General features: G+C 35.1%; 110 protein-coding genes and 2 tRNA genes (2 of these 112 cut by a window edge). 52 read left to right on the top strand and 60 right to left on the bottom strand.

The features are described 5' to 3' along the window. On the bottom strand, positions 1-245 hold the beginning of the coding sequence (locus tag AC000W_RS06845) for a MarC family protein (RefSeq protein WP_474747091.1). It extends 328 nt beyond the left edge of the window; the window shows 245 of its 573 coding nt (coding positions 1-245); it begins with the start codon at positions 243-245; its stop codon lies off the left edge, out of view. A 125-nt stretch (positions 246-370) separates the two neighbouring features. Between AC000W_RS06845 and AC000W_RS06840 the strand changes: the two genes are divergently transcribed. Continuing rightward, the gene (locus AC000W_RS06840) at positions 371-940 is read left to right on the top strand and encodes a DUF3109 family protein (RefSeq protein ID WP_474747130.1); all 570 of its coding nucleotides are present in this window, start codon (positions 371-373) and stop codon (positions 938-940) included. On the opposite strand, the gene AC000W_RS06835 is transcribed toward AC000W_RS06840, so the two are convergent. Beyond that, on the bottom strand, positions 933-2,918 hold the full coding sequence (locus AC000W_RS06835) for a tetratricopeptide repeat-containing sensor histidine kinase (RefSeq protein WP_474747089.1): 1,986 nt from the start codon (positions 2,916-2,918) through the stop codon (positions 933-935). The two genes, AC000W_RS06840 and AC000W_RS06835, sit on opposite strands and share 8 nt — an antisense overlap. 3 nt (positions 2,919-2,921) lie before the next feature. Next, on the bottom strand, positions 2,922-3,656 hold the full coding sequence (locus AC000W_RS06830) for a LytR/AlgR family response regulator transcription factor (RefSeq protein ID WP_474747087.1): 735 nt from the start codon (positions 3,654-3,656) through the stop codon (positions 2,922-2,924). Between the two features lie 336 nt (positions 3,657-3,992). On the opposite strand from AC000W_RS06830, the gene AC000W_RS06825 reads away from it, so the two are divergent. The 4 genes from AC000W_RS06825 (at position 3,993) to AC000W_RS06810 (ending at position 8,834) form a co-directional block, all read left to right on the top strand. Continuing rightward, entirely contained in the window at positions 3,993-4,139 is a 147-nt protein-coding gene (locus AC000W_RS06825) for a hypothetical protein (RefSeq protein WP_474747086.1), read from the top strand. 54 nt (positions 4,140-4,193) lie between these two features. Further along, a complete protein-coding gene (locus AC000W_RS06820) occupies positions 4,194-4,745 on the top strand; it encodes a hypothetical protein (protein ID WP_474747084.1) in 552 nt (183 codons plus the stop codon). Between the two features lie 488 nt (positions 4,746-5,233). Further along, the gene (locus tag AC000W_RS06815) at positions 5,234-6,220 is read left to right on the top strand and encodes a ribonucleotide-diphosphate reductase subunit beta (RefSeq protein WP_474747083.1); all 987 of its coding nucleotides are present in this window, start codon (positions 5,234-5,236) and stop codon (positions 6,218-6,220) included. Between the two features lie 136 nt (positions 6,221-6,356). Further along, a complete protein-coding gene (locus tag AC000W_RS06810) occupies positions 6,357-8,834 on the top strand; it encodes a ribonucleoside-diphosphate reductase subunit alpha (RefSeq protein WP_474747081.1) in 2,478 nt (825 codons plus the stop codon). Positions 8,835-9,258: 424 nt separating this feature from the next. On the opposite strand, the gene AC000W_RS06805 is transcribed toward AC000W_RS06810, so the two are convergent. After that, on the bottom strand, positions 9,259-9,909 hold the full coding sequence (locus AC000W_RS06805; protein ID WP_474747079.1) for a gluconate 2-dehydrogenase subunit 3 family protein: 651 nt from the start codon (positions 9,907-9,909) through the stop codon (positions 9,259-9,261). Further along, positions 9,909-11,621: a GMC oxidoreductase gene (locus AC000W_RS06800; RefSeq protein ID WP_474747077.1), complete on the bottom strand. Its 1,713-nt coding sequence runs from the start codon at positions 11,619-11,621 to the stop codon at positions 9,909-9,911. Before AC000W_RS06800 ends, AC000W_RS06805 begins: the two co-directional genes overlap by 1 nt. 123 nt (positions 11,622-11,744) lie before the next feature. Between AC000W_RS06800 and AC000W_RS06795 the strand changes: the two genes are divergently transcribed. From AC000W_RS06795 to AC000W_RS06780, 4 genes are read left to right on the top strand one after another with little or no spacing between them, the layout of a single operon-like run. Continuing rightward, complete coding sequence (locus tag AC000W_RS06795) at positions 11,745-12,731, top strand: sugar phosphate isomerase/epimerase family protein (protein ID WP_474747076.1); 987 nt, start codon at positions 11,745-11,747, stop codon at positions 12,729-12,731. A 20-nt stretch (positions 12,732-12,751) separates the two neighbouring features. Further along, positions 12,752-13,195: a DinB family protein gene (locus AC000W_RS06790; RefSeq protein ID WP_474747074.1), complete on the top strand. Its 444-nt coding sequence runs from the start codon at positions 12,752-12,754 to the stop codon at positions 13,193-13,195. Positions 13,196-13,231: 36 nt separating this feature from the next. Further along, the gene (locus AC000W_RS06785; RefSeq protein WP_474747073.1) at positions 13,232-14,464 is read left to right on the top strand and encodes an MFS transporter; all 1,233 of its coding nucleotides are present in this window, start codon (positions 13,232-13,234) and stop codon (positions 14,462-14,464) included. A 28-nt stretch (positions 14,465-14,492) separates the two neighbouring features. Continuing rightward, positions 14,493-15,629 (top strand): Gfo/Idh/MocA family protein, encoded by a 1,137-nt coding sequence (locus AC000W_RS06780; protein ID WP_474747071.1) that lies wholly within the window; start codon positions 14,493-14,495, stop codon positions 15,627-15,629. Between the two features lie 61 nt (positions 15,630-15,690). Here AC000W_RS06780 and AC000W_RS06775 read toward each other — a convergent pair whose 3' ends face one another. Continuing rightward, positions 15,691-16,155 carry an ASCH domain-containing protein gene (locus AC000W_RS06775; RefSeq protein WP_474747069.1) on the bottom strand — a complete coding sequence of 155 codons (465 nt, stop codon included), beginning with the start codon at positions 16,153-16,155 and terminating at the stop codon, positions 15,691-15,693. Between the two features lie 147 nt (positions 16,156-16,302). Between AC000W_RS06775 and AC000W_RS06770 the strand changes: the two genes are divergently transcribed. From AC000W_RS06770 to nadD, 7 genes are read left to right on the top strand one after another with little or no spacing between them, the layout of a single operon-like run. Further along, on the top strand, positions 16,303-17,355 hold the full coding sequence (locus tag AC000W_RS06770) for a sugar phosphate isomerase/epimerase family protein (protein WP_474747067.1): 1,053 nt from the start codon (positions 16,303-16,305) through the stop codon (positions 17,353-17,355). 14 nt (positions 17,356-17,369) lie between these two features. Continuing rightward, positions 17,370-18,107: a 3-keto-disaccharide hydrolase gene (locus tag AC000W_RS06765; RefSeq protein WP_474747066.1), complete on the top strand. Its 738-nt coding sequence runs from the start codon at positions 17,370-17,372 to the stop codon at positions 18,105-18,107. A 1-nt stretch (position 18,108) separates the two neighbouring features. Continuing rightward, positions 18,109-18,921, top strand: coding sequence for a 3-keto-disaccharide hydrolase (locus AC000W_RS06760; RefSeq protein ID WP_474747064.1), 813 nt, complete (start codon positions 18,109-18,111; stop codon positions 18,919-18,921). Then, positions 18,922-19,272 carry an SdpI family protein gene (locus tag AC000W_RS06755; protein WP_474747063.1) on the top strand — a complete coding sequence of 117 codons (351 nt, stop codon included), beginning with the start codon at positions 18,922-18,924 and terminating at the stop codon, positions 19,270-19,272. A 39-nt stretch (positions 19,273-19,311) separates the two neighbouring features. Continuing rightward, positions 19,312-20,169 carry a YicC/YloC family endoribonuclease gene (locus AC000W_RS06750; RefSeq protein WP_474747061.1) on the top strand — a complete coding sequence of 286 codons (858 nt, stop codon included), beginning with the start codon at positions 19,312-19,314 and terminating at the stop codon, positions 20,167-20,169. After that, positions 20,169-20,750 (top strand): guanylate kinase, encoded by a 582-nt coding sequence (gene gmk / locus AC000W_RS06745; protein ID WP_474747060.1) that lies wholly within the window; start codon positions 20,169-20,171, stop codon positions 20,748-20,750. Before AC000W_RS06750 ends, gmk begins: the two co-directional genes overlap by 1 nt. A 3-nt stretch (positions 20,751-20,753) precedes the next feature. Further along, positions 20,754-21,338 (top strand): nicotinate (nicotinamide) nucleotide adenylyltransferase, encoded by a 585-nt coding sequence (nadD, locus tag AC000W_RS06740; protein WP_474747059.1) that lies wholly within the window; start codon positions 20,754-20,756, stop codon positions 21,336-21,338. Between the two features lie 3 nt (positions 21,339-21,341). On the opposite strand, the gene AC000W_RS06735 is transcribed toward nadD, so the two are convergent. Further along, positions 21,342-21,803 carry an Lrp/AsnC family transcriptional regulator gene (locus AC000W_RS06735; protein ID WP_474747057.1) on the bottom strand — a complete coding sequence of 154 codons (462 nt, stop codon included), beginning with the start codon at positions 21,801-21,803 and terminating at the stop codon, positions 21,342-21,344. Between the two features lie 539 nt (positions 21,804-22,342). Here AC000W_RS06735 and AC000W_RS06730 point away from each other — a divergent pair. From AC000W_RS06730 to AC000W_RS06715, 4 genes are all read left to right on the top strand, one after another. Beyond that, positions 22,343-25,291, top strand: coding sequence for a TonB-dependent receptor (locus tag AC000W_RS06730; RefSeq protein ID WP_474747055.1), 2,949 nt, complete (start codon positions 22,343-22,345; stop codon positions 25,289-25,291). A gap of 22 nt (positions 25,292-25,313) precedes the next feature. Next, the gene (locus tag AC000W_RS06725; RefSeq protein ID WP_474747053.1) at positions 25,314-25,799 is read left to right on the top strand and encodes a hypothetical protein; all 486 of its coding nucleotides are present in this window, start codon (positions 25,314-25,316) and stop codon (positions 25,797-25,799) included. 19 nt (positions 25,800-25,818) lie between these two features. Further along, a complete protein-coding gene (locus AC000W_RS06720; protein WP_474747052.1) occupies positions 25,819-27,012 on the top strand; it encodes a pyridoxal phosphate-dependent aminotransferase in 1,194 nt (397 codons plus the stop codon). 156 nt (positions 27,013-27,168) lie between these two features. Then, the gene (locus AC000W_RS06715; RefSeq protein ID WP_474747051.1) at positions 27,169-28,299 is read left to right on the top strand and encodes an AEC family transporter; all 1,131 of its coding nucleotides are present in this window, start codon (positions 27,169-27,171) and stop codon (positions 28,297-28,299) included. Between the two features lie 7 nt (positions 28,300-28,306). Here the strand turns inward: AC000W_RS06715 and AC000W_RS06710 are convergent, their stop codons facing one another. Continuing rightward, positions 28,307-29,029: a DUF6503 family protein gene (locus AC000W_RS06710; protein ID WP_474747049.1), complete on the bottom strand. Its 723-nt coding sequence runs from the start codon at positions 29,027-29,029 to the stop codon at positions 28,307-28,309. Between the two features lie 123 nt (positions 29,030-29,152). Next, on the bottom strand, positions 29,153-31,435 hold the full coding sequence (locus AC000W_RS06705; protein ID WP_476658668.1) for an inorganic phosphate transporter: 2,283 nt from the start codon (positions 31,433-31,435) through the stop codon (positions 29,153-29,155). Positions 31,436-31,731: 296 nt separating this feature from the next. Here AC000W_RS06705 and AC000W_RS06700 point away from each other — a divergent pair, with 296 nt between their 5' ends. Next, positions 31,732-32,088, top strand: coding sequence for a toxin-antitoxin system YwqK family antitoxin (locus AC000W_RS06700; RefSeq protein WP_474747046.1), 357 nt, complete (start codon positions 31,732-31,734; stop codon positions 32,086-32,088). Between the two features lie 62 nt (positions 32,089-32,150). Here AC000W_RS06700 and AC000W_RS06695 read toward each other — a convergent pair whose 3' ends face one another. After that, the gene (locus AC000W_RS06695) at positions 32,151-32,549 is read right to left on the bottom strand and encodes a carboxypeptidase-like regulatory domain-containing protein (protein ID WP_474747045.1); all 399 of its coding nucleotides are present in this window, start codon (positions 32,547-32,549) and stop codon (positions 32,151-32,153) included. A 229-nt stretch (positions 32,550-32,778) separates the two neighbouring features. Between AC000W_RS06695 and dgt the strand changes: the two genes are divergently transcribed. Continuing rightward, a complete protein-coding gene (gene dgt, locus AC000W_RS06690) occupies positions 32,779-34,122 on the top strand; it encodes a dGTP triphosphohydrolase (RefSeq protein WP_474747044.1) in 1,344 nt (447 codons plus the stop codon). Here the strand turns inward: dgt and AC000W_RS06685 are convergent. Genes AC000W_RS06685 through AC000W_RS06675 form a run of 3 tightly spaced genes read right to left on the bottom strand, consistent with a single transcriptional unit; the run spans position 34,119 to position 37,757 of the window. Then, complete coding sequence (locus AC000W_RS06685) at positions 34,119-34,880, bottom strand: arylamine N-acetyltransferase family protein (RefSeq protein WP_474747042.1); 762 nt, start codon at positions 34,878-34,880, stop codon at positions 34,119-34,121. The two genes, dgt and AC000W_RS06685, sit on opposite strands and share 4 nt — an antisense overlap. An 8-nt stretch (positions 34,881-34,888) precedes the next feature. After that, on the bottom strand, positions 34,889-36,007 hold the full coding sequence (locus AC000W_RS06680; RefSeq protein ID WP_474747041.1) for a DUF3078 domain-containing protein: 1,119 nt from the start codon (positions 36,005-36,007) through the stop codon (positions 34,889-34,891). Next, positions 35,985-37,757, bottom strand: coding sequence for a 1-deoxy-D-xylulose-5-phosphate synthase (locus AC000W_RS06675; protein WP_474747040.1), 1,773 nt, complete (start codon positions 37,755-37,757; stop codon positions 35,985-35,987). Before AC000W_RS06675 ends, AC000W_RS06680 begins: the two co-directional genes overlap by 23 nt. A gap of 77 nt (positions 37,758-37,834) precedes the next feature. On the opposite strand from AC000W_RS06675, the gene AC000W_RS06670 reads away from it, so the two are divergent. Both AC000W_RS06670 and AC000W_RS06665 read left to right on the top strand, forming a co-directional pair. Further along, the gene (locus AC000W_RS06670; RefSeq protein WP_474747038.1) at positions 37,835-38,284 is read left to right on the top strand and encodes a nucleoside deaminase; all 450 of its coding nucleotides are present in this window, start codon (positions 37,835-37,837) and stop codon (positions 38,282-38,284) included. Between the two features lie 4 nt (positions 38,285-38,288). Next, positions 38,289-38,654 carry a hypothetical protein gene (locus AC000W_RS06665; protein WP_474747037.1) on the top strand — a complete coding sequence of 122 codons (366 nt, stop codon included), beginning with the start codon at positions 38,289-38,291 and terminating at the stop codon, positions 38,652-38,654. A gap of 48 nt (positions 38,655-38,702) precedes the next feature. Here the strand turns inward: AC000W_RS06665 and AC000W_RS06660 are convergent, their stop codons facing one another. From AC000W_RS06660 to AC000W_RS06615, 10 genes are all read right to left on the bottom strand, one after another. Then, positions 38,703-38,897 (bottom strand): cold-shock protein, encoded by a 195-nt coding sequence (locus AC000W_RS06660; RefSeq protein WP_474747035.1) that lies wholly within the window; start codon positions 38,895-38,897, stop codon positions 38,703-38,705. Positions 38,898-38,987: 90 nt separating this feature from the next. Then, complete coding sequence (locus tag AC000W_RS06655) at positions 38,988-39,245, bottom strand: hypothetical protein (RefSeq protein ID WP_474747034.1); 258 nt, start codon at positions 39,243-39,245, stop codon at positions 38,988-38,990. 15 nt (positions 39,246-39,260) lie between these two features. Beyond that, positions 39,261-41,045 carry a chloride channel protein gene (locus AC000W_RS06650; RefSeq protein WP_474747033.1) on the bottom strand — a complete coding sequence of 595 codons (1,785 nt, stop codon included), beginning with the start codon at positions 41,043-41,045 and terminating at the stop codon, positions 39,261-39,263. 51 nt (positions 41,046-41,096) lie between these two features. After that, the gene (aspS, locus tag AC000W_RS06645) at positions 41,097-42,848 is read right to left on the bottom strand and encodes an aspartate--tRNA ligase (RefSeq protein WP_474747032.1); all 1,752 of its coding nucleotides are present in this window, start codon (positions 42,846-42,848) and stop codon (positions 41,097-41,099) included. Positions 42,849-42,964: 116 nt separating this feature from the next. Further along, the gene (locus AC000W_RS06640) at positions 42,965-46,456 is read right to left on the bottom strand and encodes an efflux RND transporter permease subunit (RefSeq protein ID WP_474747031.1); all 3,492 of its coding nucleotides are present in this window, start codon (positions 46,454-46,456) and stop codon (positions 42,965-42,967) included. Between the two features lie 35 nt (positions 46,457-46,491). Further along, positions 46,492-47,655 (bottom strand): efflux RND transporter periplasmic adaptor subunit, encoded by a 1,164-nt coding sequence (locus AC000W_RS06635; protein ID WP_474747029.1) that lies wholly within the window; start codon positions 47,653-47,655, stop codon positions 46,492-46,494. 29 nt (positions 47,656-47,684) lie between these two features. After that, on the bottom strand, positions 47,685-49,019 hold the full coding sequence (locus AC000W_RS06630) for a TolC family protein (protein WP_474747027.1): 1,335 nt from the start codon (positions 49,017-49,019) through the stop codon (positions 47,685-47,687). Continuing rightward, positions 49,020-49,625, bottom strand: coding sequence for a TetR/AcrR family transcriptional regulator (locus AC000W_RS06625; protein WP_474747026.1), 606 nt, complete (start codon positions 49,623-49,625; stop codon positions 49,020-49,022). A 108-nt stretch (positions 49,626-49,733) separates the two neighbouring features. Then, positions 49,734-50,135, bottom strand: a complete 402-nt coding sequence (locus AC000W_RS06620) for a hypothetical protein (RefSeq protein ID WP_474747024.1) — start codon at positions 50,133-50,135, stop codon at positions 49,734-49,736. A 12-nt stretch (positions 50,136-50,147) separates the two neighbouring features. Then, complete coding sequence (locus tag AC000W_RS06615; protein ID WP_474747022.1) at positions 50,148-50,684, bottom strand: RNA polymerase sigma factor; 537 nt, start codon at positions 50,682-50,684, stop codon at positions 50,148-50,150. A 161-nt stretch (positions 50,685-50,845) separates the two neighbouring features. On the opposite strand from AC000W_RS06615, the gene AC000W_RS06610 reads away from it, so the two are divergent. Then, on the top strand, positions 50,846-51,820 hold the full coding sequence (locus AC000W_RS06610) for a polyprenyl synthetase family protein (RefSeq protein WP_474747128.1): 975 nt from the start codon (positions 50,846-50,848) through the stop codon (positions 51,818-51,820). Here AC000W_RS06610 and AC000W_RS06605 read toward each other — a convergent pair. Both AC000W_RS06605 and AC000W_RS06600 read right to left on the bottom strand, forming a co-directional pair. Beyond that, positions 51,817-52,014, bottom strand: coding sequence for a hypothetical protein (locus AC000W_RS06605; protein WP_474747020.1), 198 nt, complete (start codon positions 52,012-52,014; stop codon positions 51,817-51,819). The two genes, AC000W_RS06610 and AC000W_RS06605, sit on opposite strands and share 4 nt — an antisense overlap. Positions 52,015-52,018: 4 nt before the next feature. Further along, positions 52,019-54,289, bottom strand: coding sequence for a TonB-dependent receptor (locus AC000W_RS06600; protein WP_474747019.1), 2,271 nt, complete (start codon positions 54,287-54,289; stop codon positions 52,019-52,021). A gap of 89 nt (positions 54,290-54,378) precedes the next feature. Between AC000W_RS06600 and AC000W_RS06595 the strand changes: the two genes are divergently transcribed. Together AC000W_RS06595 and AC000W_RS06590 are read left to right on the top strand one after the other, a co-directional pair. Next, positions 54,379-55,038: a metal-dependent transcriptional regulator gene (locus AC000W_RS06595; protein ID WP_474747017.1), complete on the top strand. Its 660-nt coding sequence runs from the start codon at positions 54,379-54,381 to the stop codon at positions 55,036-55,038. Then, the gene (locus AC000W_RS06590; protein WP_474747015.1) at positions 55,035-55,859 is read left to right on the top strand and encodes a ZIP family metal transporter; all 825 of its coding nucleotides are present in this window, start codon (positions 55,035-55,037) and stop codon (positions 55,857-55,859) included. Before AC000W_RS06595 ends, AC000W_RS06590 begins: the two co-directional genes overlap by 4 nt. Before the next feature lie 27 nt (positions 55,860-55,886). Here the strand turns inward: AC000W_RS06590 and AC000W_RS06585 are convergent, their stop codons facing one another. The 4 genes from AC000W_RS06585 to AC000W_RS06570 all read right to left on the bottom strand — a co-directional run bounded on the left by AC000W_RS06585 (position 55,887) and on the right by AC000W_RS06570 (position 63,591). Continuing rightward, the gene (locus AC000W_RS06585) at positions 55,887-57,032 is read right to left on the bottom strand and encodes an efflux RND transporter periplasmic adaptor subunit (RefSeq protein ID WP_474747013.1); all 1,146 of its coding nucleotides are present in this window, start codon (positions 57,030-57,032) and stop codon (positions 55,887-55,889) included. A 10-nt stretch (positions 57,033-57,042) separates the two neighbouring features. Continuing rightward, positions 57,043-61,386, bottom strand: coding sequence for a CusA/CzcA family heavy metal efflux RND transporter (locus tag AC000W_RS06580; protein WP_474747012.1), 4,344 nt, complete (start codon positions 61,384-61,386; stop codon positions 57,043-57,045). A 70-nt stretch (positions 61,387-61,456) separates the two neighbouring features. Continuing rightward, positions 61,457-61,855, bottom strand: a complete 399-nt coding sequence (locus AC000W_RS06575) for a hypothetical protein (RefSeq protein ID WP_474747010.1) — start codon at positions 61,853-61,855, stop codon at positions 61,457-61,459. A 218-nt stretch (positions 61,856-62,073) separates the two neighbouring features. Next, positions 62,074-63,591 (bottom strand): mandelate racemase/muconate lactonizing enzyme family protein, encoded by a 1,518-nt coding sequence (locus AC000W_RS06570; protein ID WP_474747009.1) that lies wholly within the window; start codon positions 63,589-63,591, stop codon positions 62,074-62,076. A 177-nt stretch (positions 63,592-63,768) separates the two neighbouring features. Between AC000W_RS06570 and AC000W_RS06565 the strand changes: the two genes are divergently transcribed. Continuing rightward, entirely contained in the window at positions 63,769-64,191 is a 423-nt protein-coding gene (locus AC000W_RS06565) for a hypothetical protein (protein WP_474747008.1), read from the top strand. Positions 64,192-64,249: 58 nt separating this feature from the next. Next, positions 64,250-64,636, top strand: coding sequence for a DUF423 domain-containing protein (locus AC000W_RS06560; RefSeq protein ID WP_474747007.1), 387 nt, complete (start codon positions 64,250-64,252; stop codon positions 64,634-64,636). Between the two features lies 1 nt (position 64,637). Here the strand turns inward: AC000W_RS06560 and AC000W_RS06555 are convergent, their stop codons facing one another. From AC000W_RS06555 to AC000W_RS06520, 8 genes are all read right to left on the bottom strand, one after another. Further along, positions 64,638-65,351, bottom strand: coding sequence for a DUF4097 family beta strand repeat-containing protein (locus AC000W_RS06555; protein WP_474747005.1), 714 nt, complete (start codon positions 65,349-65,351; stop codon positions 64,638-64,640). Between the two features lie 45 nt (positions 65,352-65,396). Next, positions 65,397-66,149 (bottom strand): DUF4097 family beta strand repeat-containing protein, encoded by a 753-nt coding sequence (locus AC000W_RS06550; RefSeq protein WP_474747004.1) that lies wholly within the window; start codon positions 66,147-66,149, stop codon positions 65,397-65,399. A 43-nt stretch (positions 66,150-66,192) separates the two neighbouring features. Continuing rightward, the gene (locus AC000W_RS06545) at positions 66,193-66,990 is read right to left on the bottom strand and encodes a zf-HC2 domain-containing protein (RefSeq protein ID WP_474747003.1); all 798 of its coding nucleotides are present in this window, start codon (positions 66,988-66,990) and stop codon (positions 66,193-66,195) included. Beyond that, positions 66,987-67,514 (bottom strand): RNA polymerase sigma factor, encoded by a 528-nt coding sequence (locus tag AC000W_RS06540; protein WP_474747001.1) that lies wholly within the window; start codon positions 67,512-67,514, stop codon positions 66,987-66,989. Before AC000W_RS06540 ends, AC000W_RS06545 begins: the two co-directional genes overlap by 4 nt. Positions 67,515-67,655: 141 nt before the next feature. Continuing rightward, positions 67,656-69,176, bottom strand: a complete 1,521-nt coding sequence (locus AC000W_RS06535; protein ID WP_474747000.1) for a carboxypeptidase-like regulatory domain-containing protein — start codon at positions 69,174-69,176, stop codon at positions 67,656-67,658. A gap of 322 nt (positions 69,177-69,498) precedes the next feature. Further along, positions 69,499-71,724: a ferrous iron transport protein B gene (feoB, locus tag AC000W_RS06530; RefSeq protein ID WP_474746998.1), complete on the bottom strand. Its 2,226-nt coding sequence runs from the start codon at positions 71,722-71,724 to the stop codon at positions 69,499-69,501. Continuing rightward, on the bottom strand, positions 71,721-71,966 hold the full coding sequence (locus tag AC000W_RS06525; protein WP_474746996.1) for a FeoA family protein: 246 nt from the start codon (positions 71,964-71,966) through the stop codon (positions 71,721-71,723). The genes feoB and AC000W_RS06525 overlap by 4 nt, the downstream gene beginning before the upstream one ends. Positions 71,967-72,056: 90 nt before the next feature. Then, positions 72,057-72,731 (bottom strand): SCO family protein, encoded by a 675-nt coding sequence (locus AC000W_RS06520; RefSeq protein WP_474746994.1) that lies wholly within the window; start codon positions 72,729-72,731, stop codon positions 72,057-72,059. 157 nt (positions 72,732-72,888) lie between these two features. On the opposite strand from AC000W_RS06520, the gene rseP reads away from it, so the two are divergent. The 6 genes from rseP (at position 72,889) to AC000W_RS06490 (ending at position 76,148) form a co-directional block, all read left to right on the top strand. After that, positions 72,889-74,244 (top strand): RIP metalloprotease RseP, encoded by a 1,356-nt coding sequence (gene rseP, locus AC000W_RS06515; RefSeq protein WP_474746992.1) that lies wholly within the window; start codon positions 72,889-72,891, stop codon positions 74,242-74,244. A gap of 72 nt (positions 74,245-74,316) precedes the next feature. Further along, positions 74,317-74,390 (top strand) — tRNA-Asn (locus AC000W_RS06510). 48 nt (positions 74,391-74,438) lie between these two features. After that, positions 74,439-74,510 (top strand) — tRNA-Arg (locus AC000W_RS06505). 73 nt (positions 74,511-74,583) lie between these two features. Then, a complete protein-coding gene (locus AC000W_RS06500; RefSeq protein ID WP_474746991.1) occupies positions 74,584-75,018 on the top strand; it encodes a molybdenum cofactor biosynthesis protein MoaE in 435 nt (144 codons plus the stop codon). A 222-nt stretch (positions 75,019-75,240) separates the two neighbouring features. Next, positions 75,241-75,549 (top strand): hypothetical protein, encoded by a 309-nt coding sequence (locus AC000W_RS06495; RefSeq protein WP_474746990.1) that lies wholly within the window; start codon positions 75,241-75,243, stop codon positions 75,547-75,549. Positions 75,550-75,650: 101 nt separating this feature from the next. Beyond that, complete coding sequence (locus AC000W_RS06490; protein ID WP_474746988.1) at positions 75,651-76,148, top strand: hypothetical protein; 498 nt, start codon at positions 75,651-75,653, stop codon at positions 76,146-76,148. A 12-nt stretch (positions 76,149-76,160) separates the two neighbouring features. Here AC000W_RS06490 and AC000W_RS06485 read toward each other — a convergent pair whose 3' ends face one another. The 3 genes from AC000W_RS06485 to AC000W_RS06475 all read right to left on the bottom strand — a co-directional run bounded on the left by AC000W_RS06485 (position 76,161) and on the right by AC000W_RS06475 (position 79,686). Continuing rightward, positions 76,161-76,856: a hypothetical protein gene (locus tag AC000W_RS06485; protein WP_474746987.1), complete on the bottom strand. Its 696-nt coding sequence runs from the start codon at positions 76,854-76,856 to the stop codon at positions 76,161-76,163. A 112-nt stretch (positions 76,857-76,968) separates the two neighbouring features. Continuing rightward, the gene (locus AC000W_RS06480; RefSeq protein ID WP_474746985.1) at positions 76,969-77,322 is read right to left on the bottom strand and encodes a hypothetical protein; all 354 of its coding nucleotides are present in this window, start codon (positions 77,320-77,322) and stop codon (positions 76,969-76,971) included. 81 nt (positions 77,323-77,403) lie between these two features. Continuing rightward, positions 77,404-79,686 (bottom strand): M28 family peptidase, encoded by a 2,283-nt coding sequence (locus tag AC000W_RS06475; RefSeq protein ID WP_474746984.1) that lies wholly within the window; start codon positions 79,684-79,686, stop codon positions 77,404-77,406. A gap of 119 nt (positions 79,687-79,805) precedes the next feature. Here AC000W_RS06475 and AC000W_RS06470 point away from each other — a divergent pair, with 119 nt between their 5' ends. Continuing rightward, a complete protein-coding gene (locus AC000W_RS06470) occupies positions 79,806-80,276 on the top strand; it encodes a CBS domain-containing protein (RefSeq protein WP_474746982.1) in 471 nt (156 codons plus the stop codon). A gap of 1 nt (position 80,277) precedes the next feature. Here AC000W_RS06470 and AC000W_RS06465 read toward each other — a convergent pair whose 3' ends face one another. From AC000W_RS06465 to AC000W_RS06435, 7 genes are all read right to left on the bottom strand, one after another. Further along, positions 80,278-80,628 (bottom strand): hypothetical protein, encoded by a 351-nt coding sequence (locus tag AC000W_RS06465; protein ID WP_474746981.1) that lies wholly within the window; start codon positions 80,626-80,628, stop codon positions 80,278-80,280. 1 nt (position 80,629) lies between these two features. Beyond that, entirely contained in the window at positions 80,630-81,124 is a 495-nt protein-coding gene (locus tag AC000W_RS06460; protein WP_474746979.1) for a DUF6265 family protein, read from the bottom strand. Between the two features lie 72 nt (positions 81,125-81,196). Then, positions 81,197-81,559, bottom strand: coding sequence for a nuclear transport factor 2 family protein (locus AC000W_RS06455; RefSeq protein WP_474746978.1), 363 nt, complete (start codon positions 81,557-81,559; stop codon positions 81,197-81,199). 34 nt (positions 81,560-81,593) lie between these two features. Continuing rightward, positions 81,594-82,166: a pentapeptide repeat-containing protein gene (locus tag AC000W_RS06450; RefSeq protein ID WP_474746976.1), complete on the bottom strand. Its 573-nt coding sequence runs from the start codon at positions 82,164-82,166 to the stop codon at positions 81,594-81,596. Positions 82,167-82,256: 90 nt separating this feature from the next. Continuing rightward, on the bottom strand, positions 82,257-83,546 hold the full coding sequence (locus AC000W_RS06445) for a serine hydrolase domain-containing protein (RefSeq protein ID WP_474746974.1): 1,290 nt from the start codon (positions 83,544-83,546) through the stop codon (positions 82,257-82,259). 15 nt (positions 83,547-83,561) lie between these two features. Further along, positions 83,562-83,813 (bottom strand): hypothetical protein, encoded by a 252-nt coding sequence (locus AC000W_RS06440; protein WP_474746973.1) that lies wholly within the window; start codon positions 83,811-83,813, stop codon positions 83,562-83,564. 8 nt (positions 83,814-83,821) lie between these two features. Further along, complete coding sequence (locus AC000W_RS06435; protein ID WP_474746971.1) at positions 83,822-84,517, bottom strand: SIMPL domain-containing protein; 696 nt, start codon at positions 84,515-84,517, stop codon at positions 83,822-83,824. A 128-nt stretch (positions 84,518-84,645) separates the two neighbouring features. Between AC000W_RS06435 and AC000W_RS06430 the strand changes: the two genes are divergently transcribed. Genes AC000W_RS06430 through AC000W_RS06405 form a run of 6 tightly spaced genes read left to right on the top strand, consistent with a single transcriptional unit; the run spans position 84,646 to position 89,548 of the window. Next, a complete protein-coding gene (locus AC000W_RS06430; protein WP_474746969.1) occupies positions 84,646-86,118 on the top strand; it encodes a phytoene desaturase family protein in 1,473 nt (490 codons plus the stop codon). A 1-nt stretch (position 86,119) separates the two neighbouring features. After that, the gene (locus AC000W_RS06425; RefSeq protein ID WP_474746968.1) at positions 86,120-86,956 is read left to right on the top strand and encodes a phytoene/squalene synthase family protein; all 837 of its coding nucleotides are present in this window, start codon (positions 86,120-86,122) and stop codon (positions 86,954-86,956) included. Between the two features lie 4 nt (positions 86,957-86,960). Continuing rightward, on the top strand, positions 86,961-87,407 hold the full coding sequence (locus AC000W_RS06420) for a sterol desaturase family protein (RefSeq protein ID WP_474746966.1): 447 nt from the start codon (positions 86,961-86,963) through the stop codon (positions 87,405-87,407). Next, the gene (locus tag AC000W_RS06415; protein ID WP_474746965.1) at positions 87,407-88,114 is read left to right on the top strand and encodes a lycopene cyclase domain-containing protein; all 708 of its coding nucleotides are present in this window, start codon (positions 87,407-87,409) and stop codon (positions 88,112-88,114) included. Before AC000W_RS06420 ends, AC000W_RS06415 begins: the two co-directional genes overlap by 1 nt. A gap of 36 nt (positions 88,115-88,150) precedes the next feature. Continuing rightward, positions 88,151-89,071: a MerR family transcriptional regulator gene (locus AC000W_RS06410; protein WP_474746963.1), complete on the top strand. Its 921-nt coding sequence runs from the start codon at positions 88,151-88,153 to the stop codon at positions 89,069-89,071. Positions 89,072-89,089: 18 nt separating this feature from the next. Further along, entirely contained in the window at positions 89,090-89,548 is a 459-nt protein-coding gene (locus tag AC000W_RS06405) for a hypothetical protein (protein ID WP_474746962.1), read from the top strand. On the opposite strand, the gene AC000W_RS06400 is transcribed toward AC000W_RS06405, so the two are convergent. Then, the gene (locus AC000W_RS06400) at positions 89,545-90,354 is read right to left on the bottom strand and encodes a hypothetical protein (RefSeq protein WP_474746960.1); all 810 of its coding nucleotides are present in this window, start codon (positions 90,352-90,354) and stop codon (positions 89,545-89,547) included. The genes AC000W_RS06405 and AC000W_RS06400 overlap by 4 nt on opposite strands. 216 nt (positions 90,355-90,570) lie before the next feature. Between AC000W_RS06400 and AC000W_RS06395 the strand changes: the two genes are divergently transcribed. Beyond that, complete coding sequence (locus AC000W_RS06395) at positions 90,571-91,734, top strand: endo-1,4-beta-xylanase (protein ID WP_474746959.1); 1,164 nt, start codon at positions 90,571-90,573, stop codon at positions 91,732-91,734. A gap of 27 nt (positions 91,735-91,761) precedes the next feature. Here AC000W_RS06395 and AC000W_RS06390 read toward each other — a convergent pair whose 3' ends face one another. Both AC000W_RS06390 and AC000W_RS06385 read right to left on the bottom strand, forming a co-directional pair. Further along, positions 91,762-92,310, bottom strand: a complete 549-nt coding sequence (locus tag AC000W_RS06390) for a hypothetical protein (RefSeq protein ID WP_474746958.1) — start codon at positions 92,308-92,310, stop codon at positions 91,762-91,764. A 546-nt stretch (positions 92,311-92,856) separates the two neighbouring features. Beyond that, complete coding sequence (locus AC000W_RS06385; protein WP_476658667.1) at positions 92,857-93,315, bottom strand: hypothetical protein; 459 nt, start codon at positions 93,313-93,315, stop codon at positions 92,857-92,859. Between the two features lie 310 nt (positions 93,316-93,625). Between AC000W_RS06385 and AC000W_RS06380 the strand changes: the two genes are divergently transcribed. Both AC000W_RS06380 and AC000W_RS06375 read left to right on the top strand, forming a co-directional pair. After that, positions 93,626-93,958, top strand: a complete 333-nt coding sequence (locus AC000W_RS06380; RefSeq protein WP_474746955.1) for a single-stranded DNA-binding protein — start codon at positions 93,626-93,628, stop codon at positions 93,956-93,958. A gap of 123 nt (positions 93,959-94,081) precedes the next feature. Next, the gene (locus AC000W_RS06375) at positions 94,082-94,399 is read left to right on the top strand and encodes a GIY-YIG nuclease family protein (protein ID WP_474746954.1); all 318 of its coding nucleotides are present in this window, start codon (positions 94,082-94,084) and stop codon (positions 94,397-94,399) included. Between the two features lie 176 nt (positions 94,400-94,575). Here the strand turns inward: AC000W_RS06375 and AC000W_RS06370 are convergent, their stop codons facing one another. The 5 genes from AC000W_RS06370 to AC000W_RS06350 form a co-directional block, all read right to left on the bottom strand. Further along, on the bottom strand, positions 94,576-94,734 hold the full coding sequence (locus AC000W_RS06370) for a hypothetical protein (protein WP_474746952.1): 159 nt from the start codon (positions 94,732-94,734) through the stop codon (positions 94,576-94,578). Positions 94,735-94,804: 70 nt separating this feature from the next. Continuing rightward, a complete protein-coding gene (locus tag AC000W_RS06365) occupies positions 94,805-95,326 on the bottom strand; it encodes a ferritin (protein WP_474746951.1) in 522 nt (173 codons plus the stop codon). Between the two features lie 63 nt (positions 95,327-95,389). After that, positions 95,390-97,510, bottom strand: coding sequence for a methionine--tRNA ligase (gene metG, locus AC000W_RS06360; RefSeq protein WP_474746950.1), 2,121 nt, complete (start codon positions 97,508-97,510; stop codon positions 95,390-95,392). A 116-nt stretch (positions 97,511-97,626) separates the two neighbouring features. Further along, positions 97,627-99,345 (bottom strand): DUF1501 domain-containing protein, encoded by a 1,719-nt coding sequence (locus AC000W_RS06355; RefSeq protein ID WP_474746948.1) that lies wholly within the window; start codon positions 99,343-99,345, stop codon positions 97,627-97,629. 11 nt (positions 99,346-99,356) lie between these two features. After that, on the bottom strand, positions 99,357-100,865 hold the full coding sequence (locus tag AC000W_RS06350; protein ID WP_474746946.1) for a DUF1800 domain-containing protein: 1,509 nt from the start codon (positions 100,863-100,865) through the stop codon (positions 99,357-99,359). Positions 100,866-101,091: 226 nt separating this feature from the next. Here AC000W_RS06350 and AC000W_RS06345 point away from each other — a divergent pair, with 226 nt between their 5' ends. Both AC000W_RS06345 and AC000W_RS06340 read left to right on the top strand, forming a co-directional pair. Beyond that, complete coding sequence (locus AC000W_RS06345) at positions 101,092-101,451, top strand: YraN family protein (RefSeq protein ID WP_474746945.1); 360 nt, start codon at positions 101,092-101,094, stop codon at positions 101,449-101,451. Positions 101,452-101,502: 51 nt separating this feature from the next. Further along, the gene (locus AC000W_RS06340; RefSeq protein WP_474746943.1) at positions 101,503-102,162 is read left to right on the top strand and encodes an aspartate kinase; all 660 of its coding nucleotides are present in this window, start codon (positions 101,503-101,505) and stop codon (positions 102,160-102,162) included. A gap of 2 nt (positions 102,163-102,164) precedes the next feature. On the opposite strand, the gene AC000W_RS06335 is transcribed toward AC000W_RS06340, so the two are convergent. From AC000W_RS06335 to AC000W_RS06320, 4 genes are all read right to left on the bottom strand, one after another. Beyond that, positions 102,165-103,496 carry a TlpA family protein disulfide reductase gene (locus AC000W_RS06335; protein WP_474746942.1) on the bottom strand — a complete coding sequence of 444 codons (1,332 nt, stop codon included), beginning with the start codon at positions 103,494-103,496 and terminating at the stop codon, positions 102,165-102,167. 10 nt (positions 103,497-103,506) lie between these two features. Continuing rightward, complete coding sequence (locus AC000W_RS06330) at positions 103,507-105,432, bottom strand: CocE/NonD family hydrolase (RefSeq protein ID WP_474746940.1); 1,926 nt, start codon at positions 105,430-105,432, stop codon at positions 103,507-103,509. A 29-nt stretch (positions 105,433-105,461) separates the two neighbouring features. Further along, positions 105,462-106,745: a serine hydrolase domain-containing protein gene (locus AC000W_RS06325; RefSeq protein WP_474746939.1), complete on the bottom strand. Its 1,284-nt coding sequence runs from the start codon at positions 106,743-106,745 to the stop codon at positions 105,462-105,464. A 164-nt stretch (positions 106,746-106,909) separates the two neighbouring features. After that, positions 106,910-108,406, bottom strand: coding sequence for a serine hydrolase (locus AC000W_RS06320; protein ID WP_474746937.1), 1,497 nt, complete (start codon positions 108,404-108,406; stop codon positions 106,910-106,912). Positions 108,407-108,523: 117 nt separating this feature from the next. On the opposite strand from AC000W_RS06320, the gene AC000W_RS06315 reads away from it, so the two are divergent. Beyond that, a complete protein-coding gene (locus AC000W_RS06315) occupies positions 108,524-109,390 on the top strand; it encodes a winged helix-turn-helix domain-containing protein (RefSeq protein ID WP_474746935.1) in 867 nt (288 codons plus the stop codon). A gap of 14 nt (positions 109,391-109,404) precedes the next feature. Here AC000W_RS06315 and mfd read toward each other — a convergent pair whose 3' ends face one another. Then, the gene (mfd, locus tag AC000W_RS06310; RefSeq protein ID WP_474747127.1) at positions 109,405-112,770 is read right to left on the bottom strand and encodes a transcription-repair coupling factor; all 3,366 of its coding nucleotides are present in this window, start codon (positions 112,768-112,770) and stop codon (positions 109,405-109,407) included. Between the two features lie 79 nt (positions 112,771-112,849). On the opposite strand from mfd, the gene AC000W_RS06305 reads away from it, so the two are divergent. The 4 genes from AC000W_RS06305 to AC000W_RS06290 all read left to right on the top strand — a co-directional run. Beyond that, positions 112,850-113,281, top strand: a complete 432-nt coding sequence (locus AC000W_RS06305; RefSeq protein WP_474746933.1) for a tellurite resistance TerB family protein — start codon at positions 112,850-112,852, stop codon at positions 113,279-113,281. A gap of 160 nt (positions 113,282-113,441) precedes the next feature. Then, the gene (locus tag AC000W_RS06300; RefSeq protein ID WP_474746931.1) at positions 113,442-113,924 is read left to right on the top strand and encodes an N-acetyltransferase family protein; all 483 of its coding nucleotides are present in this window, start codon (positions 113,442-113,444) and stop codon (positions 113,922-113,924) included. Beyond that, positions 113,921-115,171: an aspartate kinase gene (locus AC000W_RS06295; RefSeq protein ID WP_474746930.1), complete on the top strand. Its 1,251-nt coding sequence runs from the start codon at positions 113,921-113,923 to the stop codon at positions 115,169-115,171. The genes AC000W_RS06300 and AC000W_RS06295 overlap by 4 nt, the downstream gene beginning before the upstream one ends. Before the next feature lie 89 nt (positions 115,172-115,260). Next, on the top strand, positions 115,261-115,343 hold the beginning of the coding sequence (locus AC000W_RS06290) for a GNAT family N-acyltransferase (RefSeq protein WP_474746928.1). Its footprint extends 1,726 nt past the window's final position; the window shows 83 of its 1,809 coding nt (coding positions 1-83); it begins with the start codon at positions 115,261-115,263; its stop codon lies beyond the right edge, outside the window.

Raw genomic sequence — 115,343 nt, 5'->3', positions numbered from 1 at the left:
AAGAAAATGACCAAGGCGCCTGCCACAGCAAAAGAATTAACATCTATTCCTATTAATTGTAGAATCTCCTCGCCAAGAAATAAAAAGGCGATCATTAGTCCGCCAGCTACCAATGAAGCTTTTCCAGATTGGATATGCCCCACTTTTTTTCTAAGGCCAATTATAATGGGAATACTTCCAAGAATATCAATTACAGCAAAGAGAATCATGCTCGCAGTGGCAATTTCCTTAAAATTAAAGTTCATTTTGAATGAGAGTTTAGATTTTTTGCAAATTTACGTTTAATGAAAGGTTTTAGATGTTTTTGAAATAAAATAAATATTAAATGTTGGTACTGTAAAAAGTATATTTGCAAATAGAAAATATAGGGATGTTCCAACTGGGAAAAACCATTGTATCAGAAGAAATAATAGAGAACGAGTTTGTTTGCAATCTAAGTGCGTGTAAAGGTGCTTGTTGTATTGATGGCAATGCTGGCGCTCCAGTAGAGGATTCAGAAACAGAAATTTTAGTTGATATTTATAAGGATGTAAAGTCATTTTTAAGACCAGAAGGTATTGCCGCCATTGAAGAGCAAGGTGCTTTTGTAAAGGGGGAAGATGGGGAATGGGAAACCCCATTGGTTAATAATAGTGAATGTGCCTATGTGGTTTTTTCTGAAAATGGAATCACCAAATGTGGTATTGAAGAAGCATATAACAAGGGGATTATAAAATGGAAAAAACCTGTTTCTTGTCATTTATACCCAGTAAGAGTTAGGGAGTATACAGAACTTACCGCGGTAAATTATCATAAATGGGAAATTTGTGATGATGCCTGCAGTTTGGGGAAAGAACTACAAATGCCAATCTATAAGTTCGTTAAGGAAGCATTAATAAGAAAGTTTGGAAAAGAATGGTACGCAGAGTTGGAAGAAGTTGCAAAAGAGCATTCTAAATAGTGGGAATATTAAGTACTACTTTTGTTCCAGCAGGTTGGTTTTCTTCATCGTAAAGGTCTACTATTTCTACTTCAAAGGAATTTTGGTAGTCTTTAGAAAAATTAGCGAGACGTTCTTTTGTAATGTCAATACCAACGGACTTTCTTTTAAGCACTTTTCCTTCCTTTATTTTTTGAGCCATTTGCCTTCCCACACCATTATCACTTATTGATATTTTGGTGAACCATTGGCTTTCTTTACTTATATGTAGCTCAATTTTTTTATCCCCTTCTTTTGAAGAAAGACCATGCCAAAGAGCATTTTCCAAAAAAGGCTGTAATATAAGCGAGGGAATTTTTATTTTGTGTGGGTCAATATCATCATCAATGTTTATTTTAAAATCAATTTCATTAGAAAAACGAATGTTTTCTATGTTCATGTAAAGTTCAACAGTTTCCAATTCATCAGCAAGCGATATTTCTTTCATTGATGAGGCCTCTAAAATTTTCCTTACAAGCTTGGAAAACTTATTTAAGTAATGGACTGCATTCTTTTTTTCATTATTAATGATATATAGTTTAATGGAATTAAGAGAATTAAAAAGGAAATGTGGATTCATTTGGCTACGGAGCATACTTTGTTCCAAAGTCAGTACTTTTTTCTCGTTGTTTAATTGATATTGTCTATATAAAATATAAAGTATCCCAGCTAGAAGTGCCAATGCAAGACCACTTACCAAAAGAGTAGTATTGTTTTTTCTTAGTTTAAGCTGTATAATTTCATTTTCTTTTGCTAAAGCTTCTATTTGGTTTCTTGTTTTTTCTGCCTCATAACGCATAATAATATCGTTAACATATCTTCGATTAAGATTGTTGGATATTTTTTTCTCTAAACTTTTAGCCACTTTGTATTTAGCAATGGCTGTTTTATAGTCCCCTTGTTTTTCATACAGATTGGATAGGAATTTGGTGGCCTCCGCCTCTGAGTCTGGCAAATTAAATTCTTTGGCTATCTGTAGCCCCTTTTCTAAATGGATTTTGGCGTCCCTATAGTTATTTAAATTCATAAAGCCCCATCCCATATTAATATGTACTTCAGAAATAATGGTCTTATCACCTAGTCTTTCAGATATTGGAAGTAAAGATTCAAGAATTTGCAGTGCTTGCTCTGCTTTATTTTGATGAACATATACGTGAGCTATACTGTATTGGCAAAATATTTTCCCTCTCACAGAATTGATTTGAGTATTATACTTCAACGAAGTATTAAAACTTTCCAATGCTTCTTCTAATTTATCTTGTGCTTCATAGCATTCACCAATATTTTGATGATTTATGGCCATACCCAAAACATTCCCTAACTTTTTTTCTAGAACTAACGATTCGGAAAATTTAGCAATAGCCAGGTCATACTGCTCCATTCTTTGATAAATATTTCCTATTCCATTTAAGGAGACATTAATACTTCGTAATATTCCCTTGGATGGATTTTCTATGGTTTCTGCTAGTGTAAGTGCTTCCTGGGCATAATCAAGAGCCGATTTTATCGAATCAGTTCTGCGATATACTACACTTAACATATTAAGACTGAGTATTCTAAATTCTTTATTGTTAGCTTCAACAGCAATTTTTAAAGCTTGGTTGTGAAGCTTTATAGCACTACTGAATTGAGAGAGGTCTCTATATTTTCTTCCTATTTGATTCAACGCATAAGATTGCCCAACTAAATACCCTTTTTCCATTGCTTTATTCGCAAAATGGCGCATATAAATAGTGTCCCCTCTTTTTGGTCTTAGTATGGCGTCTATTTCATTATAGGTTATTGGTGCTGTTCTAATTAGGCTATCTATGGTTTTAGTAAAAGAATCGGGAATGGTTTGTTGCGCAAAACTTTGGAAACATAGTGGTAAAAGAAACAAAAGGAGTGTAATCTTTCTAGAAGGGGAGCCTATAATCGACTTTTTTTGGATTAATAATTTATGAAAAGTGATTATCAGCATATATTATAACAAATCAAGAAAATCAGATTTTTTTTGTCGGGAAACAGGTATTTTATGATTGGACTGCAATACTACATATCCATCTGTTTTAAGAAATTCTTTTATTTTGTTAAGGTTTATAATGTAGGAATTGTGGATTCTAAAAAAAGAGTCTATAGGTAAAAGTTCGTTTACCTCTTTTAATTTTTTGGTAAGCACTATTTTTTGCCCATCAGCCAAATAAATTGTACTATAGTTTCCATCCGATTCTGCGTATAGAATTTCATCGCTTTCCAAAAACAACAATTTACCATCCGTGTTTATGGTCACTTTTTTCTTAAGAGAATTGGAATTAAAATTAAGCAGAATACTTTCCAGTTTTTCGGCAGTAAAATTTTTGGAATTATATTTTTTTATTTTAACAATAGTATCCTTAAGATCATCTGTATCTATAGGTTTTAACAAATAATCTATAGCTTCATTTTTTAATGCTTTTATAGCATATTGGTTATAAGCTGTTGTAATGACTACCGGAAATTCCTTGTTTGTTAGCTTTTGAATAAATTGAAACCCATCCATAACGGGCATCTCTATATCTAGAAATAGACAATCAGGTGTGTTTTTTCCCAAATAGGCTAAAGCCTCATGGGCATCCGTAAAAGAAGCAACCACTTTAATTTCTTCACTAAAGTTGGTCAACTCCCATGAAAGGCTTTGTAGAGCCTTTTCTTCATCATCTACTAGTACTGCTTCTAACATAGGATATGGAATGTAATCAAAAATAACTTTAATGTATATGAAATGCTCAAAAAGATGTGCAAATGGAGATATATTAAGTATCGATGGAGTTAAAATAACTAAAATCTGTACATAGCGCCAAATGAATTGTAGGATTATGACTACAAAAATATATCATTCTAACCCCATGATAATCAGCATGTAACATATATATATTTTCATATAGAAATTTGAAATACCATTCATACAAAATTTACTGCCATTTATACATAATGATAATTTTAAGGAAAACACGCCCTATATCTTTATTCCATAGTTAAATGTAAAAATGTTCAACTATACTAAAGTATTAACCCAATGAGAAAATGTGTAATAATGTTTGCGGCTTTTTTAATTGTTTTAATTATTGCAGTAATCACAAATGAAAAAAACAGTAGTATTACTTTAGAGAATGATGTTGTTATGGAGAACACAATGACAACTACAATACTGGACAAAAAATAGCTTTTGTCATAATATTGAGAGAAATGATAATGAAAAAATTAACGCCACCAAATTATGTTTAGCCTTATTAGTAGAATATTAAGAACAGGTTTTTGGTTTATAGTTCTTGTATTGTTCTCTTCTGGAAAATCTACAGATGTAGTGCCAGAAGCTGAAATAGAGATTGGAAATTATATTATTAATACTTCTGGTGATGTGGAGAAGAAATTCCAGGGAGAAGTTGAATTTGAAGAGGTAGTAATAAAATCGGTAAAAGGAGTTGAGTATAGTACATTAAGATTGAATTTAAAAAATAACATAAAAGGATTGTCCCATTCCATGCAATTTTTGATATCTAAGGAAAAGGATGGTGAAAATAATATAACAACGGGAACATATAGAGTTGCAAACAACATTGAAGGTTTTATTAATTGTTTTGATGGTGTTTTTGGATTTGCAAACATCAAAAGTTTTGGAGAATTACCTTTTTTCGCTAATTCTGGAAAAATACGAATAGAAGAAATCAACAAAAATATTATTAAGGGTACAATTGTAGTAGCCATGAAAAATTCTAATAAGGACGAAATAAAGATTCAAGGAAATTTTTTGGCCAATAAAAAGAAATAAAAATTATAGTATCAAACACGAATTACGGTTCATATAAAAGTTTTTTATAAAATTCTTTTTTCAATGTTACTGCAATTAATTTGATGAGTCAAACCCACGAGTTGGGTTTGTTTTATTGCACGGTTTTAGGTTTCGGGGGAACTACCTAAATCAGCTAAATCAATTAAGAGTGGATGTGTTGAGTGGACCGTAAGTTTGATAACTTCTTTAAAATTTTTAAAGAAAATGATAAACCAAAAAGTATATAATTTTATACTTTTTGGTTTATTTTTTTAATGCCCATTCAATGTAAAATTTTTGTAAAACTTTATTTTTTAAAAAGACCAACAAACATCACGCCCCAACCTAGATTTCAACAACAAGTGTTAAAAACTTTGTGATTGAATTGCTGAAACACGCTTCATAAATCAATTCCATTTTTCAATCTTTGTTAGTCCCAAGAGTAAGGTACTTTCTATCTTCTCATACAACACTTAAAATTCAATAAAATGTCAGACGCAGTAGAGCCTATTTTGCAGGAAAACAAGAATAGATTTGTTATTTTTCCAATACAACATCATGATCTTTGGGAGTGGTACAAAAAACAAGAGGCCTGTATCTGGACTGCAGAAGAAATAGACTTGCACCAAGACTTGACGGATTGGAATAATAAACTAAGTGATGATGAGCGTTATTTTATAAAGCATATCTTGGCTTTTTTTGCTGCATCAGACGGTATTGTAAATGAAAACTTGGCTGAAAATTTCGTGAATGAAGTACAATATTCCGAGGCAAAATTTTTCTACGGCTTTCAAATAATGATGGAGAATATTCATTCAGAAACTTATTCTTTATTGATTGATACGTATGTGAAAGATGAGGTAGAAAAGGACAAGCTTTTTAAAGCCATAGAAAATTTCCCCGCCATTAAATTAAAGGCAGACTGGGCATTAAAATGGATAGATTCACCAAGCTTTGCAGAACGTTTAATAGCGTTTGCTGCTGTTGAAGGTATTTTCTTTTCAGGTGCTTTTTGTTCAATTTATTGGATGAAAAAAAGGGGGCTTTTACCAGGACTTACTTTTTCTAATGAATTAATCTCTAGAGATGAAGGAATGCATTGTGATTTTGCTGTTCACCTTCACAATCATCATTTAGTAAATAAAGTTTCTAAAGAGCGTATTAAAGAAATTATTGTGGACGCCTTGGATATAGAAAGAGAGTTTATTACAGAATCCCTTCCTATTAGCCTTATCGGCATGAATGCTAAACTTATGACTCAATATCTTGAGTTTGTAACGGATAGACTTTTGGTAGAATTAGGGTGCGATAAAGTTTACGATTCCACCAATCCATTTGATTTTATGGATATGATTTCTCTTCAAGGGAAAACTAATTTCTTTGAAAAAAGAGTGTCAGAATATCAGAAAGCGGGTGTATTAAATTCTGATAAAGATTCAGATGCTCAAAAAATCAGTTTTGATGCTGATTTTTAACTAGTATAACTAAATAATTCCCCCAAAATCAACCAATTTTATTGGGTTTTTAAGGGGTTTTAATTGATTATCCATGTCTTAAATTAAGCAATGGATAAAACACTAACTAACAAATTTAAAAAACAACTGTAGCCACATGTATGTATTAAAAAGAGATGGAAGAAAAGAGCCGATGATGTTCGATAAGATCACGGCAAGGGTAAGAAAATTATGTTATGGATTAAATGACTTGGTAGATCCAGTAAAAATATCCATGCGAGTAATCGAAGGATTGTATGATGGGGTAACTACCAGCGAGCTAGATAATTTGGCAGCAGAGATTGCAGCTACATTGACAACAGCACATCCAGATTATGCAAAATTAGCTGCCCGTATCTCAGTCTCTAATTTACATAAGAATACAAAGAAATCTTTCTCAGAAACCATGAAGGATTTATATGAGTATGTAAATCCAAGAACAGGAAAAAAAGCTCCTTTGTTATCCGATGAGGTGTTCAAAGTAGTTTCAGAAAATGCTGAAACACTAGATTCCACTATTATTTATAACCGTGATTTTGGCTACGATTATTTCGGTTTTAAAACGTTGGAAAGATCTTATCTCTTAAAATTGAACGGTAAAATTGCTGAACGACCTCAACACATGTTAATGAGGGTTGCCGTTGGGATTCATTTAAATGACATGGAATCAGCAATTGAGACATATGAATTAATGTCTAAAAAATTCTTTACGCACGCTACACCAACTTTATTTAATTCAGGCACACCAAAACCCCAAATGTCTTCTTGTTTCCTATTGGCAATGCAAGATGATAGTATTGATGGGATTTATGATACTTTAAAACAAACCGCCAAGATATCTCAATCGGCTGGAGGAATAGGACTGTCTATTCATAATGTTAGAGCTACAGGTTCTTATATTGCAGGAACAAACGGAACATCAAATGGTATTGTACCTATGTTGCGTGTTTTTAATGATACGGCAAGATATGTAGATCAAGGAGGCGGAAAACGTAAAGGTAGCTTTGCTATCTACGTGGAGCCTTGGCATGCTGATATTTTTGATTTTCTAGACTTAAAGAAGAATACTGGAAAAGAAGAGATGAGGGCTCGGGATCTTTTCTATGCTATGTGGATTCCAGATTTGTTTATGAAAAGGGTAGAGGCTAATGAAGATTGGACTTTAATGTGTCCAAACGAATGTCCAAATCTCTTTAGTAACCATAGCGAAGCTTTTGAAGAATTGTATTTAAAATACGAATCTCAAGGTAAAGGAAGAAAAACTGTTAAAGCTAGGGAGTTGTGGGAAAAGATATTAGAATCTCAGATTGAGACTGGCACACCTTATATGTTGTATAAAGATGCTGCCAACCGTAAGAGCAATCAGAGAAATTTAGGTACCATAAGGTCTTCCAATCTTTGCACAGAGATAATGGAGTATACATCTCCAGATGAAGTAGCAGTCTGTAATTTGGCTTCTATTGCATTGCCAATGTTCATTAAAAATGGGGAGTTCGACCATAAAGAATTATTTAGGGTAACAAAAAGAGTAACAAAAAACCTAAACAAGGTTATTGATAGAAATTATTACCCTGTAAAAGAGGCTGAAAATTCTAATATGCGCCACAGACCAATTGGATTGGGTGTTCAAGGGTTGGCTGATGCCTTTATTATGTTGCGCCTACCCTTTACCAGTGATGAGGCAAAACAATTGAATCAAGATATTTTTGAAACCTTATATTTTGCTGCAGTAACTGCTTCTATGGAAGAGGCGAAAGAAGATGGTCCTTACTCTAGTTACAAAGGCTCCCCCATCTCTCAAGGAGAGTTTCAACATAACTTATGGGGAATTAAGGATGAAGAACTTTCTGGCCGCTGGGATTGGGATAAATTGCGTAAATCAGTGAAAAAGAATGGAGTGCGTAACTCCCTTTTGGTTGCGCCAATGCCTACTGCTTCAACATCTCAAATATTGGGTAACAATGAATGTTTTGAGCCTTATACCTCCAATATATATACCCGGAGAGTATTATCTGGCGAGTTTATTGTAGTAAATAAACATTTGTTGGAAGACTTGGTAAAATTGGGTCTTTGGAATGAGAATTTAAAACAAGAGTTGATGAGAGCCAATGGTTCTGTTCAACATATTGATATAATACCTCAAGACATCAAAGAACTTTATAAAACGGTTTGGGAACTAAGTATGAAGGATATTATTGATATGGCCAGACATAGAGGATATTTCATTGACCAAAGTCAATCTTTAAATCTATTTATGGAAAATGCCAACTATTCCAAACTTACCTCTATGCATTTCTATGCATGGAAAAGCGGACTTAAAACTGGCATGTATTATTTAAGAACTAAATCTGCTGTAGACGCTATTAAGTTTACATTGGACAATACAAAGAAGAAAGAAGTTCCTGTGAGTGTTGCAGCGGAAGCTGAGGTTGTAGCAGCTACTCCAGAGGGAGCTGCGGCCTTAAAGGTAGATGTGACACCAGCAAGCCAACAAGAAGTAGATGTTCAACCTATGACGGCTGAGGAGATGAAGGCAATGATTGCAAGGGCCAAAGAAGGCCAAGCTGATGATGATTGCCTTATGTGCGGGTCTTAGACCCACAAGAATATTTAGAAAAAATGCCTTAGAAAAACTCACCCCACCATAGAGTTTCTAAGGTATTTTTCGTTTTAAGAGAATATAGAAGTTTTTATATTAAGGACAAGCCTTATTGGGATAGATTATAAAGGAAATAATAAAAGCATAAAGTATAGATGCTATTTCTTTATAATCGTTTTGAATACTTTATTGGAGAAAATGAATAATGTAGCGTAAATAACCAAAAAAAGAATGTAATTATCCATGATGCTATGCGTTTAAGTGGTTTTATAGTTTAAATACGTATATAATAGATAAAAAGTTTACGCAAAAGTTATTTTAACATTTTCAAGCTGTTAAAATCTAAATAGATAAGTCATATTTAATAAAAAACCCTTTCAATTTTGAAAGGGTTTTTTGTGAATTGTAATTTTAATGATGCTTATATTGACCAAGCTTTGCCCCCAGTAAGCTCTTGCAGATCTCCACATGCAATAAACTCGGGACCTGGAACTGGTAAATAGGCTAATACCTCTTCTCCAACATATTCTGATGTCTTATATGCGTAAATAGTATTTTCTCTTAAACTATTTGCAAAAGCAAACCGAGCAACCGAATCATCCAAAACTGCTGTTTCATCTTCAGAAACTGCTCCCATATAGGTTTGTATGCTTTCAAAGTTGGAATCTTGTTCCTCCTTACTAATTTTTAAAGCGCTAGCCAGAACAGGTTCCAAATCATCAGGAGAAAGGTCCAAAGCAGCTCCTTTTCCAGAATCGTTTAAAGCTTTATCAATAAATTTACCCATGGTCATCTTTATAAAGTCTTGCTGTTCTTTTTCCATAACTTCATTCATGAATTTATCCAAAAACAAATGAACATTAACTTCTGAAGCAGACGGTGTGTCTGTTTTTGGAAGAACAATATCAACCAAATGTTTTAAAACAGAGCCTTCATCTGGAGTAAAGTAATCTGGAACCCATTCTGCTACTTTTTCAGTCTTACAACTTTGTACAATACCTAGCAAAGTTGGAGCAGCGATGGTATATCCCATAGCCAGACCCATATTTCTTAGTGCAATTCTTCTATCCATTATATGTTTGCTTTTTTAAGTTCGTTTACGGCATGATCCACAGCTCTTGCAGTAAATGCCATATAAGTTAAAGATGGGTTTACACAACTTGCAGAGGTCATAAAGGAACCATCGGTTACGTATACATTTTTCACCGCATGGATTTGATTGTTTCCATTTAAAACCGAGGTTTTTGGATCTTTGCCCATACGAGCAGTACCCATTTCATGAATTCCTAAGCCTAATGCACTTTGACCATCAAAAGGTTGTACATCTCTTAAGCCCGCTTTTTCTAACATATCAACTGCCTGTACTTTAATGTCCTCTCTCATTTTGTATTCGTTCTCACCATATTGGGCATCAAAAGTGACCGTTGGTAATCCCCAATCATCCAATTTATCATAATCCAAGGTCATTTTATTGTCATGGTAAGGGAGAACTTCCCCAAAACCACCCATTCCAAAGGTCCATCCTCCTGGCTTAAGAATACTTTCTTTAAGGTCTTTTCCATAAGACATTTCAGCAATGGCATTTTCCCAATTACCCCTGCCGGCACCACCTTGATAGCCATATCCACGAATAAAATCTTTACTATTGGTTTTGCCTCCTAAGTTTCTAAACCTTGGAACATAAACACCACCAGGTCTGCGACCTTTATAATATTTATCTTCATAACCATCTAATTTTCCACCAGCACCTACATTAAGATGGTGGTCCATAATATTGCGTCCTAGTTCTCCAGAATCATTTCCCATTCCATCAGGAAAACGGTCAGATTTTGACTGCATCAATATAGAAGTTGATGCTATAGCGGAAGCGCAAAGGAAAATTACGTTGGCCTTAAATTCATAAACTTCTTTTGTAACTCTATCTATAACTTTTACACCAGTTGCTTTTTTAGTATCTGCATCATAGATAACTTCATGTACAATACTATCTGGTCTTAAAGTTAAGTTTCCAGTACGCTCTGCTGCTGGCAATGTTGAAGAGTTGCTACTGAAGTAAGCTCCAAAAGGGCATCCTCGACTACATCTATTTCTGTGTTGGCAGCGTGTACGTCCATCAAATTGTTTGTCACTATTTATATGAGCTACACGACCAGAGGTAATCACCCTTCCATCAAAATTTTCTGCTACTTTTTCCCTTACATGTTGTTCTACACAGTTCAATTCAAACATGGGTTCAAATTGACCATCTGGTAATTGGGGCAATCCCAATTTTTCTCCCGTAACACCTATATAAGATTCTACTTTATCATACCAAGGGGCAATGTCTTTATATCTTACTGGCCAATCTACGGCCGTTCCGTCAACTTTATTTGCTTCAAAATCAAGATCACTCCATCTATAACTGTGGCGGCCCCACATAATAGATCTGCCACCAACATGGTAACCTCGCATCCAATCAAAACGCTTGGTCTCATTATAGGGATGCTCCAAATCATTTACAAACCAATTCCGGATTGCAGCATCGGTTGTATATCCGGTTCTATGTTGCTTTTCTTGTTTAGATAGATCTTCACGACTTGGTTTTCCATTATTGGGGAAATCCCATACATCCATATGTGCAGTTTTATAGTCCTCTATATGGGTTACCATTCGGCCACGTTCCAACACCAAGGTCTTTAACCCTTTTTCACATAATTCCTTTGCAGCCCAGCCACCACTAATGCCCGTTCCTACAACAATCGCATCATACGACTCCTGTTCTTCATTAAAATAGAATTTACTCATTTATAGAATTGTTTATTTCATAAATTTATTAAATATAAAATTAATTCTTTACATTTATTCGCTACTCTTTTTGATAGAGTCGCACTATAACGTTATAGAGGATAAAAAAATTTAAAAAACAGAATGAAATTAAAAAGTATTTTAAAATATGTTTGTGCATTAGGCATGTCATTATTTTTATTAGTTGCATTTTCTTGTAGGGATACAAAAAAGAAAGAAGCAGAAACTGTAATTGAAGAAACTAAAGCTCCGTTTTTTAAATTATCGCTAGCGCAATGGTCTATAAATAAAATGATTAGACAAGACAGCGTGGACCCGTACACTTTTGCTGAAAAAGCAAAAAACTGGGGATTTGATGGTTTGGAATATGTGAGTCAGTTATATTACCCAGAGCTAGAGGCAGCAAACTTCTCTGATGAAGCCATGGCAGCTTTTGTAGAAAAATCGAATGCTGAAGCTAAAAAATATGGGTTGAAGAACATTCTTATTATGATTGATCGTCAGGGAGATTTAGCGACGTCTGACCCTATAGAAAGAAAAAAAGCTGTTGAAAACCATTATAAATGGGTTGATGCAGCAGCAGCGATGGGCTGTCACTCTATTAGGGTTAATTTATCAGGAAATAACGATGTGGAAGAATGGATTCCCAACTCTGTAAATGGACTAACGCAACTTGCTACCTATGCAAAGGGAAAAAACATTAATGTAATTGTTGAAAACCACGGAGGTTTATCTTCTAAAGGAAACTTGCTGGCAGAGGTCATGGAAAAAGTAGGAATGGACAACTGTGGCACATTGCCAGATTTTGGAAATTTTTGTGTAAAAATGGAAAGAAAGGACGATAAGTGGGAATGCACGGATATGTACGATATATATAAGGGTGTAGAAGAATTAATGCCATATGCAAAAGGGGTTAGCGCAAAAGCTTACAATTTTGACGAAGACGGGAATGAGACTAGAATGGATTATCCAAGAATACTTCAAATTGTAAAAGATGCTGGTTATAATGGTTATATTGGTGTGGAATATGAAGGATGGGATCTTGGTGAAGAAGAAGGTATTTTAGCTACTAAAGAACTGTTGTTGAATGCTGTAACAAAACTAAATTAAAACTTGCTGTAATAAATTATATGAAAGTTTTTTTTAACCAACTATTTGACTACAATTTTTATTGCAATAAAAAACTTATTGAAGAGTGCAATGCATTGGACAAAGTGCCAGAAAAAAGCATTGAGTTTTTTAGTCATAATCTTAATGCCCATCATATATGGAATGCAAGAATTTTAGGAAAAAAAGCAACATATGGTGTTTGGGATATTCACCCTATTAAAGTTTGGGGAGACATTCACTATGAGAACCAAAGAAGCTCTTTTGAAATAATTACCAATGCTACAGATTTTGAAAAAAGAATAGATTACGAAAATTCTGAAGGAAGATTGTTCACAAGTAACTTAAATGACATTTTGTTTCACATTATTAACCATTCTACTCACCATAGAGGACAAATTTTAATGGATTTAAGAAACAACAGTATAGAACCACCAAAATTGGATTATATTTTTTATAAACGATAAACAAACTAGTAAATTAAACAACCAAAATAATTAATTATGAGTACTGTACAAGTAAATAAAAAACAGATATTTTTAGCAGCATGTATCTCCTTGATTGTAACTGCCATGACGTTTGCCATTAGGGCAGGAATTCTTGACCAATTAGGAGCACAATTTGGTCTTAGTGACACTCAACTTGGGTTTGTAAATAGCATGGCATTTCTTGGATTCCCTATTGCAACGGTGATTGGGGGGCTTTTGTATAACAAACTTGGAGCTAGAAAACTAATGATTGTGGCCTTTATTTCTCATATTTTAGGTCTTGTTTTAACCATTTTTGCAGGAGACTTTTGGACTCTTTTAATTTCTACCTTCTTTATTGGTTTTGCTAATGGATCAGTAGAAGCGGCATGCAATCCAATGATTGCGGATATGTATTCTGATAACAGAACCGCAACATTGAACAAGTTTCATGTTTGGTTCCCTGGAGGAATTGTAATTGGAGCTCTTGTTTCAAAATTCATGACTGATGCTGGAATGGGATGGCAAGCGCAAATTGGGATAATGATTATTCCAACTTTAATTTATGGGTATATGTTCTTTAAACAAAAGTTCCCTGAAAGTCAAAATATTGAAACCGATACATCATTAAATATTAAAGCGCTTCTTTCACCCTTGTTCATCATTATTCTAATATGTATGACGTTAACGGCCATATCGGAATTTGGACCTCAGCAATGGGTAGAACGTATTTTGGGCAATTCTGGAGCAAGCCCGATGCTTGTTTTGGCAATGGTGACTGGTATTATGGCAGTTGGGAGGTATTTTGCTGGCCCCATTGTCCATAGAATAAATCCTATAGGAGTATTATTAATGTCTGCCATAGTAACAACAATTGCAGTATATGCTATGAGCCAAGCAGAAGGTTCAATGATATACTTGGCGGCTATTTTATTTGCTTTGGGAGTTTGTTATTTCTGGCCAACAATGATAGGGTTTACTTCTGAATACTTACCTAAAACCGGAGCTTTAGGAATGTCATTGATAGGTGGGGCAGGGATGCTTTCGACTGCAATTTGGCAACCTGTAATTGGCTCATGGTTAGATGGCGCAAAAGAGAAAGCAATTTCTTCGGGTATAGCTGAAGATGCTGCAGAACTGGTTGCAGGCAAGGCTACTTTAGGGAAAATGGTTTTCTTCCCTTTAATTGTTTTGATTATTTTCGGAGTATTATTTGCTATGAGGAAAAAACTAGAAGAAAAACGAGTAGCACAAGCACATTTAGAATAGATAAATATATTAAAGCTTAAAAAGTAAAATGGCAAAAAAGATTAGATTAGGAATTCTTGGCGGTGGAGGGGATTCCCTTATTGGAGTATTGCACAGAGTTGCATCATTCATCAATGATAATTATGAAATTGTAGGGGGTTGTTTTAACCCAGATTGGGAAGCAAATATTGCTTTTGCAAAAGAAATTGATGTCCCAACCAATAGGATTTATAAGGATTTTGACACCTTGGTAGAGGAAGAGTTAAAGCTTCCAAAGGAAGAGCGTATTCAGGTATGTTCTATTCTAACTCCAAACTTTTTGCATTTTCCAATGGCTAAAAAATTGTTGGACAATGGATTTCACGTAATCTGTGAAAAGCCCATGACCACTACATTGGAAGAAGCCAAAATATTGGAAGAAGCTCATAAAAATGCAGGAACTGTGTTTGCCCTTACGCATACCTATACCGGGTATCCTATGGTACGCCAAATGCGCGAAATGATAAAGGCTGGAGCATTAGGAAAAATACATAAAGTAGATGCACGTTATTACCAGGGATGGATAAATACCATTATCCATGACAAGGCAAAACGTTCATCTGTTTGGCGTTTGGATCCTAAAAAGGCAGGAATTAGTTCTTGTATGGGAGATATTGGAGTGCATGCTTTTAACTTGGTAGAGTTTACTACAGGATTAAAAGTAGAATCTTTATTATGTGATTTTAACTACCTCTATGAAGACAACCTAATGGATGTGGACGGAACCGTACTTATTAGAATGGGGGACCATGTAAAAGGTGTGATACGAGGAAGTCAAGTTGCTACAGGTGAAGAAAATGGTCTTGCTATTTCTATTTATGGAGAGAAAGGAGCTTTCCGTTGGGAACAAGAAAAACCTAATTTCTTGTATAAAATGAGTGATACAGAACCTACGCAGATATACAAACCAGGACATGCGTATAATTCTGAGTTGTCTTTAGATGGAACTAAACTTCCTGCAGGTCATCCAGAAGGTATTTTTGATTCCATGGCTAACATATATAAAGGTGCGGCTAAAGCAATTCGGGGAGAGAAATACAATGACGGGGAGTTTCCAACAATGTTAGATGGTGTTCGTGGAATGGACTTTATAGAAAGTACTGTAGAATCACATAAAAATGGAAATACTTGGGTAGAAATGGAGTAGTATTCTGTTTATTATAATAAAGAAGCCACTGGTTCTCAAAGATATTTTAGGGCAGTGGCTTTTATCTTTCAAAAACCTTTTCAAACTTTTCGCAGACGACTATCATACTTTCTCTAGGAACACGGCCATAAGTCTCCAGTTCTCTTTGATAATAGTCCCAATGTGTTTTTTTCCAATAATCAAGGCTTTGATCACCTTCGCCTTCTATTTTGGCATATTCAGCATCAATACTAAAAAAGGGTTTAAATCTTACTTCGGTTGTTCTAATGATGCATTGCGCTTTTCCGGCCCAATCTGTAACTATGGCAAAGTCACCTAGTTTTGGCAGAACCTCACTTCTATATTGTAATCCAAGCAAAGAATGGGATGTTGCCTTCTTTTTGTTGGCTAACACCAATTTAAGACATTCATTAGCATCCTTTTCATTATCACAAAAGTGCATCACCTTTGGAGTGTTTACAAATATATGCTCTAAATGGGCGTCCAAATAATCCCCCCATAAATTTCTAGCTGAAGCGTTATCCATCGTAAATTATTGTTCTAAATTCCTTAGTAATCCCTATATTTATAACTTTCCTTTATGATTTTTATTGAGTAAATAAAAATTAATTAAATATAAGGCATAATTTTTAAACGCTACCAGAATACAAAACCATCATAATATATTGAATGAATGAAAACAATTAAAGGACCTGCCGTTTTTTTGGCACAATTTGTAGATAGTGAAGCACCTTATAATTCTTTGGATGGATTATGTAAATGGGCATCAGATTTAGGATATAAGGGGATTCAAATCCCAACATGGGAATCATTTTTAATTGATTTGGATAAGGCATCAGAAAGCCAAACCTATTGTGATGAACTTAAAGGAAAAGTAAATTCCTACGGATTGGAAATCACCGAGATTTCAACACACCTACAGGGTCAATTGGTTGCAGTAAACCCTGCCTATGATGTAATGTTTGATGGCTTTGCTCCTGATGCTGTAAAAGGAAATCCAAAGGCTCGTACAGAATGGGCAATAGACACTGTTAAAAAAGCAGGTACGGCAAGTAAGAGATTAGGATTAACGGCCCACCCGACATTTTCTGGAGCTTTATTATGGCATACTATGTACCCATGGCCTCAACGTCCTCCAGGTTTAGTGGAAATGGGTTTTGGAGAATTGGCCAAACGCTGGCTTCCCATTTTAAATCATTTTGATGAACAAGGGGTTGATGTTTGTTACGAAATTCATCCTGGTGAGGATATTCATGATGGGATTACCTTTGAACGTTTCTTAGAAGCTACGGGCAATCACAAACGCGTAAATATGTTATATGACCCTAGTCACTATGTGTTGCAACAATTAGATTATTTAACTTTTATTGACCATTATCATTCATTTATAAAAGCATTCCATGTTAAAGATGCGGAATTTAATGCCACTGGAAAACAAGGCGTTTATGGAGGATATACAGATTGGATAGATCGTGCAGGACGTTTCCGTTCTTTAGGAGATGGGCAGGTTGATTTTGCAGGGATTTTCTCAAAATTAACTCAGTACGGATGTGATGTTTGGGCAGTGATGGAATGGGAATGTTGTATGAAATCACCTGAACAAGGAGCAAGAGAAGGAGCTCCGTTTATTGCAAAACATATTATTGAGGCCACCACAAAAACTTTTGACGATTTTGCAGGAGGTGGCACAGATGATGAATTACTAAAGGGAATTTTAGGATTATAAATTAACTTAGATATATGAAAAATATTTTATGGATAGCAGCTCTTATTATTGTAATAGCAAGCTGTAAAGAAAAAGCAAAAGAAGCAGTTGAAGCAGTAGAGGAAGTAAAAATGGAGGTACAAGAAGAAAGGGTCTCTTTGTTTGATGGCACTTCTTTTAACGGATGGCATGTGTATAATGGTGAAGGGGTTCCAGATGTATGGAAATTGGAAGATGGAGCTATGGTGTTTACACCATCTGAGGAAGGACATGGGGAAGGAGCTAATATAGTGACAGATAAAGAGTATACAGATTTTGTACTTTCCATGGATTGGAAAATTGGTGAAGGTGGTAATAGTGGTATTTTTTGGGGAGTAAAAGAATTGGATTCTTTACCCGAAGCCTATCAATCTGGTCCAGAAATTCAAGTTTTAGATGATGAAAGACACCCTGATGCTAAAGCAGGAACTACCCACCAAGCAGGTTCTTTATATGATATGGTAGCACCATCCTCTCCAAATGCTGTGAAACCTGCTGGGGAATGGAATACATGTGTTATCACTATAAACCATAAAACCAATGAAGGAATTATAGTCTTAAATGGTGAAGAAATAGTCACTTTTCCTGTTAATGACCCAGAATGGTCAGAAATGGTTGCCAAATCTAAATTTAATGGATGGGAGCATTTTGGAAAATATACAACTGGCAAAATTGGCTTGCAAGATCATGGAAATATGGTAGCTTTTAGAAATATAAAAATCAAAGAACTTTAAAATGAGAAAATATTGCTTAGGAGCATTTGCTCTTTTATTATTTATTGCCTGTCAGGAGAAAACAAAGGTGGAAACGGTGGTAGATGAAGGCCCAAAAGTTATTGTATATGAAGAGTATATGGGCGAGGGAGAACCCACAAAACCTGAAGAAACCGAGTTTTATGAACCAAAAGTTCCACAAGTTTCACCAGCAGTAAATGGCACACCACCCAGTGATGCTATTGTTCTTTTTGATGGGACTAATTTTGATGAATGGATTATGATGAATGATAGTACCGATGTAGTTTGGCATTTAAATGATGACAAAAGCATGACGGTAAAAGATAAAACAGGTTTTATACAAACAAAAAAGAATTTTGGCGATATACAGTTGCATATAGAATGGAGATCGCCAGCTGAGATAAATGGAGAAAATCAAAGCCGTGCTAACAGCGGTGTTTTTATTTCTGGTTTGTACGAAGTTCAGGTATTGGACAATAACAACAACCCTACCTATGTAAATGGACAAGTAGGCTCCATTTACAAACAACATGTTCCTTTGGCAATGGCCTCTGTTCCTACAGGTGAATGGAATTCGTATGACATTATTTATCACGCCCCTGAGTTTAATGACGAGGGAGGTAAAATTAAGTCTGGCACCATGACCGTAATTCATAATGGAGTATTGGTACAAGACCATGTAGAAATCAAAGGAACCACACCTTATATTGGTTGGCCAAAGAATCCTGCTCATGGGAAAGGTCCAATTCAATTACAAGACCATGGTGATAATAGCAGGGTAAGCTTTAGAAATATTTGGGTGAGGGAACTGTAAATGTTAGATTTTTTTACTGCGATAATAAATGGGTTGGTGATTACTGTTATTGGGTATGTTTATTTAAGATGTCCTCCCAAAGAAATAAATTGGTGGTATGGGTACAGAACAAGAAGAAGCATGGACAATCAGGAGATTTGGCATTATGCCAACAAAATTGGAGCTAAATCCATCTTCTTTCTTGGACTGTTTATATTGACGGTAAGTTTTTTGCTCTATTTTTTTCTTCCATCAACAGTGGTTGTGATAATTTCAACATTTCTTTTGTTGATAGGTATTGGAGCGGTAATGTATTGGTGCGAAACTCAGCTAAATAAGCATTTTGACAAAAATGGCAACTCCAAACCTTAAGAAGGATTTTAACTACCTTTGCCAAAATTCAATTGGTTTATGATTCAATCTATGACAGGCTTTGGAAAGCATGTAATGCAACTTCCATCCAAAAAGATAACAATAGAGATTAAATCCCTCAACAGTAAAAGTTTGGATTTAAATGCTAGAATGCCTTCAAACTACAGGGAAAAGGAGCTAGAAATAAGAAAAATCATTGCCAATTCTTTGGTAAGGGGAAAGGTGGATTTTGGATTGTACATAGAACTTACAGGGAACGAAACTACATCAAAAATCAATGAAGAAGTGGTGAAGACTTATATTGGGCAATTGGGCAATATAGCAAGTGGAGATGAACTTAAGTTACTAGAAATTGCCATGCGCTTACCAGATGCCTTAAAAACGGACAAGGAAGATATTGATGAAGAGGAGTACAAAGTGATACAAGAGGTGTTAAAAAAGGCCCTCACAGAAATAAATGCTTTTAGAACAGAAGAAGGCAAAGTTTTAGAAAATGATTTTATAGAACGCATTGCATCCTTGCAAAATCTTTTGCAAGAAGTTAAGGAAATGGATGGGGATAGGATAGGTACCATAAGGGAACGTTTGGAAAAAGCCGTTGCAGATTTAAAGGTAGACCTAGACGCCAATAGGTTTGAACAAGAACTTATCTATTATTTGGAAAAATATGACATCACTGAGGAAAAAGTGAGATTAAAAAATCATTTGGATTATTTTTCTTCTACATTGACTTCGGCCGATTCCAATGGTAAAAAGCTTGGTTTTATTTCACAAGAAATAGGAAGAGAAATAAATACCATAGGTTCCAAGGCGAATTTTGCACCCATGCAGCAGTTGGTAGTCCAGATGAAAGATGAGTTGGAAAAAATTAAGGAACAAATGTTGAATGTTCTATAATGAAAGGGGGAAAGCTTATCATATTTTCAGCACCATCTGGCAGTGGAAAAACAACCATTGTACAACATCTTTTAAGACAAGAGGAGTTAAATCTAGCTTTCTCAGTATCTGCAACATCCAGACCAAGAAGAGGAAAGGAAGAACATGGTGTTAACTACTATTTTATGTCTATTTCTGAGTTTAAAAATCACATTAAGAAAGATGATTTTATAGAGTGGGAAGAAGTTTATAGAGATAATTTCTATGGTACGTTAAAGAGTGAGGTTGAGCGCCTTTGGGCTGAAGGGAAGAATGTAATTTTTGATATTGATGTTGTTGGTGGATTGCGAATCAAAAAGAAATTTCCCAATGAAACCCTGGCAGTTTTTGTAAAACCACCTAGTGTGGATGAACTAAAGATTCGATTAAAAAAACGTAGTACAGAAAGCGAAGAAAAAATAAATATGCGCATTGCCAAGGCTTCGGTTGAATTGGCTACAGCGCCCCAATTTGACAAAATCATTAAGAATTATGATTTGGATACTGCTTTAAATGAAGCGCATAAACTCGTGGCTGATTTTGTCGGTGTAAAAGAGAACTAAAAAATGGCAAAGGTTGGACTTTATTTTGGCACCTTTAACCCTATTCACATTGGCCATTTGGCAATAGCCAACCACATGGTGGAATTTTCGGACCTGGATGAGGTTTGGTTGGTCATTACCCCACAAAGTCCTTTTAAAACCAAAAAAACACTTTTGGACAACCACCATCGTTACCAAATGGTGTTTGAAGCTACCAAGGATTACCCTAAATTAAAACCTAGTAAAATCGAATTCAATCTTTCCCAACCAAATTACACCATAGATACCTTGGCACATTTGGAAGATGAGTATGGAAAAAAACATCAATTTTCATTAATTATGGGAGAGGATAACCTAAAAGGGTTTCATAAATGGAAAAATTATAAAGTCATTTTAGAAAATCACGATATTTATGTGTACCCCAGAATTACAGAAAGTAAGGAAGAGCATCAATTTAAAGATTGTCCAAAAATCCATATTGTTGATGCACCAATAATTGAAGTATCATCTACATTTATTAGAAAGCAACACAAAGTAGGCAAAAATATTAGAGCCTTATTGCCCGATGCCGTATGGAAGTATATGGATGAAATGAATTTTTATAGATAGTATCTAACTTTCAAATAAAATATGCCTGTTAAGGTTTTCTTCCATTGAAATAAAGGCCTCAGTTTTTTTGACTCCTTTTATGGTCAATATTTTGTCTTGATAAATGGTTCTATAATGATGTATATCCTTGGAATGCACTTTAATAAATAAATCGTACTTGCCAGTAATGTGGTGTATTTTAACCACTTCTGGTATAATTTTTAAGGCTTCAATGACTTCATCATAAAATCGACTTTCACTTAGATAGACCCCTATAAAAACAGTTAATTTCCAGCCCATATGTGAATAGTCTAAACAAAGGGTAGTGCCATTAATTATGCCCATATCCCTCATTTTTTTCATTCTCATATGTACAGTTCCAGGAGAAATATCAATGTTTTTTGCGACTTCGGTGTAGGGCATTTGCGCATCTTCTGCTAATTGAGAAAGAATGCCAAGGTCAACTTTGTCCAGCTTGTTTTTCATCATTTAAAGATTAACTAAGATGAATTTAGCAAGAATGAACGTTTTTTTATAACTGGAATGCCCGTTTGGAAGGCAATAAAACCTATTTAGAATCTTTATAAATAATAATTATCAATATTTTGGCATTTTTTTAATTGATATGACAAAAAAAAACATAATTATATATGGATTCATGTATTTTTTTAAAGTTTTTTAATAAAATGAAAAAAATATCAATGTCATTTTTTCTGTTTTTTTGACAATTTTAAATTAACTTTTGATGCTAATTCTAACGATATAATATTTTTGAGCAAAAAAAATACAACATCGTTAGATTTCACTGAAATCCCTTTTTAAATAGGGGTTCCACACTTTTTCATAATTTTTTAATAGTCAGATTTTCTCTTTAACATTGCTGTAGTCATTCAATACAACGTTGTTTGATTGGCAGTAACCGGTTACTTCACACAAAGACAAATAAGTTTCCCGTCAAATAATTGATGGGGTTATAAAGTATTGTCAAAACTAAAACTCATAACTCAACCTTTAAAAGAATTTGTATGAAACAATTGTTATTAATGTTGTTGTTTATACCAAGCTTTTTTTCGACACTCCAGTCACAAGAGATTGGAGTATCGGGAAAAGTGACGGATGACAACGGTGAGCCATTACCAGGAGTAAATGTTGTAATTAAGGGAACAACTACTGGTACAACATCCGATTTTGATGGAAATTATTCAATCGATGCTCCTAGCACTGGGATATTGGTTTTTTCTTCCTTGGGATTCGGTACTAAAGAGATGCCTATTTCAGGTAAAACAACCATAAATGTAAAACTATCAACATCGGCTCAGGCCCTGGAAGAGATTGTTGTTGTTGGATCAAGAGGACAGGCAAGAACCAAGTTAACGACACCGGTACCGGTAGATGTAATTAACATAGCGGAACAATCCATAAATATTCCGCAAACAGATTTATCACAGATGCTTGCGACAACTGCTCCTTCTTTTAGCGCATTTGTATCACAAGGGGGGGATTTAGCATCACATGTTGCACCACCTTCTCTAAGAGGTTTGGCGCCAAACCAAATGTTGGTATTAATTAACGGAAAAAAAAGACATAGTTCTGCACTATTGCTAGGAAACCAAACAGGAACCCCTTCCAATGCTGTTGACATGAGCCTTATACCTTCTGCGGCTATAGAAAGGGTAGAGATTTTACGTGATGGAGCATCTGCACAGTATGGATCGGATGCCATTGCTGGGGTAATGAATATTGTAATGAAAAAAGGCACTAACAAATTTACTGGTGCATTAACTGTTGGCGGTTATCCCAATTCCCCACCTGATTTAAGTGATTCTGATTTGACTGATGAAGAAAAATCTTTGAATCGTGATACTGGAGCAGATGGGTTTAATTATCAATTTGATGGAAATTATGGTTTTGGCTTTGAAAATGGAGGGTATCTTAATATTACGGGAATGCTTAGACAAGCCAAACGCACAATAAGACCTACAGTTCTGGCTTTAAATAGAGCGCCATTGTACAGTTCTAATTATTTGAACAATCAGATGACAGATACTAATGGGAATCCTATTATTACAAATCCAGAATTAGTGACTGCCTTGGCAAACGGAGATGCAGCTTTAGCTTCTGAGTTAACAACAGTAGAGGGCCTTATGAATGCAAGAGATATAGAACAGGTAGATGTTGCCACTTATGCGGGACTTCCTGCTATGAATATAGGTACGTTGGCTTATAATTTTGAACTTCCAATATCCGATGATGTAAATTTTTATTCCTTTGGAGATATGGGGTTTAAATTCACAGAGGGTTTTAGTTGTTTTTATAGAAGAGCAGCACAAGCAGATCGCTTTAGTTATGAGCTATTTCCAAATGGATTTCGGCCTCAGATATATTCTAACCAGACCAACTTAGCTTTTTCAGCTGGTGTTACAGGAATGTTGGGAGAATATAAATTTGATTTAAGTAATACTTTTGGTACCAACTCCATGAACTTTAATATGTTCAATACATGGAATGCAAGTTTAGGTAATGCCTCCCCAACAGAAATGGATTTAGGGAAACATGCATTTACACAAAATACTGCTAACCTTGATATTTCAAGATTCTATGATGATGTATTGGAAGGTCTAAACATTGCAGGTGGTGTTGAATATAGAATGGAAAAATATGTTATAGAGGAGGGACAAGAAGAGAGTTTTACTGCGGGTGAAGCAGGAGTTTACACCGCATCCGAAGACAACGAAGTATTAATAGGCCCAGATGGTTTTCCTTTGGAAGATCTTTCTGGAAACCAAATAGTAGATGACGGTGGAAACCCTTTGGTTTTACCATATGCAGGAATTAGTAGGGAATTGGTGAAAAGTTTTGCCTTGAATTGTCAATGTTTTAGTGGCTTTTCCCCTGAGAATGCCAGTGAAAGTTTTAGAACTGTAATCGCGGCATATTTGGATGCAGAATTAGATGTAACGGATAATTTCTTTTTAGGAGCAGCTGTTAGATCAGAAAATTATTCAGATTTTGGAAGTGTATTTACTGGAAAGGTAGCTTCTAGATTATCTTTATCTGATAACTTCGCTGTTCGTGGTTCATTTAGTACAGGATTTCGCGCCCCTTCCTTACAAGAGCTTAATTATTCACATAGTTTCACATTTTTTGTTGATTTAGTTCCTTTTGATGGGACATTATATCCTAACAGTAGTTCAGCAGCAAGAGCCATTGGAGTTGGTCAATTGACTGAAGAAAAATCCACAAATATTAGTTTTGGGTTTACCACTAAACTTTGGGATAAATTGGATTTAACAGTTGATGCTTATAAAATAGATATTAAGGATAGAATTTTCCAAACAAATACTTTTAGTTCAGGAGATGCACCAGCTTTAGGACCTGTAATTGGTTCTGGTTTGGCAAACTTTAGAATAAATGGAGGAGATATCAGCACTAAAGGGATAGAGGTTGTTGCCAATTATAATACATATGTTGGAGAAAATAAATTGGGAATTGTATTATCTGGAACGTTTAGAGAGAACAAGTTTGAAGGAGCAACAGTACCAGACTTAAATACAGCTTTGACAGATGAGGAATTGGAAGCTAAATACGTAAGTAGATCCTCTATAGGCCAGTTTGAAACTGGTACGCCGAGCTCAAAAATAATAGGAACTATAAACTATGATTTTGGAAAATTCTCAGCTTTAGTAAGAGGAACTCGTTATGGCTCTGTTGAAGATTTGGATAATAACATGAGAACGTTATTGGATGGATCAACAGGATATGCAGATCAATTGTTTACACCAGAATTCACAACAGATATTGGACTAACATATAAATTTTCTCCAAGCTTAAGCTTAACAGTTGGAGGAAATAATATTTTCAATCAGTACCCTGAGATTCGTAGACACGAAAGAAGAACATTCTATCTGTATTCTAACTACCAGCAAGGCTCAAGTGGAGCATATTATTTTGGCAGATTAACATTTAGTCTATAGTAAAATTGCAAAAAACATAATTATGATAAAATTTATAAAAAAAATATCGTTTTTGTTCCTGATAATTTCTACCTTTTCATGTGAGCATGAAAGATTGGAGCCCGTACTTACCACTGCAGATGGAGGAGGAACACTATCAAAGTTCACAGCATATACAATAGAATCTGTTGATGCTGGAACTGATATATATGGAAGAGTTGTCTTTTGGGAAGATACTGCAGGACAGACCCTAGTGCAGGTGTCTGTATATAATACAACAGCAGGGGAAATGTACCCTACTAGCATTATGATGGGTGATATTGGAATGGAGACAACGTCAATGATAGATTTGTATGATGTTTCTGGAGATAGTGGAGAATTAAGTGTTACCAAGTTTTTTGCTATAACGGACACTTCTTTTTATGACACTGTACTAACCATGGATTCACATATAAACATTTATTCTGGCACAACAATAGTTGCAGCAGGGAGCCTAGGGGTTAATGCTGACCCAGTAGAATCAAATTAAAAACTATATAGAACCCATCATGGAAAGAAAAACATTAAGCAGAAGAGATTGGATTAGAACCGGTGCTTTAACAGCAGGCGGTATGACACTACTTCCTTATCTAGGGATAAGTGAAACGCCTAAGGCGCCATTGCTATTGAATGAAACTGGCAATGTAGAATACAGCCCTTTTTTCGAGGAGTATGTGTTGGAAGAGTATCCAAAGCCTGAGATGTTATTGGCAAAATTAAATGCCAATGAAAATCCATATGGACCATCACCAAAGGCTATTGAAGCACTTAAAGAAGTTGCTGTCAAAGGGAACAGGTATGCCTGGAGAGAATTATTTGATCTTATCGATAAAATTGCTAAGCACGAAGGTGTAAAGTCAGAAAATATCATAATGGGTCCTGGATCGTCTGATATCTTAGAAAAAACGGCGATGGTTTTCTTTAAAGGGGGCGGGAATGTGGTCTCAGCAGACCCATCCTATATGTCTTTAATGAGAGTGGCTGAAGCTACAGGAGGAACATGGAAGCCAGTTACTTTAAAAGATGATTGGTCACACGATTTGGACGCTATGGAAGCAGCTGTTAACGAATATACCAACTTGGTATACATATGTAATCCTAACAACCCAACAGGAACTATGACAGATGCCACCAAGCTTTTGGATTTTTGTTCTCGTGTTTCTGAAAAAGTTCCTGTTTTTGTTGATGAAGCCTATCTTGGATTTTTAGGGGATGGTGCTAAACAAAGTATGGTTTCTTTGATCAATGAGGGTAAAAATGTGATAGTAGCAAGAACGTTCTCAAAAATTCATGGTATGGCAGGATTGCGGGTAGGTTACGCAGTAGCTCAACCAGAAACTATTGAAAGAATCCATGAAATAACAAGAGGTGGAATGGGGATATCTTACACTTCTATTTTTGCCGCTATGGCCAGTATGGACGATGTAGCTTTCCAAGATAAGTCAAGAACCTTAAATTCCGCAGCTAGAGATTATGTGTTTACTAGCTTAAAAGATATGGGTCTAGAGCCTGTGCCTTCTTATACTAGCTTTATGATTTTCCCTATTGAAATGGAAGGAAAAGATTTTCTGGAAAAAATGACAGCTCTTGGAGTAGGAGTAAGAGCATTTAAATTTCTTGGAAAAAAATGGTGTAGGGTAAGTATGGGTACCATGGACGAAATGAAAATTTTCGTGGGCGCTCTTCAAAAAGTACTTGTTTAAACAATCAAATAACATAGTTAAATCAGGCATTGGATAATGGTTTTATACCATTGTCTGGTTTAACTATTTTTTTAAGTTTCCAAATTAATTTCACGTACTTATAACAGAATGACTTTAAGATTTTTCTTAAAGTGGCAAAAATATATTTTATAAAGTATGAATGTTGCATTACAAAAGACATTTGAACTGTTGCTTATTATTCTTTTAGGAGTTTTGCTTCAAAGAAAAGCTCCTAAAAAAGAGAATTTGGGTGGTTTAAAGACCATTATTCTAAGTGTAGCTTTACCAGCTACTATTTTTCTAGCTCTCTTAAAAATAAAACTAGATCAGTCATTATTGGCACTTCCGTTAATGGCACTCTGTTTTAATTTTTTGATGTTTTTTGCTGTAAAATATCTGTTGGATTTCTCTATTCCTATTTACGATGAAAAGAAAAAAAGGACTTTAAATATGTTGTTGCCATCTCTGGCACCAGGATTGTCTTGTTTTCCATTTATTATTGCCTATTTAGGCGATGACTTTTTAGCTTTGGCAGCTTTGGCCGATGTAGGAAATAAGATTTTTGGCCTTATTATTTTATATATGCTTGCCATGTACTGGTATAGAAAAAGAGCACAAAAAAATAATGCTAGTAATAAAAGTAAGCTTAAAAGTTTGATGCTCTCTTTATTGAACGAGCCTATAAACATGGTTATTATTGTTGCATTGTTAATGCTTGCTTTTGGTTTTAATATTTCTTCATTCCCAGAATTTTTGCAGAATACAATAGGTAGGTTAAGTGTTATTATGGTTCCGTTGGTGTTGCTTTTTATTGGTATGGCCGTCCGAATCAAATTTTCAGATTTTAGATATATATTTCAAATGTTGACATGGCGAGCTGGTATTACATTTTGTATATCGGCAATTTTTATTTTCTTATTGCCAGAACTGTCCACTGGAATGATGCTTCTTTTGATTGTTTTTCCACAGAGTTCTTGTAGTTTTTGGCCCTTTGCCCATATGAGTGCCGTAAAAAGCTTAGAAGACAAGGATGGGCAGAACAAACCAACTTTTGATTTGGATTTTGCTGTATCTGTTTTAGCTTGTTCCTTGCCTTTTTCTACACTTTTAATAATCTCCGTATTCTATTTTGGAGACTATGTAGCGAACCCAATGGCTTTGATAATTCTTGGAATCACCATGATTTTATTTTCTCTTATCCCTAAAGGAATCAAAGCGGTCAAAAAAAAAACTAAAAAACAAGAATTGGAAGAAGGAATTATTAAGGAGTTAGAAATTGAAGAATAACTTAGTTTTAAAAAGAACTAGTCTCAGTTAGAATATCCGTTCCAAGGTATTTATCATCTTTATTATAGTACCAAGCTCTTGTTTTTGGCATTTTAATACCTTGTATTTCCTCAAGACCATTTAAAATTATGAATTCTCCATCATTTTTACTTTCATCATGAAAAAATTGATAAATTTCCATAGCATACGTCTCTGGGTCAAAATAAAAATACCATGTGTCTTCACCAACTTTTTCATCATATGTAACCTTAATTGTTAAGTAGTCCTTTCCTCTAAAGTGTTTTGGATAAACTTTGGGATCAATATGCGTGCCTGGGTCTTTTAATTTCATAGGCAGCCCATATAGGTAGGTATAATAATCTTTCATCATTTTTGCTCGCTCACAAGTAAGCCTATGTATTTTAATGTCCTCTGCAGATAGTGTAGTGCTTCCATTTAAAGCAAGCTCACATATATCCTTACGTAAAATTTGCTCAATAATAATACTGTCCTTTTTTACTGTAAGATTAAAATAGCTTTCTGGCAAATCTAGGATTATATCACTTACTCTATCACTTTTATTAGGAGTTTGCATTGTAATGGACAGCTTTCCTTTAAAAGTTTGCCATGTCCCATTAGGGTCATGGTATTCAATGGCTTTATCAAGAAGATCTTGGCCAGTAAATTCTTGCCCTATAGCTATAATAGGGCAAAAAACTAGGCTGAAAAGTAATATATTGAGTGCTTTCATTATAAAGGGGGAGAATTTAACCTCCAAATTACGATTTTCCCTTTAAATATTTACATGTTGGCCATAGGTTTCCAAAAGATTCACCACGGCAATTCGTAAATGGGATTATTTATTACAACAAATCTAAGATTCAGGCAGGTCAATAGTCGCTGGTGGAACAGAACTATCATGCTTACCATAATACTCCTCTAACATATTCATTGTTGCGGTTATGAAATCTTTAGTTTCTAACAACAAAGAGAAATACAGCGTTGTATTTTTAGGGCTAGATTCCTCTGTACGGGTTCTAGCAACTTGTTTTTGAATTTTATCAGTAACCACATCAAACAGCTCCTGTTTATTATTTAAAATAGCTCCAATTTCTTCAAATGATTGATTTTTAAAGGCTTTTTGAGTAGTGCTTAGTAAGGTGTCTAACGTTATATTTATTTCCTTTAGTTCTTTTATTTGATTGTATTTTAATTTTTTATGGTTATTGTTAATATGCTTGTGAGTTATTTTAGTGATATAACCTAAGGATTGTACCATATCTTGTAAATACCCTAAAATATTAATATAAAAATCACTAGCTCCAATACTTGCTTCATCTAAATTTTTAATAAAATAAAAGATATTATCCCTAAGATCATCTATTTCTTCAGAAAGTTTTATAACACCTTTTTTATTCTTTTTAAGTTGATCCAAGTTCTGTTTAGCAAGCCCATTTATACTGGTGGTATATATTTTATTACTTCTAACTACAACATTGGCAATGGTTCCGGCACTTTCTTTTATTACACCCTGAATAGAACTGCTTTCCGCTCTATTTAGTTTGTCCTCTACCTTTATTTCTTTAATTTTTTTATTATGTGCTAGATAGTTTTTTCCAATTAAAAGGAAGGCAAAAATTAATAAACATACAATAGCAAAAAGACCGCCTACATGAATTAAATATGCAACCAAGGAAGCAGCAGCAAAGGCAGAAATTGCTGTAAAGAACCAACCACCAATAACATTGAGCACTCCTGCAACTCTATATACAGCACTCTCTGAACCCCAAGCTCTATCCGCAAGGGATGTTCCCATAGCAACCATAAATGTTACATAAGTTGTAGAAAGTGGCAATTTAAGTGAGGTCGCAATAGATATAAGTACACTGGCAATCATTAGGTTCACGGATGCTCTTACTAAATCAAAAGCAGGCAAATCTTGAACTTTGTTTTTGGGAACATAGACATGAGGTTGCTCAAATTGAATGTCAATTTTCTTCATTAAAGAATCTGGAACAAGGTAGTTTATACTTTGTGATGCTCGAACGGAGAATTTTACAATTTGTCTTGATAAATAATTAGGCTGAAAACGTTCTTCACCTTCATCCTGCCTTGATAAATCTACACTGGTCTTTACTACATTTTTAGCTTTAGAAGAAAACCAAAGGGTAATTACCATTATTAGTCCAGAAGTCAGCAATAAAAATACCGGAGTTTGTACGGCTCCAGCGGCTAATTTATCCATGGGATAACTACTTGCAGATATACCAGAGGCTTGCCAATCTTGAAAAGATTGAAAGGCAGCAATGGGCACCCCAATAAAATTAACCAAGTCATTACCAGCAAAAGCCATTGCTAAGGCAAAGGTTCCTAAAACAATAATAAGAATGTAAATATTCCATTTAGTGAATGTGGTGAATATCCAAGAAACAAGAAACCAAAGCACAAAATTCCCCAACAAAAATAGTTCTGGATTAGCACCAATAAACTCTGTTATTGAAGGGTCCAATATTGAAGCACTTTTTAGTCCTTTTACCAAAATAAAATAAATGATTGCAGTTATGGCAACACCCCCAAACGCGGCTTCAATCCACTTGGGTTTTTCTTCAAATTTAAAAGAAATTAATACTCGGGATATAAACTGCACAAGTGCCCCAATTGAAAAAGCAACGACAACAGATATTAATATTCCAAAAATTATTTCAGTGGCTTTATCTGTATTTATATATTGAGATAAATCAGAAAACCCCCCACCATAACCGGCTATTTTTACTAGAGATATTGCTACTGCGGCACCTAGAAGTTCAAATACAATAGAGACTGTAGTTGAGGTGGGCATTCCAAGTGTATTAAAGAAATCTAACAATAAGATATCTGTAATCATTACTGCTAAGAAAATAATCATGATTTCAGAAAAAACAAATTCTGTTGGATTAAAAATTCCTTTTCGAGCAACCTCCATCATTCCACTAGATGTTAGTGCGCCAAAGGCAATACCTATACTAGCAACAATCATTATAGTTTTAAATGATATTGCTTTAGAACCTATTGCGGAGTTTAGAAAGTTAACAGCATCATTACTCACACCAACAACTAAATCTGTAATTGCCAGAATTGCTAGCGCAACAATCATGAAAACATAAATATTCTCTCCCATACAAACTCAAATAAGAGCAAAAATGCTACTATAATTTTTTTTGCAAGTTAACATAAGGTTATGAAATGAGTCTCTGAGTCATAGTGAAGAACAGTGTAATGAAAAATAGAAATGGTTAATGGCTGGTTTTCAGTAAGAATAGCAGGATTATTAGTATAGATAACATACGCATAACATTGTAACATATTTATAATTAGACATTTACAATATCAATGTAAATTTAACGTTAACTAATAGTTGATTTATTGTAAAAAATATTTATCTTTGTATCATCCCAATAATTAAAAATATAAATCATGAAAAATATATTATCAATAGTTCTTCTGCTTGTATTTGTAGCAGCAGGATATTCTCAAGAGAAAAAAGAGTTCACTCTTAATGAAGAAACCAATTTAATAGAAGCAACTTACTACCACGAGAATGGGCAAATAAGCCAAATAGGGACATTTAACCTAGAACATAAATTGCATGGTGAATGGGTAAGTTATAATGAAGAAGGCAAAAAAGTTGCTGTAGGGTCTTATAAAAATGGAATTAAAACCGGTAAATGGTCTTTTTGGAGTAATGATGTTTTAAAAGAAGTGGAATATTCCAACAATGCTATTGCAAGTGTAAACGGAATTAAAACTAAGCCCAGTTTAGTGAGTCATTAATTTGTTTAAGAGAATAATTTAAAAAAATCCTGTCTTTTGACGGGATTTTTTTATTGGTAAATTTATTTATCAGAGCCATTATCTGTACTGGCAAGAGGAATTTCTTTTTTAGCAGTTAATGTTAGTATTGATAGGTCTTCTATATCTAATGTTTTAACAGCTAAAGCATGGTCTATATAAGTGGTCTTATTTTTTTTAACATGAACAGGAATTTCAACTGTTTCATACCCCGTATAAGTTATTTGTAATAGATACTTTCCGGCCTTAACTTCAGTCATCCTAAAATTACCATGAAAATTGGTTTGTTCTTTTTTTGAAGTACCCTTAAGAGAAATGTTGGCAAACAACAACGGTTCATTATCAATCTCTTTATCTACAATTGTACCACTTATAGACCCATAGTTCTGAGCAAATAAAGTTGCCGAGAAAAAAAGCAAACAAATAAAAAATAATTTCTTCATAAAAAGATTAAAATCAACTGCAAAGAAACTACCTGAATGTAAAGAAAAAGTTAACTACAGATTAAAAAATAACTTAAATTTTTTGGCCTATATAGTTTCGAATAATTATAGGAATGATACTATGATTTTAGTCTTAGATTAGGACAAGATTTCGAAACATATTGGAATGTTGAACTCAACTTATAAACATCATTTTCATGTATCTTAGCTTTAAATTTTTAATTAGAGCATGAACTGGGAACAATTACTATCCTTAAGGCGCCACGGCGATACTCATAAAAGATTACGTAAAGAACAGGATGAAACCCGTTTGGGTTTTGAGGTAGATTATGACAGAATCATATTTTCATCTGCCTTTAGGAGCTTGCAGGATAAAACTCAGGTAATACCGCTTTCCAAAACCGATTTTGTCCATACTAGGTTGACACACAGTTTAGAAGTTTCTGTTGTAGGGAGGAGTCTTGGGCGTATAGTAGGTAAAAAATTATTGGACAAGCATCCTTATTTGTCTGAAGTACACGGGTATAAATTCAGTGATTTTGGTTCTATTGTGGCCGCTGCTGCTTTGGCTCATGATATAGGGAATCCGCCTTTTGGACATAGTGGAGAAAAGGCTATTGGAGAATACTTTAAAACGGGCAATGGTGAAAAATACAAGAGGGAGTTATCTGAAAAAGAATACCAGGATATTATAGATTTCGAAGGCAACGCCAATGGTTTTAAACTACTTTCTGAATCCAAAGAAGGAGTTGAAGGAGGGCTTAGACTGAGCTATGCAACCCTAGGTGCCTTTATGAAATATCCAAAAGAATCACTTCCCAAAAAACCTACAACACATATTGCAGATAAGAAATTTGGATTCTTTCAGCCAGAAAAAGACTTTTTTAAAGAAGTAGCGAATGAATTAGGGTTAATACAAACTCGGAACGGAGAGGATATTAGTTTTTCTAGACACCCACTAACTTTTTTGGTGGAAGCTGCAGATGATATTTGCTATACCATCATTGATTTTGAAGATGGAATAAACCTTGGATTGATTCCTGAAGATTTTGCCTTGGAGTATTTGATAAAATTGGTGAAAGATAAAATCAATACCAAAAAGTACAACGCCATTGCCTATATGGAAGACAGGTTAAGCTATTTAAGGGCATTGGCCATAAATAGTTTAATACAAGATGCGGCTGATATTTTTATAGAAAATGAAGACAAAATTTTGAGTGGAAATTTTGATGTGTCCCTATTGGACAAAAGTAAATATATAGCCCAAACCAAGGATATTATTAAACTAAGTGTGGAACGTATTTATCAATCCCAAGAGGTTATAGAAAAGGAAATAGCGGGTTATAAAATAATTTCTGATATATTGGATGTGTATACGGATGCTTTGGTTCGTAAAAAAGAAGATAAGGCTTCTAATTATGATAGTTTATTGATACGTACTCTACCAGAATTTTATCAGAGGACCAACATTTCTTTATATCATATTTTGTTGAATACTTGTTGTTATGTGGCTAGCTTGTCCGATAGTGCTGCGGTGCACATCCATAACAAAATCATGGGAAAACAGCTTTAGAAATTTTCACCCTCAATATCTATATTAAAATATTTTTTCAATTTTTCTTCAAACTCTTTTTCTTTAAACTTCATGACATTTTCAACCCCTTCTTGAGTAATTTTTAATTGCTCATTGTTAAGGGTGATTCTTCCGTTTGTTTTTAGGATAGAAATTACTTTTTTCTGGGTGAAATGAGAATTCTTACTAGTTTGGTTATATTCACATCTCCCTTCAAATTCTCTGAGTTTTCGGGAAATGGTTTTAAAAATATATAAGGGCTTCAATTCTCCATCTTTCAATTCATTTACCTTAAGATAATCTGAATCATATGTGTCAAAATGAAATTGCCCAAAACTGTCATTAATTGTTGCCCCTAGTTCAATTTTTAAGGGTTCCAAAGAGAATTTTCCAAAACCTACATCTACCAAAAACTCTTCCTTGTTTATATTCACTATAATGGCCATATGGTCATATTCTGGAAAATAGGTCTCATTTTCATAGACTCTTGCTGAAATCATTTTTGCGTTAAAACCTATTTCTTTTAAGAGATAAAAAAATAAACCATTGAGTTCATAGCAGAACCCACCACGCTTGTTTATGATTATTTTTTGGTAAATATCGCTTACATCAAGACTGATTTTCTTACCATAATGAATGTCTAGATTTTCAAAAGGAATATGTAGTAAATGTTTTTTTTGAAGCTCAAAAAGAACTTCTTTGTTTACCTGTATTGGTTTGTGAAAGTGCATCCTATTTAAGTAAGCATCTATTTTCATATCTTAGTTTAAAACATATAACCTACACCTACACCTAAAAGTTGTTTAAACTGTATTCTTGGCTCACCAGACTTTATTATAGTGCCGTCGTTGGCAATTTCTTCATCGAACTTAATATCATCATCAAAAATAACATGGGTGCCAATGGAGGCATTTACGAATTTGTTTACTTTTAGATTTAGGTTTAGTTCCCAATCCACATCAACATTTCCAAAACTGTGCAAATAGTCAGTGTATAGATTTATCCTGTTATTCATAAGGATATTTTCGGCCAATGTGGTTTCCCAAGTATTGGTAATCAAAATTCCCAATTCCATGAATCTATTCTCACCTTCTTTAAGAATAGTTCCTTCGTCATTTATCAAAGCTTTTTTTACTCCAAAAGCCCCTTGGTTGGCCAAGTCTTGGTCTAGCACATAAGTTGCTTTATGTGTAAGAGGTGAAAAATAGAAGTTTAATTTCCCCCCATCTGGAATATAAGAAGTTCCTGCTCCAATGAATACATATCCTGGGGCCATAAACCTAGAAATAGGAGTGTCTCTATTTGGATATTTATAACCATTGGAAAACTGGGTGTTAAAACTTGCTTTTACAGAGTAGTACCAATTACTTATGGTGTCCCTACGAAAACCAAAGGTGGAAGCAAACCTTATTTCATCATTTGTTTTTCTCATTTTTCTTCCTTCCTGTGCATTTAAACCATATCTAAACCTAAGACTATTATCCCATTGGATGTATCTAAATTTATAGTTCCTTTCAAACTCCATGTTTCCCAATGTAGAAATAGAATTGTCACCGCCGGCATTCCAGTTCACAAAGGCCACTTCACTTAGTTTAAAATCTAACTTATTTTTCTTTGTCCAGAAAGAGGGAGGGATAAAGGGTTTGTATTTTTCCGTTAAAGGTTTGGTCCTTAAAAAAGATGGGAAAGGGGTTGCAAGAACCACCCCACGGGGTCTGTTGGCAATTTTAATATACACAGGCTTAACAACATCGGTTTTAAACCGAACACTGTCCAACTTGGAAAGGGCGGGGTTACGTTGCGCTTTAACCTGACAAAAAAGTAAAAAGAAAAAAGCAAATAAAATTGCTTTTAGCAATGGTTTAATTGGTATTATGTATTTCAAGAATGTAATTTTTAAGCGTTCTCATATCTATTTTGGCTATTTCATATAGCTCATTTACTTTTCCATGTTCTATAAAAACATCTTCAGCCCCAAATATTTTTATGGGTTTTGTACAATTATTTTCATTGGCATATTCCAAAATCGCACTACCAAATCCACCTATTTTACAACCATCCTCTAGTGTAATAATATGCTCATAGGATTCAAAAATAATATCCAGTTCCTTTGTATCCAAAGGTTTTATAAAGCGCATATTGTAATGCCCAATTTCTTTGAGGTAATCTAATTCGGCTAAAAGATCAGCAATATGATTTCCCATGGCTCCGATAGTTAATATGGCAATTTTGGAGCCTTTTTTTAACTCTTCAGAAATGCCTATTTCTATTTTTTTAAAAGACTGTTTCCAATTTGTTGTAACGCCTCTACCCCTGGGATACCTTATGGCAATAGGGTGTTCCAAACCTAATTGGGCGGTATATAAAATATTTCTTAATTCCACCTCGTTCATTGGAGCAAACAAAATAAGATTGGGAATACAGCGTAAATATGCTATATCATACATGCCATGGTGGGTTGCACCATCTTCACCAACTAGCCCAGCTCTATCCAAACAAAAAATTACAGGAAGATTTTGGATGGCCACATCATGGATGACCTGATCATATGCCCTCTGCAAAAAGGTTGAGTAAATATTACAAAAAGGAATGAGACCTTCTGCTGCCATACCTGCTGCCATGGTAACGGCATGTTGTTCTGCAATACCAACATCAAAAGCCCTATTTGGAATTTGTTCCATCATAAATTTAAGGGAGCTGCCTGTGGGCATGGCTGGGGTAATGCCTACAATTTTTTCATTTTGTTGCGCTAACTCCACCATGGTATGTCCAAAAACATCTTGGTATTTGGGAGGCATAGCATCTCCTTTTTTTGGTATTAGCTCACCTGTGGTTGCATTGAATTTTCCTGGGGCATGGTAGGCCACTTGGTCTTCCTCTGCTTTTTTAAGGCCTTTTCCCTTGGTTGTGATAACATGGAGTAACTTGGGACCATCCACTTTTTTTAAACGCTCCAACTCTTTTAGCAAAAGAGGAAGGTTGTGTCCGTCAATTGGACCTGAATAGTTGAGGTTTAGACATTCAAAAATATTTTCATCCTTGGCAATACCCTTTTTAACATTGGTGAGATATTTTTTAAGAGCCCCAACGCTAGGGTCAATTCCTATGGCATTGTCATTTAGGATAATGAGAACATTGGCATCTGTAACCCCTAAATGATTAAGGCCTTCAAAAGCCATACCACTGGCAATAGATGCATCCCCAATGACAGCGATATGTTGCTTGTCCTTTTCGCCTTTTAACTTTGAAGCTATTGCCATTCCCAAAATTGCTGAAATGGATGTGGAACTGTGTCCTGTTCCAAAAGCATCGTATTTACTTTCACTACGTTTTGGAAAACCACTGATACCACCCAATTGTCTATTAGTATCAAAAATCTCTTTTCTCTCGGTTAGTATTTTATGTCCATAAGCTTGGTGACCCACATCCCAGATTAATCTGTCGTTTGGTGTGTCAAAAATGTAATGTAAGGCAATAGTAAGCTCCACCACACCCAAACTAGCTCCCAGATGCCCTTCTTTTGTGGCAACAATATCAATTATAAACGCTCTTAACTCTTGTGCAAGATTGGGCAGGTCGTCATGGGTTAGCTGACGAAGATTTTCTGGAGAATCTATGGTTTTAAGTAGTTTCATCAATGGTTTACAAAGGTACATTAAATTGATTTTCCGAAGCATTAAAGAAAAGAGGCTAAAATTGTATTTTTGACCCCATGGATTTAAAGCTAGATGATGCTTATTTTATGAAAAAAGCCTTACAAGAGGCTGAGATTGCTTTTGAAATGGGAGAAGTACCTGTAGGTGCTGTAATTGTTGTACAGGATAGAATTATTGCGAGGGCACATAACCTAACAGAACAATTAACTGATGTAACTGCTCATGCAGAAATGCAGGCTATTACAGCTGCAGCCAATTTTTTGGGAGGCAAATATTTGCATAATTGTACTCTATATGTAACCTTGGAACCTTGCCAAATGTGTGCAGGGGCATTATATTGGAGTCAGATACCCAAAATTGTATATGGAGCGACTGATGTGGAACGAGGATGTAGTGTTTTAGGGACAAAATTGCACCCAAAAACAAAAATGACTGGTGGGGTTTTGGAAAATGAAGCGTCAGAACTGCTCAAAAAATTCTTTATTAAAAAACGTAATTTAAATTGAATGTATGAAAGCATTGTTAAGCTTATTTCTTTTGATTTTTTTGGTTTCCTGCTCACAGGAAAGTATAAGCCAAAAAATTATTTCTTCTTGGAAAGTTGATAAAATGCAACGGAAAATAGGAAACGGCTTTCAAAATATGGTCATAAATCCTAAAATGGCCTTTGATTTTGAAGAAGCAGGCAATGTGAAAATTGTAACTCATTTAGGACAGACCATTAGAGGAACTTGGATGTATTCCGAAAATGAGAAAGCTATTATAGTGACAGCTGAAAAGGAGACCAAAAACTTTGTAGTAGACAGTCTAAAGAGCAATATGCTTTATTTAACCTCCAATGATGTAAAACTGCATTTAAAAAGAGAGGAAAAATAAAACGCCCTAAAAATAGGGCGCTACATCATTAATCAAAATAAAATATTATTAGCTGATTACTTGCACTTGTGCAGCAACCATCCCTTTTCTTCCTTCTTCTTCTACGTATTCTACTTTGTCGCCTTCGTTTAACTCTACTCCGTTCAACGCAGTTACGTGAACAAAGATGTCTTTTCCGGTGTCGTCGTTGGTAATGAATCCGAATCCTTTGGATTCATTGAAAAATTTTACAGTTCCAGTCATTAAAATAAGTATTAGTAATAAATAGGTTAAGTACTAAGATATGTTTTTTTGCGCAGAAGCAATTAGAATGAACATGAAATATGGTGAAAATTATTGATTCTCAGGTTTTCCCTTTTCCTTTTTTTGCATTCTTTTAATATTCTCTTGTGTTAACATATATTTCTTAATTTTCTTACCCTTACTTTCATTAATTAGAAATAGGGGCATGGCAACAAGAAAGAGCCCTACTGTGCCTAAACCAATATATTTATTGCCAAGCTCCAAGGTCTCTTTTTTTATTGAAAAGCCATAACCAATGGAACCAAATGAGGCAAGGACAATAAGAATAACAAAGTGCTTAATTTTCATTGTGATGAATGTAATTTATGGAGCAAAATTAATCAACTTTCTTCTATAGGCTGTTAGTAGTTTGGATTTGGAAACAAAGCCGTAATATTTTCCTTCTTTAATAACAGGTAAGTTCCAAGCACCACTATCTTGGAATTTTTGCATAACTTGTTGCATGGTGTCATTTTCGTAAAAAATGTGTTCTGGAGCACCATGCATGTATGTTTCTACTGTAGTGGTCTTGTGCAAACTGGTATCAAACATAACTTCCCTAATATCATCCAAAAGAACTATACCTTCCAGTATATTTTCTTTGTCAACCACAGGAAAAATATTTCTAGTAGACTTAGATACAGACTCATGCAACATTTCACCTAAAGTCATTTCTGGGCTAACAGTTTTAAAATTTTTCTCCACTACATCATCTAATTGCATTAGAGTTAATACCGTTTGGTCTTTATTGTGGGTCAATAACGCCCCAGCATCTGCCAATTCTTGTGTGTAAATAGAATGGTCTATCGCATTTTTTGTTATTAAAAATGAAATGGCAGAAGTAATCATTAGAGGAACAAAAAGTTCGTAGCCACCTGTGAGTTCTGCAATTAAAAAAATTGCCGTTAACGGGGCGTGTAAAACACCCGCAATTAACCCAGCCATTCCAATTAGGGTAAAGTTACTCTCGCTTACATGAAAACCAATACCTAAATTATTTATTACTTTGGCAACCACATTCCCTAGAGCACTGCCCATAACCATGGTTGGAATAAAGATTCCACCAGAACCACCTGCTGCAAAGGTTGTGGTCATGGCTACTGCCTTAAAAATGGTAATTCCAAATAAAAGGGCAATTACCACCCAAATGTTACCCAAATACGTATCAAAAGGGGTTTTTCCTAAAGCTTTAATGTGGTCTCCTTTTAGTAAATCATTGATAAAACCAAAACCCTCCCCATACAGTGGTGGAATAAAATAAAGCATAATTCCTATGGCCAAACCACCAACTAAGAGTTTATATTTTGGGCTTTTAAAAGGTTTAAAAAGGGATAATATCCAAAAGTACATTTTGGTGAAGTAGATAGATGCAAAAGCAGTACCTACTCCTAGGAGGATATAAAATAGGGTGTCCTTGATTTCAAATTCATCTGTGATGGTGAAATTAAAAAGGACTTCATTTCCCAGAAAAAAATAGGAGGTAAGCACACCAGAAATAGAAGCCAGTAGTAAGGGTAAAAGTGATAGCATGGTCAAATCCAAACTAAAAACTTCTACGGCAAAAATTATTGCTGCTATGGGTGATTGAAAAATAGATGCGATTGCTCCTGCCGACGCACAAGCAATTAATAAGGAGCGGGTTTTTGCGTTAATGTGCAACAGTCTACCTAAATTAGAACTTAAAGCTGCTCCTGATGCTACGGCAGGACCAAGTAAACCTACAGAACCGCCAAAACCTACTGTTAAAGGTGCTGTTATCAGTGGAGTATAAATGTGTATAGGCTTTATTAATCCTTTTTTCTTGGAAAGGGAAAACAAAATTGAAGAAATGGCATGCTGCAACGGTTTTTTAAGAACAAACTTGACATATAAAAAAACAAGAAAAAGACCGATAATGGGAAGTATGAAGTACAGTTGATTGTTGGAAACAATAATCCAACTTTCTAACAACGCTTCAATAAAGTATGTTAAGTTTTTTAATGAAACGGCAGCCAAACCGGCTAAAAAACCAACTATTACGCTCATAATATGCGTAAACGTCTTATTAGAGATATGTTTGTATCTCCATATTAATAAACGTGTGAGCCAATTTTTCTTTTGCGTAGGCATACTACATAAAAATAAGTATAAAAAATCCCGCTAGAGAGCGGGATAGATTTTTTATTGAATATCCAATTTTAGATTTAGTTCTTTTAACTGCTCATCATCAATATGAGCGGGAGCATCTATCATTACATCTCGGCCGCTGTTATTCTTTGGAAAAGCAATAAAGTCTCGTATGGTTTCTTGCCCTCCTAAAATGGCAACCAATCGGTCTAAACCAAAGGCTAATCCTCCATGTGGTGGTGCTCCGTATTGGAAAGCATCCATTAAGAAACCAAATTGTGCTTTTGCTTCTTTCTCTGTAAAACCTAGATGTTTAAACATGGTGGCTTGCATTTCTTTATCATGAATACGAATAGAACCTCCACCAATTTCATTTCCGTTCAATACCAAATCGTAAGCATTTGCTTTAACCTCTCCGGGTTTTGTATCTAATAACTCTAGTTGCCCTGGTTTTGGTGATGTAAAAGGATGGTGCATGGCGTGGTAATGCCCAGTTTCTTCATCCAATTCTAATAAAGGAAAATCTACAACCCATAAAGGCGCAAATTCTTTAGGATTACGTAATCCAAGTCGTTCTGCCAACTCCATTCGCAGTGCGCTCAATTGAGCTCTCACCTTATTGGTAGTTCCTGATAGTACACAGATTAAATCACCTGCTTTTGCATTTGTTGTTTCGGCCCATTTTGCCAAATCTTCTTGGTCGTAGAATTTATCTACAGAAGATTTATAAGTGCCATCTTCATTACATCTACAATACACCATTCCTAAGGCACCAACTTGTGGACGTTTTACCCAATCTGTTAGCTTATCAATTTCTTTTCTAGTGTATGAATTTCCTCCTGGGACCGCAATACCAACTACCAGTTCGGCAGAATTAAAAACGTTGAATTCTTTGTGTTGAGCCACAGCATTTAACTCGCCAAACTCCATTCCAAAACGAATATCTGGCTTGTCATTACCATACTTTTTCATGGCATCATCAAAAGTCATTCTTGGAAAGTCCCCTATTTCAACTCCATTTATCTCTTTTAGTAAATGACGTGTTAAGCCTTCAAAAATGTTTAAAATATCTTCTTGTTCCACAAATGCCATTTCACAATCTATTTGAGTGAATTCTGGCTGTCTATCGGCACGTAAATCTTCATCACGGAAACACTTTACAATCTGGAAATATTTATCCATGCCACCTACCATAAGCAATTGCTTAAATGTCTGTGGGGATTGTGGTAAGGCATAAAATTGTCCTTGATTCATACGGCTTGGCACCACAAAATCTCTGGCGCCTTCTGGGGTAGATTTTATTAAATATGGCGTTTCAACCTCAATAAAACCTCCATCAGAAAGATACTTGCGGACTTCCATGGCCATTTTATGACGGAAGATAAGACTCTCTTTTACAGGATTTCTTCTAATATCTAAATAGCGATATTTCATACGAATATCTTCTCCGCCATCAGTTTCATCTTCTATAGTAAAAGGAGGTGTTATGGCTTCGTTTAGTATAGTGATTTTAGTTACTAGAAGTTCTATCTCTCCTGTTGGTATATTTGGGTTTTTTGATGACCTTTCAATAATTGTACCATCTGCTTGTATTACAAATTCACGGCCAAGAGTTCTTGCCTGTTCCATAATTTCTTTGGAGCTGCGTTCTTCATCAAAAACCAATTGTGTAATTCCGTAACGGTCACGAAGGTCTACCCAAGCTACAAAACCTTTGTCTCTTACCTTTTGTACCCAACCGCAAAGGGTTACCGTATTGTTTATATGTGATGCTCTTAATTCACCACAAGTATGCGTTCTATACATTTTAGTACTTATTATGGCTGCAAATTTAAGAAGTATTACGCAGCAGTTCTATGCAAAACAGTAAAATAAAAAACCCGATGACAAAATCACCGGGTTTTTAAGCTCAACAAACTAAATTAAGCAGCTACTGCTTTATGCTCAGCTGCTTTTCTTCTTTTGTGTATCCATAATTTAAGGCGGTACACAATATTAAATAATACGGGTACAATAATCAAGGTTAAGAAAGTAGCTACAATCAAACCAAAAATCACTGCTTTTGCCAAAGGTCCCCAGAAAACCACATTATCTCCACCTAAGTAGAAATGAGGGTTAAACTCAGAGAAAAGGGCAAAGAAATCTATGTTTATACCAACAGCTAACGGAATTAAACCTAATACCGTAGTTATTGCTGTTAGAATTACAGGGCGCAAACGTGCTCTACCTCCTTTTATAATAACTTCATTAATTTGGTCTCCGTCTAACATTTCATCATCACCCAGACCTAATTCGATTTTCTTACGATCTATTAGAATTTGAATGTAATCTAGTAATACTACACCGTTATTTACCACAATACCGGCAAGGGCAATAATACCCATCATACTCATCATAATAACAAACGACCAGCCAAATAAGATAATACTACCAAACACACCAATAAGACTCAAGAAAATTGCCGTCATTATAATTGCAGGTTTAGAAACGCCGCCAAATTGGAATATTAGAATGAGCATAATAAGTCCTAAACCAGTAAAAAAGGCCCCCATTAAGAACGTCATTTGCTTGTTTTGCTCTTCTATCTGGCCTGTATAATCAATATCAATATTCTTTGGCAAACCTTTATAGTCTTCCATTTCTTCTTGAATTTGACTTACAATAGCTCCGGCATCTGTAAATCCAGGTTTTAAACCAGAATAAACCGTTACCACACGTTTTGTATTCTTATGCTTAATGGAACTAAAAGAAGAAGTGTTTTTCTGTGAAGCCACAGCCGAAACCGGCACTTCTTTTATTTGCCCGTTTGCTGGGTCTCTAAAGATAATCTTCTGATTAAATAATGCGCCACGGTCGTATCTAAGGTCTTTGTTAAAACGAACATAGATGTCATAATCTTCACCATCTTTTTTATAAACACCGGCTTTAGCACCAAACAAAGAGTTTCTAAGTTGCATACCTACTTGCCCTGCAGATACACCAAGCTCTCCTGCTTTTTCTCTGTCTACAACTACCTCCATAGAAGGTTTTCCTTTATTTACATCAATCTTTAATTCTTCAATACCAGCTATGTTTTTGGTATTGATAAAATCGCGCATCTGTTCAGCAGTTTGGATGAGTTCATCATAATCCCTGCCTTCTAATTCTATATTGATTGGGTAACCAGCAGGTGGTCCAACGGGGTCTTTTTCAACAGAAATTGCTACGCCAGGATATACACCACGAAGTGTATCTTGAATACGTTTTCTAATAGCTTCTGTATCAATTCCATTTCTATATTTATATTCTACCAAAGAGGCCGTAATCTTACTTCGGTGGGGAGTGTCTCCTGAAGATGCGCCATCTACCATTGGATTTCCTGCTCCCTGTCCTACTTGAGATAAAGCTGAAGAAACAATAAAATTAGCCCCATTTTCTTGGAATTTTTGGTCCTCTAAAACAGCATAAAAACGTTCTTCTATTTGTCTTGTAATTTCATTTGTCTTTTCTATAGAAGTTCCTTGAGGGTATTCTATATAGGCATATATTTCGTTGGGGGTATTATCTGGGAAAAATTCAATAGATGTTTTACCAGCACCAACAGAAGCTCCAAAGAGACCAAAAACAACAAACAGGAATAACGTTGTTAGTCCAAAAAACCAGTATACATTTTTACCTCTAAGCGCATGTTTCAATCTTTTTTCGTAGAAATTTTCTAATCTTGGTAAGGCATTTTTTTGGAATCTGTTTGCCAATTTCTTCAGTACAAATTTGTATACCCAGAACATAATGGCAGTAAAAATCATTACAGAACCAAGTCCTTTCATGGCACCACCAAAAATCAATATTAATGTGCCAATAACACCTAAAATAATGCTTAGCTGAATTAGCTTTTTATTACTCAGTTCTTTTTCGCCAATTTCCATGAATTGGGAAACCAACATAGAGTTCATAAAAATGGCTACAAATAAAGATGCTCCCAGTACAACTGAAAGGGTAATGGGGAAGAATATCATAAATTCACCCATCATTCCAGGCCACATACCTAAAGGTACAAAAGCTGCTACAGTAGTTAATGTAGATATGATAATAGGAAATGCGATTTCTCCAATTCCTTTTTTGGCCGCTTCTATACGAGACATGCCTTCTTCGTCCATTAAGCGATACACATTCTCAACAACCACAATACCATTGTCTACCAACATTCCCAGTCCCATAATAAGTCCAAAAAGTATCATGGTATTTAGGGTATACCCTAACCACGATAAAATCACGAATGAAATGAACATGGACATCGGGATTGCAAACCCAACAAATAAAGCATTACGGAAACCTAAAAAGAACATGAGTACCGTTACCACCAATATAATTCCGAAGATGATGTTGTTTACCAAATCATCTACCTGTGTCATTGTTCTTGCGGATGAATCGTTAGCTATGGTAACTTTTAAATCTGGCGGAAAGTAGTTGGCTTTGGCATCTGCAACTATTTCTTTAATCACTGCTGCTGCTGCAACCATGTTACGTCCAGAACGTTTTTTAACATCTAGCATTACCACATTATTACCACTTTCACGAGCATAAGTGGTTTTGTCTTCGTCTCTAAAAATAACCTCAGCAATATCTTTAAGATAGATTGTGCCGTTTTCAGATTTAACTACAAAGTTATTTAGGTCACTTGGTCTTTCAATTTCACCAAGAATACGAATGGTTCTTCGTTGTCCGCTAACATCCATATTACCGGCAGAAACGGTCATGTTCCCATTGCTAACAGCTCCAAGAATATCATCATAACTTACTTTAGACGCCATCATTTTGTAGACATCTACAGCAATTTCTACTTCTTTTTCTTGTGCTCCACGAATTGTTGCTTCCTTAACTGCATCTAAATCTTCAATTTCATCTTGTAGGTATTCTGCATATTCTTTTAGAACTTCTACAGGAAAATCGCCAGACATGTTCACATTCATGATAGGAAACATCTCAGAGATGTTCATATCAAAAACTGAAGGCTCAACTTTTGCATTGTTAAAAGTTGGCCAATCTTCACCAGCTTTTTCGCCATCAACTTTATCTTTTACACTTTGCTTTGCTGCTTCTACAGTGATTTTTTCATCAAATTCAACAGTTATAATGGAATAATCCTCTTGTGATGTTGAGGTAATTTTAACCAAATTAGAAACGTTTTTTAGTTCCTCTTCTAAAGGGTCAGTGATTAAACGTTCAACATCTTCAGCAGTATTTCCAGGGTATGGCGTACTAACATATATTTTAGTTTCTTTAACCTCAGGAAAATCTTCCCTTGGCATGGCAAAATAGGCAGACAAACCCATTAGGAATAACAAGCCAATCATTACATATATAACCGATGGGTTGTTAATGGCCCATGAAGAGGGTTTAAACTCTTTTTCTGCGTTTTTTTTCGCTTTGTCCATTTATTTTATAGTTTTTAGTCTGTGATTAATAGACATTAGTTTTGAATTTGAACTTTCTGACCTGGCTTTACACTACGTGCACCTTCACTAATGAGAAATTCTCCCTTGTTAACACCAGATAAAACTTCTATAAAATCTCCATTTGTTTTTCCAGTAGTTATAATTTGTCTCTTAATTTCTGCTTTATTCCCCTCTGTTTCTTGAGTTACATATACATACTGCTCACCTGCAGCATTTTCAGATATAATTCCTTGCGGAATCATAAGTGCATTTTCATTGGTGTAATCGTTTATTTTTACCTTGGCCGTAAGGTTAGGTTTTATACTTCCTTTTTTGTTAGAAACAGGAATTTCAATTGTGTACGACCTGTTCCCCGGATTTATAAAATTACCAGTTTGTCTTACCTTAGTAACAACACTATCTCCTAGGACTGGAAAGTAAACGATGGCTTCTTTACCCTCTGTTACTGTACTTAAATAACTTTCCGGAACATCTACTTCTATAAACATATTAGATAAGTTCACAATCCTAAAAACTTCCGAACCTGGACCAGGAGAAACTACTGTGCCTTGATCCTTAATTACATCATCAATAATTCCAGAAAAAGGTGCCCTTATCGTTGATTTTGCTAATTGACTCTCCATTTGCTTTACGGCACTTTCTTGAGACTCAAAAGCGGCCTTTGCTTGTAAAAATTGAATTTCTGAACCTATTTTTTGCTCCCACAAACGCTTTTGACGTTCAAAAGTGGTTTTGGCCAGTGCTGTCTGTGTTTTCATTTGCAAAAGTTGGCTGGATAACCCTCCATCATCAATTGAGGCAAGTAATTGTCCTTTAACCACTTTTTGTCCTTCTTTTACGTAGACTCTTTGTAATGTTCCAGGCATTTCTGGGTAAATAAGGACATTTTGTCTTGTCATTACATCTCCTTGCGCTTCTAAGTAGTGGTCAAACTTTGTTGAGCTTACTTGTATTACAGAAACCAAAGGAAGATTACCATCTCCTTTAATTACGTTAATAACAGAATCTAGTTGATTTATTTGATTCTCTATATCCTTTTGTTGTGCAACAATTTCTGCTCTCTTACTGGTAAGAACCTCAATATCATTGCTCATGATAACACTTTCAATAGGATTGTCTTTTTTTCCACAGGAAGCAATAAAAAGGGTTAGAATGATTAAGAATGGTATTCTTTTCATGGTATTATAATTTATATGATTGACGTTGTTTAATTGTTATATATTATCTCTAATGCTGTTTTCTTATTGATGACATTTACCATAGATTGTAAATATTCTTGTTGAGAAGCATATAATTGTGTTTGAGCCTGTCTAAGCTCAAAGCTAGATGCTAGTCCTTCAAAATATTTTATTTGGTTCTTCTTTTCTATACGTTCTGCCAAGTTTAAATTTTCCTTGGTTGTTTTGTATTCTTCAATAGCAAGGGTGTAATTGCTTTTGGCATTTTCTAATTGAAGACGAATTTGTTCTTCAGCTTCTGTTAATTGTGTTTTAGCTTTTTCTAAGGCAATTTTTGCTCTTTGTGTACTAGCACTTCTACCTAGAGAACTAAAAAGGGGAATATTAAGGTCAAAACCTAGAATGGAAGAATCGAACCATTGTTGTTCACTCTTTAGAAAGTCAAAACTGTCGCTAAAAGAAGATGATCCATAATTTACAAAAGCATTTAGGGTTGGCAGTGCTCTGCTTTTAGCAAGCTTTAGTTCCAATGCACGTTGTTCATTAAGATTGGTTGCCAGTTTAAAGTCAACATTGTTATTAATGTTTAAATCAGTTTCCACTAAATCATAATCAATTTGTTTTTGAGTCAAAGTATCTAAGTCCTCAGCCAAACCCGTTGGGGAATCAATAGGAAGTCCCATTACCAGATTTAGCATCTGCAACGTAATCTTCTTAAGTCTAATGGCATTCTTTAATTGATTTTCCACTGAGGAAAGCGTAATCTGCAATTGTTCCACGCTCTCTTCTTCACCAAGACCATTTTCAAATATTTTTTGTGTCTCATCAAGGTTTTTTGCCAAAGTAGTTTTATTGCTTTCCAAAATGGTAACACTTTCTTGCGCCAACAAAACATTGCCATAGGCTTCCACAACGGCTTTTCTAACCTCTAAATCGGTCTTTTCTTTGTTATTAGCACTATAATCTAAGAATGTTTTGGTTGCCTGTACCCCCACAATATAAGAGCCATCAAAAATTTGCTGTCTTAAAGTAGCTGTGGCACTCATAGATTGCGCTTGTCCAAAAACTACTTCTTGATACGTGCCAGGAGCACCACCAAAAAATTCAGCCGGAATTTGTGTTACAGGTTGCTTAAGTTGATTGGTATAACTTACACCACCACTTATTTGTGGTAGTCCAGTAGCAATAACTTCCCATTTCTGTTTTTGGGCATCTACTAAATCCCTGTCTGCATTCACTGCACTATAATTATTTTCCAAGGCGAAAGCAATAGCTTCCTCCAACGTATAATTAGTGGCTTGTTCTTGAGCAAAACTAATTGATGTTATACAGATGGTTAAAAATGTCAAAAATTGATTTCTCATTTACTGTTGATTTGAATTGATGATTTTATTTAATATAGTTCTACCTTTTGGTGTAACTATACCCCTAAGGTGATATTCTAGATAGTTGTCCATGAGCTCTGTCATGGGGAATATGGTTTGCGGAAAAACCTCAATATTTTTAATGCTCATAGCACCAGAAAAATATATTCTGGAAACAAAGGCAATGTTTAGATTCTCTCTATAAATACCCATTTCTATACCCTTGTTAAGGTTTTCCACCACGCATTCTCCCATAACCTCATATTGTTTATTGCGCAGTGCCTCATATATCTGTGGATAATATTTTTGTAATTGATATTGTGGAGATGATTTTTCATTTTTAAGGTGAACCATCATATGCTTTTTAATTTCATACAGTTCCTCAATTGGATTTTTGTTTAAGGAACAAATGTTTTCTATCCCTGCAGAAATTTTCATAAAAACATTCATAGTACATTCCCCAACTAGTTTTGTTTTGTTTGGAAAATGCGCATAAATGGTCTTTTTAGAAATGCCCATTTTGTGGGCCAAATCATCCATAGTGACACTCTTAAACCCAAGGTTTAAAAATAGTTCTGTTGCCTTTTCTATAATTTTAGTCTTCATAAGAGTCGGCAAATCTAAGTCAGGAAACTTTAAAAACAAAAAAAGTTTCCATAGTTTTAAGATATTTTAACATTTACCTAATATGCAGATCTAACTCAACAGTAGAACTTATTCTTCTTTTTTGTTGCGTTTTATATAGTCTTTAAAGGCAGCTTCACCCTCTTCTTTCCAGAAATCATCATAGTGGTCCCATTCAGCAAAATCTTTTCTTATAGGGTCACATTTTTTTCTATTAAATTTATTTTTATGCTTTCTACCACCGGAATCACAGTGGCCAAAACCAAAAAATAATTTTGCCAGAATAAGAATACCAACAGCTTGCCAATAACCAATCATGCCTAAACCGAATAAATCTGGCATTAACCAATTCCATAATCTCATGACTATATAACCCACTAGAAAGGCCATTATGATACCAAAAATGACAGCAAAAGTTATTTTAACTACCTTGGTCATTCCTTTTTCAAACTTTCGTTCCATTCTTTGTTCAAATCTATTTTTATGTTCCATTTTGTTAAAGTTTTATACAATTACTTCTATTTCTAATTTTTTAAATAATAAGGAAATTGCCCTGTGTCTTCTGGACATTAGAGTTCCGGGGGAAATTCCAGTTTGTTGCGCAATCTCATTGTAGGTATATCCTTCAAAATCAACGGCAAGAATAATATCCCTGTAAGAAGGTTTAAGGTCTAAAATGGCTTCTTTAAGCTTTTCCTTTAAGTGATCGGGATACTCATAATTGGATTTTCCGTAAAACAGTTCAGCAAACTCTGTCCAAAAATTCTCCAGTTCCTCATCACCGTATAATTTTTCTTTTCTTGTACGCATTACATCTATAATTTTGTTCCTCAACGAGTTGTAAACAAAGCCGGCGATATTATTTATAGGGATGGCATCAATTGGTCTAGAGAAGACTCTAAGGGCCACATCTTGTATAATATCTTCAGCATCACTATCCACCGTTTGGTCAATTCTGGACCGCACATAACCCTTTAAAGAGCCATATTCTTCTTTAAAAAAGGTATTTAGTTTTAAGTAGTTTTCTTCTTCAGAAACCATTTAAAGGTTTTTAGTGTCGGTTTTCAGTTATAAAGACGAAGTTTTTAGAAACCATTGCATTATTTGACGAACTATTTTCAATATTGTTTCATTTTGCCGAAAAGAATGTTCAAAAAATGAAGTTTGTTAAAATGAATGTATTTTTGAACAAAATTGGCTTAATGCATACAGTTGAGGAGTACCGGGAAGCATTTATAAAGTATCTAAAGAGTAAGGTGAAAACCAAGGAGCCTAAAAATCTTTATGAGCCCATAGTCTATATTTTGGAATTGGGAGGCAAACGCTTGCGTCCTGTCTTAACCTTACTCACTGCAGAAATTTTTGGAACCGATTATAAAAAGGCATTGGATGCCAGCTTGGCTGTAGAGATTTTTCACAATTTTTCTTTGGTGCATGATGATATTATGGATGCCGCACCCTTGCGAAGGGGAAAAGAAACAGTACATAAAAAATGGGATGTAAATACTGGAATTTTATCTGGGGACGCCATGTTGATTACTGCATATCAACTTTTTGAAGGATATGACAATACCATATTTAAAGACTTGGCCAAAGTTTTTAGCAAAACAGCATTGGAAGTGTGTGAGGGACAGCAGTATGATATGGATTTTGAAAATAGGGACGATGTGGACATTCCCCACTACCTAAAAATGATTGAGTACAAAACCGCTGTTTTGGTTGCAGGTGCTATGAAAATGGGAGCCATTATTGCAGAAACTTCTGATGCTAATAAGAACGCCGTGTACGAGTTTGGTAAAAATTTAGGTATTGCTTTTCAGTTACAGGATGATTATTTGGATGCTTTTGGTGACCCTAAGACTTTTGGAAAACAGGTTGGGGGAGATATTATAGAAAACAAAAAAACTTTTTTGTTTATAAAGGCAATGGAAACAGCGACCCAAGAACAACAACAAGAATTGGGAGATTTATTTTCAATACAGCCTAACGACCCACATTCTAAAGTTACCACCGTAAAAGAAATTTTTATAGAAAGTGGCGCGGCGGACTTGACTAAAAAAGAAATTGAAAACTATACCCAAAAAGCGCTTAATGTTTTGGATTCCATGACCATAGATGGGAGTAAAAAGGAATTACTGCGCCATTTTGGTATTAAGCTAATGAACCGAGAGGTTTAGGGAGTACTTTTCTTGGATTTTCTTCTCTTACGAATTAAATAAACAGTGAGGCCTATTGCTGGTAAAATCAATAAATACCAATTGCTCCACAACCCTTTCTTATATAAATATGTGCCCAAAAGGCCTAGTATTGTCCATTTTATAATCACATATCCAATACCCAATAAAATCCCCTTTTTTAAAACCTTTTTCATTTTTCTAGAATAAAGTATATCGTAAACCTAAAAACCCTCTATTTCCTTGATTGGGACCATAAACATAAGATGGATCAAAAGTTAACCCATAAGGATTGTCGGGAGTAATTTGAGCATCTCCATTGGTGTCAAAAATCACGTTTTTATCAAAAGGGTCATTTGATCTAGCAATAATGAACTCATTACCTTTATTAGGCGTCCAATTAAGTAAGTTTTTAACGCCTCCATAGATTTCAAAATTTGTAATACCCTTATAGGTTAATTGAATATTTTGAATACTCCAATAGGGGGAATATTCTTCTCTTGGATCGTTAGTTCCCAACAAGGGTAACCGCATAGGGCTGTATAGGTTTCCTGTATAGTCCATACTTAAATCTAAAGACCTAAAAGTGTAGGACACATTCCAAGTACCTGTAAAGCGCTCGGTCAAAATTTGTCTTGTTTTAATTCCGTTTTCGGTATTGCTTACATCTTGGTAAGTTGCACCCACTAAAACTTTTAATCCGTTTGCAAAAACAACATCCGCATTGGCACTAATTCCCTTGGAAATAGATTTTCCATCCAAATTGTCATAAATTATTTGGTTGGGATTGGTATCATAATCCGGTAAAATAATATTCTTGAAATGGGTGTAAAAGAGAGAAGCATCCAATCCCACAAAAGTACCGTTGTCCCCATATATTTTTTTAAGATAATTTAAGTTTACGTTCATAGAACGTTCTGGTTCTAACTCTTCCGTGATTATTACATCTCTTGAGCCTGTAAGAGCAGCATGCTCTTCTGTAAAAAGGTTAACAACCCTAAACCCAGAACCGGCATTGATTCTAAAGATATCATTGTCGGTCAGTTTCCATTTATAAGCTGCCCTTGGGGTGATAATGGTACCATGTCTTTTATCATAATCATATCGTAGTCCAACCAAAAGGGAATGTTTTTGGACAAATTTTAGTTCGTCTTGTATAAAAAGACTGGGTATCACCACCTCATTGGCATTTACAGTTGCAGTTGTATTATCGTTGTAAAATTGGTATTTAACTGAAGTTCCTAATAATAAATCATGATTGCCAAGTTCCTTATCCCATGTTAGTTGGCTAAAACCAATACGTTGTTGTGCTAGATAGGGGACATCACCGTAAACCGAATTTTGGTCATGGTCGTTGTATGAGAAAGAAAGCATTAATTTTTCAATTGTTGGAAGTTGGTATTTTGCCAAAACTTCCCATCTACGGGTATAAATACTTTCTCCATATATTTCATTACCTCCTCTAAACTCAGGTGTCCATTGCATTTCACCTCCCCAACGGTTTTCATAAAAATAACGCCCAACCAAGGAGAACATTCGGGACTTGTTTCGTTTAAAGTTCCATTTTTGAAAAATTGAAATTCTATTTTGAAGTGTTAAATCGGTAAAGTTGTCACTGTTATTATCTATGGTCTCATTGAAGTTGAAATAGTTAATACCAAGTAGGACAGTTGCTTTTTTACCAACAGGAATTTTAGCTCCAATATCCAAATTATGTTCTCCCCAGCTTGATAAAAAAGTATCAGCAAAAAAAGCAGGGGCATTCATATCATTTTTGGTAATAATATTAATGAGTCCACCAACTGCTTCGCTGCCATATAGGGTTGAGGCAGGTCCTTTAACGATTTCAATTTGTTCTATAAGGGAGTTGGGAATTCCCGAAAGACCATAAACAGTACCTAACCCGCTAACAATGGGCATACCATCAATTAATACCAATGTGTATGGACCTTCCAAACCATTAATATGAATGTCCCCTGTGTTACAGACATTACAATTAACCTGCGGGCGAACGCCGTTTACATTTTGTAATGCTTCAAAAATATTGGGTGTGGGGTTTTTCTTAAAAAATGTGGGTTTATAAATTTCTACAGGAACAGGGCTTTCCAACCTACTTACTGGTTTTAGAGTGCCACTAATTACTATCTCGTCTAAAGCCACGGTAGAAGCTTTTAGCTTTATGTTGATTGTTTTTTCTTCCCCATTATTAATATGAAAAGCCTTTTTATATGGTAAATAACCAATGACAGAAGCAACTAGCACATAATCTCCTTTGCTTAAATAGGATAAGATATAATTTCCGTTTTCGTCAGAGGAAGTACCAATTGAGGTCCCCTTAAGATATATATTGGCATAAGCTATGGGATTATTCCCTTCAGAAATCTGGCCTTTTACGGTTGCGTTTTGCGCGTAAAGAGCTGTGCCAGCAAGAATTTGCAGGAATATGAAGGCAAAAAATGATTTTAATTTCATTTAAACTAGGCGAAATATAAATTTAGACAAAACTAAAAATTTGTTTTTATATATAAAAATGTATTTTTGTATTAATCGACATTGTTATAATGACTCAATCAGAAGAAAATTATATAAAGACTATTTTTCATTTAGGAGGAAACAAAACTAAACTCATATCCACAAATGCCATTGCAGAGCAAATGGAAACCAAACCCTCCTCTGTGACCGATATGGCAAAAAAACTGGCAGAAAAAAAGTTGGTCAATTATATAAAGTATCAAGGAGTTTCATTGACGGATTTAGGAAAGAAAACAGCATTATCAATTATAAGAAAACACCGTTTATGGGAAGTGTTTTTAGTTGAGAAGCTAGATTTTTCTTGGGATGAGGTGCATGAAGTAGCGGAACAGCTAGAGCATATAAAAAGTGAACAGCTAATCAATAAACTAGATGAGCTATTAGATTTCCCAAGATTTGATCCACACGGTGACCCTATTCCCACCAAAAATGGGGAGTTTAAAGAGAGAATTAAAAAGCTATTGAGTGAAGTTCCGTTAAATAGTACTGGGATTTGTGTTGGGGTAAAAGATTCAACTGCACCTTTTTTAAAATTTTTAAGCAAGAATAATATTGCTCTTGGTCAAGTAATAAAAGTTGTGGATAAAGAGGAATTTGATGGTTCTTTGACTATTGAAATTAATAAAAAAAAGATGAATATTTCCAATCAAATAGCATCTAACCTATATTTAAAAATTGATGAGAAATGATACAGACTGTAATTGATTATTTTGAATCTATAGACCCTATCCTAGCGGCATTCTATGCCACCTTGTTTACATGGGGTTTAACTGCTGCAGGTGCAGCATTGGTCTTTATGTTCAAGACAATGAACCGTGCCGTGTTGGACGGTATGTTAGGTTTCACGGGTGGTGTCATGGTAGCGGCCAGTTTTTGGAGTTTATTGGCACCAGGAATAGAAATGAGCCCTGGAGAAGGATTTGTAAAAGTAATTCCAGCCGCAATTGGATTTTTATTGGGTGCCCTGTTCCTTTTTGGGTTGGATAAAGTGCTGCCGCACTTACATATTAATTTTAAGGAAAGTGAAGCAGAAGGAGTAAAAACACCATGGCACAGGACAACCCTTTTAACCTTGGCAATTACCCTGCATAATATTCCTGAGGGGTTAGCAGTGGGTGTTTTGTTTGGAGGTGTAGCTGCCGGATTTGATGGGGCAACCATAGGTGGAGCAGTTGCTTTGGCCTTAGGTATAGGATTGCAAAATTTCCCAGAAGGTTTTGCAGTGGCCATGCCTTTACGCAGACAGGGGTTAAGTAGAAGAAAAAGTTTTATGTATGGACAGGCTTCTGCCATGGTTGAACCCATTGCAGCAGTTTTGGGTGCATGGGCGGTAATGACATTTCAGCCTATTTTACCTTATGCCCTTTCTTTTGCGGCTGGGGCCATGATTTTTGTGGTGGTTGAGGAAGTAATTCCCGAAACACAGCAAGACAAATACACTGATATTGCCACAATGGGCTTTATTGCCGGCTTTATCGTGATGATGAGCTTGGATGTAGGGTTAGGTTAAATTTGTTTTTAATAGCAGAAATATTTTTTACTCACTAATAAGATTAAAAATACCTTTGGTCAAGAAAGTACTGGTAGCATCAAATTGACTTACATTTTTAACAGCTGTATAGCCACCATAAGTATTGCCTGCTTGAATTTCCACTTGTTTAAAAGTATAATCAGTTTCATTTTTAGAATCCACTAGAAGCACATAGGAAATATTATTTATGGTAACGATTGCTTCTGTCGGCAAGGCCCGTTCCAAAAAGGAATCTGTGATTATTGAGGCATCCACAAACATCCCTGTTAAAATGTTTTGATTGGATTCATCTTTAAGATGTCCGTGTACTTTTATGGTTCGGTTTTCATTAATTGAGGTGCCTATTAAATAAACTTCCGCTTCATAGGTTTCATTCGAAGCTTCTGGTATAACAAACTGTATTTGTTGTTCTTTTTTAATTTTCATGATGTCTTTTTCAAATACAGACAGCTCTAAATGAATATGGTCGTTATCAATAATTTCCAAAATGGACGTTGCCGGGGAAACAAACATTCCTTTGGTTATATTGACTTTTGTAATACTTCCACTGATTGGGGCGTAGATGGGAGCCGTTGTGGTAATTATTCCATTTTCAACATTGGCTATGGAGATATTGAGCATGGATAATTTTTTACGGAGACCGTTGTGCCTTGCAAGTGCGGTTTTATATTCACTCTCAGATTGGAGATACTTTTTTTGAGAACTTATATTTTCATTAAAAAGGATTTTTTGGCGGTCATATTCAGATTTTAAGTAAACCAAACTTTCACTAAGTTCAACATAGTTCTGTTGCATGGTCACAAATTCTGGATTTTCAATGGTGACCAATGCCTGTCCCTTTTTCGCGGAATCCCCTATTAAAAATGGGGTGTTTTTAATATAACCACCCATTGTGGCACTTACGATCACTTTATTCTCTGGCGGAACATCTATCATTCCATTGGCCTTAACAACTATAGGAAAAGATTTTTCTTCCAAGCTTCCCATTTCCATGGAACCCTTTTCAAATTGTTCATGGGAAATATTGATTAGGTTACTGGCAGTTTGTGTATTATTCTCAACAGCTTCAGCTCCTTTTTTTTCAGAAGAATTGCAACTAGAAAAACTTGCTGCTAGTCCTATGATGGCTATTTTATATATGAAATGTTTCATGAACATGATTTTAAAGAGTTAGGTAATTAATATTGATGACTGTTTGGTTGTATTGGTTAAGATTGTCCAAATAACCAAGCTTAACTTCATAAGCGTTTTCAATGCTCTGTATATATTGAAAAAAATCTATTTCCCCATTTCTAAAACTTACCATGGCAGTTTTAAGAATTTCATCGGATAGGGAGGAACCTTCTTGTTCATAATAGAATAGGGCCTTTTCTCGTTTTGTGAATTCTGCCAATAAGGCATTGTAGTGCGTGTCCAATTGAATCTTATAATCCTTGGATTCCTCCGAGGCTATATCTTCTGCTATCCGAGATGCTTTAATTTTTGAAGATTGACCACCAAACAATAAAGGTATTTTAAGCCCTAGTTGATACCCATAAAGATTCTCATTTAAGTTGTCATTTGTACCCACAAAATAATTCAGGCTTATATCGGGCAACAATTGTTGTTTCTGCACATTATTCTGTGCTTTCATTAAACCCAATCGGTTTTGATAATAGACCATTTCTGGGCTTTCCTCAATACCAATTTCCTTTATTGGAATTTTATTGATGGGTACCGAGACAATTTTAATTGCCTCATCCGCCTGAACCTTTTTCAATAAATTTCCATAAGCTACCGAAGCATCTTGAATAGCTTGATTATATAGGATATTTATTTGTTTTTGTTTGGATTGTGCCGTTATCTTTTCCAGATAATTGGTTTCACCCAATTCAAATTTTCGCTGTGCCACGCTAGAAAAGTTTTGATAAATACTGTCCAGCATTCTATAAACACCTTCCTTTTCTTTTTCATAAAGGTATTGGTAGTAGTTTGCCGTAACTTCTCGTTCTAGCCTTTTCTTTTGAACTTCATAGGTGCTGGATACTAGGTTATAACTGGTTTTATTCAATTTTTTTTCAGCAAAGTATACCGATGGGAACAGAAAATCCTGTTGTACACCAAATACTTTTAGAGGGTCATTGTTTACGGCAAGATTGTTCTCATCATAATGGTAATACACTTGTGTCTTATCAAAACTGAAGGCACTATTTATGAGTGCGTTGGATTGTTCAACTTTGAGTTCTTCAGCTTTTAGGCCCGCATTGTTTTTTATGGCCAGTTCAATCAAATTGTTCAAGCTTAAAGGTTTTTCTTGTGACCTAACACATAATGGAAAGCAGATTAAAATCAATAAAAATCCTAACCCAGTAAGGGATTTTTTAGCCGCTTTGGAAGTGCTCTTTTTCTGTCTTGGAGTGCTGAAATATCCATATAATATGGGTAGTACAACCAAAGTCAAAAGTGTGGCTGTAATCAGCCCACCAATAACTACGGTTGCCAATGGCCTTTGTACTTCTGCCCCTGCACTGGTGGACAATGCCATGGGCAAGAACCCTAAAGCGGCTGCAGAAGCCGTAAGCAATACTGCCCTTAACCTATCTTTTGTTCCTTGTTTTATAAGTGCTTCCATGCTTTCATAACTTTTGGTTTTTAATTCTTTAAAATGTTCAATTAGGACAATGCCGTTAAGGACTGCAATACCAAATAGGGCTATAAACCCTACCCCAGCAGAAATACTAAATGGCAATCCTCTTGCCCATAATAATAATATGCCACCAACAGCCGCAAGCGGTATGGCAGAATAGATGATCAATGCTTCCTTGACCGATTTAAAGGCAAAATAAAGCATCACAAAAATTAATAGGAGTGCTATGGGGACAGCGACTTTTAACCTGGCCGTTGCACTTTGCAGGTTTTCAAACTGGCCACCATAGGTTATGGAATAGCCCACGGGCAATTTTACATTATCATTTATTATTTTTTGAATATCATTCACAACAGATTGTAGATCTCGGTTGCGGACATTGATGCCCACCACAATTCTTCGTCTGGTATCATCCCTAGATATTTTTGCAGCACCCTTTTGATAGGTGATTTCTGCAAGCTCGCTCAGTGGAATTTTTCCATTAGAGGGTACATCCACATATAAGTTTTTTAAATTTTCAATGTCCTTTCTATTCTCTTTTTCTAAACGGACCACAAGGTCGAACCTTTTTTCGCCCTCATAGATACTGCCAACGGTACGCCCGGCAAATGCCATGGATACCATATCATTTAGATCTTTGATGTTTAGGCCATAACGAGCAATTTTTTTCCGATGATAAACTACACTCATTTGGGGAAGTCCAACAATCTTTTCCACCGAAATATCTGCGGCACCGGGCACATTTTCAATCAAAGATTTTATTTCATTGGCCTTTTTGTTGAGAATATCCAAGTCCTCTCCAAAAATCTTAATGGCAATGTCTGCCCTTACTCCGGTAATCAATTCATTAAAGCGCATTTCTATGGGTTGTGTAAACTCTACTTCCATACCGGGAATGATGGCAAGCGCTTCTTTGAACTTATCGGCTAAATCATCTTTGGTTTTGGCAGAGACCCATTCTTTAATTGGTTTTAAAATGATGATGACATCACTTTCTTCCATGGACATGGGGTCTGTGGGAACTTCTGCGGCACCTATTCTGGTGACAACTTGCTCCACCTCTGGAAATTCATCCAATAGAATTTTTTCTATTCTTGTGGTGGTTTCTATGGTTTTGCTAAGAGAAGTCCCTGTTTTTAAAACAGGCTGAATCACAAAGTCGCCCTCATCCAAGGTGGGAACAAATTCACTTCCCATAGTTGTAAAAATGAAGGCGGCAATAGCAAGTAAAAAGATGGAAATTCCCAACACCCACTTTTTACTTTTAAAGGCCCAATTTATAACGGAATCAAAGATGTTGTTCAACCGGTTCATTAAACGAACGGAAATATTTTTATCGGATAGGGTTGATGGCTTTAGGAACATGGATGCCACTACAGGGACATAGGTAAAGCAAAGCAACATGGCGCCAATCAAAGCAAAACTAAAGGTAAGGGCCATGGGCTTGAACATTTTCCCCTCCACGCCGCTCAGTGAAAGGATGGGAATAAATACAATAAGGATAATGAGCTGCCCAAAAATGGCAGAACTCATCATTTTAGAAGCACTTTTAGTGGTTATGTTGTCTTTTGCAATTTGATTGCCCTCTTTGGAAAGCAATTCCAATTCAGATTTTTTTGATGTGATCTGAAAGGCAATAAACTCTACAATAATGACCGCACCGTCAATGATTATTCCAAAATCAATGGCTCCCAAGCTCATTAAATTGGCGTCAACACCAAAAATATACATCAGGGAAAGGGCAAATAACAAACAAAGGGGTATAACAGAAGCCACAACCAATCCAGAACGAAAATTACCCAATAAGAGTACTACTACAAAAATGACAATCAAACATCCTAAAATAAGATTTTCAGTGACCGTGAAAGTCGTTTTTGCAATGAGCTCACTTCGGTCTAAAAACGGGTTGATATATACGCCCTCTGGTAAGGATTTTGATATGGATGCCACCCGCTCCTTCACTGCATCTATGACTTTTTTGGAGTTGGCATCCTTGAGCATCATTACCTGCCCCAATACTTTCTCGCCTTGGCCATTCCCCGTAATGGCCCCAAAGCGGTTGGCACTGCCATAATCTACCTGAGCTACATCTTTAATGTAAATGGGAATACCCTCAGTTGTTTTTACAACTATATTTCTAATATCATCTAAAGTGGTTACTAGCCCTTCCGCTCTAATGAAGTATGCTTGGTTTACCTTTTCAATATATCCACCACCGGCGATGCTATTGTTCATTTCCAAAGCAGTAAATACTTCTTGGGCCGTAATGTCCATGGCAAGCAACCTTTCTGTGGTTATGGCCACTTCATATTGTTTTAAATAGCCTCCCCAGGTATTTACCTCTACAACTCCGGGAATACCTGAGAGCTGCCTTTTTATAATCCAGTCCTGTATAGTTCTAAGGTCTGTTGCATTGTATTTGTTTTCATATCCTGGCTTAACATCCAAGATATATTGGTAAATTTCTCCCAATCCAGTAGTTATAGGTCCCATTTCTGGAGTGCCAAATCCGGCAGGGATTTTTTCTGATGCTGTTTTTATTTTTTCTGCGATAAGCTGGCGCGGGAGATAGGTGCCCATGTCGTCTTCGAAAACGATGGTAATCACTGACAATCCAAATTTGGAAACAGAACGAATTTCCTTAACACCGGGAAGGTTAGCCATTTCCAGCTCCACGGGATAGGTGATAAATTGTTCCATATCCTGGGTAGATAAATTTTTGGATGTTGTAAGTACCTGTACTTGGTTATTGGTCACATCTGGAACGGCACCAATGGGGATTTGGGTGAGCGAATAAACCCCAAAACCGATAATAAATAAGGTAAACAAGAGTACAGCAAACTTGTTCTTGATACTAAAATTGATGATATATGAAAGCATAATCCATTATATAAAATTGTGAAGCTATTGGTATATAGCTTATTAGAAAATGATATGTGTCAACAATGAATTAAACGTGCCGGGGTGGCTGAAAGGGGCCATCCTTTTCAAAAAAAGAATAGGATGCTTGGTAGAAGTAATTGGTAGCACTATCCGTCATAAATTCTGGAGTACTTGTATATATAGAAGTGTCATTTAAAACAAAGGCGGAAAGCGTTACGGTATGCGCTTGGTGCTGAAAAGGCATTTCCTCATGCTCCTGCTGTTCTTCTTGATGTTTTTGGCTATGCTCTGCTTTTAGTTCCCCATAGTGTTTGGAAAGAAATACCAAAAAATTATCCCCATATTCCTCTGAATGGAATTGTGCATGCTCAATTAACTCGTCCATTTCCACAATTTCGCCTATGCTAATATGGAAACTTTGAACCAGAATAAGAAAAGAGGTCGCTATGGAAATTAGTTTTATCATAAAAAGTCTACTAAAGATAAAACATTTTAGAGAACCTTTCTTTTTACTATTACAATTCACCCCCAGTTTAGGATTATTCTAAATAATTGATTTAAATATGGTTAGATGGATTCTCACAATGAGTTTGACCTGAAAACAGAAGTATGAATACTAGTATCCATACTTCTGTTTTATCAATTCTCTGAAATGAGAAATATCATATTATATTCACTTATTTTTCAACTCCACAGCCTATCATGAGAACGCTTTTCCGTCCATTCTGGAGTGGGTCTAAAATAACTTTTATCCTCCTTATGAAGGTGTTTTTTGATTTCATCCTCATTTAAATCTACTCCCAATCCCGGAGCATCTAGAGGGACATTGGCAAATCCTTTGGTGTACAATGGTTGTTTGCCCACCATGTTCATTAATTTAGGCCACCAAGGGTTGTCCACACATTGTATGGGAAGTTCCAACGCCAAAAAGTTTTGGGTGGCAGCAGCGCAATGTACATTGGCCATAAAAGAAATGGGAGTGCCCGCAAAATGCATTTTCATGGCTACACCTTTTTCTTCTGCATAGTCGCCAATTTTTTTGGTTTCCAAAATACCGCCAGCAGTACCCATATCTGGGTGTACAATATCCACGGCACGAGCATCGCACAATACCCTAAAGGCTTCCTTGCCAAAAATATCCTCCCCAGTTATAGTAGGCGAGTTAATAGCTTCGGTAATGCGTTTGTGTTGTTCGGTCTCATCCCAAGGCACCATATCTTCCAGTGAGGCCAATCTGTATTTTTCAAGGGAATTGGCAACCCGTATACAATTGTTTACATCAAAATGCCCAAAGTGGTCTGCAGACAATGGAATATCATAGCCAACAACTTCCCTAATTTGTGCTACATAGTTAGATAGTACATCCAAGCCTTTGTCGGTTACTTGGATGGCCGTGTTGGAGTGCCTTGTATTTTGGTAAGAAAGATAATTGTCCAAGTTGTTATCCTCAAAACCCTGTATGTATTTTGTATTAACTGTTGTTCCTGGAATATGGCTGTAGGCTTCTATGCCCGGATGCATTTTTAACCAAGTAAAACCTTGGTCTACCATACGTACCTTACAGTCTTCTTTAAATTTTTCTACGTCTAAGTTCTTTTTATCGTGCTCTGGTACATAGGCATATAAACGTACTTTATCTCTATACCTACCTCCCAATAGTTGCCATACGGGAACATCATAGGCTTTGCCCGCCAAATCCCAAAGGGCCATTTCTACCCCACTAACCCCACCAGCTTTTCTACCATGACCTCCAAATTGCTTTATTAGTTTAAAGAGCATTTCTACATTGCAAGGGTTAAGTCCAATGAGCCTGCTTTTTAAAAAAAGGCCATATCTGGGGTCTGCACCGTCTCGTAATTCTCCCAAGCCATAAATACCTTGGTTGGTATCTATTCTAATAATCACATTACGGGCATTGGTATAGGAGGTACCATTGTCTAAGGTAGCATAACGTATGTCCGTTATTTTTAAATCAGATGGGTTAGAGAGTCGGTTTACTTTAGAGGTGGATTGCGCAATAGAATCTTGAAAGGACATGCTCATAAGACCAGTAAGAGCCATGCCGCCCAAGCCTGTTCTTTTTAGAAAATCTCTTCTATTGGCTGTGGTTTTTGGGCTAGCTAGTTCTTCTTTTATTTTTTTGGCTTCTTGTTGTTCTAGTTGTTTGTTTTCTTTTAATAATTGGTTTAGGATTGGTTTCATTTTTGTGGTTTTTTAGTCGGTTTTTAATGCTTCCTAAAATTAGACAAATAATTTGCTAAGAAGAAGTTAAAGTTGATGACCAACCTGTTTTTGAGAGTTTCAATGGCAGCATTTTGACACTATTGCATTCTTCTTGGCAATTGTGTAGCTTAGAGAATCCAAAAATATATATAGGAAATGGGAGTAAAGAAGCGGCATTGGTTTTGGAACACATTGATAGTGATTACACTTATAGTTTGTTTTTTGTCTTTTGTGGCGCACTATAAAAATTGGACAAAGGTAGAAGATGGGGAGTTTCAGATTTTGTCCGGGGTGTATTACCAATACATTCCGTTTTCTGAAATGGACAAGGTTTCTATGGTAGAAAAATTACCTTCCATGAAACGAACCAATGGCTTTTCTGTTAAAACAGTAGAGAAAGGGATTTTTAGGGACTCTATCACCAACCGGAAAGTTTATGTCTTTGTTGATGATTTAAGGCAGCAGAAAATAAAATTGGAATACAAAGATTCCCTTCAGCTGTTCCTAAATTTTAAAGACTCGCTTAAAACCCAAGAGCAATTAGACTTTTTTAAAACAAAAATAGAATTGAACAAATAGTTTGATTGTTACCTTTGTAGTTCCTGCATAGACAGGATTCATTTTTTATTGATCAAGAATGATTTTTTTAGTTCAAATAGTAGGTGCTGTGTATGGTTTCCTTGCCGTAATTTTTGGGGCTTTTGGTGCCCACGCCCTAAAAAAACGTTTTACGGAAGACCAATTAAAAAGTTTTGAAACGGGTGTTAAGTACCAAATGTACCATGCTATTTTATTGCTGGTACTAGGCTTTAACCTTCCTTTTAATTCCACTTTGGAAACCAATATGGCCTATTGTTTTATAGTGGGCACATTTTTATTTTCTTTTAGTATTTATGGTTTGTGCTTAAGTGCCTCCAAGGGTAGAAAAATGAAGTTTTTAGGACCAATTACCCCCATCGGCGGACTGTTATTGGTCGTTGGATGGGGGATGCTGTTATACTTTTTTGTAAGGAACTTTATATAATCTAAAGTCTTAAGTACATATTTCCATTAATGGTGTTTAGCCTCAATTTGTTTTTGCCGTCTTGTACGCTCCCTTCTATTTTTTGACCAACATGGCGGTTGGTAGAGCTAAAGTTCAACTTTTCATCGGCATATATATCACCATGAATGGTTTCTGCAACCAGATGGGCATTAATCATTTTAAGGTCTATTTCTCCATTGATGGTTTTCAGATCCAAATCTCCCGCATACTTTGCAATATCTATATCACCATTGATGAGGTCGGCCGTAAATTCTCCTTCAATAAGTTCTGCCGTTAAATTTCCGTTGATGCTGCTTATATTAAATTTGGCATTTTTAGGGACATAGAGCGTGTAGTTAAACTCATACTCATCGCCTGTAGAGAAGTATCTTCTTTTTTTACCAGGGTTGTTTTTCTCATACACGGCCCAAATCTTTTTAAAAATAGGCTCCGCATTAGAAACAATACTTATTGTAGAACTGTTGTTTTTAACATCCAATTCATACAAATCCAAATAGTTGCCATCTTCGGTATAGAGATTTGCCTTAAAATAAATGGTGGACTTGTCCCAAGTTTTTACTTCGATTTCCGAAGCAAATTTTAACTCTACATCTATGGTTTGATTGTTATAATCAATACTTTTTTCAATGACTTTTTGTGCGGTACTTGTTAAGCAGATGAGGCTCAACAATAGGGTTGTTTTTATGGTTTTCATGACTGTTCGTTTTTTAAGTGGTGAATTAATTTTTGTATTGATGAATTATTCTTTTCTTAAATAAATATTTCCATTGATGGAATTTAATTTAATGGTCACACCACCATTATTTATTGCGCCTTTAATTTTACTACTAGCTATTGCTTTTAACCCGTTTTTCTCTGGAAGCGTTAAGTCAAAATTGGTATATACATTCCCATTGAGAGTGCCAATATTTAGATCTGCAGATGTAGCAGCAGGCATGGTGATATCCACCTCTCCATTTACCGTATTGATGGTTATAGGGGATTTTTGACTAACCTTTGTAAAGCTCACTTCTATCTCTCCATTCAATGAGTTGGCAGTTAAAGGACCCGTAATATTTTCCAGAGTAATGCCCCCATTTAATTCTGCTGTAGCCTCTATTTCTCCTTGGAACCCATCTATATCTATATCACCTTGCCAAGTGGTTTTCACCATAACATTTTGTGATGCGGGTAAGTAGATTACGGCACTTTCGTTTTTCTTAAGATTTCTAACCAGCAAATTGTTTCCTTCTTTTATTACATAGAACCCAAGATTGGTATTGTCCGAACCACCTTCGCCAACTAGTTTTAGCCCTTTGGCTCTTGAGGGGGTTTCATTAGAACCTCTAGCTTTAATTAATAGCTGGTTGCTATTATGGGTTTTTAGGGTTATGTCCGATTGAGACTCAATTTTCACCCATTCTACTCCATCTAAGGATTTGGTGTAATCTTCTTGCGCAGTAATAGTTGTGCAGATAAAAAGTGCTAATAATGTAATTTTTAATGATTTCATGATTATTCGTTTTTTGACGCCCAGACAAGCTAGGCATAGGTTATTATATAATACTTGGTAATACTGTTTCTATATGTTTTTTTACATAAGGTTGCGTGTCTTCCTGCTGTAATAATTCTTGCATAGGCGCCACTGCTTTTTTCTCTTGAATTTGCACCAATATCTGAATGATGGCAATTTGAATCCCAGGGTCTTTTTCCGACTTTAAGGCCAAGATGAGGTCATTTTTAACGGTTCCCGATGCTGTAAACTTTCCCAATGCCTCTACTGCTGACAATCTTACATTGGTATTTTCATCATGAAGCATTCTATCTGCTAAAGCATTTACAATTGCTTCATCTGGATTGGAAAATTCTTCAATATAGTTGACACCCTGTATGCGCTTACTGGCAGATTTATTTTCCATAAGAGCCAGCATGGTCATTTCCTTTATCCCAGAGGCTTCATCCATCAAAGCAAAGATTTCCACATTGGATTTTTGTTCCTGTTGCTTTTTTCCTAACATAAAAGAGCCTACTAATAGAGCAATCCCTGCGGCTATCTTTAGGAAATTAAAAGACCATGGATTTTTGTTGGAGATGGTCTCCGCGTTCAAGGAAACCACCCTTGGATGGTTTTGCTTTTCTTCCTCCAACTTTTCAAAGAAATTGGCTCTTACCGAGTCGGATGGTTCTAATTTTTCTTCTTTTTCAAAAGAATTGAAAAGAATTTTTAATTCTTCTAATTCTTCTGAACAGACAGCACATTTTTTTAGGTGCTCTTCAACATCACTCTTATCAGAATCATTTAAAAGATGATCCAAATACTCTGGAAGTAAATCTGCTATATGTTTCTCTTTCATCCTATATTTTTTTCTAAATAAATACCTTTCAATTTTTTTAAAGCCCTGCTCACTTTCGTTTTCACTGCACCAGGAGTGCTGTCCATTATTTCTGCCAATTCTGCATATTTTATTCCCTGTAACCTGTTCAATACCAATAGTTCTTTATCAGTAGTTTCCAATTTGTTTAAAGCCAGGTGCAAATGAGAATAATCTTCATTTTTTACTTCCTCATCCAACACCGTATACTTTAATATTTCTACATCTTCATGATACTCCTTGTTTTTCCTATAATGGGTCTTTATACTGTTTCTTGCAATCGTGAATAACCAGGAAACAAACTTGCCATTGTTATAGGAAGTTCTGTACTTCATTAATTTGTAAAACACCTCCTGTGTAATATCCTCACTTAACATTTTATCTCCAGACATTTTGTACAGAAAGTTAAAGACATGTTTGTGATGTCTTTCAAAGAGAATCTTAAGTAAGTCAAGGTTCCCTTTGGCAACTTCTGCCATTAGCATTTCGTCTGTTTGCCCTTTCAAAAGAGTGTTTTTAGTTGGTGTTCTATTCTATATAGTCTGGAAAATACAAAAGGTTACGCTTGCACTTAAAAAAAATGCAAGAATGTTGCTTTTAATAAGAATGGAAAGTGATTAAATAGTGGGAAATTTGTACAAAGAAATTTACTCCACGGCGGTAAATTCCCTGATGGCCGTATTGGGTTCTATAATGTTGTACCCTTTCCAGAATTCTGGGTCGTAGTTGGGCATATACGTAGGCAACATACTATTGTTTTCTTCATATGCCTCAAATTGTGTATTGGTAAGAGGTTCTGTTTCAAAGACAATGACTTCGTTTTTGTCAATATTGTTAAAGGCAAGGTCTACTTCAGCAGAAAGTTCGTTCTGCTTGTTTCTACCTTTTACACGTTTGTTTTTTTCAATGATTTTAAGAGGTCTCTTTATACCCATTCTGCTTCCTGTTTCAGATTCAAAATAACGTAAGCCGTATAAATCATCATCACCCTTAGAGAAAATAATTTTACCCCGAGATTGGTATACATTTAATGAAATACCCAATAGTCTAAAGGTTTTTACAGATTTTACATTTTCAAAATCGGCTCTGATTAAGGCAAAATCATCAGAATTTATATATAGTGTTCCTTTATAATCTGCGGAACGTTTTGGCTCAAAATTTACAACATAGACCGCATCATTCCCTAAATAGGTAAAATCTTGAAGGCTGAATTCGTACTTGTTTGATTTCTCTAAAAAATTAAGATAGGAATCGTCCCTTATGGGAAGGCTATTAAAAATATCCCCCAAGGCTTTTCTGCGATATTCAGGAAAATTCTTTTTCCTTTCTTCTTCCCACTTTTTTGTTTCTTTTAACTGCTTGTTTACTGCGGCAACATCTGTAGAATCTACTTCGCCCTCAAAAACCTCGTCTGCATCTAGTTTGGTGCCAAATAAACCAGATTTCACCTTAAAATATGAGTCAGTTTTTACATTTTCCTTGATTATTTTATTGAATTTTTCTTCTAGTTTTTCAAAATCCATCTCCATACTTTTATCATACAATTCTGAAGCTTTAATAAGATCCAGTTTCTGTTTTTCTGTATCAAAGTTGCCATACAAATCCCCAAGGACTTCGGTATAATAACTATTGCTTTTAGGAACTGTGCTTATTACGCTATCTAAGAATTTTTTATTGAGGGCTTCTATGGTAGATTTTTTTAGAACATAATCTGTCTTATTCATATTCTGAAAAGAAGATTTCCTATAAAACAGCCTCTTTTTGGTATAGTTCTCACTGTAGTTTTTTGCAAGATTTTCTTTGACCAAATCAATAAGTTCTTCCGCCGAGTACTCTTTATTACTAACAATAACCTCTCTAAGCTCAATATTTTTTGGGTGCAAGTAAATGGCTTTTTCTGTAAAGTAACTCAATGGTTTTTTTATGGTTTCATAGCCAATACAGGAAATAAAAAGGGAATCGGTTTCTACCAAACCAGTATCCAACTGAAAACTAAAACGCCCTTCCTCATTGGTGATTACGCCTCTGTTTTTTAATTGAACCGTAACATATGGAATAGGTTTTAAGGTTGTTGTGTCAACAATTATGGAGCTAATAGTTTGGGAATAAGCTTGGGTAGAAATGAAAACAGCTATTAAAAGCAAGATTCTAAAAGTAATTTTTGGCATATGCACGTATTTTGGTTGTGACAAATTAAAGTAACCCTCTGCAAGCATCACGCCAATTTAGGATTTCCTTAATACTGCTTTATTCTTTTTTTAACGCTTATTGAATTTAAGCTACACTTAATAGACAGGTTGAAAGGGCAAAGAGTTGCCTAGGCAAGAAAAATAATTTAATGGCAACTACAATCATCTTTTCCACAGCCAGAACTATTCTTTTTCTTTGAAGAGAAGATAGATTTGGGCAGCAAGAATTTATTGACTAAATACATGAAGGCGACCCCAACGATGATATAAACTAAAATGTTTTGTACAAGACCCATCATTTTTATTTTAAGATTTGATATGCCACCAAAGCAACAAGGTACGCAAAAGTACTCATGAATACCAGTTGTAGTACGGGCCATTTCCAACTATTGGTTTCTCTTTTTACTACTGCCAAAGTACTCATACATTGCATGGCAAATGCATAGAACAGTAGCAATGAGATGCCCGATGCTAAATTAAACAGCGGCTTTTTGCCCGTAGGGTCTACCTCTGCCGCCATTCTGCTTGTGATAGTTTCTTGTTCGTCGTTCCCAACACTGTATATAGTTGCGAGAGTCCCTACAAAGACCTCTCTTGCAGCAAAAGAGGTAATTAGTGCAATGCCTATTTTCCAATCATACCCCAGGGGGCGCACAATAGGTTCAATAGCTTTGCCTGCATAACCAATATAAGAATGCTCCAATTTATAGCTAGATATTTCTTGGTTTTCAGCTTTTTTTAGGAGGTCTAGTTTTCTAATGTTGAGCGAATCTTTTAGGGCATTAGAACCAATGGAGACCTCATTATTTTTTAATGCAACGGAATAGGCCTCTAAATTTTCCGCAATATTTTTTTGGTTGAAGTCAGATAGTCCTTCGGTTGCAATTCTACTTTTTACAATACGCTCTGCATTTTTAAAGTCAGATGATATTCCATTAGAACCTAAAAACCAAAGAATAATGCTGATTGCCAGGATAATTTTACCTGCTCCATAAACAAAGCTCTTTGTTTTCTCCAATACCGTATAGACTACATTTTTTATCAGAGGAAGTTTATACGTGGGCATTTCCATCACAAAAAAGGACCGACTCTTAATTTTTAAAATCTTGTTGAGGACCATAGCCGATAGAATTGCCGCTCCAAAACCAATTAAATACAAAAGCATTAAGGTTAATGCCTGATAGCTTAACCCTAAAAACCTGCCTTCTGGTATAACTAAGGAGATGATAATAAGATATACAGGTAAGCGAGCAGAACATGTAGTGAACGGAGTTACCAAAATGGTAATTAAGCGTTCTTTCCAATTTTCAATGGTACGGGTGGCCATAACTGCTGGGATAGCACAGGCGGTACCAGATATAAGAGGTACCACACTTTTACCGCTTAGTCCAAAAGGGCGCATTAATCTATCCATTAAAAAGACCACACGGCTCATATAACCTGTTTCTTCTAGCAATGCAATGAAAAGAAAAAGGAATGCTATCTGTGGAACAAAAACAAGAATACCACTAATCCCAGCTAAAATTCCCTCTGTAATCAAATTGGTTAGTACTCCAGACGGAAGAACATTTTTTACCCATTCAATTGCCGAAGCCATAAGTTCATCAATGAAATCTGTGGGAACACTACTCCAATCATAAATAGCTTGGAATATGGTGAGCAGTATAAAAAAGAAAATAAGATAACCAAATACCTTGTGGGTTAAAACTTTATCAAGTTTTGCTCTAAAGCCCTTTGCAGCAGACAAGTCAACCTTGTACGCTTCTTTTAAAATGGTATTGATGAACTGGTAGCGAACAACAGTTTCTTTATGCTGTAGTTTCTTAAGTTCTGGCTTGGATTTGGTGTCAAAAGAAGAAAATCCTTTTATGGGATTTTTCTCAATGGGCATAAAGTTAACATCCTGGGTAATGACCAACCATAATTTATACAGGTCTTCCTTAGGAAATGTGCTTTTTAGTTTTTCAAAATAATCTGGTGCTATTACGGATGTTTCAATATTGGGTTTTGTAGATAAATTTTTATAATCAGCAATTAGCTGTTTTATTTTTTCTACACCTGTTCCTTTTCTTGTGCTTACCAGAGCAATTTTGGTGTCCAACTTTTCCTCTAACAAAGGAATGTCCAAAGAAATTCCTTTTTTGGTCATTCTATCCGCCATGTTTATAACCAAAATAACAGGAATTTTTAAATCCTTTATTTGAGTGAAAAGTAATAGATTTCTCTTAAGATTTTCTACATCACTAATTACCACAGCAACATCTGGAAAATCTTTGCTGTTTTTATTTAAGAGTAGTTCTACTACCACACTTTCATCCAAAGAAGTGGTGTTAAGGCTATAAGTCCCAGGAAGGTCTAAAATATGGGCTTTTACACCTCTAGGCAATTTACAAATACCTTCTTTTTTTTCAACTGTAATTCCAGGATAGTTGCCTACTTTTTGTTTTAGGCCTGTGAGTTCATTAAATACAGAAGTTTTCCCAGTATTGGGATTCCCTATGAGTGCAACATTAATCTGCTTGCTCATACCGCCTGGTTATCTTCAATAAGTTCTAACTCAATCTGTATGGCAACAGATTTTCTAATGGCAATATGGGTGCCATTGACATTAATATAGATAGGGTCCTTAAAAGGAGCAACCTGTACCAGTTCCACTATATTTCCTGGTAAACAACCTAATTCTAAGAGCTTAATAGGCAATACATCATGAATAAAATCTTTAATGATTCCTTTTTGTCCCTTCTTAAGATGTGCTACCGTAATACCCAATTCTTATTTAGATTGATTATAAGTAAAGGCAAAAGTAAACGAAAAAAGTGAAATAGAAAGGTAAAAAGAAGTGAAATAATGACAAGAAGTTTATTTACTATAGGATGCTTTCAAAATTTTTAAATCTTCAAGCAGTTTCTCAATCTCCTCTTCTTTGGTACCATCATAAAAACCACGTATTCTACGTTGTTTATCTACCAAAATAAAATTTTCTGTATGGATCATATCAAAAGGACCACCATCGCCATCTGTTTTAACAGCTAAATATGATTTTCTAGCCAGCTCATAGATTTGTTTTTTGTCACCAGTTACCAAGTTCCATTTGGCATCATTCACACCTTTTTCCAGCGCATATTTCTTAAGTTGTGCAACGGAGTCTATTTGTGGGGTAACAGAGTGGGAGAGCAATAATACATCATCATCATTTAATATGTGCTTCTGTATGCCTTCCATGTTTTTGGTCATGATAGGACAAATAGTGGGGCAGGTGGTAAAAAAGAAATCGGCCACATAGATTTTATTCTTGTAATCTTGCTGCGTTATGGTTTTTCCATTTTGGTTGGTCAAGGAAAAGTTTCCAATTGTGTGGTATTTTTTAATGTGAGAAAGGCTGCTATCTACCAATTCTGAATTTACCATATAAGGTTGATAAATTGGCAATACTCTTTTGGGTTGTAGGGCATTGTAAAATAAGTAAACAATAATGGCAGAAAGTACCAAAAGCACCAGTCCAAAAAACTTGTATTTACTAAAAAAGGATAGCATTTGTTTTTTTACAAAGGTAAGTCAGGTATAAAGATTGTGAAAGTAATAGGCATGCTTTGCTCCTAAATGTTTCTTAAAATCGGTAGAGGTAAATTTCTTTCCTTTTATAAGACCTCCTAAAAGTGTACTTTTGGGCGTTTAATTATAGAAATTTTACATGAGCCCTATAGCAATAAAGGTTATTCAGTTTTTTTTAAGTTTATCCCTATTAATTGTCCTGCATGAATTGGGGCATTTTATTCCAGCAAAGATATTTAAGACCAGAGTAGAAAAGTTTTACCTCTTTTTTGATATTAAGTTCTCTCTTTTTAAGAAAAAAATTGGGGAAACTGTATATGGTATTGGTTGGTTGCCTTTGGGCGGTTATGTAAAAATTGCTGGGATGATAGATGAAAGCATGGATACTGAAGCCATGAAAGAAGAGCCCAAACCATGGGAATTTAGAAGTAAACCAGCATGGCAACGTTTAATTATAATGCTTGGTGGCGTAACAGTGAATTTTATTTTGGCTGTACTCATTTACATTGGGCTTGCATTTACGTATGGAGACCAATATATCCCAGCGGAAAGCTTAAAAGATGGTTTTTGGGTAGCTGAAACAAGCATAGGGGATAAACTTGGAATCCAAACAGGAGATAAGATTATAGCCATTGATGGAGAGAAGATTGAAAAATTTGGAAGTATCCCATTGGAAATTGTGAATGGAAACATCATTACTATTGATAGGGATGGCAGAACATTTGAAAAGGAAATCCCCGTTGATTTTATATCTACCTTGTTAGAAGATGAGGACAAGATGAGGTTCTTGGACTTAAGACGACCATTTATAATAAGAGAAGTCTCATCGGAATCTACAAACAAGAACTCGGGTTTGCAAAAAGAGGATGAAGTTGTTCAAATAGGAGACACTAAAATCTCTTATTTTGATGAAGCTAAACCTGTTTTAGAAAAATATAAAGGGGAAGAAATATCTCTAATAGTCAATAGAAAGAATGAGGGGTTAAAAGAAATCTTAGTTTCTGTATCTGATTCTGCTACAATTGGAGTGTTCCTTGGTGGGTTAACAGCAAATGACATGGAGGCTAGAGGGCTACTTAAAGTGGAAACCATAAAGTATTCTTTTGCAGAATCTATTCCAGCAGGTATAGATAAAGGAGTAAGTACACTTTCTAGCTATGTTAAGCAATTAAAGAAAATATTTAACCCATCTACAGGAGCCTATAAGGGTGTTGGTGGTTTTGCTGCTATTGGAGGGCTTTTCCCAGATAGTTGGGATTGGGCTGAATTTTGGAATACAACGGCTTTTATTTCCATTATCTTGGCATTCATGAACATATTGCCTATACCAGCATTGGATGGTGGTCATGTTGTATTTTTGTTATATGAAATGGTAACAGGGAGAAAACCTAGCGACAAATTTATGGAGTATGCACAGATGACAGGCTTTTTTATATTAATAGCCCTTTTGTTATTTGCAAATGGCAATGATTTATATAAATGGCTTTTTAAATAATAAAACCCTCTTTTTTTCTTTGAGATATTTGAAAAATACATTTATATTTGCACCCGCTTAATGAGAATAAATTCCTCCTTAGCTCAGTTGGTTAGAGCATCTGACTGTTAATCAGAGGGTCCTTGGTTCGAGCCCAAGAGGGGGAGCAAAAAAAAGTCAGCCATAGTAGCTGACTTTTTTGGTTTCTATTATTTAGCCTCATAGTTCAACGGATAGAATAGAAGTTTCCTAAACTTTAGATCCAGGTTCGATTCCTGGTGAGGCTACTATATTAGCTACTACCACTTTTGTTTTCTAAAATCTGTTTACCTTAGTAAAAAGTCTTTTTAAATAAACAAAATGAGCATAAAAAATGTCTTTGTAGAAGGTGCAATTACGCCAGAACATATTGCAACGTCCATAGCCCACCACCAATCCAAAACCCAAATTGGTGCACATGATATTTTTTTGGGTCAGGTCCGTGCAGACCTTATTGATGGAAAGACTGTGGCTGCCATTGAGTATTCAGCATATGAAGAAATGGCAAATAAGAAGTTCCACGAGATTCGAGAGGCAGCTTTTAAGAAGTTTGATTTGAGCTGCATGCATATTTATCATAGCAGAGGAGTTGTAAAAACGGGGGAAATATGTTTATTTGTGTTTGTTTCTTCACCACATAGAAAAGAAGTTTTTACAGCACTACAATATATAGTTGAAGAAATAAAATCCGAAGTTCCCATTTTTGGAAAAGAGCTGTTCCAAGATGATTCCTATCAATGGAAGGTAAATAGGTAGTAAACATTACTTTTCGCCTCAATTACTTTCACATTTATCAATGTTTTGTTGATGATTTATTAATAAACAATAGTTTTTGGTAGTTTATCTTTATTCTAAATATAAGGATGATGAATATTTTTTAATTCTTTAACATGGGAAATTAAACCTATTGTTTTTTATCATAAATTTATTTTGATTTTTTTTGAAAACCAGTTTGTATTATCTTATAAGTTACAGAATATGAACAATTTAAGAAGAGTTATAGTAGATTATAAAAAGCTTACTCCAGAAGTGTTAAAGTTGTTGATAGATAAATATCCAGATGGATATGATGATGATGACATCATCACTTTTAAAAACGCTGGTGGGGAACTTATAGAAGCTGTTGAAGTTACTACGGAGGACACTAAATACTTAGTGAAAATAAGTGCAAAACTGGAAAAAACGATGGAAAATTATGATGAGGATGATTATGAAGATTTTGAGAATGATGACCCAAGTGCTATTTCAGAGATAAAAGTTGAAGAACATGCGGATGATGAGGATTAGTTTTATTCAATTACCTTCAACAAGTATTTTCTATATATAAATTGTAGTTAAAAGAATTCTTGAGTTAAGATGTCTTTTCCTAAAATTTGTACATTCGCTCTATGAAGAAGCTTTTGTATATAGGAGCAGCTATTTTTATTTTAGTTTCTTGTAAAGGAGATGCAAAAGAAAGAGCATCCAATGAAAATGATACTCAAGAATTTAGCTTGGGTAAGTTGGCAAAACCAACTACTACAAATTCTAAGTCTAAGGAAATATTAAGTAAATGGCCAGAGTATAATGCATTGGAAACAAGTTTTAATGCGCTTTATAAAGTAGATAGTAAGGAGAGTTTAACACGTACAATAGAGGACTTAATAGAAAAGCAAAACTTGCTTGCCGCATCTACTTATCCAGAAGTATATAGTGGCGCACAAATTAAGAGCAGACAAAATGTATTTAAATCGTTTGCCTTAAAAGTAAAGGGTGATTTAGAATACGGAATTGCCCCTCAAGAATCAGTCAAAGAAATGGTGACCGCCTATAATGCATTGAGAAATCAATTCAATGTAATAGTAAATAATCCGTTGGATTTAAAATCTATATTGGACCAAGAATAAGGGAACAGTTTTTTAGTCTGTTTTTTCAGGTGTTTCTTTTCTTGCTTCCAAAGCCTGCTTGCTTAAACTTGCCAAATTAAAATTTGGTTCAATTTTAAGAGCCTCATCAATGGACGCTATGGCTTTGTCAATATCATTTTTGTCTATATTATACTGTACTAGTCCTTTTAAGTACACAAAAGCAGCTTTTAAAGGCACCTCATAGGGCTGCTGTCTTTCGTAATAGGCATATTTCATATCATCTTTAGAATTAGCAATGCCATATTCTATCAATGTCGCCGCGCCCGGATTATCTCCAGTAAGGATTTTTAAATCCGCCAATTCATATGCTAAATAAGGAGAAGGAGTTCTTTTATATAAAATTTCAAACTGTTCCAACGCTCGTTTTGGTTGGTTCATTGCTTTCAAGGAAATCGCCTTTACTTGAACAGCCAAATCGGAATCAGCTTCATTTTTTTCAATACCAATTGTATTTAAGGCTTGTAGATGCTGATTGTTATTTGCATAGATATAGGCCAAAGTGTCTCTGCGTTCAACGGAAGGAGACAATACATTTAAATGGGTCATGGCATTTATAACCCCGTTTACATCTCCTTGTAATCTCATTTCATTATAAAAAGCCTCATAGTGCTTTTCTAGTTCACTTTTTGTCTGTGCAGTTATAGTTGCAGTAAAAGCCAAAGAAACAATAAATAATATCCTTTTCATTTTTAATCATTTTAGTGCGCCAAAACTATTAAATTATTTTTAGTAATCTGTTAAGGAAACCTTTAAATATGGTAATTACAATAGAAAATATAATAAAGTAGCTTAAGGAAAGTTATACGCTACTTTTTTGTTTTTTGGGCAAATATTCTTGCCAACCAAAAATTGCTGATAGACCTTTGCTATGAGCATGGTAGGAATGATAGATTAGTTCTTTATTTAAGTTCAAAATAACGGGCCATTTTACATCCTCAAATCCCTGGCCCAATAATTTGTTTATGGCCATTTCCACAAATTCGGCATAAACAGCTCCAACAATTTTAATGGATGCTCCTTCTGAGCTTTGGGAAAGGCCAATATAATAATCAGCTGGTTTTCCAGAGAAAGAGCACTTTGCAATGGGCTCTAATCTTTTTAAGGTAGTATTAAGACTCTCTCTTTTTTCTTGATGACTATACACTATATCCACGGTAAGAAAGATATTACATAAATAGATTTATTTATTAAAATTTTGACTTAAGTTTTTAAAGGTTATCAACATCTTTATTAATTATTCAAATCTCACTGTTTTGGTTACTAAAACAGCATCGTTCAATACAAATGGCATGGGAATGTTATCCTTTGGTCTTTCTGGAACGGTAAACATAGAATTGTTTAATAAGTCATAGGATGCCTCATATAGTGTTAATTCCAAAATAGAATCTTTGGGAATAGTTAGGGATAGCTCGGTAGGGATATTATCACTTATATAGTGAGTCACTAATTTATTTCTACTTCTGTTGGTCATGAACTTATCGGGTAAAGGAACATTGTTTACATAGGCTTTTGATATGGAATCCTTTGTAAAGACTTCTAGCCTGTTTACATTCCTATTTGGGGTAATGCATATCTCCAATAACCGTTCATTGCCAATAATAGTATCCCACGTTTTTTCTATGGTAGGAGCCAATATGTTTTTCATGGGAGCTTTGGAAACATAGGTGAAACCAGTGCCATATTTACTGCTAATTGTATTGTCGGATAAATTTTGAGGGTTCTCCTTACTTTCTCCCAAATATTGTGCTGTCCATGCTGATATTTGAGTTTCATATGTTGCCCATTTGGCCGAATTGGCGTCGGCATCCAGAACATATAAAAGACTTGTAGGTTTTGCATTTTCTTCTGAAAAACCTGAACTAAAATGTGCTGAGATTATACAGCCAATAAACAATAGAAAACCAAAAAGTGCTAAGCGATGTTTCTTTTTGTAAAATCCAAAAATTGGCAATAACAAGAAAAAGGTCAAAGTAGTTAACAGAGTAGCTGCCACCAGCATTTTAAGACCCAATCCAACAGGAAACATTTTTATAAAGGGTGAATAAATCCAAAGTGCTGGTAAAGCCAAAAAGAGCAATAAATATGGATTAGGTCTTTTTTGATTAATAATAACAAGGAAGGATGCTAATAGGGCAATTGTTGGGATAATAAAAAAGCTGGCTCCTTTTAAATACATAGCTACTATACCACAAATCAGTAACCAAATAAAAATGGGAGCCACAACTATGTTTGAGGGGCTAATTTTTTTGAATTTTTGATATATCCAGAAGCAGATGGTTACCGATAGTAATACAAAAGCGGCAATATAAACATAGCCATTATATGTAAACCCGTGCAATATATCTTTGTATTGGGGGTAGAACCATTTAAGAAAGGCCCAACTGTAAAATCCGACCAGGCCATTTATGATTAGTGACAATAACAATGGTAAAAACCCTTGAAGAATTTCCTTAATGTCTAATACGCCTTTTTTAAAACCAAGAATTAAAAGAACAATAAAAAGAATTACTGCCAATACAAACATGGGCCAAATCCAACTAAAAGGATAGGAAACTAAATCAAAAAAGGGAACGTTAAAATAAATGTAATCTGTCTTGCTTTTGAGGTTTGTTAAATCCGAATTACTAAAATAATGTAGTAATGGCATTAGATAACTCCCTTGGTGTGCCAATGTTTTTTTATCCAACCTTTCATAACTATCACGTGCTGTATGATAATCATAATGGTCATCTATGAAAGCAAAATTTAGACCCTCAATATCACCATCTTCTCTAAAAACGGTAAGATCGGTATCATTTGGGAGCATTTTGTATATACTATACACCAGTGAGTTGGCAACAGGATATTTAGGATTTGCTGCTGTAAATTCTTCAATTAACTTACTATTGCCTCCATTGGTCTCAATAAGCATATAACTTGGTCCACCGCTACCACGAGCCTCAAAATTTAAAACAAGCCCCACTTCTTTAGCCCAAGGGTGGTTGTTCACGAATAAATCTGCTCCATTAAGCCCCAATTCTTCGGCATCTGAAATAAGAATAATAATGTCATTTTTAGGAGAAGGATTTGTAGCTAAAAAAGCTCTAACCCCTTCTAAGATAGTTGCAACACCACTACCAGCATCACTTGCGCCCAAAGAAGAATGTGGACTACTATCATAATGACTTAACAACAGCAAAGCTTTTTCATCACTAGTGCCTTTTATTCTAGCCAAAATGTTAATGGCCTTACTTAAATTAGCCCAATCCCCACCAGTGTACCCTTCTTGTAGGGATGTTTCCAAGCCCATTTTTTTAAGTTCAGAAATAATATATTCCCTAACCTCTTTATGGGCAGAAAAACCTACGCCATGAGGTTTTTTAGAAATGGATTCCACATGCTTTAAAGCTTTATCAGTAGAAAAAGAAACCGTGGCAACTTCTGTATCCGAGTTATAGGTAGGCATGGAGGCCTTAAAACCCCAAAAAATAGCGAGTAAAATTAAAAGAATGGTTAAGCCAGCAGGAAAACGTTTCATAAAATTTGGTTATACTATAAAAGTATGAAATTTTAGAAAGTTGACGCATTTAAGCTAAAAAATTTACGTAATTCGCTTAAAATCACTAGATTTATTAATCAACCTTTAAATATAACGCCATGGGAATTAAAAGTTTTAGAGGCGCAAGAGCCAAGGAAATCACTAAAAAAGAGTATGATGCTCAAATTTTGGTAAGTGATTATATGACAAAAAAATTAATAACATTTAGACCAGAACAATCTATTTTGGCGGTAATGGAGTCCTTTGCTAAAAACCATATTTCTGGGGGTCCAGTGATGGATGATAATGGATTTTTGGTTGGAATCATATCTGAGGCGGATTGTATGAAGCAAATTTCCGAAAGCAGATATTTTAATTTGCCCATTTTGGATAAAAATGTAGAAACATATATGACCAAAAATGTTGAGACTATACCGCACGACATGAGTATTTTTGATGCAGCTGGGGTATTTGCTAGACACAAAAGAAGAAGACTGCCAGTTATTAAAAATGATATTTTAGTGGGTCAAATCAGTCGTAAGGATATTGTAATTGCAGCACTTAAATTAAGCGGTCAAAATTATAAATAGTTTACTCTCTTTTTACAATCATATAATAATCATTATCTAAGGGCAAGTAGCCTAAATCATACACAAAGTAGTATACTGTGCCTTTTTGTGTAGTGTAGATACTGGTAAAATAATCAAAACTAAAGCCTTTGTCCAAAAGTTTGTTTTTGGTGGTTTTAGTTTTGTTCTCCTTTAAGGGAAAACTCTCCAATATTCTATAATTTTTACGCAAACGGTTATTAATGTTACGTATTAGATTGGTGCTGTCTTTATTTAGTTTATTATTATAGGCATTGCGACAATAGTCCGAGCAGAATTTTTTATCTACCCGGCCAACTATTTTTTCGCCACATTCCAAGCATGCCTTTTCCATCCTATTGTACTTTTTTATAATTGAATTTTACTTCTTCTTCTGTACCATCACTTTGTCCAATGACAACATAGATGTTCATTTCATTATTACTAATTTTTTCAAAGGTGAAATCGTCAAAATAAATACGATTTTCTTCAATTTTAATAAGCTTGGCATCTACAGTTTCATTTTTTTCTTCCCACCCTTTAAGGTCTTCGTGAAAGTGTTTTAGCTGAAAAATCAAGGTTTCATCAACCTCTGCTATATGACCTACTTCATAAAAAGCAACTTTATCATTATTAACCAATTTAAAAACAAACATCATGGAACCGCCCAAAGGTGGACTCCACACCTCTTCCGTAATACCACCAAAGGCCTCACCTTTCCAGCTGCCAGCAATCCATGAGGCATCCTTAATAGAGGCTTTTGGAGAAGTAGTTTCTTTAGAAAATGAAAGCGTGTTTTGAGCTGTACAAGAGAATGTTATAAAAAGGAAGAACAGAAATATTGGTTTCATTCTAAAGTTAAGTTTGATACGGGAACAAGTTAATAAATAATTTTTTGGAGAAAGAGGAGTAAATCTTCCTTTCTAAAATAATCCGTTTTCATTTGGGGAGCCCTTTTCAATCAATTGCCCTAAATCCCATAGCTCAATGATTTCTTTACTTCTGAACTTAAAGATATGGACAACTGCTATTTCCATATTTTCTTTTACTACATGAGAATGGGTAATAACAGTATTCCCATCTATATAACAGTGTTCAATGTCTATGGATTTATTGGGACTTGTTTGGTGGTCCTCTTCCATGGCCTTTGCCAAAGATTCTCTGTCTCCTTTGAAATATTGATTATGGTGAATAAAATCTGGGGCAACAAACTGGGTAAATGCTTCTTGTACGTTTCCGCCTCCTGCTAATTTTAGAAATGATGTTGCTATTTCTTTTTTTGTCATAATTCGGATTTTTATTCTAAATTAAAATTTAGTTTTAACCAATTATAATATCATATTTCATCAAAAGTCCTGCAATGTTCTCCTTAGAGAATTTAGCTTTTTTAATTTGATTGTTTTCTGGGTCTATAGCGAAATCATGAGATGTTCTAAAATCAGCTTTTGTCAAAATGGTATTTTCAAAAATTGCTCGGTTGAGGTTACAAGAGTCAAAAATTGCTTCGGTAAAATCTGCTTCCACAAAGTCTACTTCTTCTAAAACACAGTTTTTAAAACGATTTTTTTTCAGCTTTAATTTATAAAAAGAGGCCAAGTTCAATGCACAGTCCTCAAAAGTAAAGGACAGCAAAAAATCATTGCATTGGTCAAAACGCAACCCCAATAACTTACAATCTTTGAAAAGAACTTCCTTAAATGATGTTGCTGTTATATTAGCATTGCTAAGGTTACAATCTATAAACTCGCACTCCAAAAAATTAGAATTGGTTAGATTGGCATTAGAAAAATTACAATTGATAAAGGTGCAATGCTCATATTCGCCTTTGGGAAGTCTGTTTTGGGTGTAGTTTTTTCCTTTAAAATCTATTTCTTCTATAAAGGGTAAATTCATTCTTGTTTTTAAAATTTAGATAATTTGTTTAAGAGATTGCCACAGTTGTACCTCCCCTTTACAAGGACTTTCTTACCAAAGATAAATGCCTTAATCATCAATGGCACTCCAGACTAATTGACTAAATTTCCATCTGGTCTTATCTGTTGTTGGACCCTGGGTTTGTTTAAAAATAACACCAATAACGTTCTCTTTTGGGTCTGCAAAATATTGAGTATTAAAGTAACCTCCCCAACTAAAAGTCCCTACACTTCCTTGTCCCCCTGTATTTTGTCCTGTTTGGTTAACCACTCTAAAGGCCAGCCCATAATGAGTACCCTTATCATCCCAAACATTATCAAATTGTAGGCCCATTATAACTTCAATCGTCTTTCGGCTTAAAATTCTAATACCATTAAGTTCACCACCATTTAAATACATTTGTAAAAAAGTGGCATAATCTTTTACGGTACTACTTAGACCTGCTCCACCTGAGAAAAAGCGTTTTGCACCTTTTATAGGGTAATCTGTATCATAAAAAGTAACGGGGTATTTTTCCCATTCCCCTTCAACTTTATGCTGTACAGAGACCAAACGACTGTGCTTCTCCACTGGCAAATAAAACCAAGTATCGTTCATTCCCAATGGGTTAAAAATTCTAGTACGTAAAAATTCATCAAAGGGGGTTCCTGATACTATTTCAATGAAATAACCCAGTACATCCAAGCCTTCGCTGTAAGTGAATTTTTCACCAGGATTGTGGTGCAAGGGAAGTTTTGCCAATTTTTTTACACTTTCTTCAATACTAATATTTTCTGTGGTAAATAGATCGGTAACTCCAGCTTTGTCATATATTTTTTTAATACGCTGATCGCCATCAATTACCCCATAACCAATACCAGAGGTATGTGTTAAAAGATGACGAATGGTAATTTCTTTATTTGCTGCAACTGCAGTATATGTACCATCTGCTTCGTTAAAAGAATCCAATACTTGTGGGTCTTTAAATTCTGGAATGTACATTGAAATAGGGTCATCCAATTTAAATTTACCTTCTTCCCATAGCATCATAACAGCTGTTGCTGTAATGGCTTTTGTTTGGGAAGCTATTCTAAAAATATCATCACGTCTAAGCACTCTACCAGATTCATTATCGGCCATGCCAAATGCTTTGTGATATACAATTTTTCCGTTCCTGGCAATTAATGCAATAGTACCTGGAACATCTCCGTCATCAACAGATTTTATCAACATTTCGTCAATTTTGTCCAAACGTTCTTGGGACATTCCAACACTGGAGGGCAATGCCTCAGAAAGTGTGGGAGATGTTACAATTGATTGGGTTTGAGCGAAGGAAACTAGGCTAAAAAGGCCAATAAATAGAAAGGATAAATTTTTCATTTTATATGAAGTTTACTATGAATTTTCTCTTTTTTTAAGTTCACTGGTAATTTTATTTTTTAGGGTGCTTACAGCAAGTGATATTATTATGAAAACAATAGGAGCTACGGTCATTATGGAGGTATTCTCATAACCCCCATTGGCCATTTTGTAAGACATAAACCCAATGTAAAATAAAATAAGACCCAATAAAATGAGCAAGGTGGTTTTAAGATTTTTTTCCGTTGCTTTTAGTTTTTCTGTGGTTTGTTCGGCTAGTTTCTTCATGGCGATGATTATTCCAGTTTAAATTTAATATTTACAGTTGTTTCTACCTTTATTTTTTCGAAATCAAGGTCAAGAGGTGCTGCCTCAGCCATTCCATCCATAGCCATTGTTTTCATTTGAACCCTTTCATTATATCTAGGATAATATGGAGTAGAAGTATCCGAAATATGAATGGCAATTCCCACCTTTTGGTTTAGGGGCTGGGTAAGGGCTTCCGCTTTTTTTAAGGCCTTTGCTGCCGCCTTGGATTTTAAAGACAGTTCTAAAGCTTCCATTTTTGAATATTCGGTTTTTTGCAAATAGGTATTAGAAATATCCAACTTCTCTAAGGCTACCAATACTTCTGCTGCCTTTTTACCATCATACACCAATAGTGTATATCGTTTGCTTTTTAATACTTCTTTTGACCTTAAAAAGTATTTCTTAAAGTTACTGCTAAGGTCATCTATGACCAGTTGCTTTTTAATATCTATTCCCAAAGCAGTAAGGCTACGAGCCATTTTATTTTCTTGCTCTTCAACAGATTTTCGCCCTTTGGAATCTTGTTCTGTAATGGTTATGTTAAGGAAGATTTTATCTGGCGTAACCAAGGTATCAACTTTAGCCATGGTTTCCAGATAGGGCTGGTCTATAAAATTCTTGTTCTGCGCATAGCTAAAAGCTGTACAAATAAAGATAAACAGGGGTAAAACAATCTTTTTCATGGTGTGTGTTTTAATAAACTTAATTTCTTTTCTAAGATACTGATAAGATTTAAAACATTAATTATTAAAGATGGTGACTGGGACTAATTATTATTTTGTTTAATATTTTTATATATTTGTTAAACAAAATGAAATATAAAGTACTTGTTCTTGGTTCTGGATTTTCCTCTTTGGCGGCTTCTTGCTATCTCGCAAAAAGGGGTTATACCGTTACGGTAGTGGAAAAAAACCATTCAATTGGTGGTAGGGCCAGAGTTCTAAAAAAGCATGGATTTAAGTTTGACATGGGCCCGACATGGTATTGGATGCCTGATGTTTTTGAGCGGTTTTTTAAAGATTTTGATAAGAAACCATCCGATTTCTATAAACTAGAAAAATTGAGTCCAGCTTATGAAGTTTTTTTTAACAAACAGGAATCCATTATAATACCGGATAACCTATCAGAAATATGTGCGGTTTTTGAAAATGAAGAAAAAGGAAGCTCAAAATATTTAATGGAGTTTATAAGTGCTGCAAAATCTAATTATGAAGTTGCCATAAAAGATTTGGTTTACAAGCCTGGCGAATCTATTACTGAATTAATTACGCCCGTAACCATTAAAAGATTGCATCAATTTTTTACAAGTGTTAGTAAGCAGGTAAGAAAAAAAATTAAAAGTCAAAAACTCATTCAGATACTTGAATTTCCAGTCCTTTTTTTGGGAGCAAAACCAAGCGATACCCCTTCTTTCTATAATTTCATGAACTATGCAGATTTTGGACTTGGTACTTGGCATCCAAAGGGCGGTATGTTTCAGGTGGTCAAAGCAATGGAAGATTTGGCCCTAAGTTTGGGAGTTTCCATTAAAACCAATAGTGCCGTAAATAAAATTGTAGTTGAAAAAGGCGTAGCTAAAGGCGTTATGGTCAACAATGAGTTGGTGGAAGCGGACATTGTTCTGAGTGGAGCAGATTACCATCACACAGAAAGCTTATTAGATATTACCTACAGGCAATACTCTAAAAAGTATTGGAGTAAAAAAACCTTTGCACCCTCATCGCTTCTTTTTTATGTTGGATTTAATAAAAAACTTAATAATGTATCACATCATACCCTGTTTTTTGATACTGTCTTTGATGAGCACGCCAAAGCAATATATGACAATCCTTCATGGCCAAAAAAACCCTTGTTTTATGGTAGTTTTCCCAGTATTACAGATGGGTCTTTTGCACCCATGGGTAAAGAAGCTGCGGTTTTTTTAATTCCCATTGCGCCAGGCTTAAAAGATGTGCCAGAGATTAGGGAATACTATTTTGACCAAGTTATAGATAGATTCGAAAAACTTACGAATCAAGAAGTAAAAAAGCATGTCCTTTTTAAGGAATCGTATTGCGTACAGGATTTTGTAAAGGATTACAATTCATATAAAGGAAATGCATACGGATTGGCAAATACATTAAGACAAACGGCTTTTTTAAGACCAAAAATAAAAAGTAAAAAGGTTGGGAATTTATTTTTTACTGGACAGCTAACCGTTCCTGGTCCCGGTGTACCACCAGCTTTAATATCTGGTAAAATAGCCGCAAGTCTAATTGAAAAACAATTTTTAATTTCTAAATGATATGAAAAAGATATTTGACGATGTTTCTGTAAATTGTAGCAAGCTGGTTACAAAGACATACAGCACCTCTTTTTCATTGGCTGTTAAAATGCTTTCTCCGTCTATTAGAAATGCAATTTATAGCGTCTATGGTTTTGTGCGATTTGCTGATGAAATTGTAGATTCTTTTCATGATTTTGACAAAGAAAAATTAATTAAGGAGTTTGAAACTGATTATTATAAGGCCTTTGAAGCTGGTATTAGTTTAAACCCTATTCTTCATACATTTCAATTAACTGTTAAGCAGTATGGCATTAATGATGAATTGATTCAGGATTTTTTGAAAAGCATGAAACAGGACTTGTACAAGTCTGATTATAATAAGGAGGAATATGAGAAATACATTTATGGCTCTGCAGATGTAGTGGGTTTAATGTGTTTAAAGGTTTTTGTTAAAGGAAATCAAAACAAGTATAATGAACTAAAGGAATCGGCCATGTGCTTGGGCTCTGCTTTTCAGAAAGTGAATTTTTTAAGGGATTTAAAGGATGATTATGAAGTGCTAAACAGAACCTATTTTCCCAATGTAAATATGGCGGATTTAGATTCAGAATCTAAGTTAAAAATCATTGAAGAAATAGAGAAGGATTTTAGACAGGCATATAAAGGAATTAAAAAACTCCCTAAAGAGGCAAAATTTGGAGTATACACGGCCTATCTATATTACAATCGTCTTCTAAAGAAGTTAAAAAGGACACCATCTCAAAAAATTATGAATACAAGAATTAGGGTGTCCAACCCATATAAACTGGGACTACTTGCTAAATCTTTTGTAACTTATAAATTGAATTTATTATAGCAGTATGATTGGTCTATACATAGCAATAACTATAGTCACTTTTTTATTAATGGAAGGTGTAACATGGCTAGCGCATAGGTTTGTTATGCATGGGTTTATGTGGTATTTCCATGAAGATCACCACCAACCAAAATACCCAGACACCTTTGAACGTAACGATGTCTTTTTTATCATTTTTGCCATTCCAAGTATAGCTCTCTTTTATTTTGGGTTTCAAAATGGAGTTAATTATAGGTTCTTTATTGGATTAGGGATTTTATGTTATGGTATTGCCTATTTTTTAATACATGATGTTTTAATACACCAACGTTTTAAATGGTTTAAAAAGACAAACAACAGGTATCTTATTGGGTTGCGAAAAGCACATAAAACCCATCACAAGCATTTAGGGAAAGAAGAAGGGGAATGTTTTGGGATGTTACTGGTTCCATTTAAATATTTTAAAATATAATGGCACTTTATTTAATTTTAAATTTTGCCTCTATAAGTATTCCTTTCCTATATAGTTTTAATAAAAAAATGAATTTTATACGATGGTGGAAGCAAGTTTTTCTGTCCATTTTTATTGTGGCTATCTTGTTTATCGTCTGGGATATTATTTTTACCCAAAATGGAATATGGGGCTTTAATGATGCTTATTTGGTTGGACTTTACATTTTTAATCTGCCCATAGAAGAGTGGCTTTTTTTTGTTTGCATTCCCTATGCCAGCATTTTTATCCATTATTCATTTCAGCATTTTTTCCCTAAAATAGAGTTAGGCCCTGTAACCACAAGAATTATTACAATTTTTGCACTGGTAACGTTATTTATGGTTTTGGTGTTTAATTCTGATAAGGCTTATACCTTTTATAATTTTGGATTTTTATTTCTGCTTCTATTTTATGGACTACTTACTCAAGTAAAAGAATTACAGGTTTTCTACCTTTCTTTTTTGATAATACTAGTTCCCTTCTTTATTGTAAACGGAATTTTAACGGGCAGCTATATTCCAGATGAGGTTGTATGGTACAATAATGATGAAAATCTAGGTATTCGGATTGGTACAATCCCATTAGAGGACATTGGTTATGCATTTAACATGTTGTTCTTGAACATTATTCTTATTGAGAAGTTTAAGTTGATAAAAGGAAAGCAAAACCCATTAAGTAGTATTTAAATTAATGCTATATTTTTGTTTAACATAAAAGAGATTTTGGCAAACAATATAAAGACTGTTTTTAGCATAAAAGATTTAGAGAACCTTTGTGGAATAAAGGCTCATACAATTAGAATATGGGAGAAGAGGTATAATCTTTTGTCTCCAAAACGTACGGATACCAATATCCGTTTTTATAGCCAGGAAACGCTTAAAAAGCTGTTGAACATTATTGTATTGTACGAAAACGGATTTAAAATTTCTAAAATTTCCTATTTGTCAGAAGCAGAAATTATATCAGCATGCAAAAATATAATTTCAGAAAAAGCAGTAAAAAATAAAGTAATCAATGATTTAAAGTTGGCAATGCTCAACTTTGACCAACTCCTTTTTAATAAAGTTTATCAAGAACTGGCAGAGCAGAAAGATTTTCAGAAAATCTATGTTTCTTATTTCATTCCTTTTTTAAATGAAATAGGATTGCTTTGGCATACCAATACTATAAACCCTGCACATGAACATTTTATAACATCATTGATAAAGCAGAAAATTTTACTGGCCACAGAAAGGATTTCTAGTAGAGTACCAAAGTATCAAAACAAGCCCTTTATTATGTTCTTACCTTTAAACGAAATACATGAAATAGGCTTGCTTTATATAAATTATGAGGTTTTAAAATCTGGTTACTCCACTATTTACTTAGGGCAATCACTACCAATAAGTTCACTTAAATCTTTTTTGAATTTAGAAGATGAAATAACGTTTGTCACCTATTTTACGGTTGAACCCAAGACTGGGAAAGTTCACGAATATTTAAATGAATTGAACCAGGAAATTCTTTCCAAATGCAATAGCGATTTATGGGTACTTGGTAATAAAACGAACGAAATTAAAAAAGACAAACTTCCTAATAATATTAGAGTATTAACGGTAGAGAAAATGATTGAAACATTAAAAATACCATCACAATTAGTTTAGTATATCCATTATTAGAATATGAAATTCCTACTACTGCTTATTACAATTATACTTGCTGGTTTTGGTTTTGATTGTGAGGATATTGAATTGCATAGGTACACGTATCATAAAATAAATTCTGAACAAAAATTGTTGGGTTTTTTGAATGATACAAAAGACACTGATTGTTATTGGATTAAGCCCTATAGAGCTTCTGCAATTATGCAAAAAGCAAAGTATAGCTTTTTTCCGCATAGGAAATTAAAGTATTTTAAACAGGGTAAAAATCTGTTAGAAGAATACATCATAAATAACCCTCAGGATATTGAGGGTAGATATGTGCGAGTGATGACACAGACTCATATTCCTTCAATTTTAGGATATAATAAAGAAGTTGAAAATGATGTGCTGTTCATAAAGAACAATATTCAAGATTATGACTTACCAGAGAGTTACAAAGAGTTAATTTTAGAAAATATAGCTGCAATAGAACTTTAGTTCATTTCCAAAGAAATATTCTCGTACATAACCCTTAAATCTGCTACACCCGCATTGGCAGATACAGATGTATAGATATTAAAACCTACTTGTAAGGTGTTCGGTAAATCTGGCCTGTCATAGGTCATGATTAAGTTCCATTCCGTTGCATTAATAGTGCGGGAATAGAGTGAAAATGTACTACCACTTCTTACCATTCTTAATTCGTGATTAGAAGAGTCTTGCGGAACTGGTTCAAAAGTAGAATTACCATTGGTAGTAGACTTGTGCTCCACACCAATCTCATCCACGCCATCATTTACGGTTTCTGGGGTATTACCTGCTACCAAATGCACATAGTTTTCACTATTTGTTTCATCTGGGTTACGGGCCATGAGTCCTCCCAAGCAAACCTCGCAATTTGGAGCCAGCATTTCGTTGCTTTGGCGCCTAACATTTACTGTTGCGACAAAGGTAAAATCTCCCGATATTGTTTGGTATATAAGTCCACCTTGGTCACTGTGGTACCAAATAGCATTTTGTTCTAAATCTAAATTGAGACCAGTAGCTGTGGTCGTAACAGAGAAAACACCTTTATTAAACAAGCTCCAAACCGTTCCGTTGATTTCAATTTCATTTTCGGATGTTTCTTCCTCTTCAGTTTCCTCATTCTCTTCTTCTTCTTCTTCTTCAGTATTGGAGTCATCTATTTGTTCTTCATTGGAACTATTTTCTTCATTTAGAATAGGTTCTATAGTATCTTGTGAACAAGACAAGAAAATCAAAAAGAAAAGAAGCCAGGTAAAGCTGTAAAATGGATATTTCATGGGGTTAAGATTTGGAAGTTTTAAGTAATACCAATGTTAAAAATCTGTTCATCAACACCTTATAACAACTATAAAAACGAAAACACCACATAAATAGTATAACAGTACATCGATCTATATCTATCTTAATTTTTAATAATAATGAGATAGTTTTAGCTCCCTCAAAACCTAAATGAGCAAAAAATGATTAATTTGTTCATCAAATTCTACAAACCAATGAAAAAATACATTTTTTGTCTAACAGCACTTTTGATTCTTAATAGTTGTGCAGAAACTGAAACCAAACAAGAAGCAGCGATATCACCAACAACATTAAAAGGGGCTTATAATGGTTCTTTTTTAATAGGAAGCGCTCTAAATGGAGCCATTGTTTCTGGAGCAGATAAGGTCACACAAGAGATTGTTTTGGAACAATTTAATACCATAACAATAGAAAATGCAATGAAAGCAGGTCCTATTAATCCAGAGCCAGGGATTTATAATTTTGGCCCTGCGGATGACTATGTTGCTTTTGGAAAAAAGAACAATATGTTTGTTATTGGGCATACCTTGGTTTGGCATAACCAAACTCCAGTATGGTTCTTTCAGGATGAAAACGGGAACCCCAATACTCCAGAAAAGCAAAAAGAACGTTTACGTTCCCATATAGAGGCTGTTGCGGGTAGATATGCAGGTAAAGTACATGCATGGGACGTGGTAAACGAAGTGATAGACAACGATGGTTCTTATAGGCCTACTACATGGGTAAATGGGATTGGTAATGGAGATGAATTGGTGAAACTCTCTTTTAAATACGCCAGTGAGTACGCCCCGGATACGGAACTCTATTACAATGATTTTAATGCCTGGAGACCAGAAAAAAGAGATGGGATTGTACGTTTGGTAAGAATGTTGCAAAAGGAAGGAATCCGTATAGATGGTGTGGGCATTCAAGGACATTGGGGACTAAATTATCCTAAGACTGAATATATAGAAGCTGCGATTGATTCTTTTGCTTCTCTGGGAGTAAAAGTAATGATTACTGAGCTGGATGTAGATGTACTGCCCTTGACCAAAGAAGGTCAGATTATTGGTACGGGAATGTTGCACCCACAATATCAATTGGAAGAATTTAGAGAGTTTTTAAATCCTTATCCAGATAGTTTGCCTGCTCCGCAACAAAAGGAGTTAGCCGATAGATATGCCGAACTGTTCGGTATTTTCTATAAAAAGCGAGACAAAATAGACAGAGTGACCCTTTGGGGAGTACATGATGATATGTCATGGAAAAATGGCTACCCAATAGCCAATAGAACCAATTATACACTTTTATACAATAGGGATAAAAAACCGAAATTGGCTCAAAAATCTGTTTTGAGAGTTCCTGAAAGGATGGAGTGATTAATCGGATTAACAGCTAGTGGAATGCTAGTCTTTTATTTCTATTAAAGGGTCAGTATCAGTTATGATGGGCATGCCTTGAGAAGGCATTGGCGCATAACTTCCCTGGATGGAACCAATAGTTTCTTCTCCAGTTTTTTTGTCTATAAAGTATTTTCCAAAAGCAACATCATTCTCTAAATTTATGATATACAAAGTATCCTGTTCAGACACTATATTATCAAAACTTGGATTGGGTAGTCCAAATTTTTCTTTTACGAATTCAATATTCTTAATATCCTTTTTGGTGGGAATATAAAATTTTTCTACACCCTGTATGTCAAAAGGAATAATTCTCTTACTTATTATATTAACCGAAAAATTATAAATAAAATCACTTTCATTTTTTCCTTCAGGAATATATTTAATAAGTCTTTTGTATTTTACTGAAACCTCTTTTTTATTTCCCCAAACTGTTATTTCAAAATCCTTGGAATCTATTTTTAAATTGGGATATTTGGTCTTCATAATACTGCTTGCTAATTGTATTAGCGAATCCTTTCCCAAGGCTTTTGTTTTTTCTATTGTATCATTCATTTTTTTGTCTTGAGAAAAAAGAAGCAAGTTATTAAGTGCTAAGAGAACTATTAAAAAAAAGTTTTTGGAGTAAGAAAACATAGTACTATATAGGCTTCAAATATAAATCTAATATAGCATATCTTTTTTTGATTTTTTTGAATAATGCCTATAGATGGGCATCTATAATCAACATGGGACAAGGGAGAATAAGTGATTGATTATAAATAAATGGGTATTCAGAATAAAATGTTGACGTGTGGATGGGAATAAGACAAAACATTGACAAGGTGAGCCGCCTATTGACACATTAATTTCAAAAAACACTACAGAACCGCTATATAAATTGTAAATAATTGCAAAAAGCCTTGGATCCGACCTTTCAAATTCATAGATTTGGAATATGAAAAAAGGGAGCAGCGGTCAAACTTACTCCCTCTTTCGACGGTAATTATTCAAAGCCCTATCCTAATGAGAGACGGCATACTTTGATTTTCTCGTCTATTGAAGTGCCTTAAGCAATGTACGAACATCAGTTCGGGCCTATCTCCTTAGCACAACTGTATTTTAGCCCCATAACGTGGGGCTTTTTTCATATCTAAAAGGCTTGAATTTTTGTCTTATACCACCATTTGAATCCAGCCATTTAGTGTAGCCCCAAACAAAACCTTGGGGCAAACTAGAAATTTTTAATTTAATCAAACCTCTAACTTTTTTATTTTTAAAAGCATCTGAAATAACTACTGAAACCCGCCTTTTAAGACCATCCACATTTTTTTCTGGATAATAAGGCAACAATAGTTCTGCCATTTCGGTGTTTCCTAAAAACCTTTCGTGTTTATCAAGCAAATATGTAAGTTGGTTCAACCATGTACTCTCTATTGGAAAATCATCTTTTTCTATGAATGCAGGATCTGTTTCATCATCCATCCTTGAACCAAATACCATGTAATGGTTAAAATCAAGTTCTGGGTCAATATTGGCATATTCATTAATAAGAGAATCCACTAAATGAAGCTTTTTCATTAGCCTATTTCGCTCCCTCTTTAAATCGTCTAAATCAATCAATGACATACCTAGAAATTATACAATAACAAAGTTGATCAGAAAAATACTACAAATAAGATTTTAAGTCTATTAGTTATGAACAGTTTATCAACAGGTAAACTTAATGGTGATAGATGCCTATTCATTAAAAATAATAATCGACAACAAACGTTTGTAAACGAAAATAAACAATTCCCGACCGAATCTTTTTTGGAACCTATTCTATGTTTGCAGTGTCAAGTCATGGTGACTCGATAGTATTAACTGTTTAACATTAAAATTATTTATTATGAACGCACTTAGAAACAAAGTACAGTTGATTGGAAATTTGGGTAATGACCCAGAAATTGTAAACATGGATGGGGGAGCCAAGTTGGCAAAATTCTCCATTGCGACAACCGATAGCTATAAAAATGCTAAAGGTGAAAAAGTAGAAGAAACGCAATGGCATAATATTGTGGCTTGGGGAAAAACCGCAGAGATAGTAGAGAATTATTTAACTAAAGGCAAGCAAATTGCCGTAGAAGGTAAGTTGACACATCGTTCTTATGAAACAAAAGAAGGGGAGAAAAGATATATTACAGAAGTAAGATGTAATGAATTACTGATGTTAGGGAAGTAAACAGGACTTAGGTCTTGACTCCGCTCGACCAGACAATCTTTGGTTTTGTCATGGGATTTGTAAAAAATGCACCTATATACTACTGTCTGGTCGAGCGGAGTCGAGACCTTCTTTAAGCTTATTATGAAACAATACTATGTGTATATTTTACTTTGTAATGATGGCCTTACCTATACCGGTGTGACCAACAATATCTCCAGAAGATTCACCGAACATCAAAAAGGGTTGAACAAGACTTGTTTTACATATAGAAGACTTCCTGTTGAATTGATTTTCTACCAAGAGTTTAATGATATTGTACAGGCAATATATTTTGAAAAGAAAATAAAGAAATGGAGTGCTAAAAAGAAATTGGTCTTGGCAAAGAAGGATTTTGATTTACTTCAATTATTATCCGAATGCAGAAATGATTCGCATTCAGAATTTTTGGAAAGAGAGTAGGAGGTCTCGACTCCGCTCGACCCGACAAGGGATGGCCTTGAAATAATTATTTGACGTCCATTTTGTATAAACGTTTATAAATTCTGACTATGGTTCTTGTTTTGTTTTAATAGATTGTAGGTGCAATATGATTGTCTGGTCGAGCGGAGTCGAGACTTTATTTATAATAGGCTATGTTAAGCCACTTTCTTCATCAAATCAAAACAAGGGCAACTACCACAGCGTTTGCTTTCGGATTTTTTATATTTTTTGCAACATTTAGTTTTACAACCTTCTGCCACAAATTTTTTAAGAGCAGTTTTTTTCTGCTCTTTTTTAATTTTCTTTTTGCCCATATACCACTGAAGGTAATAAGGAACCAAAAATAACTATTTTAATTAAATCTAAATAAGAGTAATTGTTAAATTATTGAGGTGGTTCTGGAGCTGCAGCACTTGTAATGGTAATTTGCTGTACATCCCTATCAAAAAGATAGAGTCCACCTTTATCATTGCCAATTAGATTAATTTTATCTAAAATGGTGCGGGCAAGGGCTTCTTCTTCAATTTGTTCGGCTACATACCACTGTAAGAAGTTATGTGTGGCATAGTCCTTATTTTCTAGGGTAATATGCACCAACTCATTAATGCTATTGCTTACAAAAATCTCGTGCTCTAGCAATTCCTGAAACATTTTCTGAAAGCTTCCAAATTCAGTTTTAGGAGCCTTTAAATCGGAAATTTTAGCATGCCCTCCACGCTCGTTTACATACTTTACAAGTTTAAGCATATGCATACGTTCCTCATCAGATTGTTTGTACATAAACTGAGCAATACCTTCTAGACCTTTAGTTTCTGCCCATGAAGCCATGGAAAGATAGGTCTGGGAAGATTCAGCCTCAATTCTTATTTGGTTGTTTAAAGCAGTTTCTAATTGTTTTGAAAGCATAGTAGAATTGTTTAAATCAAAGTAAAGTTACGAATGTGTTTGTCCTAAACAAAACTAAATTGTTTAACTGATACCAGCTCCATTTCCAACACCATCCGCATCTGGGTTTACAAAAACCAATTTACCTTCTTCATCTTCCGTCATCAAAATCATTCCTTCGCTATCTACACCACGTAATGCGCGTGGAGCTAGGTTAATAAGAACCGTAACTTTTTTGCCTATAACTTCTTCAGGTGAAAAACTTTCTGCAATCCCAGAAACTATGGTTCTTGTATCTAGACCAGTATCAACTTTTAAGACTAAAAGCTTTTTAGTTTTTGGCATTTTTTCGGCTTCTACAATAGTTCCTACACGGATATCTAGTTTTGTAAAATCGTCAAAAGTAATGGTGTCTTTTTGTGGCATAAGTTCTTTGTTTTCTGCTAAGCTTGCTGAAGCATTAGACTTTTTAATGGCTTCTAATTTTGCTAGTTGTGCTTCTATTTCTGAATCTTCTACTTTTCTAAAAAGTAGTTCTGCTTTGTTTATTGTGTGTCCTGCTGGGAGTAGGATTTCTTTTGTAGAGACGTCGTTCCAATGAAGAAACCCTTCGATGGAACCAGTGCCGAGCGGAGACGAAGTGCTCGACCGGACGTTGAGAATGTTTTTGAGTTTGGCTGATGTAAAAGGTAAAAAAGGCTCACTCAGAACGGCTAATCCTGTCGCTATTTGGAGCGCAATATTCATTACCGTTTTTACACGTTCTTCATCAGTTTTTATGAGTTTCCAAGGCTCCTCATCAGCCAAGTATTTATTTCCTAGTCTAGCCAAGTTCATTAGTTCTTGACCCGCTTCTCTAAATCGATATCTTTCTATAGAACTGGATATAATCTCGGGATATTTTTTTAATTGGGTAAGTACATCTTGATCTACTTCAGATAGATTTCCAGCAATAGATACTTCACCTCCATAATATTTATGGGTTAGTACGGCAACTCTATTTATAAAATTACCAAATATGGCAACTAGTTCATTGTTATTCCTGGCTTGAAAATCTTTCCAAGTAAAGTCGTTATCCTTTGTTTCTGGAGCATTGGCCGTTAATGTATAACGCAATACATCTTGCATGTCCGGAAATTCTTGTAAATACTCATGCAACCATACCGCCCAGTTTTTGGAGGTTGATAATTTGTTGCCTTCAAGATTTAAAAACTCATTGGCAGGCACATTGTCTGGTAAAATATAATCTCCCATTGCTTTAAGAATAGCAGGGAAAATAATACAGTGAAAAACAATATTATCCTTGCCGATAAAATGGACCATTTTGGTGCCTTTATCTTTCCAGTAGGGTTCCCAATCTTTTCCTTCGCGTGCTGCCCATTCTTTGGTTGAGGACACGTACCCAATTGGAGCATCGAACCAAACATAAAGCACTTTTCCTTCGCCACCCCCTACAGGTACAGGTATTCCCCAATCTAAGTCACGCGTTACTGCACGTGGTTTTAAACCATCGTCTATCCACGATTTACATTGTCCATAAACATTTGGCTTCCAATCTTTTTTATGTCCTTCTAATATCCATTCTTTTAAGAAATTTTCTGACCTGTCTAACGGTAAAAACCAGTGTTTGGTTTGTTTTAGTGTAGGCACAGCTCCCGTAATGGTGGATTTTGGATTTATTAAATCGGTTGCATTTAAAGTAGAACCACAATTTTCACATTGATCACCATAGGCTTCTTCGTGGCCACATTTTGGGCATGTGCCAACTACAAATCGGTCCGCCAAAAACTGATTTGCTTCAGCATCAAACAACTGTTCTGTAGTTTCTTCGATAAAATTACCATCATTATGCATTTTGGTAAAAAATTCCGATGCTGTTTCATGATGAATTTTTGCTGAGGTTCTAGAATAATTATCAAACGTAATTCCAAAATCTTTAAAAGACTGTTTTATTATAGCATGATATTTATCGATAATGGCCTGAGGTGTAGTGCCTTCTTTTTTGGCTTTCATTGAAATGGCCACACCATGTTCATCACTACCACAAACAAAGGCAACATCATTACCTTTTAATCGCAAGTATCTTGAATAAATATCGGCTGGCACATAAACTCCTGCCAAATGCCCAATATGAATAGGACCATTAGTATAGGGTAGTGCAGCTGTAATAGTGTACCTCGAAGGGTTTTTTTGATTCTGAGACATCAAAATAAAGATTTGAGCACAAAAATAGAGATTTTTATGGGGCAGATGTTACCCTTTTAAAAAAGAAAAGCCCTTGAATTTTATTTCAAGGGCTTTTCCGCATAATTAGGTAAGATTTACGAAATCATGACTGATTTACTCATTTTCTGGTCTTGAACCTGAATTCTGTATATATATTTCCCTGTTGCCAGTGAATCTCTTATACTAGCTCTAATATTTATTTCTTGGGAGCCTTCCAATACCATTTCGTTAAAAATGGTACCTACTTTTTGTCCCAAAATATTGAATAATTGAATATCTACATGTGCTGTAAAAGGCATTTCCAAATAAATATGTGGAGTGCTTTCTGTAGGATAGAAAGGTCTATGCACAATAGTATTCAACAAATCTGGATTTGGTTCCTCACCCATTTCATCACTTGGCGGAGTATCTGGCAATGTTGGCGGATCATCACTATAGGCAATGTCTGGGAAATCAACCCCACTACAATTAAACCCTAAATCTACTGGTTGATAAGTATAACCATCCATAATATGTTGTTCTACCAAAGGAATATCCACACACAACCATTCTGCCATTACAGTAGCATAGAGATTTCTAAAATCCATGGTATATTCTAGGTTTCCTCTTCCGTTAGGGTTATCCAATGCAGGATGATCTCCAACAAAGGCACTACCATTTAAACCAGAACCAAAGAACAATGTAGGTGCTGCTTTACCATGATCTGTACCATTAGAACCATTCTCAAATATTCTTCTTCCAAATTCTGAAAAAGTCATACTCAATACTTGCTCATCTTGTTCTGTACAAGCTAGATCTTCATAAAAATCCTTAATGGCTATCGATAGGGTGGACATTAATCTTTCATGCGCCAAAGGTTGGTTACCATGGGTATCAAAACCACCCATAGAAATCATATATACTTTGGTTCCTAGATTTCCTTTAATCAATTTAGCCAAAAGAGCTAATTGTCTTGCAAAACCATTGTCTTGATATTCAACACCACAATCTAGAGCCTCACCACGTTCATAAGCTTCATGGATTAATCCAGAATACTCATAAGTAGTGTTGGCAACACCCCTAAGGAATTTTAATTGATCGCCATACATACAATCATTGAACAAAGTATCATCCAATGGATACTGTACACCAGATTCAGCAATTTGTTCTAACTGATCAATGTTAGAGGTTACAAAGGCATAATTTGTCTCGTCACCTTGAAAAACCAAACTACCATATTGACCAACCTGTATTGCAGCTGGAGCCGCTGGCGGATTAATTAAATAATCTGGATAAATATTTTCAAAATGCCTTCCCATCCAACCTGTGTTTCGACCAAAAAAGCCAGTAGAGGATAAGTCGGTATTGGCAAAAATATCGGATCCCGTAAAGTGAGATAGACTTTGTCCTTCATAGCCTACACCATGTACCGCTTTAAATGCTCCTTCGCCCCACATAGGTTCCAAAGCATTCATATAAGATGGAACACCAAATTCATCAGTAAGTTTTAATACTTTACTTTCTGGGATGTAAATATTTGGCCTTGCATTGGCATATTCATCATATTGTTCTAAAGGAATAACTGTACTAAGACCGTCATTTCCTCCAGATAAACGTATCAATATCAAAATATTATCAGTTTCTGCTGCAGCAATAGCAGCAGCTAATGGAGATGGTGCAGATGCTGTAAGCATATTGCTGCCTAACATCATGGAACCAGATCCAGCTATTCCTAAAGCTTGCAAAAACGATCGTCTGCTCCAGGTTTTATGTTCTTCATCATGGCCTTCATTGTGTAAAGCCTTATGAGGGTGATTATCGTGGGTATCGCACATAGTAGTAGGTTTTATTTTAGTTGAAACTCTGGTTGTCTAGATAGATGTAATAATAACAAGTAAACTTGTGAAGGAACTTCCATGCTTACTGCCAACATCCAAAGGGATAGTCCGCCAGCCACATAGTCTGGACCATAATAGCTCTCGGGGACATCCTCAATTGTAAATACTGAAAGCGCATTGTCAAAATCTGCTTGGGTCAACAATCCTTTTGGGGTAAACTTGTTCACGATTGCTTCCACAACTATTCTTGGGTTACTGGTATTACTATCAGCAGCTCCAACGGCATCCATTGCCAAAGTTCTAAACTGTTCTGGATTATTCTGATAGAAACTTGCAATAAAAACCTCTATGGTCAACCATCTACCAATCATAAAATTGGTGTTAATCCATTGTCTGTCTCTTTGCCATCCAGCAACATCTACAGGATTGAACAATTCCTGTCCAAGGAGTGGACAGGCATCAATGGCACTATCAACCGTATTATCATCATAAGAGAAATTTGATTCTTTGATGAAATTAAAATAGTAATCCATTGGGCTTTTGATAATTACGCCAATGGCCTCATCATCAAAAAAGTGTTCACTTTTAAATAGCTGGGATAATACTGGAGCAATTTCAAAATTGTTGGCCACAAAAGTTGTTGCCATTCCAGAGATTATAGTCTGCGCATTACCAGCATCATCGTTAGAATCTGGATGTACAAAGAACTCATATAATTTTTTACAGATAAACCCTGCAATTTCATTGGCACGTTCGTTAAACAGAATATCAATTACATCATCATACCCCCAGTTCCCTGTTTGGCCCAGGATGGTTTTGCTTCCGGCATCATGCCTTTCTGGATTAAAGGTTACTGGCATACAGCCTTCTTCTCCTCTTTCCGTATAGCCACTTAAAGCTCTGGCTGTTTCAATAATATCTTCTTCAGTGTAGGCATTTCCCTCACCTAAGGTAAAAAGCTCATAAAGCTCACGGGCATAATTTTCATTGGGGTTGTTGCCATTATTATATACTCCATCCAAATAATAGAGCATTGCATTGGTCAAGCCAATTTCACTAACAAAGTCTTTAAAGTTACCAATGGCATGGCGTTGCAGACAATTAATATAATGGTACAGATATGAGTTGCAATCATAGACTCTAAACTCTGTAACCAAATGATTGCTCCAAAAAAAACTCAATCTATCTCTAAGGTTGTTGTTGAGCATGGTATTGCCATAGGCAATCCTCCATTCTTGCGTTTGGGCTCGCCTCATATCCCTGGCAAGATCATCATCTGCTGGGTAATTGGTGTTGTCCCAATCTGCCCATACAGGAGCAGGAGTGGGAGCCATGGAAAGAGCCTCATTGATGAGGGTGTCCACTAAGGCATTGGCAGTTTGTCCAACTGCGGCGTTAATGGTTTCAACAGATGCGCTAAAACCTAATCTTCTATACAAGTGTGCAGCCCTAAGTTCATCTAAAGGAACAGTATAAGGCGCAAGTGTAGAAGTATTACAATTAATGAAATATTCCATAGTCTTTGGGGCATTTAATAAAATGTAGGTTCATAGTTTTGGGGCAACTAAAATCCTTGGTTATCGATAAATTACTTTTTTAAACGTTTAACTGTACAATTAAGTATTTTAAAATCAATATTTTCGATGTTCTGCTGGGGAAATTACAATCTAATGTTTAAAACTGCCGATGAAGAGGTAAAATTTTCGACCAAATACACATTTATTTTAGGATTTTTTAAAAATTATGGCAAAAAGTAACGAGTTTGGAAAAAAAGGAGAGCAGTTGGCGGTGGATTTCTTAATTAAAGAAGGATATGCTATTAAATATCGTAATTATAGGTATCAAAAAGCGGAAATTGATATTATTGCTCAAAAAGAACAAACCTTGGCTATTGTAGAGGTAAAGTCTAGAAGTACCGATTTTTATGAGAATATTGCTGAAACGGTAACACCAAAGAAAATCAAACTTATGTTACTGGCTGCGGACTACTATGTAATTGATAATGATTTAGATGTAGAAGTGCGATTTGATATTATTACAATTCTTAAAAAGAACAATCGATTTGAGATAGAACATATAAAAAATGCATTTTATCATTTTTAAAAATTTGTTTTATTTATAACAATTTGTTATTTTTGCTCAAAACTTAAAGTAATGAAGACGATTTCCTCTGTAGTAGAACAGTACATTAAGAAGAAGCCATTTTTGCAAAGTGCTCTTGCCCAAGGAATTATAAACCTTACCTCACTTTCGAGAATTGTAAAGCCAGAAATTGAGAATGAATTAGGGAAGGATATTAGGAATGGTGCTATTGTAATGGCATTAAAACGCCTTTCTGATGATTTGGAGTTTAGAGCTACTCATAAAATAATCAAGGTTTTAAAAAATATTGGAGAAATAACAGTAAGGTCTTCGTTAACGGATTATACTTTTTTAGCCTCTGATACTATTTTAACGCAGCAAGCAAAACTTTTGGAAGCTGTAAATGCCAATCAAGATGTGTTCTATACATCTTCGAGGGGAGTAAATGAAATAAATATTGTAATCAGCAACCTATTGGATAAGACGGTTGAAGAACTTTTTAGTTCAGAAAAGTGTACTCAAAAAGCCAAGAATCTTTCATCGATTACCGTTAAACTTCCTGCAGAAAATGTTTCCGTACCAGGAATCTATTATTTCATATTTCAGCGTTTGGCATGGGAAGGCATAGTCTTGTATGAAGTTATTTCTACAACCAATGAGTTTACCATTCTGGTTGATGACGAGCAAGTGGATGTAGCCTTTAAAACCATTAAGGATTTAAAAACATTATAGAATTACTTATCCCGTAAAAAAGAAATTGCTTCTTTATCTGTTTCAGGTTTAGAAATAATGCGCTTATCCTTATCAAGAATAAAATACGTTGGTGTTTTTTGTATTAAATACAGCTTGGCATAATCACTCCCCCATTTGCCTAGTGCAATTGCATGTTCAAAATCTGGAAGCTTTGCAGATTCTGGTTTCCACATAGTTTCATCATCCTCTAAGCCAACCGCAACTACCTTTACATTGGGATATTTTTTTAGCTCTTTGTGGAGTTCTGGAAGTTCCTTTAAACAATGTGGGCAAGTGCTACTCCAAAATACAATTATGTAAGTTTGACCTGCGTTTAATTCACTAAGTTTTTTAGTAGTATTGCTTTTAGTCCATGTAATCTCAGGAGCAATAGCACCAATTCTTAACCTATTGTATTGGTCTATATCATTTATGATTTTATGGTTATTTGTTTTTTCTGCAGATATTTTTAAATAGTCATTAAAAATAGTGTCAGAAATATTATTTAAGCCTTTAGTAACAGCTTGTTTCCATAAGGAATAAAAAACACGCAGTTTATACGAATCATCCACTGTAGACATTTTTTTGTTTACAGTTTCCAAATTTTTGAACATAACAAGTTCCGTTTCCTCTTGGGTTAATGTTTCCAAGGGAAGAGAGGTGAATACATAATTTTCAATCTTGTCCGTTAAAAAACTAGAACTCTGTAGAATTGGATCGCCAATATTTATATGATTAAAATAGGAATCCTTTGTATGCTGAATATATTCCTTGGCAGATTCGAACTTGTTAGAAACATATGGAAAATTTGCTTTTATAAAATGATTGGCGATTAATCCTTCGGTTTTTTCCTCATAGGTCTGTTGAATATTTTTTAATTTTTCATTCAAAAAAGCATAAGTACTTTCATCTGAAACTCCCTCTTGGTAGCAACTAATTATTTCATATTGAGTTGATGTAATTTCAGAAAAATAGGCATTAAAAAGAAGATTTTCATTGGATGATAAAAAAGTTACTCCTTGAGCTGAATCAAAAGTCAAGTGAATGTCTTCTTTTCCACTATAAATAATATCAAAATATAATTCATCTTGGGGAACGCCATATACCAAACGATAGGTGCCTTTGGGTGCATCTTGGGCAATGTTCAACATAAAATTACCATTCTGCATTCTAGTATTCGCTACGAATGTTGGGTTTCCAGAATTTAAATGATAGGCAATGACCCACTTATGCTCTTTAGGTGGGGAAAAAGAACCGTAAATAGTATGTTGCGCCTGTAATCCATAACCAAGTAGGAGCACTAGGGAAAGAACAATTTTTTGGATTTTAAGCATACATAAAATATTAGTCTTTAATAATGGGATTTTGTGCCATAAATGCAGGCAAGGATTTACAGCAATCCACTTTTCCACCAACTTTTACAATAGATGAACCATGTACTGTAATGGTAGACTTAACAAAATCTTCTTTATTAGCATCATAGATATTTTCCACATATTTTTGTGGGTTACGGTCAATATAAGGAAACCAAGTACTATGAATCTGTACCATTATTTTATGCCCCTTTTTAAAGGTATGGAGTACGTCTTGCAACCTAAAATTAACATCAGAAATTTCATCAGATACAAAAGGCTCAGGTTTTTCAAAACTATTTCTATACCTACCACGGAACACTTCTGATCTTACTAGTTGCTGGTAGCCGCCCATAACCACATTTTTAGGATTATGGTCATAATTTTCATGGTCTTGAGGATATACATCAATCAATTTTACAATAAAATCAGCATCAGTACCCGTCATGCTTACCTTAAGTTGTGCCATAATTTCACCAGCGATGGTTTGTGGGTCGGTAAGCTCTTTGGTTTCAAAGGTCAACACATCTGGTCTGCGTGATGCATGGCGCTGATCATCGCTCATAAACCATCTAGGCGTAAAGGTGAGCCCTTCTGTTTCCGATCTATATGGAACGGGTTTGCTTGGGTCACTTATATAACTAAATGAGGCCTTTTCATCTATTGGTTCATTGATTCCCAGCTGGCCATTCTCACCAAAATAAAGTGAAACAGGTTCCACTTCTTTTGGAGGCCAATTTTCAAAACTTTTCCATTCTTTAATTCCTGTATCAAACATATAAGCCTCAGGCAACTTACTATCGGCACCTCCTTTTAAATGATGGGAAAAGAATTTACGTTCTACCTCCCTTTGGTAATAGGTAGAAATACTGTCTCCAAAATAAATATGGTTGTGTGTGGTTTTTCCTTGTTCCCTTGCCCAACCACCATGTGCCCATGGTCCCATGACAATAGTATTCTTTGCTTTGGGATTGTTTGCTTCTATGCTTTTATAGATTGACAAGGGTCCATATAAATCTTCCGCATCAAACCAGCCACCAACGGTCATAACTGCATGGTCAATTCCTTTTAAATGAGGTAGAATGTTTCGTTTTTGCCAGAATTCATCATAATTGGGGTGTTCCACAATCTGTTTCCAGAAGAAATTATCATGATGGTATTTTTCAGTAATGTTTTTAAGCGGTCCCATTTTTAGATAATAATCATACCCGTCAGCGGCAGGGTCATCATAAAAACGATTAATTTTATCAAGGTACCAAGGTTTCCTTGTACGTTCTTCCTTTTGATATCCAAAAACCGCAAATGCTGCCGTATAACTTTCTAAATAAGCTCCTTGATGGTGAAAATCATCAAAAAAGAAATCGGAAATTGGTGCTTGTGGTGATGACGCTACTAAAGCAGGGTGCGCATCGGGTAGGGCAGCGGCAGTATAAAATCCAGGATAGGAAACACCATACATACCCACTTTTCCATTATTATTTGTAATATTTTTCAGCAACCATTCAATAGTATCATAAGTATCGGAACTTTCATCAATATCAGTTTTATTCTTTGGGTAGTTCCCTGGAATATTGGGAGTCATATTATCAAAAAGACCGTCACTCATATAGCGGCCACGAACATCTTGGTACACTAAAATATAACCGTCTTGTACAAGGAAACTAGAGGGATATGTTTTTGCATTATAATCTGAATATTTAGAAGCATTGTAACAAGTACGATTCATTAAAAAGGGATACTTTTTGCTCTTGTCTTTTGGCGTATAGATTACTGTAAAGAGCTCAGCACCGTCTCGCATGGGAATATGATATTCCTTAAGATCGTAGTGAGATATCAAATATATGGAATCAGAGTCCTGAGCTTCATTGGACGTACAAGACAAAAGAAACAGCAGTGCAAAAAAAGAAGTTATTTTCATAATAATATTTTCATGAATCTTATTAGCGATTATTCAATTTCAATGGGACCATAAACCGCGTCTCTAAAAGCTTTGTGCAATCCAATTTGGTCATAAGGAAATAATTGAACGAACATCACCGCAGTTAGCTCATTTACGGGGTCCACCCAAAATAAAGTGCTGGCAGCACCGTCCCAAAAGAACTCCCCAACAACCCCGTTATTTTCTTCCTTTGTTGCTGGTGGACGTAGGCGTACTGCGAAGTCAATTCCAAAACCGACTTGCCCTTTGCTTGGTAGCCACATACGTTCTGTAATGCTATCGGCCAAATGATTGGTGGCCATTAATTCAACAGTTTCTGGTTTAAGAATTGTAACATTATCTATGGTTCCTTTGTTGACCAGCATACGTGCAAATCGCTGATAATTATCCAAAGTAGATGTTAGACCAGAACCGCCCCTTGTCAAAGGCCAATGCTCAAAATAATTGGGGAACGTATTTTCATCTGGCAATCTAGATAGCTCACCTTCTTCACTTCTAAGGTACATCCCAGCAAATTGATTACGATCTTCTTCAGGAATAAAATATCTGGTTTTTGAAAGTCCAAGAGGGTCCAAAACATGTTCTCTTACATATTCTTTATACGGCTGGCCAGAGATACGTTCTACCATAAAAGCTTGTACATCTACACATGGGCCATATTCCCATTGGGTGCCAGGTTGAAAATGTAACGGGGTACTTCCCAGTTTTTCTGCCATTTCTACCAAGGTGTTTTCTCGGTTCATAGCATCTGCCTCACCAATTAGTTTGCCCAATCCAGGGATGTTGGCATTGTTACCAAATCCAGCGGTATGCCTTGTAATATCCCTAATGGTGATTTCTCTATTTACATCTTCCAGAATTGGTTTTCCTGATGCATCTTCTCCTACATATACCTTCATGTTAGCAAATTCTGGAGCATATTTGGAAAGAGGGTCGTCTAAATCAAACTTTCCTTCTTCATATAAAGTCATCAATGCTGTTCCTGTAACTGGTTTGGTCATGGAATAAATCTGAACTATAGTATTGCGGTCCATGGGCCTTTTAGCCTCACGGTCTGCAAGCCCAAAAGCATTGTAATAGACTTCCTTGTCCTTTTCAAAAACCAGGGCAGAAACTCCCGCAATGTCGCCAGCATCTACGAAACTTTTTAGGGTAGAATCCAAACGGGCAATAGCATCATTATTGACAACATATTCAACGGTTTCAACTTCGGATGAGGTTTTTGGATTTTCCTTACAGGCACCTAAAAAAAGAAGCAGACCAGCAAGGAGATAAAAAGATGAATTTTTCATTGTTTGATTTTAAGGTGGTTGAACCTTAAAAGTAGTGTTTTTTTGATAATTTTTAATCCCATCAATTTCTTCTGCAAATTAATGAGGCTTAACTTTTTTATAGAGTCGATTAATACTTCAAAAAACAGTAAGTAAATATGTCTGAAAGCTTAATAAGATATTTTTTATTTTTCTAATGTTTTCAACATTTCTTTTGCATTATTGTTGTTGGGATTTAGCTCTAAAGACTTTTTATAATTTTTTATTGCTTCGTTATTTTTTCCTAGCGCCATAAGTGCTTCTGCATAGCTATCGTATGGATTATCCTTATCAGGAAAAACATCAATACTTAATTTAAAAACTGCCGCTGCATCCTTTGCGTTTCCGGCATGCAACAATTTGTAACCGGAAACTATAAGTTCGGTTTCATCTATGTAATAATCTTTTGAATTTTTATGTTCTTGATAAAACAAAACTCCTTTATCAACACCTTCTTTTATGATTACCTGAGACATAAATTTAGCCAATGGTTTTTTAGGAAGATTATAGGTAGTGTCATTTAAAATGCCAATAATTGAAGTAGTCATAGTATTTAAATAAGCACGTCTCGTATTATTCAAAAAAATAACTGAAGAATTACTGGATGGAATTCTTGTGAATAATGCACAAAAACCTTGAATGGACCCACTATGGCCAACTGTCTCCACCAGGTTAGTAGTATTGCCAATAGGTTTTTCTTTAAGTTCCCAACCATAGCCATAATAACCTCCATAATCAGAATCTGGAATATGTTTATTGAATAGCATAGTTAAATACTTGTTTGGCAATAGTGTTTCAGTATACAAGGCTTGATCCCAAAGAAACATATCCTCTACTGTTGTATATAGGTTGCCAACAGCTGGAATATTTGACATATCTATATAATTGGCATTATAATAATCTCCAAAACTTTTGAAATAGCCTTTGGCTCTATTTTTTATAAGAGGTCTATGTTTGTCTACTCCAGTATTTTTCATGCCAAGAGGAGTTAAAATATTTTCTCGTAAAACGGTTTCATAAGATTTACCGGTTATAGTTTCAATTATATAGCCTAATGTCATATAGCCAGAATTACTATATGCAAACTGTTCTCCGGGTTTAAATTCAAGTGGAAGATTGGAATATTCTGCAACCAATATTTCTGGTCGTTGTCTGTCGGGATATTTATTTAAGGGCAATTTATCTTCATAGTCTCTTACTGTGCCTGAGGTATGGTTTAGAAGGTGATGTATGGTAATTTGTCCACCATATTTTTTTGGGTACTCAGGTAAATAAGTACTTATAGGTTCATGCAATTTTAATTTTCCTTCGGCAACCAATTGCATAACAAGCATTGCAGTAAAAGGTTTGGTTACAGAAGCAATTCGAAATTTTGTATCAGTTTTATTGGGAATATCCCACTCCATATCTGAAAACCCAAAACCTTTTTTATAAATAATATGGCCTTCATGCGAAACTAGAACTGAACCGTTGAAACCTCCATAGTCAGAATATTGACTTATGAGTTCATCTATTTTATCTGCTTTATTTGAGTTTTTATTAATTTCTTTTTTAGCTAGATTACAAGATGTAAATAGTAGGGCTATTAGTATAAAGGTTCCAAGTAAAACAGCTTTATTATATATTCTTTTGGATGTATTCATATTGGGTTTATTTTTTAGTAAAACTAAATCGACATTGACTGATAAGTGTCAAAAGAATGTAAAAGAAGTGTCAACAATTGTAAAAAGTCTTTAAATTATATGTTCTTTACACTAATTATGAGTAGAAGAGCTATTTATACCTTGGCGGTGATTATTATTGTTTTGTTTTCCATACAAATGGTTTCATGCTTTGATAACCAAAATGAAGCATTTTCTGAAAGGGTAAAAATTTCATTAAGAAATGTAGGTCATCAGTTACTACTATCAAATCAAGACACAACATCTTTGATATTACCAATTGTTGAAATGGAAAAACTCAAATATGAATTATCATTTCAGCGTCAATTGTCTATTAATCCACGTAATCTAGTTTTAATTATTGATAGTTCTTTTCAAAAATCAAAACTTCCTAAATATTATCGTGTTGAAGTTGTACAATGCTTAAACAAAGAAATTGCTTATAGTTATGAAATGAGCGCAGAAGAAAAAAGTATTATTATTCCTTGTAGTGGAAGGCTTTTACCAAAAAAATGTTATTCTATTGAGGTGAGGTTTATTCGTAAAAAAGGTTCTTTTCTAAATATACAAACGCTTTTCTTTCTTATTGTTTTTGTTGGTTTAGCATTTTTGATTTTTTGGTATTTTAAAAGAGGGAAAGAACAATTATTAGAAAATGGCGATGAAAAATTTATGGCAATAGGTAGTTTTAAATTTTATCCAGAGCAAAATAAGTTGATAAAAGAGGCTGTAGAAATTAATCTTTCCAAAAAAGAATGCGAGTTATTAGAAATATTTGTAGCTAACCCAAATCAAATCATAAAACGAGATGTGTTAACAAAAAAGGTTTGGGAAGATAATGGTGTTGTTGTAAGTAGAAGTTTAGATACATATATTTCAAAATTGCGCAAGAAATTAAAAGAGGATCATTTTATTAAAATAACCAATGTTCATGGTATTGGTTATAAATTAGAAATAGATTCGTAATACACAACAGTGAATTAATTTTTTTCAAAAGGGCGCAGTGCTTTAACTGCTTTATCCACTGATGTAATCCCTTCAAAAACCAAAAGTAAACGCAGCCCATTTCTGGTTTGTTTTTCTTTCATCTTGCATAGCTGGGTATGGGATTGCACAAATTGAAGCACTTTTGTAAAAGTTGAACTTTGGTAAAAAGCAGATTGTTGGTCGGCAATAAAATAACCAATCAACTTTCCTTTTTTCATGACCACCTTTTCCAGACCTATACCATTGGCAATCCATTTTATGCGAACGGAGTTTAATAAATCCTCTACTTGGATAGGTAGTTCTCCAAAACGGTCTATAAGCTCAGCTTCAAATTTTTGGAGTTCTGTTTCATCCTTCACTTTGTTAAGCTGATTATAGAGATTTAATCTTTCTGTAATATTGTTGATGTAATCATCCGGAAACAAAAGCTCAAAATCAGAATCAATTTGAGTATCTTTTACAAAGACTGTTTCATGATGACCTTCTACCTCATCATACAACTCCTTAAATTCATTTTCTTTAAGTTCTTCAATAGCTTCTGCCAATATTTTTTGATAGGTATCAAACCCAATTTCATTGATGAAACCACTTTGCTCTCCTCCCAATAAATCACCTGCTCCTCTAATTTCCAAATCTTTCATGGCAATATTAAAACCACTGCCCAATTCTGTAAATTGCTCCAAGGCCTGTATGCGTTTTCTAGCATCGTTAGTCATAACGTCATAAGGTGGTGTAATAAAATAGCAGAAAGCCTTTTTATTGCTTCGCCCAACACGTCCGCGCATTTGGTGTAGGTCGCTCAGACCAAAATTATTGGCATTGTTTATAAAAATGGTATTGGCATTTGTCACATCCAAACCACTTTCTACAATGGTGGTAGAGACAAGTACATCAAACTCCCCGTTCATAAAGGAAAGCATAAGTGTTTCCAGTTTTTTTCCTTCCATTTGCCCATGACCGATACCAATTTTAGCATCGGGAACCAAGCGCTGTACCATACCGGCAACTTCTTTTATGTTTTCTATTCGGTTGTGAATAAAAAACACCTGTCCTCCACGTTGAATTTCATAAAAAACAGCATCTCTTATAGTTTCTTCGCTAAAACGAATTACCTGACTTTCAATTGGATAGCGATTAGGTGGGGGAGTTGTAATAACTGATAAATCTCGAGCCGCCATTAGACTAAACTGCAGGGTCCTGGGAATGGGAGTAGCCGTTAGTGTCAGCACATCTACATTTTCTTTAATAGACTTAAGCTTATCTTTAACAGCAACCCCAAATTTTTGTTCCTCATCCACAATCAAAAGTCCTAGATCTTTAAACTTTACATTTTTGTTGACAAGCTGATGTGTTCCAATAATAATGTCAACTTTACCGGCTTCTAAATTCTCTAGAGTTTCCCTTTTTTCTTTCGCAGTTCTAAATCGGTTAACATAATCAACCGTGACGGGTAACTCTTTTAATCGCTCTTTAAAAGTCCTGTTGTGTTGAAATGCCAAAATAGTGGTAGGCACCAAAACCGCCACCTGCTTGCCATTGTCCACAGCCTTAAAAGCTGCTCGGATGGCCACTTCAGTTTTTCCAAAACCTACATCCCCACAGATTAAGCGGTCCATGGGTCGCTCATTCTCCATATCCCTTTTAATATCTTCAGTAGCAGTGCTTTGGTCTGGAGTATCTTCATAGATAAAAGAGGCTTCAAGCTCATGCTGTAAATAACTGTCTGGGGCATATTGAAATCCTTTTTTCAGTCTCCTTTTTGCATAGATTTTAATAAGGTCAAAAGCAATTTTTTTAACTCTGGTCTTTGTTTTTTGCTTTAGTGATTTCCATGCATTGGACCCCAATTTGTAAATTTTAGGAGGCGCACCATCCTTACCGTTGAATTTGGAAATTTTATGAAGTGAATGAATACTGACATATAAAATGTCTCGCTCGCCATACATTAATTTGATGGCTTCCTGTTTTTTGCCCTCAACATCTATTTTTTGTAACCCTCCAAATTTTCCTATACCGTGGTCAATGTGAGTTACATAGTCACCAATTTCCAGTTTGGTAAGTTCCTTTAAGGTAATGGCCTGCTTTTTGGCATAGCCATTTTTAAGCTGAAATTTATGATAGCGCTCAAAAATTTGATGGTCTGTATAACAAACGATTTTTAGGTCGCGGTCTATAAAACCTTGATAAATAGGAAAAACAATTGTTTTGTAATGTACTTGTTTGGCTGCTTCTTGATTACTTTCAGAATCAAAAATATCATTAAAGCGTTTTGCCTGTTGTTCCGATGCGCAAAAAATGTAATTGGTATAGCCCTTGGTATGGTTCTCATTAAGATCATTTATCAATAAATCGAACTTCTTATTGAAGGATGGCTGAGGTTTTGTGTCAAATGCTATATTGAGCGCAGTTGAAACATTGGTATTGGAATTACTGAGTTCAATTAATCTATAATCTTTTAATTGACTTATTAAAAAATCTGAGTTTACAAAAAGCTCTGCAGGGGTTTGGTGCTTTATATCGCTTGACAGTTTAGTAAAAGCTTCTTCAGCCTTATAAAAAAGGGAATCAATTCTTGCTGAAACTAAATCCAGATTTTTACAAAAAACAACAGTTTTAGAAGAAATGTATTTAAGAAAACTCTCTCGTGTTTCATTCAAAAATTTATTTTCCACATTGGGAATAATCGTAATTTTTGAAACTTGGTCAGTTGATAATTGCGTTTCTACATCAAAAGTTCTAATGCTTTCCACTTCATCTCCAAAAAATTCAATTCGGTAGGGTTCGTCATGTGAGAAAGAGAAAACATCCACTATTCCTCCGCGTACCGAAAACTCTCCTGGTTCTGTTACAAAGTCTACCCTTTTAAATTGATATTCAAACAAAACCTCATTAAAAAAGTCCAGAGAAATGGTATCATCAATTTTAATTTTCAGGGTATTTTTTTCTAGCTCTTTCCTAGTGACCACTTTTTCAAAAAGGGCATCAGGATACGTAACAATAATGGCTGGTTTTTTTCTGGAATTAATACGGTTTAAAACCTCTGCACGTAACAGAACATTGGCATTGTCTGTTTCTTCAATTTGGTATGGTCGCCTATAACTACCTGGATAGAAAAGCACATCCTTTTCACCTACTAATTGCTCTAGATCATTAAGGATATATGCAGCCTCTTCTTTATCATTTAGGATGAGTAGAAAAGGAGCATCGGCATTTTTAAAAGTTTCTGATAATAAAAAGGAAAGGAAAGAACCTGTAACGCCTTTTAAATGAATATTTTTTTGGTTGTTGGCAATGGCAGTTCCCAGTTTTTGCAGTTGCAAAGACTGTGCGAATAACTCTGAAATAGTGGATTTAACCAATCCTAAAATTTTCTGCAAAGATAACAGCACTTTTCACTATTAAAAAAATTATCTTTGCCCCTATTAAATTAAAAAAAGCATGTCAATTTTAGATTTATTTGATAGTGGATTTCAGAAAAGGAATCAAGGTCACTTTGCGGCTATAGTAAGGGTTGCCATGAGTGATGGAATTATTACCGATGGAGAAAAAGCGTTTTTGGACCGTTTGGCTCGTAGGTTAGATATTGATGATGAGGATTATAAAGAAATCCTAAAAGGGTATATGACACACCCAATAAACCCACCAACGGGATACAATGATAGATTGGAGCGTTTGTATGATCTTACACGTATGGTTTATGCAGATGATGAGTTGGGTGAAAGACAGACTGCAGTACTTGAGCGTTTAGGTGTTGGACTTGGATTTTCATCAGAAAACATTTCCTATGTCGTGGACAAAGCGCTAAAATTGGTGAGACAAGGAGTAGATTTAGATGATTTTGTTGAGGAGGTTAAAAATATGAATAGGTAGTACAACTTAAAAATAATATTTGGAAGCGGAGCAATTTTATATTGCTCCGCTTTTTTTAGATGTTTTATTTTTTCTTTGAAGGGAATATTTTGTGAAACATTTAGGGGTTATTTCTCAATGTTTTTTAAATTTATAACTTTGTGTTTTATTTATAACAAATATGAATTATATAATTAGAACTGCTGTTGCTGATGATATGTCCCAAGTATTGGGGCTTATAAAAGAGTTGGCAATATTTGAAAAAGAGGAAAACGCTGTTGAGGTTACTGTTGACAATTTAATAAAAGATGGTTTCGGAGATAAAAAACTCTTTCATTGTTTTGTAGCAGAAACTGATAATAATATTATAGGTATTGCATTGGTCTATCCAAGATACTCAACATGGAAAGGACCAGTAATCCACTTAGAAGATTTAATTGTAAGTGAAAGCGCACGTGGGAAAGGCTTGGGCTCTGCTTTATTGGCAGAGGTAGTAAAATATGGCCATAGCTTGGGAGTTAAACGCATTTGTTGGGAAGTATTGGATTGGAACGACCCCGCCATAGATTTTTATGAAAGTAAAGGAGCTAAGGTGATGAGAGATTGGGATGTGGTACAATTAAACGAAAAAGGAATACAAAATTTTATTGAAAATAGTAAATGAGGGTTTTTAAGTTTGGAGGAGCATCTGTAAAAGATGCAGATGGAGTGAAAAACGTAGTAAATGTCCTTAAAGAAGTTGGGCATGAAAACACACTGGTAGTTGTGTCTGCCATGGGTAAGACTACAAATGCCATGGAGGAAGTTGTGAGGGCGTATTTTGATGATCAAGGCTCTTTGTCTTCTGCAGTACAGGAAGTTGTAAAATATCACAATGCCATTTTGTTGGATTTGTTTTCCAATGATAGGCATCCAATATTTGGCCAGGTAAAATCATTTTTTGATGATGTTCAGGATTTTTTGTCCAGAAATAAATCTCCTAATTATAGTTTTGTCTATGATCAAGTGGTTGGTTATGGAGAATTAGTATCAACTACCATTATCAATGCTTATTTTAACGAAATTGGAATTGATTGCAATTGGTTAGATGTACGTTCTGTAATAAAAACTGATAGCAACCATAGAGAAGCACACGTGCATTGGGAAAGTACTCAGGCAAAAATCACAGAAGCCGTAGACAAAGACAAATTATACATTACTCAAGGTTTTTTAGGTAGTGATGAAAATAATTTCACCACTACCTTGGGTAGAGAAGGCTCGGATTATTCAGCAGCCATTTTTGCTTATTGCCTCAATGCAAACTCTGTTACTATTTGGAAAGATGTTCCAGGGGTTTTGAATGCAGACCCAAGGTATTTTGAAAACACCCAATTGCTCAATAAGATTTCGTACCGAGAAGCTATTGAACTTGCATTTTATGGCGCTTCGGTAATCCATCCTAAAACATTACAACCTTTGCAGCGCAAGGAAATTCCTTTGCATGTAAAATCTTTTGTAAACCCTAATGATAAAGGAACTACAGTTGGTAAAGGAAATGGAATAGAACCAAAAGTACCTTGTTTTATAGTTAGGAGAGGACAGGCTTTGGTAAAATTGTCTTCATTGGATTTTTCTTTTATTGTAGAGGACAGTATCAGTGAGATTTTTAAACTCTTCCATGAGTATAAAATGAAGGTGGACCTTATCCAGAACTCGGCCATTAGCTTTTCGGTTTGTGTGGATAACAAATTTGGTAGGCTTCATGAGCTTTTAAACCATTTAAAAGCAAAGTTTAAAGTGGTTTGCCATGAGGATGTTTCATTATATACCATTCGCCATTTTGATGTACAGGCAATAGAATCGCTCCAAAATGGAAAAGAAGTACTATTGGAACAGCGCGGAAAGGAAACGCTTCAGCTAGTGGTAAAATAAGGTTTTTTTCTTTTTTATTCCCTTATGATTTTAACTGTACATTTGGGGATTTTCCTATATTTATATTTACCAAACTTTATAGAGGCAACATGGGATTAGTGACGGCAAAAGAGGTAGCAAAGGCCATAAAACTTGAAAAATATGGCATTTTAGGTACTTTTTTAGGATGGGT

It is taken from the genome of Saonia sp. (genome assembly GCF_056326165.1).
Note: the sequence above shows the minus strand (reverse complement) of the source record. Positions and strands in the feature narration are given on the sequence as shown.

Bases quoted from the DNA above. Each gene is read 5' to 3' on its own strand.
- AC000W_RS06840 (WP_474747130.1), top strand. From the start codon at position 371: ATGTTCCAACTGGGAAAAACCATTGTATCAGAAGAAATAATAGAGAAC.
- AC000W_RS06835 (WP_474747089.1), bottom strand. From the start codon at position 2,918: ATGCTGATAATCACTTTTCATAAATTATTAATCCAAAAAAAGTCGATT.
- AC000W_RS06830 (WP_474747087.1), bottom strand. From the start codon at position 3,656: ATGTTAGAAGCAGTACTAGTAGATGATGAAGAAAAGGCTCTACAAAGC.
- AC000W_RS06825 (WP_474747086.1), top strand. From the start codon at position 3,993: ATGAGAAAATGTGTAATAATGTTTGCGGCTTTTTTAATTGTTTTAATT.
- AC000W_RS06820 (WP_474747084.1), top strand. From the start codon at position 4,194: ATGTTTAGCCTTATTAGTAGAATATTAAGAACAGGTTTTTGGTTTATA.
- AC000W_RS06815 (WP_474747083.1), top strand. From the start codon at position 5,234: ATGTCAGACGCAGTAGAGCCTATTTTGCAGGAAAACAAGAATAGATTT.
- AC000W_RS06810 (WP_474747081.1), top strand. From the start codon at position 6,357: ATGTATGTATTAAAAAGAGATGGAAGAAAAGAGCCGATGATGTTCGAT.
- AC000W_RS06805 (WP_474747079.1), bottom strand. From the start codon at position 9,909: ATGGATAGAAGAATTGCACTAAGAAATATGGGTCTGGCTATGGGATAT.
- AC000W_RS06800 (WP_474747077.1), bottom strand. From the start codon at position 11,621: ATGAGTAAATTCTATTTTAATGAAGAACAGGAGTCGTATGATGCGATT.
- AC000W_RS06795 (WP_474747076.1), top strand. From the start codon at position 11,745: ATGAAATTAAAAAGTATTTTAAAATATGTTTGTGCATTAGGCATGTCA.
- AC000W_RS06790 (WP_474747074.1), top strand. From the start codon at position 12,752: ATGAAAGTTTTTTTTAACCAACTATTTGACTACAATTTTTATTGCAAT.
- AC000W_RS06785 (WP_474747073.1), top strand. From the start codon at position 13,232: ATGAGTACTGTACAAGTAAATAAAAAACAGATATTTTTAGCAGCATGT.
- AC000W_RS06780 (WP_474747071.1), top strand. From the start codon at position 14,493: ATGGCAAAAAAGATTAGATTAGGAATTCTTGGCGGTGGAGGGGATTCC.
- AC000W_RS06775 (WP_474747069.1), bottom strand. From the start codon at position 16,155: ATGGATAACGCTTCAGCTAGAAATTTATGGGGGGATTATTTGGACGCC.
- AC000W_RS06770 (WP_474747067.1), top strand. From the start codon at position 16,303: ATGAAAACAATTAAAGGACCTGCCGTTTTTTTGGCACAATTTGTAGAT.
- AC000W_RS06765 (WP_474747066.1), top strand. From the start codon at position 17,370: ATGAAAAATATTTTATGGATAGCAGCTCTTATTATTGTAATAGCAAGC.
- AC000W_RS06760 (WP_474747064.1), top strand. From the start codon at position 18,109: ATGAGAAAATATTGCTTAGGAGCATTTGCTCTTTTATTATTTATTGCC.
- AC000W_RS06755 (WP_474747063.1), top strand. From the start codon at position 18,922: ATGTTAGATTTTTTTACTGCGATAATAAATGGGTTGGTGATTACTGTT.
- AC000W_RS06750 (WP_474747061.1), top strand. From the start codon at position 19,312: ATGATTCAATCTATGACAGGCTTTGGAAAGCATGTAATGCAACTTCCA.
- gmk (WP_474747060.1), top strand. From the start codon at position 20,169: ATGAAAGGGGGAAAGCTTATCATATTTTCAGCACCATCTGGCAGTGGA.
- nadD (WP_474747059.1), top strand. From the start codon at position 20,754: ATGGCAAAGGTTGGACTTTATTTTGGCACCTTTAACCCTATTCACATT.
- AC000W_RS06735 (WP_474747057.1), bottom strand. From the start codon at position 21,803: ATGAAAAACAAGCTGGACAAAGTTGACCTTGGCATTCTTTCTCAATTA.
- AC000W_RS06730 (WP_474747055.1), top strand. From the start codon at position 22,343: ATGAAACAATTGTTATTAATGTTGTTGTTTATACCAAGCTTTTTTTCG.
- AC000W_RS06725 (WP_474747053.1), top strand. From the start codon at position 25,314: ATGATAAAATTTATAAAAAAAATATCGTTTTTGTTCCTGATAATTTCT.
- AC000W_RS06720 (WP_474747052.1), top strand. From the start codon at position 25,819: ATGGAAAGAAAAACATTAAGCAGAAGAGATTGGATTAGAACCGGTGCT.
- AC000W_RS06715 (WP_474747051.1), top strand. From the start codon at position 27,169: ATGAATGTTGCATTACAAAAGACATTTGAACTGTTGCTTATTATTCTT.
- AC000W_RS06710 (WP_474747049.1), bottom strand. From the start codon at position 29,029: ATGAAAGCACTCAATATATTACTTTTCAGCCTAGTTTTTTGCCCTATT.
- AC000W_RS06705 (WP_476658668.1), bottom strand. From the start codon at position 31,435: ATGGGAGAGAATATTTATGTTTTCATGATTGTTGCGCTAGCAATTCTG.
- AC000W_RS06700 (WP_474747046.1), top strand. From the start codon at position 31,732: ATGAAAAATATATTATCAATAGTTCTTCTGCTTGTATTTGTAGCAGCA.
- AC000W_RS06695 (WP_474747045.1), bottom strand. From the start codon at position 32,549: ATGAAGAAATTATTTTTTATTTGTTTGCTTTTTTTCTCGGCAACTTTA.
- dgt (WP_474747044.1), top strand. From the start codon at position 32,779: ATGAACTGGGAACAATTACTATCCTTAAGGCGCCACGGCGATACTCAT.
- AC000W_RS06685 (WP_474747042.1), bottom strand. From the start codon at position 34,880: ATGAAAATAGATGCTTACTTAAATAGGATGCACTTTCACAAACCAATA.
- AC000W_RS06675 (WP_474747040.1), bottom strand. From the start codon at position 37,757: ATGAAACTACTTAAAACCATAGATTCTCCAGAAAATCTTCGTCAGCTA.
- AC000W_RS06670 (WP_474747038.1), top strand. From the start codon at position 37,835: ATGGATTTAAAGCTAGATGATGCTTATTTTATGAAAAAAGCCTTACAA.
- AC000W_RS06665 (WP_474747037.1), top strand. From the start codon at position 38,289: ATGAAAGCATTGTTAAGCTTATTTCTTTTGATTTTTTTGGTTTCCTGC.
- AC000W_RS06660 (WP_474747035.1), bottom strand. From the start codon at position 38,897: ATGACTGGAACTGTAAAATTTTTCAATGAATCCAAAGGATTCGGATTC.
- AC000W_RS06655 (WP_474747034.1), bottom strand. From the start codon at position 39,245: ATGAAAATTAAGCACTTTGTTATTCTTATTGTCCTTGCCTCATTTGGT.
- AC000W_RS06650 (WP_474747033.1), bottom strand. From the start codon at position 41,045: ATGCCTACGCAAAAGAAAAATTGGCTCACACGTTTATTAATATGGAGA.
- aspS (WP_474747032.1), bottom strand. From the start codon at position 42,848: ATGTATAGAACGCATACTTGTGGTGAATTAAGAGCATCACATATAAAC.
- AC000W_RS06640 (WP_474747031.1), bottom strand. From the start codon at position 46,456: ATGGACAAAGCGAAAAAAAACGCAGAAAAAGAGTTTAAACCCTCTTCA.
- AC000W_RS06635 (WP_474747029.1), bottom strand. From the start codon at position 47,655: ATGAAAAGAATACCATTCTTAATCATTCTAACCCTTTTTATTGCTTCC.
- AC000W_RS06630 (WP_474747027.1), bottom strand. From the start codon at position 49,019: ATGAGAAATCAATTTTTGACATTTTTAACCATCTGTATAACATCAATT.
- AC000W_RS06625 (WP_474747026.1), bottom strand. From the start codon at position 49,625: ATGAAGACTAAAATTATAGAAAAGGCAACAGAACTATTTTTAAACCTT.
- AC000W_RS06620 (WP_474747024.1), bottom strand. From the start codon at position 50,135: ATGGAACATAAAAATAGATTTGAACAAAGAATGGAACGAAAGTTTGAA.
- AC000W_RS06615 (WP_474747022.1), bottom strand. From the start codon at position 50,684: ATGGTTTCTGAAGAAGAAAACTACTTAAAACTAAATACCTTTTTTAAA.
- AC000W_RS06610 (WP_474747128.1), top strand. From the start codon at position 50,846: ATGCATACAGTTGAGGAGTACCGGGAAGCATTTATAAAGTATCTAAAG.
- AC000W_RS06605 (WP_474747020.1), bottom strand. From the start codon at position 52,014: ATGAAAAAGGTTTTAAAAAAGGGGATTTTATTGGGTATTGGATATGTG.
- AC000W_RS06600 (WP_474747019.1), bottom strand. From the start codon at position 54,289: ATGAAATTAAAATCATTTTTTGCCTTCATATTCCTGCAAATTCTTGCT.
- AC000W_RS06595 (WP_474747017.1), top strand. From the start codon at position 54,379: ATGACTCAATCAGAAGAAAATTATATAAAGACTATTTTTCATTTAGGA.
- AC000W_RS06590 (WP_474747015.1), top strand. From the start codon at position 55,035: ATGATACAGACTGTAATTGATTATTTTGAATCTATAGACCCTATCCTA.
- AC000W_RS06585 (WP_474747013.1), bottom strand. From the start codon at position 57,032: ATGAAACATTTCATATATAAAATAGCCATCATAGGACTAGCAGCAAGT.
- AC000W_RS06580 (WP_474747012.1), bottom strand. From the start codon at position 61,386: ATGCTTTCATATATCATCAATTTTAGTATCAAGAACAAGTTTGCTGTA.
- AC000W_RS06575 (WP_474747010.1), bottom strand. From the start codon at position 61,855: ATGATAAAACTAATTTCCATAGCGACCTCTTTTCTTATTCTGGTTCAA.
- AC000W_RS06570 (WP_474747009.1), bottom strand. From the start codon at position 63,591: ATGAAACCAATCCTAAACCAATTATTAAAAGAAAACAAACAACTAGAA.
- AC000W_RS06565 (WP_474747008.1), top strand. From the start codon at position 63,769: ATGGGAGTAAAGAAGCGGCATTGGTTTTGGAACACATTGATAGTGATT.
- AC000W_RS06560 (WP_474747007.1), top strand. From the start codon at position 64,250: ATGATTTTTTTAGTTCAAATAGTAGGTGCTGTGTATGGTTTCCTTGCC.
- AC000W_RS06555 (WP_474747005.1), bottom strand. From the start codon at position 65,351: ATGAAAACCATAAAAACAACCCTATTGTTGAGCCTCATCTGCTTAACA.
- AC000W_RS06550 (WP_474747004.1), bottom strand. From the start codon at position 66,149: ATGAAATCATTAAAAATTACATTATTAGCACTTTTTATCTGCACAACT.
- AC000W_RS06545 (WP_474747003.1), bottom strand. From the start codon at position 66,990: ATGAAAGAGAAACATATAGCAGATTTACTTCCAGAGTATTTGGATCAT.
- AC000W_RS06535 (WP_474747000.1), bottom strand. From the start codon at position 69,176: ATGCCAAAAATTACTTTTAGAATCTTGCTTTTAATAGCTGTTTTCATT.
- feoB (WP_474746998.1), bottom strand. From the start codon at position 71,724: ATGAGCAAGCAGATTAATGTTGCACTCATAGGGAATCCCAATACTGGG.
- AC000W_RS06520 (WP_474746994.1), bottom strand. From the start codon at position 72,731: ATGCTATCCTTTTTTAGTAAATACAAGTTTTTTGGACTGGTGCTTTTG.
- rseP (WP_474746992.1), top strand. From the start codon at position 72,889: ATGAGCCCTATAGCAATAAAGGTTATTCAGTTTTTTTTAAGTTTATCC.
- AC000W_RS06500 (WP_474746991.1), top strand. From the start codon at position 74,584: ATGAGCATAAAAAATGTCTTTGTAGAAGGTGCAATTACGCCAGAACAT.
- AC000W_RS06495 (WP_474746990.1), top strand. From the start codon at position 75,241: ATGAACAATTTAAGAAGAGTTATAGTAGATTATAAAAAGCTTACTCCA.
- AC000W_RS06490 (WP_474746988.1), top strand. From the start codon at position 75,651: ATGAAGAAGCTTTTGTATATAGGAGCAGCTATTTTTATTTTAGTTTCT.
- AC000W_RS06485 (WP_474746987.1), bottom strand. From the start codon at position 76,856: ATGAAAAGGATATTATTTATTGTTTCTTTGGCTTTTACTGCAACTATA.
- AC000W_RS06475 (WP_474746984.1), bottom strand. From the start codon at position 79,686: ATGAAACGTTTTCCTGCTGGCTTAACCATTCTTTTAATTTTACTCGCT.
- AC000W_RS06470 (WP_474746982.1), top strand. From the start codon at position 79,806: ATGGGAATTAAAAGTTTTAGAGGCGCAAGAGCCAAGGAAATCACTAAA.
- AC000W_RS06465 (WP_474746981.1), bottom strand. From the start codon at position 80,628: ATGGAAAAGGCATGCTTGGAATGTGGCGAAAAAATAGTTGGCCGGGTA.
- AC000W_RS06460 (WP_474746979.1), bottom strand. From the start codon at position 81,124: ATGAAACCAATATTTCTGTTCTTCCTTTTTATAACATTCTCTTGTACA.
- AC000W_RS06455 (WP_474746978.1), bottom strand. From the start codon at position 81,559: ATGACAAAAAAAGAAATAGCAACATCATTTCTAAAATTAGCAGGAGGC.
- AC000W_RS06450 (WP_474746976.1), bottom strand. From the start codon at position 82,166: ATGAATTTACCCTTTATAGAAGAAATAGATTTTAAAGGAAAAAACTAC.
- AC000W_RS06445 (WP_474746974.1), bottom strand. From the start codon at position 83,546: ATGAAAAATTTATCCTTTCTATTTATTGGCCTTTTTAGCCTAGTTTCC.
- AC000W_RS06440 (WP_474746973.1), bottom strand. From the start codon at position 83,813: ATGAAGAAACTAGCCGAACAAACCACAGAAAAACTAAAAGCAACGGAA.
- AC000W_RS06435 (WP_474746971.1), bottom strand. From the start codon at position 84,517: ATGAAAAAGATTGTTTTACCCCTGTTTATCTTTATTTGTACAGCTTTT.
- AC000W_RS06430 (WP_474746969.1), top strand. From the start codon at position 84,646: ATGAAATATAAAGTACTTGTTCTTGGTTCTGGATTTTCCTCTTTGGCG.
- AC000W_RS06425 (WP_474746968.1), top strand. From the start codon at position 86,120: ATGAAAAAGATATTTGACGATGTTTCTGTAAATTGTAGCAAGCTGGTT.
- AC000W_RS06420 (WP_474746966.1), top strand. From the start codon at position 86,961: ATGATTGGTCTATACATAGCAATAACTATAGTCACTTTTTTATTAATG.
- AC000W_RS06415 (WP_474746965.1), top strand. From the start codon at position 87,407: ATGGCACTTTATTTAATTTTAAATTTTGCCTCTATAAGTATTCCTTTC.
- AC000W_RS06405 (WP_474746962.1), top strand. From the start codon at position 89,090: ATGAAATTCCTACTACTGCTTATTACAATTATACTTGCTGGTTTTGGT.
- AC000W_RS06400 (WP_474746960.1), bottom strand. From the start codon at position 90,354: ATGAAATATCCATTTTACAGCTTTACCTGGCTTCTTTTCTTTTTGATT.
- AC000W_RS06395 (WP_474746959.1), top strand. From the start codon at position 90,571: ATGAAAAAATACATTTTTTGTCTAACAGCACTTTTGATTCTTAATAGT.
- AC000W_RS06390 (WP_474746958.1), bottom strand. From the start codon at position 92,310: ATGAATGATACAATAGAAAAAACAAAAGCCTTGGGAAAGGATTCGCTA.
- AC000W_RS06385 (WP_476658667.1), bottom strand. From the start codon at position 93,315: ATGAAAAAGCTTCATTTAGTGGATTCTCTTATTAATGAATATGCCAAT.
- AC000W_RS06380 (WP_474746955.1), top strand. From the start codon at position 93,626: ATGAACGCACTTAGAAACAAAGTACAGTTGATTGGAAATTTGGGTAAT.
- AC000W_RS06375 (WP_474746954.1), top strand. From the start codon at position 94,082: ATGAAACAATACTATGTGTATATTTTACTTTGTAATGATGGCCTTACC.
- AC000W_RS06370 (WP_474746952.1), bottom strand. From the start codon at position 94,734: ATGGGCAAAAAGAAAATTAAAAAAGAGCAGAAAAAAACTGCTCTTAAA.
- AC000W_RS06365 (WP_474746951.1), bottom strand. From the start codon at position 95,326: ATGCTTTCAAAACAATTAGAAACTGCTTTAAACAACCAAATAAGAATT.
- metG (WP_474746950.1), bottom strand. From the start codon at position 97,510: ATGTCTCAGAATCAAAAAAACCCTTCGAGGTACACTATTACAGCTGCA.
- AC000W_RS06355 (WP_474746948.1), bottom strand. From the start codon at position 99,345: ATGTGCGATACCCACGATAATCACCCTCATAAGGCTTTACACAATGAA.
- AC000W_RS06350 (WP_474746946.1), bottom strand. From the start codon at position 100,865: ATGGAATATTTCATTAATTGTAATACTTCTACACTTGCGCCTTATACT.
- AC000W_RS06345 (WP_474746945.1), top strand. From the start codon at position 101,092: ATGGCAAAAAGTAACGAGTTTGGAAAAAAAGGAGAGCAGTTGGCGGTG.
- AC000W_RS06340 (WP_474746943.1), top strand. From the start codon at position 101,503: ATGAAGACGATTTCCTCTGTAGTAGAACAGTACATTAAGAAGAAGCCA.
- AC000W_RS06335 (WP_474746942.1), bottom strand. From the start codon at position 103,496: ATGCTTAAAATCCAAAAAATTGTTCTTTCCCTAGTGCTCCTACTTGGT.
- AC000W_RS06330 (WP_474746940.1), bottom strand. From the start codon at position 105,432: ATGAAAATAACTTCTTTTTTTGCACTGCTGTTTCTTTTGTCTTGTACG.
- AC000W_RS06325 (WP_474746939.1), bottom strand. From the start codon at position 106,745: ATGAAAAATTCATCTTTTTATCTCCTTGCTGGTCTGCTTCTTTTTTTA.
- AC000W_RS06320 (WP_474746937.1), bottom strand. From the start codon at position 108,406: ATGAATACATCCAAAAGAATATATAATAAAGCTGTTTTACTTGGAACC.
- AC000W_RS06315 (WP_474746935.1), top strand. From the start codon at position 108,524: ATGAGTAGAAGAGCTATTTATACCTTGGCGGTGATTATTATTGTTTTG.
- AC000W_RS06305 (WP_474746933.1), top strand. From the start codon at position 112,850: ATGTCAATTTTAGATTTATTTGATAGTGGATTTCAGAAAAGGAATCAA.
- AC000W_RS06300 (WP_474746931.1), top strand. From the start codon at position 113,442: ATGAATTATATAATTAGAACTGCTGTTGCTGATGATATGTCCCAAGTA.
- AC000W_RS06295 (WP_474746930.1), top strand. From the start codon at position 113,921: ATGAGGGTTTTTAAGTTTGGAGGAGCATCTGTAAAAGATGCAGATGGA.